The organism is Rhizobium sp. 01T444, from assembly GCF_056398305.1.
The window spans coordinates 56,079-167,847 of record NZ_JBFTPD010000012.1 but is presented as its reverse complement, the minus strand read 5'-3'; the positions used below and the strand labels follow the sequence as shown (position 1 = coordinate 167,847).

Genomic DNA, 111,769 nt, shown 5'->3' with positions numbered 1-111,769 from the left:
GATGGCACTTTTGAGCGCGCTGGTGCTTGCCGCCGCCATCACTGTCGGGCGGGCCTCGCGCCGGGAGATGGGTTTCGTTCCGCTGCTTGCCGCACTCTTGCCAGCTGCACTCGGCCTGGCGCAGATCCTACCTTCGGGACTCTCAATCACGCATCCCGGCTGGATCGTCTTCAACGGCGCCATCATGATGCCGGTCGCCTTCTGGTGCCTGGCGACGGGACCGCGTTTCCTCTCGGCGCCCGAAGTCGGCATGTTCTACCTGCTGGAAACGGTACTCGCGCCGATCTGGGTCTGGCTAATCTTCGCTGAGACACCCGCCACGATGACGCTCGTCGGTGGTGCGATACTCGTTGCGGCGATTGCTGCCCATTCCGTCTGGATGGCGAAAGGCAAGAGCGTTCAGGCCGCTTGATCGGCGAGTGATTATGACCTATTTTCTGTTATAACCTTGTTGCCACAGGAAGCATTTATGAACGTCACCATCCGCAAAATCGGCAATTCGGAAGGGGTCATCATTCCGAAGGAAGTGCTTCAACGTCTTGGGCTCAGCAGTGGCGATAGCCTTGAGCTGCGCGAAACCGACGGCACAATCCATCTGGTTCCGGAATCCGCAGATCTCGCAGAACAGATGCGGGCTGCACGCATCGGCATGGAAAAATATAGGGTTGCCCTTCGCGAACTCGCGAAATGAGCCGTTTGAAGTGGCTCAGCCGTGAGGCGATTGAAAAAATGCATGAAGAGCAGATCGCCGAACATGGCGGTCTGCCAAGGCTTCGCTCTGTCGATGCATTGGAAATGGGCTTGGCACGACCGATTAACAAAGCGGCTTATGGCGAGCCGGATATTTTCGTGTTGGCAGCAGCCTATCTGCATGGGATCGTTCGAAACCATCCCTTTGCGGACGGCAACAAGCGCACCGGCTACCTCGCAGCTTTCACATTTCTCTATATCAACGGCTACCTTATCGACGCTGACAACGCGCAAATCATCACATTCGTGCTGGATGTCGCGGCAGGCGAAATCGACGAGGACGGCGCGACGCGCTTCCTACGCGATCACACGATCCCGCTTAAGCCATAGCGCCGGCGGACTGGCCTGCTTCGGGATTCGATCGTTTCGAACCAGCGGAAAGCTCCAGTTCCCGATCCAGCCCTTCGACGATATGCGTCCAGCCCTGGCGGGTCTTTTCCTCGTATTCCGCCCATTCCGCGCACATTTCATGCGTGACGGTGAGGCGGCTGCCGCTGCCGAGCGGTTCGATATCAATTTCGACGCGATCGCAATTGTGGTCGTGCTCCTCGACCGAAAAGCAGAAGACGATGTGTCTGGGGCGCTTCAACTCCAGGAATACGCCGTGATGAAAGGCGTCACCGGTCGGGCGGCGGTCGACGATGATGAAGCGGCCGCCGACGCGCGGATCGATATCGGCGCGGATGACGTGGCCGTCGTCGGTCGCGAATAAAAAGCGGCGGGCGATTTCGGGATTGAGCCAGGCATCATAAATCGTGGCGGGCGGCGCCCTGTAGCTGTGGGCGATATGCAGTTTGATGGTATTGGCGGCGGGCATCGGCGTTCCTCCGTTGGTGGGCCTCCGTTGTTGGGGCCTCCATTGTTCGCGCGCGCTCCCAAGCGCACGGCTTATGGCCATCCCGCCCGCCCGCGGAACGACACTGCCCTTTTTGTTGGCCCTTCTTTTAGGTGACAGGACAGAGATAGAGGAATTGCTCCGCCCGCCAAGGGCGGAGCCTCAAAATTCCGGGATCAGCCGGCGAATTTACCGCTGCGCGGGAAGCCCTTCGGCACGGTGCGGCCGGCGGTGGCGCGGTCGGCCAGCCATTCGGCAAGCTCGTCCTTGTTCTTCGTGAAGGTGCGGCCGGCGCTGTCTTCCCAGCTCAGGCCATCGGTAATGGCAAAGCAGCGAACGTCGGAAATGCCGCCATCCTTGTAGCGCTGCAGGCGTACGCCCTTGCCACGCGTCATTTCCGGCACTTGGCTCAGCGGGAAGACCAGCATCTTGCGGTTCTCGCCGACGACGGCGACATGATCGCCGGTCACGGGTACGAGAAGCTTTGTCTCGTGCGGCATGGAGACGTTCATGATCTGCTTGCCCTTGCGGGTATTGGCGACCATTTCCGTTTCCGGAACCACGAAAGCATTTCCTTCCGTGGAGACGATCAGCATCTTGCGCGCCGCATCGTGGACGAAAGCGGTCAGCACGTCCTGATCATTTTCCATGTCGATCATGATGCGCAGCGGTTCGCCGTGGCCGCGGCCGCCGGGCAGCTTGTCGCCGCCAAGCGTGAAGACCTTGCCACCGGTCGTGACGATCAGGATCTTGTCCGTCGTCTGCGCAGGGAAGGCCACCTTCAGGCCGTCGCCTTCCTTGAAGGTCAGCGCCGAAGTATCGGAGATGTGGCCCTTCAGAGCGCGGATCCAGCCCTTATCCGAGACGACGACGGTGATCGGTTCCTTCTCGATCATCGCGTGCTGGATGGCTTCCTCGTCGGCGTCAGGAGCTTCGGCAAATTGCGTGCGGCGACGGCCGACCTCGGTGGCCTTGGCGAATTTCTTCTTCACCTCGCCGATTTCCCAGGCAACCGTCTGCCACTGCTTGTCGTCGGACGCGAGCAGCGCTTCGATCTCGCCCTTTTCTTTGGTGAGCTCGTCGTGTTCCTTGCGGATCTCGAATTCTTCGAGCTTGCGCAGAGCGCGCAGCCGCATGTTGAGGATCGCCTCGACCTGATTGTCCGTCAGGTCCCAGCGCGCCATCATGACGGGCTTCGGCTCATCCTCCTCGCGGATGATGCGGATCACCTCATCGATGTTGAGATAGGCAATCAGCAAGCCGCCGAGGATTTCGAGGCGCCTGTCGATGGCGGCAAGACGGAAGCGCGAGCGGCGCTGAAGAACGTCGCGACGGTGCGCCAGCCACTCCTTCAGCACTTCGTTCAGCGCCATGACGCGCGGGATCACGCCCATCGACAGGACGTTCATGTTCAGCGGGAAGCGGCTTTCCAGTTCCGTCAGCTTGAACATGGATTCCATGAGGATGGTCGGATCGACCGTGCGGCTCTTCGGCACTAGGACGACGCGGATATCCTCGGCCGATTCGTCCCTGATGTCTTCCAGCAGCGGCAGCTTGCGGGCGATCAGGAGCTCGGCGATCTTTTCGATCAGCCGCGATTTCTGCACCTGGAAGGGAATTTCGGTGATGATGATCTGGTAGCCGCCGCGGCCGAGATCCTCCGTTTCCCACTTTGCACGCACGCGAAAACCGCCGCGGCCGGTGCGGTAGCTCTCGATGATGCTCTCTTTATTATCGATGATGATGCCGCCCGTCGGAAAATCCGGGCCGGGAATGAATTCGACGAGCTTCTCGATGGTGGCATCGGGATGTTTGATCAGATGCAGCGCGGCGTCGCAGACCTCGTGTACATTGTGCGAGGGAATGGACGTCGCCATGCCGACTGCGATGCCCGAAGAACCGTTCGCCAGGAGGTTCGGGAAGGCGCCGGGAAGAACGATCGGCTCGGAATTGGATTCGTCGTAGGTGTCGCGGAAATCGACGGCATCCTGATCGATGCCTTCGAGCAGCAGCTCGGAGACCGCGGTCATCTTCGATTCGGTGTATCGCATGGCGGCAGGACTGTCGCCGTCGATATTGCCGAAGTTGCCCTGCCCGTTCACCAGCGTGTAACGCTGCGAAAAGTCCTGCGCCAGACGCGCCAGCGCGTCATAGATCGACTGGTCGCCGTGCGGGTGATAGTTACCCATCACTTCGCCGACGATCTTTGCACATTTCCTGAAAGCCGCAGTCGGCCGCAGGCCCATGTCGTGCATCGCATAGACGATGCGGCGATGAACCGGCTTCAGGCCGTCACGCACATCCGGCAGTGCGCGGTGCATGATGGTCGACAGCGCATAGCGAAGGTAGCGCTCTTCGAGCGCCGCCTTCAGGTCGACCGGTTGAATATTGTCGCCGTCTCCGCCAGAAGGCGGTAAAATCTCTTGTCCCATAGAACCCTGACTAACTCAGAAGTACCTGTGGGGCAAGGAATCCAGGCATTCCGGCTGTGGATGACGTCTTCCAGCTGACATGAAAGACGGGAAAAGTATCGCCCGAATTTGGACTTTGTTTGCCGAGCCCTTCAACAGAAATTTAGGGGTCTGCAAAATATAAAGCCGGACCGTTCCGCAGTCGTTTCATTGCAATATTCAACGGCACACACCACCAGGGGACTTTCTCATGACCTTTTACCGCACAACGCAGCTGATGCTGTCGAGCGCAGCCCTTCTTTCGTTCGCCGGTTCTGCGTTCGCGCTGGACGGCCAGGACCTCCTGAAGAAGATCAATGCCGCCTACAGCCAGCAGGGCGGGATGATCGTTGCCTCGGATGGCATCGATATCGACGGCACGACCGTCACCCTCAAGAACCTCAGCATCAAGCCGGCTGGCGGCGAACCGGTCTCCATCGGCGAGGTCACCCTCTCCGGCGTGGAAGAGCAGGATGATGGCAGCTACTATATCGAAGGGGCCGCTTTCCCCGACATCAACTCGTCCAAGGACGGCGTGACCGTGAGCGCCCAGGAGCTGACGCTCGGCGGCATCTCCGTTCCCGCCCAACCCGGCGACACTATTGACTCCATGTTCTTCGCCGAGAGCGCCCATACCGGTGCGATCAAGGTCGTCAAGGATGGTACGGAGGTGTTCTCGGTGCTCCAAAGCGACATGAACGCAACGTTGCGCGAAGATGAATCCGGCTTCGATTTTGACGGCGCGTTCAAGAGCATGAAGGCCGATCTCAGCCAGGCCGGAGACACTCCGGACAGCAAGGAAGCGATCGAGAAGCTGGCGCTTCAGCACCTCCAGGGTGACATCACCATGAAGGGCGCCTGGGATATCGAGCCCGGCACGATCGATCTCTCCGAGATTTCCTTCGACGTCACCAATGTCGGCAAGCTGAACTTCGGCCTCAAGATCTCCGGCTACACGATCGCCTTCATGAAGTCGATGCAGGACGCGATCAAGCAGTCGGAAGCCAATCCAAACAAGGAAGAAGCACAGCAGGCGCTTGGCCTTGCCATGCTCGGCCTTGCCCAGCAGCTGACATTCGATTCCGCTCAGATTCGCTTCGAGGATGCCTCGATTACCAAGCGCGCGCTGGATTATGCCGGTTCGAAGCAGAATGTTTCGGGCCAGCAGATGGCAGATTCGCTGAAGGCCATGACGCCGATCATGCTGGCACAGCTCAATATTCCGGAACTGCAGAATGCGATTTCGGCTGCCGTCAGCACCTTCCTCGACAATCCGAAGAGCCTGACCGTCAAGGCCACGCCGGACAAGCCGGTCGCCTTCCCGATGATTGTCGGCGCTGCCATGGGTGCACCCAACACGGTGCCGCAGATGCTCGGCGTGAAGGTTTCGGCGAACGATTGAGCCTGTTCTGGATCCAACAAAAAAAGCCCGGCGATGATCTCGCCGGGCTTTTTTTGTTGAAGAGCTTGCGCCTCAATCCTTCTTCTGCGGCGGGATCGGGCGGATCGCCAGTTCGCGCAGCTGGGTGGGCGTTGCCGGGGTCGGCGCGCCCATCAAGAGGTCCTGAGCCTGCTGGTTCATCGGGAAGAGCGAAATCTCGCGCAGGTTCTTGGCGCCGACGAGCAGCATGACGATACGGTCGATACCGAAGGCAGCACCACCGTGCGGAGGCGCACCGTACTGGAAGGCACGGTAGAGGCCGCCGAAACGATCCTCGACGTCCTGCTGGCTCAAGCCCACCTTTTCAAACGCGGCGACCATGGTTTCCGGCGACTGGTTACGGATCGAACCCGAGGCGATTTCGAAGCCGTTGCAGACGGCATCGTATTGGAACGCCTTGATCGTCAACGGATCCTGGTTGGTCAGCGCATCGAGGCCGCCCTGCGGCATCGAGAACGGGTTGTGGGCGAAGTCGACCTTCTTTTCTTCTTCGTTCCATTCGAAGAACGGGAAGTCGACGATCCAGCACAGTTCGAAGCGGTCGCGATCGACAAGGTTCAGTTCCTCACCCGCCTTGGTGCGGGCTTCACCGGCGAACTTGTAGAACTTGGCGGGATCGCCGGCAACGAAGAAGCAGGCGTCGCCGTCACCAAGGCCGAGCTGCGTGCGGATCGCGTCGGTGCGCTCCTCGCCAATGTTCTTGGCAAGCGGACCTGCACCCTCGAGCTTTTCGCCTTCCTTGCGCCAGAAGATGTAGCCGAGGCCTGGCTGGCCGGTCGACTGTGCCCAGGCGTTCATGCGGTCGCAGAAAGCTCTGGAGCCGCCGGTCTTGGCCGGGATCGCCCAGACCTGAACCTTCGGATTGGAGGCGATCATGTTGGCGAAGACCTTGAAGCCGGAGCCTGCGAAATGGTCGGTCACGGCTTCCATGACGATCGGGTTGCGCAGGTCCGGCTTGTCGGAGCCATACTTGCGGATTGCTTCGTCGTAAGGAATGCGCGGCCATTCCTTGGTGACCGGCTTGCCTTCGGCAAACTCTTCGAAAATGCCTGATATCAGTGGACCCATCGTGTTCCAGACGTCTTCCTGGGTCACGAAGCTCATTTCGAGGTCGAGCTGGTAGAATTCGCCCGGCAGGCGGTCGGCGCGCGGATCTTCATCGCGGAAGCAGGGCGCGATCTGGAAGTAGCGGTCGAAGCCGGCAACCATCAGCAGCTGCTTGTACTGCTGCGGAGCCTGCGGCAGGGCGTAGAAGGTGCCGGGATGAATGCGGCTCGGCACGAGGAAGTCACGCGCGCCTTCCGGCGAGGAAGCCGTCAGGATCGGCGTCGTATATTCGGTGAAGCCGACATTGCCCATTTCGCGGCGCATGGCGGAGATCACCTGCGTGCGCTTGACAATGTTCTTGTGCAGCGTTTCGCGGCGCAGGTCGAGGAAGCGGTACTTCAGGCGAACGTCTTCCGGATAGTCCGGCTCGCCGAAGACCGGCAGCGGCAGTTCCTTGGCGGCAGAGAGAACTTCGATCTCCTGCGCATAGAGCTCGATCTCGCCGGTCGGCATGTTCTTGTTGACGGTGTCTTCCGTGCGGGCTTTGACGAGACCGTCGACACGGATGACCCATTCGCCGCGAACGGTCTCTGCCTGCTTGAAGGCGGGCGAATCCGGATCGGCAACGATCTGCGTCGTGCCGTAATGGTCGCGAAGGTCGATGAACAGCACGCCGCCGTGATCTCGGACACGATGGACCCAGCCGGAAATACGGACGGTCGAGCCGACGTCCGACTTGCGAAGAGCGGCGCATGTGTGGCTGCGGTAGCGGTGCATGATCTCAAATCCTGGCATTTGGCTTAAGACGGCGGCATGGCCGAAGACCTGCAACGCCGACAAGAAAATCGGGCGGAAAAGCGCATGGACGCTCTGATTTGTCAAGGCTTGGCGCAGCCTACGGGCCGTTTGCCCCCTCGTTTCCGAAGGAGTTGGGGCGCGCTCGCTGCGGCAGTTTGGCCGAAGGCGGCATATTGCTGAAGACGACGGTCAACTTTAAAAGGAGGCATCATTCAAGATGGAACCTACCGATGCCCCTCCTCACACGCCGCAACCTGCTCAAGGCTTCCGCCGTCGCCGGCGCCTATGGCGCGGGCATGGCGATCGCAGGGCGGTTCGGGCTGGCAGAGGCCGCGCCCGAGCCGCGTGTGCTGACGGCACGCAAGACCGAGGCGCAAATCGTCGACGCCGCGCCGACCCGGGACATCATGACATGGGGCGATGACGGCCTGCCGCCGGTGCTGCGCATGCCGCGGGGAAAGCCCTATGCGGCGCGGCTCACCAACAGCCTCGACGAACCGACGACGATCCACTGGCATGGGCTGCGCATCGACAACAAAATGGACGGCGTGCCCTTCATGACGCAGCCCTATGTCTATACGGGCGACAATTTCGACTATCTCTTCACGCCGCCGGACGCCGGCACCTTCTGGTATCATCCGCATTGCAACACGCTGACCCAGATGGGCCACGGCATGACGGGCGTGCTTGTCATCGAAGACCCGTCCGATCCCGTCTTCGACGCGGAGGTCGTGCTTAACCTGCGCGACTGGCGGCTTGGCGGCGACGGTCAGTTCATTGCTCCCTTCCGCCCGCGCGATGCCGCCAAGGCCGGCACATATGGCACGGTGCGCACCGCGAACTGGCATCAGGAACCGAAATATGATGCGCCGGCCGGCGGGCTGATCCGCCTGCGCATCGCCGTCACCGATGTGACCCGCGTCTTCCAGATGAAGATGGAAGGCGCCGATGCGACTGTGATCGCCGTCGACGGTAATCCGGTGCCTAAACGCTTCCCGCTGGATCTCCTGCAGATCGGACCGGGACAGAGGCTCGACCTCGCGGTTCGAATGCCTGACAGTGAGGGCGCAGTCGCGGCGCTGGAAGACATTCGCGGCACGACGCCGAAGGTGATCGCGAGCTTGCGGGCCACCGGGCAGTCACTGAAGCGCAATATCGGCGATCTCGGCGCGCTCGCAGAAAACCCGGTGCCGAAGGCTGATCTCTCTTCGGCAGAAACAATCCCGCTCGTGCTTTCCGCCACAGCGGAGAATGCGGCTGTCGACAGCATCTGCGGCACGCTCGGCTACAGCTTCTGGGCTATCAACAAGGTGCCGTGGCCGGGCGATACGCCCGATCCGACCGCACCGCTCGCTGAACTGAAACTCGGCAAGAGCTACGTCTTCAATCTGGAGAACGTCACGCCGCATGCGCACCCGATCCATCTGCACGGCATGAGCTTCACCGTCATCTCGTCATCAACACGCGAGGTGATGCCGCTCGTTTCCGACACCTATCTCATCCAGCCGGACGAGAAGGTGCAGCTCGCCTTTGTCGCCGACAATCCCGGCGACTGGATGCTGCATTGCCATATCATCGAGCACCAGAAGACGGGCATGACGAGCTATCTTCGCGTGGTTTGATATTGCTTGGCTCTCGGTCGTCGTGCGGTGATACAGCGTAAAGGCCTGCTACTATGAGCGGCATTAAAATCTTCGACTTTATTATCTTGCCGGCGATGGTCGCCATCGATGGATGGGTTGCCGTGCTTGCAAACGAATGCAGCACTCGCAGAAAGCATCGGCTGCACCCCGGCGAATAAGGCTTCACGAAGACGAAGGCCCCGCTCACCGTATTGACATATCTCTTCGAAAGGGGAAGGAAGGTTTAACTGACCTCTTCCTTGCGAATGAATTGATATGATCGAAACCACCGCCGATCTGGCGGCCGCCTGCAAAGAGCTGGCCAAGTCCGATTTCATTACTATCGATACTGAATTCCTGCGTGAGACAACCTTCTGGCCGGAACTGTGCCTGATCCAGATGGCGAGCCCGACGTTGGAAGTGCTGGTCGATCCGCTGGCAAAAAACATCGATCTAGCGCCCTTCTTCGAACTGATGGCCAATCCCGATGTGCTGAAGGTGTTTCATGCCGCGCGGCAGGATATCGAAATCATCTTCAATCGCGGCAACCTGATCCCTCACCCGATCTTCGATACGCAGGTCGCCGCGATGGTCTGCGGTTTCGGCGACAGCGTTTCCTACGACCAGCTCATCAGCCGCACAAAGAACGTCCATATCGACAAGTCTTCGCGCTTCACGGACTGGAGCCGCCGGCCGCTTTCCGACAAGCAGCTCGAATATGCGCTGGCCGACGTTACCCATCTGCGTGACGCCTATCTCTACCTCAAGGCGGAACTGGAGCGCGAAGGCCGTGCCTCCTGGCTGCGCGAGGAAATGGACATCCTGGAATCGCGTGAGACTTACGATATCCATCCTGAGGATGCCTGGCAGCGGCTGAAGCTGCGCCTGCGCAAGCCGCAGGAGCTGGCGATCCTGAAATATGTCGCCGCCTGGCGGGAACGCGAAGCACGGTCGCGCAATGTGCCGCGCTCGCGCGTGCTGAAGGACGACGCGATCTATGAGATCGCCCAGCAGCAGCCGAAGGACGCAGAGGCTCTCGGCCGCCTGCGCACGATTCCGAAGGGCTGGGAGCGCTCGGCCACGGGTGCTGCGGTGCTCGAGGCGGTCAACACTGCGCTGGCGCTGCCACGCTCCGAAATGCCGCATGTGCCGCGCCAGGCACAGCCGCCGGAAGGTGCGGCAGCGGCCGTCGAGCTTCTCAAGGTGCTGCTCAAGCTGATTTCCGAAAAGCACGGCGTGGCGCCGAAGGTAATCGCCAATAGCGACGACCTGGACAGAATTGCAGCTGAGGGCGAAACGGCCGAGGTCGCGGCCATGCATGGCTGGCGGCGCGATCTTTTCGGCGAACCGGCGCTGCAGCTCATCCGCGGCGAAATTGCCCTGCGCTTTGCAGGCCGCAAGGTCGAGACCGTCGCTCTGCAGGAGTGAATCTGAAAACTCTTGACCACCGCCCCGCGCCGGAAACAATAGCCGAATGAAGTGCTTCGGCGAAAGGTCGGCATGAGAGAGATATCCCCGGCACAGAATTGGATCCTGATTGCGCTCGTCCTGGCGCTCAGCGGCGTGGTCTATGATCTATACTTCTTTACCGGCCAGACGCCCGTCATCGGAGCGATCTTCGCGCTTTTCATCGGCATGCCCATCCTGGCCTTCGAGCGCAAGGTGTTTCTACGCCGCCTCTACCGGCGTATTCAGAGGTTGCCGACCCTTCTCTTCATCATCTCCGAGCTCGTGATCTACGAAATCCTGATGAGCATCGGCTTTGCGGCGGCCGGTTTCCTCCTCGCCGTGCTTGGGGCGCTGAAGCCGCCGAAGATGATCGACGTGCTTATCATGCCGTTCGATGTTTTCCTCTACGCACTTGCCGTCTGCGCCACGCTGATCTTCCTGCTCAGGGTGCGCGAATTGCTGGGGCGCGAAGTCTTCATCAGCATGCTGATCAGCCGCTATCGCAGACCGGTAAAGGAAGAACGCGTCTTCCTGTTCATCGATCTCGCAGAGTCCACCGCCTTTGCGGAAAAGCATGGTGACCTACGCGCACAGCAGCTTCTGAGTTCGCTGTTTGCCGCCTTTGCGGAACCGGTGCGGCGTCACAAGGGCCTGATCAACGACTATGTCGGCGATGCGGCGATCATCACCTGGCCCTTAGCGCGCGGCGTCAAGGATGCGCGCTGCGTGCGCTGCCTTTTCGATATCCTCGCCGATATCGAAGCCAATGCCGCAAGCTGGAAGAAGAGTTATGGCCAGGTACCGAAACTGAGGGCCGCCCTTCATGGCGGCAGCGTCATTACGGCCGAAGTCGGAGTCGATCATCACAAGATCAGCTTCTTCGGCGATACGGTGAACACCACCTCGCGGCTGGAGTCGCTTTGCCGGACACTGAACCGGCCGGTGCTGATATCCGCCGAGCTTGCCCAGCGTATGACGCTGCCTGAGGAAATTATCGGCGAAAACCTCGGCAATCACGCCGTGCGCGGCCGCGGCCAGGGGCTCGATGTCGTCGCACTTTCCTCGCGCGCGGTGACCGTCCTCAATCAGCCAGCGACCCTCAGGCGCGGTTAGACGGGGCTTTATCCGGCCGTCACCAAAGCTTCACCCAATCGTCAATGTGCCGACATGAATGCCCTGCTAAGCGGATGGCGCTTTTGCACTCCTTTCTATGGGGACATCATGAAGAACGTTCTTTTCGCTTCCGTATCACTTTTCATGCTCGTCGCAGGCTCCGCCTCCGCCGACCAGCAGCTTTTCCCGGCGAAGCTTACCGGCCAGGCCATCCTGCCTGCCAACACGCTGACCCCGGCTCCGGCCGATGCGCCGGCTTTTCTCAAGACCTCCGGCAAATTCACCACCCCGGACCGCAAGCGCACCGAAAAGCTCGGCACGGTTGACGGCAAGGACGGCGCCCGCGTGACCGACGTCAAGCTGCCGCTCGACGGCCAGCCGATCCAGGGCTTCTCCGGCATCAAGACCATGCCCGACGGCACCTTCTGGACGCTCTCCGACAACGGTTTCGGCTCGAAGTTCACCTCGTCCGACTCCATGCTGTTCCTGCATCAGCTGAAGTTCGACTGGAATGCCAACAAGGTTGACGTCGTCAAGAACGTCTTCCTGTCCGACCCGAACAAGGTCGCTCCGTTCCCAATCGTCACGGAAGCCTCCGACACCCGTTATCTGACTGGCGCCGACTTCGACATCGAATCCGTACAGCCGGTTGCCGACGGCTTCTGGCTCGGCGACGAATTCGGCCCCTACCTCCTGAAGATCGACACCGAAGGCCGTCTGACCGACGTCATCCCAACCACGCTCGACGGCAAGCCGGTCCTGTCCCCGGACAACCCGCTGATCCAGCTGCCGGGCAACCCGGCTGCCAAGATGCCCGCCTTCAACCTGAAGCGCTCCGGCGGTTTCGAGGGCCTGGCCATGTCGAAGGACGGCTCCAAGCTCTACGGCCTGCTCGAAGGCGCTATCTACAATGACGGCCAGATGGAAACGGTTGACGGCCACACCGCCATCCGCGTCATCGAATTCGACGTCGCTTCCAAGAAATGGACCGGCCGCAGCTGGCTCTATCCGTTCGAAGACAAGGGTGCTTCGATCGGCGACTTCAACATGCTCGACGACTCCACCGCTCTCGTCATCGAGCGCGACAACGGCGCCGGCACGAAGGACAAGGCTTGCGCCGATCCCAAGCAGCCGAAGCCCGATTGCTTTGAAGCTCCTGCCGAGCTGAAGCGCGTCTACAAGATCGAGTTCAACGATGCCAACGCCGGCAAGGCCGTTCGCAAGATCGGCTATATCGACCTCCTGAACATCCAGGATCCGGACAATAAGAAGAAGGCCGGCGATATTCCCGGCGTCTACAACATGCCCTTCGTGACGATCGAAAACGTCGACCGCGTCGATGCTACGCACATCATCATCGGCAACGACAACAACCTACCGTTCTCGGCCGGCCGTGCCGTCAACAAGGCTGACAACAATGAGTTCAGCATTCTCGAAGTTGGCGAGTTCCTGAACGCGAAGTAATTCGGGTTTGGTGTGAGATTGAGGGGGCGGTGCGAGAGCGCCGCCCTTTTTGTTTGCCAACTGTGTCGGCTGTCTTCGCTGGAGAAGGTCTATTCGAACCGGAACGCCAGCCGCTTGTTAGTCAGCCGCGACAATTGCTGCAGGCGGCCATCCAGCCGCTCGCCGGCGAAGTCGTGGTATTCGTGCGGCACCACGAATTCGAGATCGAGATCCGGGGACGAAGCCTTGCGGAAGGTCAGGTTGCGCACGATGCCCGGCATGGAGGCCGAGAACAGGTAGACGACGCGCAGTATGCCGCCGAGCAGCTTGGCGCGATCGACGAATTGCGGACCGGCGATCGAAGAGAGCGGCGCGGTAGAGCCGTCGTCGTGCAGGCCTTCGAAGCGGTAGTAATTGGTCAGCGCGATAAAGGCGCGGCCGGGATGGCTGATGCCGACGAAGGAGGAGTGAGCAATGACGTTCAGCGCCTGGGCGCCGCGATAGTCGGGATGGGCGCGCCAGCTGATATCGGCCAGCAGGCAGGCTGYCTGACGGTAGCGGCTTTCCTCATCGGTTTCCTGAACGCCGAAGAACGGCATCATGCGGCCAGTCCAATCGGCCAGTTCGCGGGCATGTTCCGGCGAACGGGCACGCAGGATGGCAAGCTCACCGGCCGCGGCAAGCAACGGATCGGCGCGGCGTTCGGATTCGGACAGCAGCGAAAAGAGATAGCCTTCGCGCACACCCTGCGCAGAGAAGGAAATCACTGAAGGCTTCATGGCGTTCAGCACTTCCTTCATGGCGATAGCGCCAAAGGGCAGCAGCGAACGGCGGTGCTTGGAAACCGCCTGCAGAGCCGGTTCCTTGGAATCCTTGGCCGTGGCGACCTGATCCAGGAATTGCATCATACCTTCGAGAGAGACTTCATAGCCCTGCATCATGTGCAGTGGATAACGGGTGATCTCCATGTGCAGCTTGGCAATGTTTCGCCAGGTGCCGCCGACGGCATAGAAGGTGCGCCCCTCCCCTCTGGAGAGAAGCTTGGCGGTCTTGACCTGCTTGCGGGCAAAAGCGCGCGCTTTGGCGAGCGACCCGCCGGCATATTCAGACAGACGCAGACCGCCGAGCGGCAGGGTAATACCGCCGCTGACATCCTTGCCCCTGATATCGATCAGTTCCAGAGAACCGCCGCCAAGATCGCCGGCAATGCCATCGGGATTATAAAAGCCGCTGATGATACCGAGCGATGCGAAGCGCGCCTCTTCCTCACCTGAGAGTATGCGGACATGGCGCTGCAGGATCGTCTCAGCCTGATGGATGAAATCGGGACCGTTGCTTGCCTCACGCGCGGCGGCCGTCGCCAGCACATACATGGTGGCGGCACGCGCCTGATCGGAGAGAGCCTTGAAACGATGAAGGGCCTGAAGCGCGCGTGCGACGCTTTCTTCATCCATCTTGCCGGTCAGGGCTATGCCCTTGCCGAGGCCGCAGAGGACCTTTTCGTTGAAGAGGATGGTCGGTGACCGAGACAGGCCTTCGTAGACGACCAGACGGATAGAATTCGATCCGATATCGACAACGGAGACCGGGGCGATACCCGGAAGTCGCCCCTGGGCTTCAGATTCAACCATTAGGTCCAGTTTACTTGTTGTTTCGGCCTTCAAGCAGACCGGCGATCAGCTTCGGCGCACTCGATTTCAGAGCTTCACCGCGGCCGGACAGGCTGGGATTGGTCATGAAATATTGCTGCGCATTAAACGGTTCTTCGCCCTTGCGCACTTCCATGCGCCGTGACGTACCGTCGGGCAATATCTCGTAGCTTTGTTGATTGTCAATCACGTTGCCGAGCATAATCTGTGACAAAACCTGCTCGTGGACGGTCGGATTCGTCAGCGGAACGAGGGTTTCGACGCGGCGATCGAGGTTTCTCGGCATCATGTCCGCCGAGCCGATATAGACGAGAGCCTTGTCGGACGGCAGGCCATGACCATTGCCGAAGCAGAAGATGCGGCTGTGCTCGAGGAAGCGGCCGACGATCGATTTGACGCGGATCTTGTCGGAGAGGCCCGGCACCTGGGGACGCAGGCAGCAGATGCCGCGCACGACGAGATCGATCTCGACACCAGCACGGCTCGCCGTATAGAGCGCGTCGATAATATCGGGGTCGACCAGCGAGTTCATCTTCATCCAGATCGCCGCCGGCCGGCCGGCGCGGGCATGTTCGATCTCTTCGTTGATGTGGCGAAGGATGCGCGGGCGCAGCGTGTAAGGCGAAACGGCAAGCTGCATCCCTTCTTCCGGCTCACCGTAACCGGTGATGAAGTTGAAGATGTTCGCCATGTCGTGGGCGATCACAGGGTTGCAGGTGAAGAAGGACAGATCCGTGTAGATCTTCGCGGTGATCGGATGATAGTTGCCGGTGCCGAGATGGCAGTAGGTGCGCAGCTTGCCTTCTTCACGACGGACGACGAGCGACATCTTGGCGTGGGTCTTGAGCTCGATGAAGCCGAAGACGACCTGCACGCCGGCGCGCTCAAGGTCGCGCGCCCAACGGATATTTGCCTCTTCGTCGAAGCGGGCCTTGAGCTCGACCAGCGCCGTCACCGACTTGCCGGCTTCGGCGGCGTCGACCAGGGCGCGCACGATCGGGCTGTCGTTGGAGGTGCGGTAGAGTGTCTGCTTTATCGCCAGAACATCAGGATCGTGCGCAGCCTGGAGAAGGAACTGGACCACCACATCGAAGGACTCGTAGGGATGGTGGACCACCATGTCCTTTTCTCTTATGGCGGCGAAGCAATCACCGGCGTGTTCACGGACACGTTCTGGAAATCGCGCATTGTAGGGCGGAAAACGCAGGTCGTCGCGCGGCGCCTTGGTGATTTCGGAGAGTGTGTTGAGCGCCAGCAGGCCGGGCAGAACGGCAACGCGGTTATCTGGAATGCTGAGCGCCTGCACCACGAACTGGCGCAGCGAAGCCGGCATTTCGGAATCCGTCTCGATGCGGATGACCTTGCCGCGGCGGCGGCGCTTCAACGCGGTTTCGAAGAAGCGGACGAGATCTTCGGCTTCTTCCTCGACCTCGATATCGCTGTCTCTGATGACGCGGAACGTACCCGAACCCTGCACCTCATAACCCGGATAGAGCCGGTGGATGAAGATGTTAGCAACGTCTTCCAGCGTAATGTAGCGGATCGTGTTGCGATCGTCTGGCAGGCGGACAAAGCGGTCGAGCGCCGGGGGCAAGCGCAGCAGCGCTGTCATCGGCTCGCGACCGCTGCGGCTGACGAGTTGCAGGCCGATCGAGAAGCCGAGGTTCGGAATGAACGGGAACGGATGGGCCGGATCGATGGACAGCGGCGTCAGGACCGGGAAGATCGACTGCTCGAACTCGTTTGCCAGCCACTGGCGATCGACATCGCTGAGCGCACCCGGACGTACGATCAGAATGTCTTCTTTGGCGAGATACTGCTGCAAGACGGCGAGCGAGGCCTGCTGCTCCATCTGCAGATGATCGATCTCACTCAGGATCGAATCGAGCTGTTCGGCGGGAGTGCGGCCATCAGGGCTCTTGACGACGATGCTCTGGCGCACCTGGCCTTCGAGGCCGGCGACACGCACCATGAAGAATTCGTCGAGGTTAGCGGCCGAGATCGACAGGAAGCGCACGCGCTCCAAGAGCGGATGCTCGGTGTTCAGCGTCTCCTCGAGGACGCGGCGGTTGAACTGCAGCCAGGAGAATTCGCGGTTGATGAAGCGCTCAGGGCTGGAGAGAAGCTGCTCCAGCGGCGGTTGGTCCGCGCTGTTGTCCGGAGTGGGTTCCTGATGTTCCTGGTATGCGCTGTCCATGGTCCACTCACCCTGCTTCAATCGCTTTCGGCGAATATATCAGTTTCACGACGGAACTGTGACAGTCAATCGCCCGAGCCGGAATTTCCCAATTCATTCAATACTTCAGCTGCGAGCGAACGGGTAATCCCCGTGCCTCTGGAAAGCGCCAGCCGATCGAGCCTTTCGACAATCGTCTGAGCGGCGTTGAGCGACCGCTCCATGCGATTGACGATATAAAGGACGAGTTTGTCATCTATATAAAGCTGCCGGTCGGCGAAGAGCTTGACGATGACCTGCGACAGCAATTCCTCGTCCGGTTCGCCGATCTCGACGACCGTCGCAGCCTTCAGGCGCGAACGCAGATCGGGCAGCGTGACCGGCCAGGACATGGGCCAGAGGCGGCTTGTCATCAAGAGGCTGGTGCCGTTTTCCCACACGCTGTTGATGACATGGAAGAGCGAGGCGTCATCGAAGCCTGTCCGGTCGACATCCTCGAACAACACAGGGCCGTTGGCGGCCGCGACTGCCGCATCGGAACCGGCCACGGGATGGATGATTTCCGCCCCGCTCAGTTCCCTCCAGATGCCGGCGAGATGCGATTTTCCGGAGCCGACGGGACCGGCAAGGATGACGACCGGCGACGGCCAGGTCGGCCAGGCATCGACGATCGAAACCGCAGCAGCGAGACGTTCCGACATCAGGAGGTCGTCGCGGCCGGTTGCAGCGTCATGCGAAAAGGCCAAGGGAAGCTGTTCTCCGGCCTTGCGCTTCGGATCAGCGTTCTTCACGTCATTCATCGGAAACAGATTTCGTCTTCCCGGCCCGGTCGCTCGGCAACCTGCCATAGTAGAGATCGCTTTGAAGGTAGCGCGAAAGCGCAAAGCGGACAAGCACGCCGACAGCGGCAGCGGCCGGCACCGCGATCAGCAGTCCGACGAAACCAAAGAGCGCGCCGAAGGCAAAGAGCGCGAACATCAGCCAGACGGGATGCAGGCCGACGCTGGAGCCAACGAGCTTCGGCTGGAGGATGTTACCTTCGAGAAACTGGCCGCTGAAGAAGACGGCAAGAACAGCGACGATCCAGACATAATCCGGCCAGAACTGGACGATCGCTACGCCGATTGCGAGCACAAGCCCGACCATCGAGCCGACATAGGGGATGAAGCTGATCATGCCGGCGAAAAGCCCGATGAGCAGGCCGAAATTCAGGCCTACGATCGAGAGGCCAACAGCATAATAAATGCCGAGGATGAGGCAGAGCGAACCCTGCCCTCTGATAAAGCCGGCAATCGCCTGATCCATCTCCCTGGCGATCTGGCGGACGTCTTTCACATAATTGCGCGGAACCCATTCATCGACCTTGGCAACCATGCGGTCCCAATCGAGCAGGATATAAAAGGCGACAACCGGTGTGATGACGAGCAGCGAGATGACGTCGACGATCGCCTTGCCGGAATTCCAGATCTGGGCAAAGAGCCCCGTCAGGAAACCCATGCCTTCCGACAGGATGGTGGAGAAATTATTCTTGATGGTGCCGAGTTGGCTTTTGATCCAGCCGGGCAGAACGGAATCCTGGTAATCGGTGATGAATTGCTGCAACAGGGTGATATAGCCCGGCAGGCGCTGAGCGAAATCGTTGAACTGGGTAATGAGCACGGGAATGAGGATCATCAGCGCGAGCGCGAAGACGATGACGAAGGCCACCAGAATGACGATGGTTGCCATCAGGCGGCTCAGGCCCAGCCGCTCCAGCCTGTCGGCCACCGGATCGAGAAAATAAGCGATCGTCATGCCGGCGATGAAGGGCAGCAGGATCGAGCTGAAGATGTAAAGGAAAGCGACGAAGACGAGCAGAACCGTCGCCCAGAATATGACCTGGCGCTTTAATATCGTTCCGCTGACCTGTTGTGGCATCGCTTCCCCGCTGATCGCTCGCCCCTGCCCATGCCGCTTCAGAACGACCCTGGCCGCTTCAGCACATAGGATGGACGCGCAAAGATGGTCAACCCTGTTGCACCGAATCCGGAAAGCGCACAGGGATTAGCTGGAAAATGGGGGCTTTTCCCTTGCAACGCTTGCATAAAGCGCACTCTCATGCAATTGCGACCGGCATGTGACGCGGTCCTTTATCCGCAGCTTTAAATCCTCCGGAGATCAGCATGAGCCAGTCTGGAAAAAACGGTCTGACCTATAGCGATGCAGGCGTCGACATCGATGCCGGAAACCTGATGGTGGAGAAGATCAAGCCAGCCGTGCGCTCCACGCGCCGTCCGGGCGCCGATGGCGAGATCGGCGGCTTCGGCGGGCTCTTCGATCTCAAGGCCGCGGGCTTTACCGACCCGGTTCTGGTTGCCGCCAATGACGGCGTCGGCACCAAGCTGAAGATCGCCATCGATGCCGACTATCATGACACGGTCGGCATCGACCTCGTCGCCATGTGCGTCAACGATCTAGTGGTCCAGGGCGCAGAGCCCCTGTTCTTCCTCGACTATTTCGCGACCGGCAAGCTCGATCCGGATCAGGGTGCAGCGATCGTCAGCGGCATCGCTGCCGGCTGCCGCGAGGCGGGCTGTGCGCTGATCGGCGGAGAAACGGCGGAAATGCCGGGCATGTATTCCTCGGGCGATTATGATCTCGCCGGCTTTGCGGTGGGTGCGGCCGAACGCGGGAAGCTGCTGCCGTCGGGCGATATTGCGGAAGGCGACGTCATTCTCGGCCTCTCCTCCTCCGGCGTCCATTCCAACGGCTTCTCGCTGGTGCGCAAGATCGTTTCGCTTTCCGGCCTCGGCTGGGATGCGCCGGCGCCGTTTGCCGAGGGCAAGAAGCTCGGCGAAGCGCTGCTGACGCCGACCCGCATCTATGTGAAGCCGCTTCTGAAGGCGATCCGCGAGACGGGCGCGCTGAAGGCGCTCGCCCACATCACCGGCGGCGGTTTCCCCGAAAATATTCCGCGCGTGCTGCCGAAGCATCTTGCCGCTGAGATCGATCTTGCCGCCGTCAAGGTGCCGCCGGTCTTCTCATGGCTTGCCAAGACGGGCGGCGTCGAAGCCAAGGAAATGCTGCGCACCTTCAATTGCGGCATTGGCATGATTGTCGTCGTCGCCGCAGAGAATGTTGCAGCAGTCTCCCAGGCGCTTGAAGCCGAGGGTGAAAAGGTGGTGACGCTCGGCCGCATGGTCGCCCGCACTGAGGGCGAAGCTGGCACGATCTACAAGGGTACGCTCGCTCTATGAGTTCGCCGCGYAAACGCGCTGTCGTCTTCATTTCCGGCGGCGGCTCCAACATGATGGCGCTGGTGCAGGCGGCAAAGGCTGAGGATTATCCGGCCGAGGTCGTCGGCGTGATTTCCGACAAGGCAGATGCAGGCGGGCTGGCCAAGGCAGCGGCGGAGGGCATTGCGACTTTCGCTTTCTTGCGCAAGGACTATGCCAGCAAGGACGCGCACGAGGCGGCGATCCTTGCCGCGCTCGACGAGCTTTCACCCGATATCATCTGCCTTGCCGGCTATATGAGGCTGCTCTCGGGCGCCTTCATCCAGCGCCATGAAGGCCGGATCATCAATATTCACCCTTCCCTGCTGCCGCTCTTTCCGGGACTGCATACGCACCAACGGGCGATCGACGCCGGAATGCGGATTGCCGGCTGCACCGTGCATTTCGTCACCGAAGGCATGGATGAAGGCCCTGTTATCGGCCAGGCGGCCGTGCCTGTGCTTGCGGGTGATACCGCCGATGCGCTGGCGGGACGCGTACTGACGATCGAACATCAGCTCTATCCACAGGCGCTGCGTCTCTTTGCTGAAGGCAAGGTGAAGATGGAAGGCGGGAAAGCGGTTGGAGCGACCGCTTCCGCCACCGCCCCGAAATCCCAGCTTATTTCGCTGATCGGCGACTAGCTTCAGGCCGCAAGAGCCTGAAGCGGATGCGATGTGCCGTCGCTATAGATGAACTGGCCGCTACGGAAGGTGGCGCGGATGCGATGGACGCCGCCCGGCTCGACGCCGCCAGATCGGCGCGCTGGCCGATGGCGGATCTCGCCACGATTCAGGCGACCGGCGGGAACGGCCCGTATTGCCGGTCGCTATGGCAACGGTTGCCGACGGCCCGCCCCTCCACGATATCAACAAGCTTGAAGATGCCAGGCGCGAAGGCGGCCGGATGATAATCGGCGGCGATGACGCTGGGCAGTCCGGCTCTCGCGGCATCGAGCGCGCTCAGATTTCCCGACATTGACTGGCCACGCACCGTGTTCGGCGCGCCCATCACCAGGAACCAACGACCCCGGGCTATCGCATTGACTAGTTATAAATTAACTAGTAAGATTACGACTATGACATCAATTAAACGTTCTCCAATCGCGCTCGCCATCCTTGCAATGCTCATGGAAGAGCCGCTGCATCCTTACCGAATGCAGCGTCTCATCAAGGAGCGCGGCAAGGACGAAGTGATCAATGTATCGCAGAGGGCAAGCCTCTATCAAACAATCCAGCGGCTCGAACGCGAGGGTTTGATCACCCCGCAGAAAACTGTCCGGGACGACAAGCGTCCCGAGCGGACGGTGTATGAGATAACCGAGAAGGGTCGCGACGTCGCGCTGGACTGGATGCGGGCGATATTGTCGACATTAACGCGGGAATATCCGGAATTCCCGGCAGCCATTTCATTTCTTCCACTGCTTACGCCTGATGATGTGGCGAGCCAGCTTGAGCTCAGGGCAAAAACCATCGAGTCGGAGCTTCGCCGGATCGACGACGCCCTGCAGGAAGCGCAGGCCGTTCCAAGGCTCTTCCTTCTCGAGATGGAATATCTCCGGGCGCTTCACGCGACCGAATTGTCCTGGGTCAACAGCATTGTCGAAGACCTGCGCGCCCAGCGCATCACCTGGACAGACGAGTGGCTGAGGCAGATCGCCGCGAAATTCTCCATCGATCCTAAACTCGATCAGGACTAGCACTATGAAGGTTTTGATTATCGGCGCCGGGACCGGCGGCTTGGCGCTTGCTCATCTGCTCAAGCAGGCTGGCGTTTGCATTGCGGTGTATGAGCGCGACCTCGCACCGAACGCCGATACCGGTGGTTATCGCGTCGGCATCAGCCCGGCTGGAAGCCGAGCGCTGAAAGCCTGTATCCCCAGCGAGCTCTACGAGCTCTATGTCGCCACCTGCTCCAGGTCGCCGCGCTATTTCAACATGCTCACTGAACAGTTGGGCGAAGTGCTGAGCTTCGATATCGATGATGAAGGCCCGAACGCTCTCGACGGTGAAAGGAACGTCATTCGAAAGACGCTGAGGCGGGTTCTGCTCAGAGGACTTGAAGACGACGTCTTCTTCGGGAAGGCGCTTGAAGGTTACGCGAATAACGCCGACGGGTCGGTCACAGCTTGCTTTCAGGATGGAAGCCTCGCGACAGGTGATGTCCTTGTGGGGGCCGATGGCACGAGCTCGACCGTACGCAAACAACGCCTGCCGGAAGCGCGTCTCGAAGACACGGGGATCGTATCGCTCGGGGGAAAAATTCCTGTGACGGCCGAGGCGAAAGCTCTGCTGTCGGACAAAATGTTCAAAGGCATGTCTCTGATTATGGCACCGATGGGCTTCGGTGCAATCGTCCACTCGCTCGAGTTCGCCAACATCAGAAGCGGTTCTGGTTTTGCTGCTCGTTGGCCGGATTTCGTCGAAGCACTCGACGAGGACAGCATCGGCTGGGGCATATGGGGCGCTCGGCAGAACTTCCCGCGGGACCCGACCGGCCTGAGCGGCGAACAGTTGCAAAAGCTGGGCTTGGAGATCACTCGGGACTGGCACCCGCACCTGCGTGCACTCATCCGTATGACCGAGCCCTCAACGATCCACGATGTCAAGATGAGGACCTCCGTTCCGCTGACGCCTTGGACGAGTTCGAATGTCACCCTTCTCGGTGACGCCATCCATACGATGACACCCGGACGAGGCGCGGGCGCCAATACAGCGCTTCGCGATGCCGCTCTGCTTGGACGCATGCTGGTCGAAGCGGACCAAGGACAAAAGCCGCTCCTCGAAGCCATACATGCCTACGAAGTCGAGATGCTTCGCTATAGTACCGAAGCAGTCCAGGAATCGAAAAAACAGATGGATGCCAGCGACCTGGCCCATCGGCCAATTGTCGGCAGACTTCAGCTGGCTGCGACGCGTGGCGCCATGCGCACCATCAACGCAATACCTGCACTAAAGCGGCGCGCCTTTCGGCAGATGATGCGAGTTCGCGGGGAAAACTAAGGCCGTCGAGGATAGTGTCGATCCGCCTCGGATGTAACTCGACGAATCAGGCGTCGATCGTCTCACCCGCTATCGAAGTTTGCCCTTATTCAGCAGCGCCCATTGAAGCAGCGTGATCGTCTTGAGATCGATGATCTCGCCCTTTTCGACCATCGCAAGGGCTTCCGGGAGCGGGATTTCCAGCACCTCGATATCCTCATGCTCTTCCTCAAGGCCGCCGCCGTCGGATGTGCGGTCGGCGGTATCGATCCTTGCTGCGAAGAAATGTACGACTTCGGTAATGGAGCCCGGAGCCGGATAGGACTTGAAAAGGAAACGGATGTCGCGGACCGTATAGCCGGTCTCCTCCATCGCCTCGCGACGGATCGCGGCCTCGGGTTCATCGCCGTCGAGCAGGCCGGCCGGGACTTCGATCATCCAGGCGGGATCGTCGTTTACATAGGCAGGCAGACGGAACTGCTTCACCAGCACGACGACATCGCGCTTGGGATCGTAAAGCAGAATGCAGGCGGCGGGCGTGCGGTGATAGACCTCGCGCGGCAAGCGATGCGTCACACCATTCCGGTCGGTGTAATCGATCCGGTAACTGGTCAGCTTCGTCCAGCCGTCGGACAGTATCTCCTTGCCGACGATTTCCACTTTTGCCTTAGATTGCGTCATATGACGTCCTTGCGAAGCCAGACCTTGTTGTCATGGACGGCAGCGCCGCCATAGGGCGCCACGGGATCGGCGCCGGTGAGTACGTTGATGCCTTCGCCGTCGACATGCGCCTTGTTGGGCCAGAGGCCTTCGGCAATCAGCACGCCGGGCTTGACCTCTGTCGTCACGCGGGCGTGGAGGCGCAGGTCGCCTCTGATATTGCCGATGCGGACGAGATCGCCGTTATCGACGCCATTGGCCTCAGCATCGGCGGGATTGATCATCACTTCCGGGCGGCCTTCCTTCTGACGTGAGGTCTTGGTTTCCGAGAAGCTCGAATTCAGGAAGTTGCGCGCCGGCGAGGTCGCCAGGCGGAAGGGATGCGCGGGATCGGCGAGCTCGATGACATCGACCTGATCCGGGAACGGCGGCAGCTCTGCATAAGGGCCGAGCGTACCGACGGAAGCCGGCGGCTTGTTCGGTGCGGGATCGTTCACCCAGTCCGGTCGGAAATGGAACTTGCCGTCGGGATGGGCGAAACCATCAAGATAATGTGCTTCCTCGAAGGCTGGCTGGCGGTCGAACCATTTATGCTCGAGGAAATAGTCGTAGTCCGGCAGGTTGCTCGCCGCCAGAACGCGATCGACCATCTCGCGCGCCGTGAAGCCGAAGCCGGGGCGATCGGCGACGCCGAGACGTTTGGCCAGTTCTTCGATGACGAAAAGATTGGTGCGCACGGTCAGTGGCGGCTCGACGAGCTTCGGCCCAAGCAGGATATGGTTCTGACCGCCAGCGCGGTAGATGTCGTCATGCTCGACGAACATGGTGGCGGGAATGACGATATCGGCCATATCGGCCGTCTCGGTCATGAACTGCTCGTGCACGGCGACGAAGAGATCGTCGCGGGCAAAGCCGCGCTTCACTAGCCGCTGTTCCGGAGCGATATTCACCGGATTGGTGTTCTGGATCAGCATGGCCGTCACTGGTCCGCGATGGCGGAGTGCGACGGCATCGCCGGTCAGCGCACGGCCGATCTGCGACTGGTCGATCATTCTGATGTCGGCATCCTTCATCGACTTGCCGGTCAGCTCCGCATTGTTCATGCGGAAGATATCGCTGTTGGAATGGAAGGCGCCGCCGCCCTCATATTGCCAGGAGCCGAGCACGGTGGCGATCGAGGCGGCCGCATGCATGGCGACCGCGCCATTGCGCTGACGGGTGAAGCCGTAACCGAGGCGGAAGAAAGTCTTTTTCGTCGTGCCGACGAGCTTGGCGAAGGCTTCGATCTCATCGACCGAAAGGCCGGTGATGGCGGCGGCCCATTCCGGTGTCTTTTTCTCCAGATGCGCTTCGAGGCCGGCGGGATCGTCGGCATATTTCGCCATGTAGTCGCGGTCGGCATAACCGTCGCGGAAGGCGATGTGCATGACGGCGCAGGCAAGTGCCGCATCGGTGCCGGGCTTGACGATGAGCGCCATGTCGGCCTGCTTCATCGTCGGATTGTCGTAGATATCGATGACGACGATCTTGGCGCCGCGCTCCTTGCGCGACCTGATCGCGTGGGTCATCACATTGACCTGCGTGGCAACCGCATTGGTGCCCCAGATGACGACGCAGTCGGTGCGCGCCATCTCGCGTGGATCCGGGCCGCGCAGCATGCCTGTCGCCATGGTGAAGCCGGTCCAGGCGGGGTTGGTGCAGATCGAGGAGAAGAAGCCGGAATAGCGCTTTGCATGGCGCAGGCGCTCGATCGAGTCGCGCTGCACCCAGCCCATGGTGCCGGCGTAGAAATACGGCCAGATGGCTTCGCTGCCATCCTTTGCCTCGGCCTTCACGAAGGCTTCGGCAATCTCGTCCAGCGCGTCATCCCAGGAGATCTGCTGCCACTGGCCCGCCCCCTTAGCGCCGGTGCGGCGCAACGGATGCATGAGACGATCGGGATGGTAGAGACGCTCGGCATAGCGGGCGACCTTGGCACAGATGACGCCCGACGTGTAGGAATGGTCATTGGCGCCCCGGACCCGGCCGATGCGGCCGTCTTCCGTCAGGTCTATCTCCAGTGCGCATGTGGAGGGACAGTCGTGCGGACAGGCCGTGTGACCGATCCGGGATTTGGCGTGGATGGGGGTCGCAATGTTCATGCGATTTCTATATGCCAAGGCTCGACCGCCCAAAAGGCACAAAAACTCCCAATGGTCCGAATTCATAACAGGCATCAGCGAAAATGAACTATCGCCACATCTACCATGCAGGCAATTTTGCCGATGTGCTGAAGCATGCGGTGCTGGCGCGGCTGGTCCGCTACATGCAGAAGAAGGACGCGGGCTTCCGCGTGCTCGACACACATGCCGGTATCGGCCTCTACGATCTCTCCTCCGAGGAAGCGCAGAAGACCGGCGAATGGCATGATGGTATCGGCAAGCTCCTGGAGACCGATCTTGGGCCGCAGGTCTCCGAGCTTCTGGAGCCCTATCTCTCTGCCGTGCGCGAACTGAACCCGCAGGGCGGCCTGCGCTTCTATCCCGGCTCGCCGAAGCTTGCCCGCATGCTCTTCCGCCCGCAGGACCGGCTTTCGGCGATGGAACTGCACCCGGAAGATTTTGTCCGGCTGCACCGCGTCTTCGAAGGCGATCACCATGCGCGCATCACCGAGCTTGACGGCTGGCTGGCGCTCGGCGCRCATCTGCCGCCGAAGGAAAAGCGCGGAATCGTGCTCGTCGATCCGCCTTTCGAGGAGGACGGCGAATATGAACGACTGGTGGATGGCCTCGCCAGGGCCTATCGGCGCTTTCCTGGCGGCACCTATTGCCTCTGGTATCCGTTGAAAAAGGGTGCGCCGATCAAGGAATTCCACGAAGCGCTGCAGGCGACGGACATTCCGAAGATACTCTGCGCCGAACTTGCCGTGCGCAGCGACCGAGAGACGACAGGGCTGACAGGCTCGGGCCTTATCATCGTCAATCCGCCCTTCACGCTGAAGGACGAGCTGCACCAGTTGCTGCCGGCCCTGAAGGACCATCTGGCGCAGGACCGTTTCGCCTCGCAACGGGCCTTCTGGCTGCGCGCAGAGACGAAGCCTGTCAAGGCCGATTGACCGACTCGGCGCCTAGGAATAGTCCGGCGCCATCCGTATACCAAAAAGGTGCCCCATGAAGCTTCTCTGCTCTCCGACCTCGCCTTTTTCCAGCAAGGTGCGCTTAGCTGCCCGCCATCTCGGCCTGGAGATCACGGAAATACGGGTCGATACGAATGCGGGACCGGCGATCCTCGTGGACAACAATCCGCTCGGCAAGATCCCGACGCTGCTGACGGATGACGGTGTTTCCATCTTCGACAGCATCGCCATCATGCATTATTTCGACCGGATGACGAAGGGCGCGCTCTACCCTTCCAAGAAGGGCAAACGCACCGATGCCGAAGTGCTGGAAGCGCTTTGCGACGGCCTCTGCGACTGCCTGCTGGCGATCGTCTATGAGCGCCGCTTCCGCGATGAAGAAAAGGTGCATCAGCCCTGGATCGACCGTCAATGGAAGAAGGTCACCACCGCGCTGAACTATCTGGCGGCCAATACGCCGAAGCTCGGCAAGAGGCTGCATGGCGGGCATTTCGCACTCGCCGCCACGATCGGCTACCTCGACCTGCGCTTCAAGGGCCAGTGGGAAGAAGACCATGCCGAGCTGATCGGCTGGCTGGGAGAATTCGAGAAGAAGTTCGACGGCTATGAACGGCTGAAGCCTCAAGCCTGAAAGATTTGAAGGGCCTGAGAGGTCTGCAGGATCTGAGAGACCTGGGATCGACGAAGACAACAAAAAAGCCGGGCACAAAGCCCGGCTTTTCTCGTATTCGGTGTGATCCGAATTAGAACTTGACGCCGATACCGACCTTGACGCTGTTTTCGTCGAAGCCGCGCGAAACGCTGCCGGAGTTCAGGTTGTAGTCCTTGTCCTGATAGTCGGTGTAGCGGTATTCGAGACGCGTCGTGATGTTGTTGGTCACGAAAGCTTCAACACCGGCGCCGACCGTATACCCATAGGCGGTCTTGCTGTCGGAAGACGTACCGTCGGAAACCTTGGTGTTGGCGAGCGCCAGACCTGCAGTACCATAGAGCAGGAAGGGGTTCAGGTCGTAACCGACGCGGCCGCGGACGGAGCCGTTCCAGTCGGTCTTGTTCTTGATGCCACCCTGGGTGACGTCTGCATTGCCATAACCGAGATCGGCTTCAGCGCCGTAAACGATCTGGCCCTGCTGGAAATTGTAGCCGGTAAAGAGTTGACCACCCCAATCATAGGTGTTGCGGTCGGAACCGAAGCTGCCCGCATTATAGGTCGCGGCGCCACCAAGGTAGAAGCCCTGCCAGTTGTTGACCGGAGCCGGGGTGTCCTCAGCGACCGGTGCCTGCGGGACCTGGTCCACGGCATCGGCTGCCTGGGCTACCGAGAAACCGCCAACGGCGAGAGCGGAAGCCATGAGACCAGCAAAAAGTATACGCATAATTATCTCCTTTCAGTCCCGCGCGCTCGTCAACTCAAACTTCGGCGAAGCATTCACGGGGGATTACTAAATGTCCCTTCCGGTTCGAGAGAGAAATTGGAATGCAAATGCGGATTTGAAAGAGCCAAATTGTGATATCATTGTGGCTCCGCGGCGGCAGAAATTCGATGTTGCTTGGCTGCAACATACCGTTTATTAAGGATAATAAACAGTTAAACTTACAATACTTATTTTAATAAATCGCGATCGCAAATAATACATAGAATATCCGGACCGAACAGGCAATGTTTTCGGCCTATTTATATAATCAGAGCCTGCCCTTATATAGTCAGCAAACGAACTCGCTGGACCAGAAGGCAGCATCTTGACCAAGAAAAGACTTCGCGCGGCGCTTGTGACGGGTGCTGCCAAAAGAATAGGCCGGGCAATCGCCGAAGACCTTGTTGCTGATGGATTTTCGGTCGCAATCCATGCCAACGGCTCGCTCGCCGAGGCTGAGGATTTTGTGGCGGAATTGCGGCAAAGGGGCCATCAAGCGGTTGCGATCAAGGCCGATCTCGCCAAAATCGATGAGACCGGAGGACTTGTCGGGAAGGCTTGCGAGGCGCTCGGCCCGATCGATCTTCTCGTCAACAACGCGTCGATTTTTCTCGAGGATTCGCTCCGCAAATTCGATGCGCAGGTGTGGGACGAGCATTTCGCCGTCCATGTTCGCGCGCCTTCGATACTCGCCGCTAAATTCGCCGAACAGCTGCCGGAAACGGCCGAAGGGCTGATCGTCAACATTATCGACCAGCGCGTCTGGGCGCTGCGGCCGAGCTTCTACTCCTATACCCTGTCGAAATCGGCGCTGTGGACGGCGACACAGACCATGGCACAGGCGCTGGCGCCGCGCATCCGCGTCAACGCGATCGGCCCCGGCCCTACAATGCCGAGCGAACGGCAATTGCAGGAAGACTTCCAAGCGCAGGTTTCAGCCCTTATCTTGAAGCGGGGACCTGAGCTCAAGGAATTCGGCCGAACGATTCGTTTTCTGTTCGAGACCCCTTCGATCACGGGTCAGATGATTGCACTCGACGGCGGCCAGCATCTCGCATGGCAGACGCCGGACGTGCTGGAGATCAAGGAATGAATGCCAAGAAGCTGCCCGATGGCGGTGTTCTTTACGACGAGACTGACGAGAACGACGACGACATCATCGAGGTGGAAGGCGAAGCCTCTGCCGCGCCGATTTCTGCGTCGGTCGACTGGAATGCCGGCAGCATCAATGAAACCGGCCTTGTCGGTGCGGATCTGATCGCCGAATTCGTCAAGCGCCTGCCGAACAGTCCCGGCGTCTACCGCATGTTCAACGAGGCGGGTGACGTTCTCTATGTCGGCAAGGCCCGCAGCCTGAAGAAGCGCGTCGGTAACTATGCGATGGGTCGCGTACACTCCAACCGCATCGCCCAGATGGTGCGCCAGACCGCCAATATGGAATTCGTCACGACGCGGACGGAGACAGAGGCGCTGCTGCTGGAAGCGAATCTCATCAAGCGCTTACGGCCGCGCTTTAACGTGCTGCTGCGCGACGACAAGTCGTTTCCCTATATCCTGATTACCGGCGATCATCGGGCACCGGCCATCTTCAAGCATCGCGGCGCCCGCGCCCGCAAGGGCGATTATTTCGGCCCCTTTGCTTCGGCAGGCGCGGTCGGTCGCACGATCAATTCGCTGCAGCGCGCCTTCCTGATCCGCACCTGTACCGATAGCGTCTTCGAGACGCGCACCCGGCCCTGCCTGCTCTACCAGATCAAGCGCTGTTCCGGGCCCTGCACCCGTGAGGTCAGCGACGAGGGCTATGCGGAGCTGGTTCAGGAAGCCAAGGACTTCCTGTCCGGCAAGAGCCAGAAGGTGAAGGAGCATATCGCGGAGGCGATGAACGCCGCCGCCGAGGACCTCGATTTCGAGCGCGCCGCGATCTATCGCGACCGTCTTGCCGCGCTCTCGCATGTGCAGAGCCACCAGGGCATCAATCCTGCCGGCGTCGAGGAGGCGGATGTCTTCGCCATCCATCACGAAGGCGGGATTTCCTGTATCCAGGTCTTCTTCTTCCGCACTGGCCAGAACTGGGGCAACCGCGCCTACTTCCCGAAGGCCGATCCGCAGCTTTCCGGCGCCGAGGTGCTGAACGCTTTCCTCGCGCAGTTCTACGACGACAAGCCGGTGCCGCGGCAGATCATGCTGTCGGAAACGGTGGAGGAGCTGGAGCTGCTTGCCGCCGCACTCAGCGAAAAGGCCGGGCACAAGGTTTCCATCCTCATTCCGCAGCGCGGTGAAAAGCGCGACCTTGTCGAACATGTCGTCGCCAACGCGCGCGAGGCGCATGGCCGCAAGCTTGCCGAAACGGCCTCGCAGTCGCGGCTGCTGGAAGGTTTCAAGGACACATTCGGCCTGCCCTATGTGCCGCAGCGCGTCGAGATCTACGACAACTCGCATATCATGGGCACGAATGCGGTCGGCGGCATGGTGGTCGCAGGGCCGGAAGGCTTCGTGAAGAACCAGTATCGCAAGTTCAACATCAAATCGACGGAGATCACGCCCGGCGACGACTTCGGCATGATGCGCGAAGTGATGACGCGGCGCTTCGCGCGCCTGCTCAAGGAAGAGGGCATCCCGGATCGTAGCACGCAGGTTTCCGCTGCCGATGCGGCCGATATGCCCTTCCCGGCCTGGCCCGACGTGATCCTCATCGACGGCGGCCAGGGGCAGATGACGGCGGTGCGGGCAATCCTCGAAGAGCTCGGCATTACCGACAACGTCATCGCCATCGGCGTCGCCAAGGGTGTGGACCGTGAGGCCGGCCGTGAACGTTTCTTCGCTCCCGGCAAGGGAAGCTTCACACTGCCGCCGCGCGATCCGGTTCTCTACTTCATCCAGCGTATGCGCGACGAGGCGCATCGTTTCGCGATCGGCTCTCATCGGGCGCGGCGCAAGAAGGAGATGGTCAAGAACCCGCTCGACGAGATCGGCGGCATCGGCCCATCCCGCAAGCGGGCGCTGCTGCAGCACTTCGGAACGGCGAAGGCGGTGTCGCGCGCTGCCCTTTCCGATCTCATGGCGGTGGAAGGGATTTCCGAGACCGTCGCAAAGCAGGTCTATAATCATTTTCACGACGACGCCGCGAAATAAGCGGTGCCGGTCGCAAATTCCACGCAAAGGCAGCGAAAAAACAGAAAGAATGTTGACGGTCGAGGGGCAAAGCCGTCATCTACCGCCGCATCAATACAGAGAACCGCATCATGGCATCGCGTGCGTATAACATCCCCAATCTCCTGACCTACGGCCGCATCCTGGCGGTGCCGCTGATCGTTGTCTGCTTCTTCATCGAAGGACGGCTGAGCAGCAGCGATACGGCGCGCTGGGTGGCGCTGTGGATCTTCGTCATCGCCTCGCTCACCGATTTCCTCGATGGCTACCTCGCGCGCATCTGGAACCAGACGTCGAATATCGGCCGCATGCTGGACCCGATCGCCGATAAGCTGCTGGTTTCCGCCATCCTGCTTTTGGTCGCTGCCGACGGCACGATTGCCGGCTGGTCGCTCTGGGCGGCGATCATCATCCTGTGCCGCGAAATCCTGGTTTCGGGGCTGCGCGAATATCTTGCGGGGCTGAAAGTCAGCGTGCCGGTGACGCGCATTGCCAAATGGAAGACGACGCTGCAGCTTGTCGCCATTGCCTTCCTGCTTGCCGGCCCGGCGGGCGACGCCATTTTCCCCTATACGACCTGGACGGGGATCGCGCTCCTCTGGATCGCCGCACTTCTGACGATCTATACCGGCTATGATTATTTCCGCGCCGGGCTGAAACACGTGGTGGACGACGAAGAATGACACGGCTTGTCTATTTCGCGTGGGTGCGCGAACGCATCGGCAAGGGAGAAGAGGAAATCGACCTCCCCGCTTCCGTCGTCAGCGTTGCCGATCTTCTGAACCATTTGAAGGGCCTGGGCGAAGAATATGAGATGGCTCTTCAATATCCCGATGTGATCCGGGTCGCGATCGATCAGGAGCATGTGGAGCATGACGAGCCGATAACAGGCGCGAAGGAAATCGGCATTTTCCCGCCGATGACGGGTGGCTGAGAACAGCCAATCCCGCCGGGAGGAGGAGCCTGCTGTGACCATTACCCCTACCATCCGCGTCCAGCGCGAGGACTTCGATCTGCAGGCGGAAGTTGACCGGCTTTCCAAAGGCAAGCCCGGCATCGGCGCAATCGTCACATTCTCCGGTCTCTGCCGCGATGAGGGCGGGACACTGTCGGCGCTTGAGCTCGAACATTATCCCGTCATGGCCGAAGCGGAGATGAGCCGCATCGGCGAGCTCGCCATCGAACGGTTCGGGCTCGATGGCCTGACCGCCATCCATCGTTTCGGAAAGATCGCGGCCGGCGAAAATATCGTGCTAGTCGTCGCCGCAGCTCCGCACCGGCAGGCGGCCTTCGACGGTGCAAACTTCGTCATGGATTTCCTGAAAACTTCGGCTCCCTTCTGGAAGAAGGAACACGGCAAGGACGGTGGCACCGGCGACTGGATCGCGGCTAAGGATGCCGACAACACCGCGCGCGACCGCTGGAAATAGTCAGAGCACGACGCGCTCGCGCCTGCTCAGCACCAGCAGGAACACTAGCAGCGAGAAGATGGCGAGATCGCGCCAGATGAAGGACCCGTAGGCGCCCCAGAGCGTCTCGACAAGCGCCAGACCGGCGGCACCACCCGCCGAGCGCAGCGGATCGGAATAGCCGCCGACGGCCGCGATCAGCAGCACCTTGAGGCCGAACATCAGCCCAGCGCCGAAATCCATCGACCCGTAATAGAAGGTTGCAAGGATGCCACAGCAGGTGGCGACGAGCGCCGCCGCCCCATAAGACACCAGGAAGACACGGCTGGCGCTGGTGCCACAGAGTTCGGCGGCGAGCGGATCGTCGATGACCGCGCGCCATAGGCGGCCCCAGGAGGTACGCTTCAGGATCCATGCGCCGATCGCAATGATCGCGCACATCAGGACGGTATCCAGAAGCTGGATATAGGTGAGCGTGACCTTGAAGGTGCCGTCGCTCCAGAAGGTCACGTTGTCGCTCAACAGCGGCGGCAACCAGATGGCGCGGGTATTGGCGGCAAGGCGCGCCGTCTCCATCAGCACGATCATCATGCCGAGTGCGGCGACGATGACCGTGTTCGGCGATTTGCTGGCGAGCGGCTGCATGACGAAGCGGCCGATCCAGACCCCTGCCCCCACCGAATAGATCAGTGAGGCGCAGATGCCGATCGCGATCGCCGCCGGCAGCACCAGCCAGAGGCGGTTATAGGCCATATCCGTGAAGAGCAGCAGGATCTGGCCGGCAAAGGCGATAATCGCCCCATAGGTAATGTCGGGGCGCTTGGTGACACCGAAGGCGATCGAATAACCGAAGGCAAGCGTGGCGTAGAGCGCTGCGAGCGGTACCGCATTCGCCAGTTGCTGCAGAAGATAGGCCATTCGGTCACTCCAGATCGGCCTAAAATAATAACTGGCAAAATGTGCTTTACCAGTTATATTTTTCCCATGAGCTTCTCCTGGACCCCTCACCGTTTTTCCGGCGGCGCATTGGCGCTCGATGTCGCCAACAGCGTCATCCTGCGTCACGATACTGCGCGCCGCATCGACCGCTTCGAGGCCGAAGGGCAGATGGAGCGTTTCCCCGAGGCGGCGCAGGAATTCTGCGCCGAACGGGCACTTTTTGGCGACATAGTGCCGGTTGGAGCGCAGAATAGAGCCAACTTCATCGAACTGCGCGAAGCGACGGACCGCTACTTCCGCCAACGCGTGCTCGAAGGCAATGACGACCGGCTTCTTGCCGAACTGCTGGAAGCGCTGGCGCGCACGCTGCGGGGTGCTGAGGAAAAGGGTCTCGATGCGGCGACGGCCCATTCGGTTCTACGGCTGATCGCCATGCCCGATCCGGAGCGGATGAAGATTTGCGGCAATTGCGGCTGGCTGTTCATCGACCGCAGCAAGAACAAAAGCCGGGCCTGGTGCGACATGGCCGTCTGTGGCAACCGCGCCAAGGCCAACAGGCATTACCGGAGGAAAAAGAAGGAGGAGACGCCATGAAGCGGCGCTCGATCATCACGGCCCTAGCGGCAGCGGGGCTTGTGCTCTCCGCCTGCCAGCGCGAGGCCGAAAGCATGCTGGAAGTGACGGGCCATCTCTTCGTCTTCAACTACCGCGTCGCAAGCGCCACCTATCTGCTGACGCTGAAGAAGACGGCGCCGATTCCCGATGGCTCGACCATCGTCGCCGAATTCGAAAACCCGCAGGGCGGAGCGCCGCTGGTGCTGAACCAGAAGGTGTTTCCGATGGAGGACAAGATTTCAGTCCAGAGCGAGAACCTGCATTGCGTGCGCAAGGACCGGCCCTATGCCGTCACCGTCAGGCTGGTCGACAAGGACGGCAAGCTCTTGCAGGAGCTGAAGACGCAGTTCAAATCCGATCTCGACCAGAGTGTCTTGCCGAGCAAGCCGCTGGTTCTCGGTGCCGGATACGAGAAGAACCCGGAGGTTTTCAAATCTGAAGGATCGACGGATTTTTCCAATACTGACAAATGCCCCGCCTGAACCCGGGACATAAAAAAGCCGGGACGAACCCGGCTTTCATGAGTCAATTCAATGCATTCCGAGGGAATGCTCTGGGGCTGAATCAGCCGACGATTTCGGTGTCGGAGAACCAGTACTTGATTTCCTGGGCAGCGGTTTCCGGAGCGTCGGAACCGTGAACCGAGTTTTCGCCGATCGACAGAGCGTGAACCTTGCGGATCGTGCCTTCGGCAGCGTTTGCCGGGTTGGTCGCGCCCATGATTTCGCGGTTCTTCAGGATGGCGCCTTCGCCTTCCAGAACCTGAACGATGGTCGGGCCGGAGGTCATGCCTTCAACGAGTTCGCCGAAGAACGGACGTTCCTTGTGAACGGCGTAGAAGCCTTCTGCTTCGCGCTTGCTCATCCAGACGCGCTTGGAGGCGACGACGCGCAGGCCGGCATCTTCGAGCATCTTGGTGATAGCGCCCGTCAGGTTGCGCTTCGTTGCATCCGGCTTGATCATCGAGAAGGTGCGTTCAATCGCCATAATTCGGATCCTCATACTCAGGGAAAAGTGGGCGGTCTTTACCCGCCTCACCGCCCGAAAACAAGGGGGCTCCGGCAATTTCACGCCGCTGTCACAGTCCGGCCCCGGCTTTCATGAAGATCGAGGCAGCGTTCGAACCAGGCCATGACGGGGTCGTCAGGGGCCAGCATGGCGAGGCCTGCGGCGATGCGCAGCCATTGCAGCGCACCAAAGACGATGTAGTCGGCAAAGAGCGGGCTGTCGCCGCCGATGAAGGGCTGGAAGCGCAACATGTGGCGCATCGGTTCCAGCTTGGCGGCAAAGGCCTCTCTCTCCGCGTCGCGGCCGGCGGCGAAATCCTCCAGCGGCTTGCCCAGGCGGCCTTCGCGACTGACGCGGAAATAGGCCTTGTCGCCCTCATCGAGAATAGAATGAATATCGAGAAGCGCGATCCGCATGATCGCCGGATGGATGATCATCTGCGAATAACCCTCGACCATGCGCGACAGAGCCTTGCCGCCCTCGCCACCGAAAAGCGACGGACGGTCCGGATAGGCATCTTCCAGGTAATGGGCGATATCGAAACTGTCTGATATCAGCCGGCCATTGTCATCCAGGACCGGCACGGTCTTGGAGAAGCCGCCGCCGATCGCGGCGATGCGGCTATAAGTCGTCGGCACCTCCTCGAAATCGAGGCCCTTGTGGGCAAGCGCCATCACCGCCTTCCAGCAATGCGGCGAGAAGAAATGACGCGCGTCGGCGCCGCACAGGGAATAGAGAGCTCTGGTCATGGCCATCCTTTCGCAATCGCAACGGGTTCATTCCACGCCAGAAAGCCGGCGCGATCAAATCAGGAATTTTCATGGCGCCCATCGCGTCTGTTGCTGAAACGGACACGGCCATTCCCGATCGGGACGCAGCAAGGGTGCATTAACCGGTTTTGCGGCTTCCGCCCCACAACCTTTGAAAATTCAATGTCTCTTAAAAGCTTGCCTGCATAGCGGAAGCAGAAGAGCCGATGGCCCAAGAGAACCAACGGCAATGAGGGGATCGTCATGCAGAGTGCCGTTGCAAATGCATTGAATGCGCACGAGGCGACCCGGCCGGCGCCGGCGGCCGACGTGCAGAAAGTTGCTCAGCACATGATGCGGCTGAACGTGGCGGGCCTGCCGCGCAACTATGAACTGTTCCACGAGGCACTGATCGGCCTGAATGCCGGGTTGGCGCAGGATATCGCAGCCCTCGGTTCGCATCCGCAGCAGGAAGCCTTGGACGAACTCGGCCTGCGCTACCGGCTTGTCGGCCATTACGGGCTGGCGGGCGACCGCTCGCGCAACGAGGCGAGCCGAATGCTTAAGGAAACGGCGGAGCGACTGGCCGAGGGGCGCCTGCATCACCAGGCCTTTGCGCGCGCCTGCGAGACCATCCTCAAATCCGTCTCGGGTCAGCAGGAGCACCAGAGCCTTGCCGATTTCATGGCCGAGGTCGAATATCTCGCCGCCTCGCTTTCGGCCGTCCTTGCAGCAGAACGAACGATCGGCACAAAGCTGGAAGAGGATATTGAGCGGCTGACGGCGCTGGAGCGTGGCATTTCCGCCGTGCAGACGGCTGCTATCACGGACAAGATCACCGGCCTGCCCAACCGTATCGGACTCAACCGTGCGCTCGACGATCTCTACGGTCAGGAAGAGGGTGCGGCCGGCAGCGCGCTGATCATGATCGACATCGACGATTTCAAGGAGCTTACCGCCCGCTACGGCGCGCAGACCGGCAACAAGCTCCTGAAGAAGCTTGCCGGCCTCTTCCGCAAGACGGTGAAGAAGAACGATTTCATTGCGCGCCTGGAGGCCGACGAATTCGCCTTCCTCTTTGCCAATGTCGGCAAGCAGGATGCATTGGCGATCGCCGAGCGGCTGCGCAGTTCCGTCGAGGACAATCTTGTTTTCGCAGCGTCGGACACTTCGGATGCAAGCGGTTTGACGATTTCGGTCGGCGTGGCGTTGAGCGGCGATGCGGCCACACCCGGGCAGCTTCAGGCCAATGCACGCGTGGCGCTGCTTGCCGCCCAGTCCAATCCGCGCCTGCCGGTGCAAGCCTTCGGCCGGTAAGGCGTTCCGCTGTGCGCTATTGATGGCAAACAGTGGCAAACACGCCGCTGATCCATCTTGCCTTGGCGGCGGCTTTCGGCCAAAACCGCGCGCATGATCACGATTTCAGACATTTCCGCCCGCATTGCCGGCCGCCTGCTCCTCGACCATGCCAGCGTCTCGCTGCCGTCAGGCACGAAGGCCGGGCTCGTGGGGCGCAACGGCGCCGGCAAATCCACCCTCTTCCGCGTCATAACGGGTGACCTCGGCGCCGAAAGCGGGACAATATCGATTCCCAAGAATGCGCGCATGGGACAGGTGAAGCAGGAAGCGCCGGGAATCGAGGATTCGCTGATCACGATCGTGCTTTCTGCTGACAAGGAGCGCGCCGCGCTGCTTGCCGAGGCGGAAACCGCAACCGATCCGCATCGTATCGCCGAAATCCAAATGCGCCTCGTCGATATCGACGCCCATTCGGCGGAAGCACGCGCCGCCAGCATCCTCTCGGGCCTTGGCTTCGATCAGGAAGCGCAGGCCCGGCCCGCATCCTCCTTCTCGGGCGGCTGGCGCATGCGCGTGGCGCTCGCCTCCGTGCTCTTTACCGAGCCGGACCTGCTGCTGCTCGACGAGCCGACCAACTATCTCGACCTCGAAGGCACGATGTGGCTGGAGGATTACATCCGCCGCTATCCGCACACGGTCATCATCATCAGCCACGATCGCGATCTGCTGAACAACGCGGTCAATTCGATCGTGCATCTCGATCAGAAGAAGCTCACGTTCTACCGCGGCAACTACGACCAGTTCGAGCGGCAGAAGGCGGAAGCCGACGAACTGCAGATAAAGGCCAAGGCGAAGAACGATGCGGCGCGCAAGCATCTGCAGAGCTTCATCGACCGCTTCAAGGCCAAGGCCTCCAAGGCGAAGCAGGCCCAATCGCGTGTCAAGGCGCTGGAGCGCATGGGCACGGTCGCGGCCGTGATCGAGGATCACGTTCAGCCGATCACCTTCCCCGAACCCGAAAAGCAGCCGGCCTCGCCGATCGTCGCGGTCAGCGGCGGCGCAGTCGGCTACGAACCCGGCAAGCCGATCCTCAAGGGGCTCAACCTGCGCATCGACAATGACGACCGCATCGCCCTGCTTGGCTCGAACGGCAACGGCAAATCGACCTTTGCGAAATTCATCTCGGGACGGCTGGCGGCCGAGAGCGGTGAAGTGCGTCTGGCGCCGGGGCTGAAGATTGGTTTCTTCGCGCAGCATCAGCTCGACGATCTCGTACCAAATGAGACGCCTGTCGAACATGTGCGGCGGCTGATGCCGACGGAGCCCGAAGCGAAGGTGCGTTCCCGCGTGGCGCAGATGGGCCTTGCGACCGAGAAGATGGCGACGGCCGCGAAAGATCTTTCGGGTGGCGAAAAGGCACGCCTGCTGATGGGGCTCGCCGCCTTTTATGCGCCGAACCTTTTGATCCTTGACGAGCCGACGAACCATCTCGACATCGACAGCCGCCGCGCTCTGATCGAGGCGCTGAACGACTACGACGGGGCCGTCATCCTGATCTCGCACGACCGGCACCTGATCGAAGCGACCGTCGACCGCCTCTGGCTGGTCAACAACGGCACGGTGACGAGTTTCGAAGGCGATATGGAAGAATATCGCGACCTGATCGTCGCTTCCGGCAAAAAAAAAGACGACGAAAAACAGAAGCAGTCTGAAGACCAGTCCTCGAAGGCCGACCAGCGCAAGCTGAATGCCGACAGGCGTGCTTCGCTCGCCCCCCTCAAGAAAAAGATCAACGAAATCGAATCCTTGACGGGCAAGCTGGAGAAACTGATTCAGGCACTTGATGCGGAACTTGCGGATCCGGCGCTCTATGAAAAGGCGCCCGCCAAGGCCGCCGACAAAGCTAGGCAGCGTGGCGAAGCAGCCGCCAGGCTCGCTGCCGCCGAGGAGCAATGGCTGGAGCTCTCCGCTGAATATGAAGGAGCCATGGCGAGCTGAGACTCCGCCAGCGCAGGTAACTGTCTCTAGATACTTTGCTGCGGCGCAAGAACCATCGCGCTCTTCAAGAGCTAGACAATTACCCAAAAATCGCGTCGTCTGTTCTTAAAGACCAGACTTGCCCGCAGACCGCTTTCTGATAAAACGGCGCGCAATAAGTCATACTTTTAGCGAAACACCGAACGCGAGCTTTACAATGTCAGCCATCAACCTCGCCATCGTTGGCGTCGGCAAGATCGTCCGCGACCAGCACCTCCCCTCCATCGCTGCCAATGCCGATTTCAAGCTGGTGGCGACGGCAAGCCGCAACGGTACGGTCGACGGCGTTACCGCCTATACGTCGATCGACGACATGCTCGACGCCGAACCATCGATCGATGCCGTTTCGCTCTGCATGCCGCCGCAGTATCGCTATGAAGCGGCTTACAAGGCGCTGGCCGCCGGCAAACACGTTTTCCTTGAAAAGCCGCCGGGCGCGACGCTGAGTGAAGTGGCGGATCTGGAGGACCTCGCGAACAAGCAGGGTGCGACGCTGTTTGCAAGCTGGCATTCGCGTTATGCAGCGGCCGTCGAAGCTGCCAAATCGTTCCTCGCCTCGACCGAGATCAAGAGCATGCACGTCATCTGGAAGGAAGACGTGCGCCATTGGCATCCGAACCAGGAATGGATCTGGCAGGCCGGCGGTCTCGGCGTTTTCGATCCGGGCATCAACGCGCTTTCGATCGTCACGCATATCCTGCCGAAGGCGATGTTCCTTAGCGCCGGCACGCTGGAATTCCCTGAAAACCGCGACTCGCCGATTGCTGCCGATCTGCATTTCCGCAATGTCGATCACGTTCCTGTTCACGCCGAATTCGACTGGCGCCAGACGGGCAAGCAGAGCTGGGACATCATCGCGGAGACGGCAGCCGGACAGATGGTTCTTTCCGAAGGCGGCTCGAAGCTCTCGGTCAATGGCGCGCTGACATTCTCTGCACCGGAAGCCGAATATCCGTCGCTCTATCGCCGTTTCGCCGAGCTCATCAAGGCCGRCAAGTCGGATGTCGATCTGGCGCCGCTGCGCCATGTCGCCGATGCCTTCATGCTCGGCAAGCGCAAATTCGTCGAGGCGTTCTACGACTGATCGGCCTCACGGGCAGATGCCATTGTGCCTGCAGAATGCTAGAATAGGAAAACGAAACGTGAGGGACGTTTTCCATGCAGCAGGAGCAGGATGAATCGTTTGGATTGGGCGTCCCACATCTGGCAGTGAGACTCGCCGACCCCAACGCCAAGTGGCAGGAGGCCTATCTGCTGGAAGAGGCCAGGATCCGCGACGCGCTTGGCCCTCTGGCAATCGATATACAGCACTTCGGCAGCACTGCCATTCCAGGCATCAAGGCGAAACCGATCATCGATATCCTGATCGGCGTTCGCCGCCTTGATGACGGACTTGCCTGCATCAAGCCTATGGAGGCGATCGGCTATGACTATGCCGGTGCCGACATCGTACCCGACGACCATCTCTTCGGCCGCGGTGTCATGGGCGAGACGCGCACGCATCTCGCCCATGTCGTCGAATATCAGGGCTTCAACTGGAGGCGGGACATCTTCTTCCGCGACAGGCTGCAGGGCGATCCAGCCCTTGCGCTGGCCTATGAGGAGCTGAAGATCGGACTTGCGCAAAAATATGCCGAGAGCCGAGCCGCCTATACCGGAGCGAAGAAGGATTTCATCGACAGGGTTCTGGCGGAAGCGGGCCTTGCCTGACGATCGGGGTCAGGCCTTCTTCTCCCACCGCCCTTCCGGCGTCTGCTGCCAATAGGTGAGGCTATGCCCCTCGCCTTTCAGCTTTTTCCACTGGGCGCGCGCGCCTTCAAGCTGCTCCTGGTCATACCCGTCGAACATGAAGACGATCCGCTCATAATCCGCGACCGCCGGCGGCTCGGCGCCATCGACGATGAAGCGGACGGTAGCAGCATTCGGATTGTCAGCCGAAACCGTCAGGAGAACCGGCTGATCCCCGGCGAAATCGGCCTCATCCGTGCCATGCGGCAGGAAGCTGTCTTCCCGATAGGTCCATAGATGCTGATCCAGCGCATCGCGCCGCGCGGCCTCCTTCATCTGGACGGCGACGCGCCAGCCGCGCTCGACACTCTTGTCGAGCAACGGCGGAAGCGCGTCTTCCAGCTTCGATTCCGTCAGATGGTAGAAGAGGATTTCCGTCATCGTGTTTCGTAGTTCGAGCGGACCAGTTCATCAAGCAGGCGCACGCCGAAACCGGAGCCCCAGGACTGGTTGATCTCGTCCTGCACCGAGCCCATGGCCGTGCCGGCGATATCGAGATGCGCCCAGGGCGTATCCTGCACGAAGCGCTTGAGGAAATGCGCTGCGGTGATGGAACCGGCGAGACGACCGCCGGTATTCTTCATATCGGCGAACTTGCTGTCGATCATCTTGTCATATTCCTTGCCGAGCGGCATGCGCCACAGCTTCTCGTTCGTGACGAGGCCAGCGGTCGTCAGCTGCGCCGACAGCGGATCGTCATTCGAGAAGAGACCCGCATGGCTGTTGCCGAGCGCGACCATGATGGCGCCTGTCAGCGTCGCGAGATTGATCATAAACTGTGGCTTGAAGCGGTCGTTGCAATACCAGAGCGCATCGCAGAGCACGAGGCGGCCTTCCGCATCCGTGTTGATGATCTCGATCGTCTGGCCGGACATGGAGGTGACGATGTCGCCCGGACGCTGGGCGTTGCCATCAGGCATGTTTTCCACAAGGCCGATGATGCCCACGACATTGACCGGCGCCTTGCGGGCGGCAAGCGTGTGCATAAGGCCGGTGACGGCAGCCGCACCGCCCATATCGCCCTTCATGTCTTCCATATTGGCAGCCGGCTTGATGGAGATGCCGCCGGTATCGAAGACGACGCCTTTGCCGATGAAGGCAATCGGCCGATCCTTGCCCTTTCCGCCCTTCCATTGCATGACAGCCAGGCGCGGCGGGCGCACGGAGCCCTGGGCGACGCCGAGCAGCGCGCCCATGCCGAGACGGCGCATTTCGCGCTCGGTGAGGATTTCCACCTCGACGCCAAGCTTCTCGAGCTCCTTTGCCTTGGCCGCAAATTCGATGGGGCCGAGGACGTTCGGCGGCTCGTTGACCAGGTCACGAGCGAGATTGACGCCGTCGGCAACCGCTTCGGCATCGGCGAAGGCCTTCTTGGCGGCAGCCGCATCGGCCGTGACGATCGTCACCTTGACCGACTTCGCCTGTTTCTCCTCGTCGTCATTCTTCTTCGTCTTATAGGTATCGAAGCTGTAGGCGCGCATCAGCATGCCGAGAGCGAAATCGGCCGCAGCCTTGGCGCTGACATCTGCGCCCGGCGCATCGATGAAGATCGTCGCTTTCTCAGTATTCTTGATCCGCGAGGCAGCGCTGCCGCCGGCCTTCAGCCAATCGTGGACGGTCAGGTCTGCCGGCTTGCCGAGGCCAAGGACGATGATACGCTCGACAGGCGCACCCTCTGGCGCCACTAGGTCGAGGGCAGCCAACGACTTTGCCGAGAAGCGCGCAATCTTCGACGCCTTGGCAATCACTCCCGCCGGATCGGCAATATCGGCCCCAGCCGCGGTGTCGGCTTCGGACGTCTTCAGAAGAATCGCGAGGCCGCTGCTGAGCTTTGCCGATTTTGAGAATGAAATTTCGAATTTTGCAGACATGTCTTCTCCGATGGGATTCATGAAATCCGTTCCAGGGGATAATTTCGCGTTTGACGGGTCTGTCAATGGCCGGCGACAGTTGTTATGTTCCGCGCGGCCGCCCGGCCAAAAGGTTTTCGTCAGTTTCGTAGATGTTTGCGTTGACAGTTTTTTCGAAAAATCGATGGCGGGGTCCGGCAGTTCGCCTGCCGCAAACGGCATTCGGCGTCTTTGTCCTGCTTTTCTGGGTATGGTGGCTGCTGCTTGCCCTGTTCCGCGCGTTTCCCGGGATAGACATTTATTTTTCCCAGCTTTTTTTCGTGCAGGCGGCCTGCGACGCGTCGGCCCCAGCAACCGAGATCTGTGGCTCCTTCCCCTATCGGAGCGAGGCGATCCTCGGTCTCTTACGCACGCTCTTCTTCTACGTTCCCTATGTCGTGACCGCGGTCATGCTATGGAAACTGGTCGAGTGCTATCAGCAGCATGGCGCTACATTCAACGCACCGCGCGCCCGCGATCTGAAGGTTGCGCTCGGCACGCTGCTGATCGGTCCCGTTCTTCTCGTCAATGTGATCCTCAAGGAACATTGGGGTCGGCCGCGGCCTGTGCAGACGGATTTCTTCGGCGGTACGCTGCATTTCGCCGAAGCCGGTTCATTGGCCGGCAAGTGCGTCTCGAACTGCTCCTTCATTTCCGGCGAGGCGGCAAGCGCGGGCTGGCTGTTCTGCCTGCTGATCTTCGTTCCGAAGTCGATACGTTATGCGCTTGTGGCACCCGTCGCCGCCGTTTCCATCCTGACACCCGCGATGCGGCTCTCCTTCGGCGCACATTATCTATCCGACGTCGTGCTGGGATGGCTTTCTTCGGTCGTCATATTCACCGCGCTGATGGCACTTGCTGAGTCGCCACGGCAACAAAAAAATTCTGAAAATTGAATGAATTTTTGACACTGACTTGTCGCAAAACCGAGACAAACAGCGTAGAGGGAATCTCCTGCTGATCATATCGACCTGCAGGCGCGTTCAAGGGCGAGCATGAAACTACTCGAGACATATATATTGCGGCGTGTCGGCCAGATGTTTCTCGTGGCCCTGCTCCCGGTGCTCGCGATCATCTGGACCACCCAGGTCCTGCAGCGCATCAATCTGGTGACCGACAGCGGCCAGTCGATCGGCTCCTTCGCCACGCTTGCGACGCTGATCCTGCCGTCGATCATTCCCATCGTGCTGCCCTTTGCACTCGTCATCGGCATTACCCAGACGCTGACGACGATGAACAACGATTCCGAACTGACCGTGATCGATGCCGCCGGCGCCCGCCGCACTATCCTGGCGCGGCCGATCCTGCTGCTCGCGATCCTCATCAGCGTCTTCTCGTTCTTCGTCGACAATGTCGTCGAGCCACGCGCGAAGACGGTCGTGCGGCAGATGATCGCCGAGACCTATGCCGATCTTCTTTCGTCCGTGATCGAGGAAAAGACCTTCCGCAAGATCGATGAAGGCCTCTATGTGCAGATCTCGCAGCGGCTCGCCGGCCGCACGCTCAAAGGTCTCTTCGTCGCCGACGAGCGCGAGCCGAATAACGAACTCATCTATTATGCGCGCGAAGGCGCCGTGGATGATATCGGCACGTCGCTGATCATGCATGATGGCGAAGTCCATCGCAAAACGCCCGATGGAAACGTCTCGGTCATCAAGTTCGATTCCTATTCCTTCGACCTTTCGGATATGACGGAAAATAACGGACAGGCGACGCTTCGCGCGAGCGACCGCGATCTCGCTTTCCTGCTCAATCCCGATCCGAAAGATCCTGATTATATCGCCAAGCCCGGCAGCTATACCGCCGAGCTTCATCGCCGCCTGACCGACTGGATGCTTCCCTTCGTTTTCGCGCTATTCTCGCTCGCCATAGCCGGGGATGCGCGATCGCATCGCGAGGCACGCATGCATCCGATGATCGGCGCACTGGGCCTCGCGTTCGTCCTGCGCTGGGCGGCGTTTTACGTTGCCAACCAGATCGACAAAAGCACGATCTATATCCCGATCCTCTATGCGATCCCGATCGTGACCAGCCTGGTTTCGATTATTTTCCTGAACATGCATAAGCGGCTGGCCATGCCGCTTGTCGTCAGAAACCGCACCTCGACGATCTGGAAGCGCGCCCAGAAGCGGGTACTTGCCGCGACGGACCGGACCGGCGGAGGCGCTGTGCGATGATTTTCGGGACATTGTCGCGGTATTTCTTCCGCCGGTATGTCGTAACCACGATGTGGTTCCTGATCGGCATGAGCGCCATCACCTTCCTGCTGGACTTCAGCGAGACGGCAAGCCGCATCTCCAATTTCCCCGGCTACACGCTGGGTGGTGCTGTGCTGCTCACCGCCGTTCGCCTACCGTTGATCCTGCAGCAGACCATCCCCTTCGTGGCGTTGTTCGTCGGCATCACCGTGCTGATCGGCCTCAACCGGAAATATGAACTCGTCGTCACCCGTGCGGCGGGCATCTCGGTCTGGCAGTTCATGCTGCCTTTTATCGCGGGGTCCCTGATTCTCGGGGTGCTGACGGTGGTGGCGCTCAATCCGCTCGCAGCCTGGGGCCAGAGGCAGGCAACACAATTCGAAACGGCCTGGCGCGGTCAGGACAATGCCATGATCAGGGCACTGCAGGTTCCGTGGCTGCGCCAGATCAGCGGCCGGGACGATGTCATCATCGGCGCCAAGACCGTGCTGGAGAACGGCACGCTGCTTATGGACGCCGTGCTTGTCCACTTCGATTCCACCGGTCAGGTCATTCTGAGGCAGGATGCCTCATCCGCCAAATTGGAAGATGGTTACTGGCAGCTTAACAACGTCGTCGAACGCAAGCCTGGGGAAATCCCGGTGCGTAAGGCTACGGAGCAGCTTCGTACCAATCTGAAGCAAGACTTCATCAAGGAGCGGCTCACAGCGCCGGAAACAATTGGTTTCTTTGACCTTTCCAACCGTATCGCTGCCGCCAAATCCTTCGGAATTTCAACGAAGGCACTTGAGACTCAATTCAACTCTCTGCTGTCGCAGCCGCTGCTCTTGGTGGCCATGACTCTCATTGCTGCAACAGTGTCTCTGAAATTTAGCCGGTTCAACCAATCACGCTCTGTGATTCTGGGTGGAATCCTTTCAGGCTTCATGCTTTATGTCGTCACCGTGCTTGTAAAAGCATTCGGAAGCAGCGGTGTCGTGCCGCCGTTTGTGGCGACTTGGATACCGGTGGTCGTAGCGCTCGCTTTAGGCGCAACGATCCTGCTTCATCAGGAGGATGGCTAGTGGCGGTAGGCGACCGCAAGGTTGTTAGTAAACAGTTGGTTGCCCTGCTCCTAGGTGCGGCTCTGTGTAGCTATTTCGAAAGTGCTCCGCTGGCCTATGGCCAAGAGAACAATACAGGCATGCCTGCGATCGGCCAGAATGTCTCGCCGGATGCTAAGCTGATGCTGTCCGCGAACGAGCTCCTCTATAATAGGGACCAGGAGCTCGTCTCTGTGATCGGCGGCGTGCAGATCAACTACGGCGGCTACAGGCTGGTCGCCCAGAAGGTCGACTATAACCAGAAGACCGGCCGCATGATGGCGACCGGCAACATCGAGATGGTGACGCCCGACGGCAACCGAATCTATGCCGACCACCTCGATGTGACCGACAATTTCGCAGACGGCTTCATGAATGCGCTGCGAATCGAGACAAGCGATAATACCCGCCTCGTTGCCGAAACCGGCCAGCGAGTCGGCGGTACGCAGATGATTCTCAATAAAGGCGTCTACACGGCCTGCTTGCCCTGCGCGGAAAAGCCCGAACGCGCGCCCTTCTGGCAGGTCAAGGCCGAACGCGTTATCCAGAACAGTGAGAAGCATACGATCCGCCTTGAAAAGGCGCGTTTCCAGCTGCTTGGCCGTTCGCTCGCATACCTGCCGTGGATCGAAGTCCCCGACAATACCGTGAAGCGCAAGTCCGGCTTCCTGTTCCCGTCGATGAGCGTTTCACAAAATCTCGGCTACGGTCTGTCCGTTCCCTATTATTACGTCATCTCCCCGAGTTCGGATTTCACCGTCACGGGCACCGGCTATACCTCGCAAGGCTTCCTGCTCGAGGGCGAATATCGCCGTCGCTTCGAAAACGGCACGGTGACGATGCACGTCGCCGGCATCGATCAGATGAATCCCGGTAATTTCAGCGCCGGTACAAGCGATGCCGAAGCTGAACAGCGCGGCATGGTCGCGTCGAAGGGGGATTTCAGGATCAATCCCCGCTGGACCTTCGGCTGGGATGTGATGGTGCAGAGCGACAACAACTTCTCGCGCACCTACAAGATCGATGGTTACGACAACACGCCGCAGGTCAATACCGTCTATCTGACGGGTCTCGGCAAGCGGAATTACTTCGACCTGCGCGCCTTCTATTTCGACGTTCAGGACGCCGATTCCGGCAGCACCGCTGAAAAGCAGCAGCCAATCGTCTATCCGACGCTTGACTATCACTATGTCGCGCCGCAGCCGCTCGCAGGCGGTGAGCTTTCCGCCGATGTCAATCTGACCAATCTTTCGCGCTCTCAGGACGACTTTACCACCGTCGACGGTTTCGATCGCTTCCCCGGCCTGGAAGGTCAGACCACACGTTTGACCACGGAACTACAGTGGAAACGGACCTTCGTAACACCCACTGGGCTGGTTATCACGCCGTTGCTCGCGGCACGCGGCGATGCTCTGGCGCTCAACATGCAAAGTCCGGTCGATGCCAACGGCGTTCCCTATGCCGGCAATTATCTGGACGATAATGCGGCAACGCGCGGAATGGTGACGGCCGGGCTGGAAATGCGCTACCCGATCCTGTTCACGACCAGCAACAGCACGCATGTTCTGGAGCCGATTGCGCAGATCTACGCACGACCGGATGAACCACTCGCCGGCCGGCTGCCGAACGAAGATGCGCAAAGCTTCGTCTTCGATGCGACCAACCTTTTCGATCGTGACAGGTTCTCCGGCTACGACCGTATCGAGGGCGGCACGCGCGCAAACGTCGGCTTCCAGTATACAGGCACCTTCGACAGCGGCTACAAGCTGCACGGCATCTTCGGACAGTCCTACCAGCTCGCCGGCCAGAATTCGTTTGCGACCGACGACCTCGTGAATGTCGGCGCCGATTCCGGCCTTGAGACCGACCGTTCCGACTATGTTGGCCTCGGCGGCATCGAAATGCCTTTCGGTCTCTCCGTGGCAGCATCCTACCGACTGGACGAGAAGGATTTCGCCTTCAATCGCGGCGACCTGACGACGGCCTATCAGAACGATACCTTCTCGGGCCAGGTCACCTATACGCACGTGGGTGCCCAGCCGGCATACGGCTTTGCTGAAGACCAAGACGAGATTCAGGCGAGCAGCAGGATCAAGTTCAAGGATTACTGGTCGATCTTCGGTGGTATCGCCTGGGATCTGAACAATGACGTTGTTGTCAGGCGTTCGCTCGGCATTTCCTATCAGGACGAGTGCACCATCTTCACCATCGCCTATGTGGATAGGCGGGATACGACGGATCAGACGGCAAGCGACTGGACGATCGCCGCCCGCCTGACCTTCCGCACGCTCGGCGATATCCGGCTGGGCACGGGTGATGCTGCGAATAACCTCTGATGACAGATGGACGGCCGGAGATTTCCGGCCGGGCCATTCTTTCGCCGTAAGCCTGTGCAGGACATTGCGACCAGTCGTTATGTGAGACATAGGGTGTCGCGGAGCAAGAGATGCGATTTCCGCTGGTCTCAGTGTATGGTAAGAACGCCGCGCGTTGGATCGTGCGGCGCTATCGGGAGGTCAACAGATGATTGACGCGAAGAAAACCGTAACCACGCTTATTGCAGGCGCAGCCTTCATGCTTGCTGCCTTCAGTACACCTGTCTTCGCCGCCAGCGAAGTCAAGGCAGTGGTAAACGGTACCGCGATTACCAGTGGCGACGTTGCAAAACGACAGGCCTTCATGCGCCTGCAGCGCTTGAAACCCGACGCCAAGGCTGCCGAAGAACAGCTTGTCGACGAGGCGCTGAAGCGGCAGGAAGTCTCCCGCGTGCGCATGTCCGTCTCGCAGGACGACGTCAACGCCTCCTTCGCTCGGTTTGCCGCCAGCAACAAGCTTTCCGTCGAGCAGATGGGGCAGATCCTCGACCGCGCCGGCGTCGGCGTCGATCATTTCAAGAACTTCATTGCCGTGCAGATGAGCTGGCCGCGCGTCGTCAACGCGCGTTACGGCTCCAGCGCACGCCTATCGAATTTCGACCTCGTCAACCGCATGATGCAGAACAACAAGCAGAAGCCGGTGACGACAGAATATATGCTGCAGCAGGTCATCTTCGTTGTTCCCGCATCCAAGCGCAACGCGATCACGGCGAAGCGCAAGAGCGAGGCTGAGGCGTCACGCTCCAAATATCCGGGTTGTGACCAGGCAAAGACTTTCGCCGCCACAATGCGGGACGTTTCGATCCGCGATCTCGGCCGCATGCTGGCCCCGGAAATTCCGGCGGACTGGAAGGATCTGGTCATAGGGGCCAAGGGCAACACCACGGCTACGCGCGTGACCGACAAGGGCGTGGAATATCTCGCGATCTGCAGCCAGCGCCAGGTCTCGGATGACCAGGCGGCTGAAATGGTGTTCCGTCAGGAAGACCTTGACAAGGCAAAGGCAGACAAGTCCGCGGCGCCGGAAAACGAAAACGCCACCAAATATCTGGATGAACTGCGTAAACACGCGCAGATCATCTATCGCTGATTTTTCCATGGCGACACCGTTTTCGCGACCGCTTGCACTGACGCAGGGCGACCCTGCCGGCGTTGGGCCTGATATAACGCTCATGGCTTGGCTTCGCAGGCGCGAGCTTGGACTGCCGCCGTTCTTCCTGATCGGCGATCCCGATGTGCTTGCGGTGCGGGCACGAAAGCTCGGACTCGACGTTCCCCTGCGCAGCATCGGCAACGCCGCGGAAAGTCTCGGTATATTTGCGGACGCGTTGCCTGTCTTGGCGATACCCGCAGGCGTCGATGTTGCGGCAGGAGAGCCGCATGTCGCGACGGCGAAGGGTACGATCGCCTCGATCGAGGCGGCGGTAGCATTCGTCATGCAGGGCGAGGCGCTTGCAGTCGTCACCAATCCGATCGCCAAGTCGGTGCTCTATGAGGCAGGGTTCAAATTTCCAGGCCATACGGAATTCCTTGCCGATCTTGCCATGCATGCGACCGGTCAGTCGGTCATGCCTGTCATGATGCTTGCCGGACCGAAACTGCGCGCCATTCCTGTCACCATCCACATTCCGCTCAGGGATGTGCCGCAGGCGTTGACGCTCGGCCTGATCGTTGAAACCTGCCGGATCGCAGACTGGGATCTGAAGCAGCGATTCGGGATCGACTCTCCGCGCCTGGCCATTGCAGGGCTCAATCCGCATGCGGGTGAAGGCGGCGCGATCGGCAAGGAGGATGAGACCATCATCCATCCGGCGGTCCAGATCCTTCGTGACGAAGGTATCGATGCTATCGGTCCCCTCCCCGCCGATACGATGTTTCATGACGAGGCGCGCGCGCGTTACGACGTGGCCGTCTGCATGTATCACGATCAGGCGCTGATCCCAGCCAAGGCGCTCGGTTTCGACGATTCCGTCAATGTGACGCTCGGCCTTCCTTTCGTGCGCACATCCCCCGATCATGGCACCGCCTTCGGCATTGCCGGCAAGGGACTTGCCCGCGAAACGAGCCTCGTTGCTGCGCTGAAGCTCGGCGCGCAGCTTGGCCGGACTGCGGAAAGCCACCGGTAATGGCTGCACTCGACGGTCTGCCGCCGCTTCGCGAGGTTATCCAGCGCCATGGGCTCGATGCGCGCAAGGCGCTCGGGCAGAACTTCCTGCTCGATCTCAACCTGACGCAGAAGGTTGCACGCACGGCTGGCGCGCTTGATGACGCGACGGTCTTTGAGGTTGGTCCCGGTCCCGGAGGCTTGACGCGGGCCATACTGGCGCTCGGTGCGAAGAAGGTCATCGCGGTCGAGCGCGATGCACGCTGCCTGCCGGCTCTCGCCGAGATCGCCGACCATTATCCCGGACGGCTTGAGGTCATCGAGGGCGATGCGCTGAAGACTGATTTCGAGGCGCTGGCACTGGAAGGTCCAGTCAAGATCATCGCCAACCTGCCCTATAATGTCGGTACCCAGCTTCTGGTAAACTGGCTGCTGCCGAAGGCATGGCCGCCCTTCTGGCAATCTCTGACGCTGATGTTCCAGAAGGAAGTCGGCGAGCGGATCGTCGCCTCCGAAGACGACGATCACTACGGCCGCCTCGGCGTGCTTACGGGATGGCGCACACATTCCCACATGGCATTCGATATTCCGCCACAGGCTTTCACGCCGCCGCCGAAGGTCACCTCGACGGTGGTCCACCTGACGCCGAACGAAAACCCGATCCCCTGCCCTGTCGCCAATCTGGAGAAGGTGACGCAGGCAGCCTTCGGCCAGCGCCGCAAGATGCTGCGCCAGAGCCTGAAGCCGATCGGCGGGGAGAGCTTGCTCGTCAAGGCCGGCATCGATCCGGCGCGGCGCGCGGAGACTCTTTCGGTGGAGGAATTCTGCCGGCTGGCGAACAGCCTTTAAAGAACCGGCGTCTCTTCCAGCAATTCGCGGACGAAATCGAACATGCCGTGGCGACGGTCGCGGCGCAGGCGCTCGGCCTTGACAATCGACTGCACCGCATCGAAGGCAGCGTTCAGGTCATCATTGATGATGACGTAGTCATATTCGCGCCAGTGGGCGATCTCGGCACGGGAATTGGCCAGGCGCGTCTGGATGACCTCCTCGGAATCCTCGGCGCGGCGATGCAGGCGGGATTGCAGCTCGGTCATGGTCGGCGGCAGTACGAAGATCGAGACCACATCGGCCTGCATCTTCTGCTGCAATTGCTGAGCGCCCTGCCAGTCGATATCGAACAGCATGTCGCGGCCTTCGGACATGGCCTGCTCAACCGGCTCGCGGGGCGTGCCGTAGAAATTGCCGTGAACCTCGGCCCATTCCAGCAGAGAATCGGAATCGCGCAGCCGCTCGAATTCCCGCACGGTCTTGAAATGATAGTGAACGCCTTCCACTTCGCTCGGCCGGCGCTGGCGTGTCGTGACGCTGACGGAAAGGCCGATCTGCTTGTCCGTTTCCAGAAGCGTACGCGCGATGGTGGATTTACCGGCGCCCGAGGGCGACGAGATGACCAGCATCAGACCGCGACGGGCGATCTGGATGGGCGAGATTTTCGCCGGGCTCATATCCTACTCCAAATTCTGGACCTGCTCGCGGAACTGATCGATCACCACCTTCAGCTCGATGCCGGCTGCGGTGACGGCCGATGCGTTCGACTTCGAGCAGATTGTATTCGATTCTCGGTTAAATTCCTGTGCAAGGAAATCGAGCTTTCGGCCAACCGGGCCACCTTTTGTCACGAGATCGCGGGCGGCGGCGACATGGGCCTTCAGCCGATCGATCTCTTCGCGCAGATCCGCCTTGGTGGCGAGCAATGCTGCTTCGGCGTGCAGCCGGTCACGGTCGAGCCCGCCCGCTCCCTCCATGAGGAGTGCGACCTGCGCGGAAAGCCTTGTCGCGATCTCCTGCGGCGAGCGCGAGGGATCGGCCTCGATCGTGCTTGTCAGAGCTTCGATCGTCGTGACATGGCCGAGAAGCACACGCGCGAGTGCTGCTCCCTCATGCTCACGCATAGCCCTGAGATCGGAAAGAGCAGCCATCAGTCCAGACAGGATATCGGCATCGCGCGCGGCAATCRCCTCTTCGCTGTCCTGCGTCTCGCGGAAATCGACGAGGCCGCGGATGGAAAGCAGGGTATCGAGCCTCAGCGGCGCCGGATCGATGAGACCTTCCAGCTTGTCGCGCATGGTGAGAACGGCGGCGAAGGCATCCTGATTGAGCACGGCTTCAAGCCGGCTTTCGCCTGTCGTCAGGGACAACGTGGCCTGCAGGTTGCCGCGGCTGAAATTCTCGCCGGCAATGCGGCGAACATCCGTTTCGAGGCGCTCCAGACCGGGCGGGAGGCGGAGGCGGAGATCAAGGCCCTTGCCGTTGACCGAACGCAGTTCCCATGCCCAGCGCCAGCGGCCGGTCGTTCCCTCGCGCCGCGCAAAACCAGTCATGGACTGCAATGCCATCAAAGGCCTCCCGATATCAGTTGATCTTCTTTTTCTTCGGCGGAACCGCGGATGTATTGTCCGCAGGCTGGTCCTCCGGCTGTCCGTCGACGACAATTTCGGGATCGGCGCCCTTGTCGGCTTCCAGCTTACGCCAGCGCTTGACGTTGGCGTTGTGGTCTTCGAGTGTTGCCGCAAAGACGTGACCGCCGGTGCCATCGGCAACGAAATAGAGGTCCTGCGTCTTCCAGGGATTGGCGACAGCTTCCAGCGCGTCTTTGCCGGGATTGGCGATCGGCGTCGGCGGCAGGCCCTTGATGACGTAGGTATTGAAGGGCGTCTCTTTTTTCAGGTCCGACTGATAGATCGGCCGGTCTGCGGGTTTACCATCGCCACCGAAGAGACCGTAGATGATGGTCGGATCGGACTGCAGACGCATGCCCTTGCCCAGACGGTTCAGGAAGACGGAGGCGACATGAGCGCGCTCGTCCGGCACTCCCGTCTCCTTCTCGACGATGGAGGCGAGCGTGACGAACTCTTCCTTGCTCTTCAAAAGCAGGGACGGATCACGCCGTTCCCAGATTTGGTCGACCAGCTTCTGCTGGGCGGCAGCCATCTGATCGATGATCTCAGACCGCTTGGTGCCGCGCGAGAACTTGTAGGTATCGGGCCGCAGGCTGCCTTCTGCCGGCAGAGCCGCCGGCAGGTCGCCTTCGAGCACCGAATCGTCCAGCATGCGGTCGAACATCTGCCGCACCGTCAGACCTTCGGGGAAGGAGACGGAATAGAGGATCGACTTGCCTGATTTCAGAAGCTCCATGATCTCGTTCATGGATGCATGCGCCTTGATCTCGTATTCACCCGCCTTGAGGCTTTCGCCGGCGCTCAGATGCGTCGCGGTCAGATAACGGAAGACGCGCGCGTCCGAGATGATGAGATTGCGCTCGAGATTCGTGGCGATTTCCGCGAGGCCTGCGCCATTGCGGACGATGAAGTTGGTGTTCGTCTGCAGCGGGCCGGGGTTCTGATAGGCAGTGATGGCGTAGTAGAAGCCGATGAGACCGGCGATGCAGACGACCACCGCCATGGTCATGACGAAATTCAGGAAGAGGACGACCTGGCTGCGGGCATTCCTGGAGCGCTTCGGCGGCTCGGGAACACGTTCCGGCCGCAGGGCTTCGCTCGGCGATTTCGGGATGATCGGTCCCTTCTGCGCCGGCTGGCCGTTGTCGCTGCTCTGGTTGGTCGTATCGCTCACCGGCAATCCTCTAAAACTTGGCCCCCGCTTCGCTATTTCGCGAAGTAATGCGGCAAAAACAGGTTCTGCCACGCTTCATGACGCCGTTTGACGTTCGCCCGTGCTCGGTGAACCACCTGTTACGCGACGTAGCGGCGCAACACGAGCGATGCATTCGTGCCGCCGAATCCGAACGAGTTGGATAGCGCCACGTTGATTTCTCGCTCACGAGCCTTGTGCGGAACAAGATCGATCGCAGTCTCCCGCTCAGGATTGTCGAGATTGAGCGTCGGAGGGGCGACGTTATCCCGAATTGCGAGGGTCGTGAAGATCGCCTCGATGGCGCCGGCAGCACCGAGCAGGTGGCCGGTCGCGGATTTGGTCGACGACATCGAGATCTTCGACGCCGCATTGCCGACGAGGCGCTCGACGGCACCGAGCTCGATCGTATCGGCCATGGTCGAGGTGCCGTGGGCGTTGATATAGTCGATATCGGCAGGCGTCAGGCCGGCGCGCTTCAGCGCCATGGTCATGCAGCGGAACGCGCCGTCGCCGTCTTCCGACGGAGCGGTGATGTGGAAGGCATCGCCGGAAAGCCCGTAACCGACCACTTCGGCATAGATCTTGGCGCCGCGTGCCAGCGCATGGTCGAGCTCTTCGAGTACCACGATACCGGCGCCCTCGCCCATGACGAAACCATCACGGTCCTTGTCATAGGGGCGCGACGCCTTCTGCGGGTCGTCGTTGTGCTGCGTCGACAGTGCCTTGCAGGCGGCAAAGCCGGCAAGCGAAATGCGGCTGACCGGAGATTCCGTGCCGCCGGCTACCATGACATCGGCATCGCCGAGCGCGATAAGGCGGGCAGCATCACCAATGGCATGCGCACCGGTGGAGCAGGCGGTGACGACCGAATGGTTCGGGCCGCGCAGCTTGTGGCGAATGGAAACCTGGCCGGAGACGAGGTTGATTAGTCGGCCTGGAATGAAAAAAGGAGAGATGCGGCGCGGGCCCTTGTCGCGCAGCGTATAGCCGGCTTCGACAATGCCTTCGATGCCGCCAATGCCGGAGCCGATCAGCACGCCTGTCGCGATCTGGTCCTCATCGGTTTCGGGATGCCAGTCGGCATCCTTGAGCGCCATATCGGCGGCGGCCATGCCGTAGATGATGAAGGGGTCTACCTTGCGCTGTTCCTTCGGCTCCATCCAGTCGTCAGCATTGAAGGTGCCGTCCGAACCATCGCCAACGGGAATGCGGCAAGCAATCTTGGCAGGGAGATCATCGACCTCGAATTCGGTCACGAGGCGGGCGCCGTTTGCTCCCGCACGCAGGCGGGACCAGGTAATTTCTACTCCGCATCCCAAGGGCGATACCATGCCGGCACCTGTTATGACGACCCTTCTCATCGACTGCTTTCCCCCGTCTGTTATGTTTTATGGAGAAACATGCTCAAAAGAAAAGGGCGGACTCTTGGCCCGCCCTTTCTCGAATGCGCAGAATCAGGCCTGAGCCTTTTCAATAAACTTCACGGCATCGCCAACCGTCAGGATCGAGTCAGCGGCATCATCGGGGATTTCAACGCCGAATTCTTCTTCGAAGGCCATGACCAGTTCGACCGTGTCGAGCGAGTCTGCGCCCAGATCGTCGATAAAGCTGGCGCTCTCGACGACCTTGTCGGCATCGACGCCAAGATGATCAATAACAATTTTCTTTACGCGTTCTGCGATATCGCTCATGTCGGTTTCCTCGACCTTATGTCCTGATCGGAGCGTCATTCTGACACCCCTACCCTGTTTCAGCCTGCGATGCTTTCAGACATCCTCGGCAAACTCGTTTACCCGGCTTTAGAGAAGTCCCAGGCTTGCGAAAAGCCCGCCGGTCCGTCTGCTTTTTTCGGGACGACTGTTGACAGTCATGGCCCGCTTAACATGCTTTAAGTCTGCCGCAAAGCCAGAAAATCAACCGTTCGTGATTGCTCAACACGCTATTGGCTGAAATCGGCGGCTGCGGCAGCTAATCGTTTCAGATCATGGCCATGCCGCCGTTTACGTGCAGCGTCTGACCCGTCATATAGGCCGCTTCCGAGGAGGCGAGATAGACGACGGCAGACGCCACTTCGGCACCGGTTCCCATGCGCTTCATGGGGATCGCACCCATGATCGTTTCCCTCTGCTTGTCGTTCAGCTTGCCGGTCATGGCGCTTTCGATGAAGCCCGGCGCAACGCAGTTGACCGTCACGTTGCGGGTGGCGATTTCCTGCGCCAGCGACTTCGAGAAGCCGATCATGCCGGCCTTGGAGGCGCAGTAGTTGGCCTGGCCCGGGTTGCCGGTGACGCCGACGATCGAGGTGATGTTGATGATGCGGCCATAACGGCGGCGCATCATCGGATGGGTGAGCTCGCGTGTCAGGCGGAAGGTCGCCGTCAGGTTCACTTCGAGAACGGCATCCCAGTCTTCGTCGCTCATGCGCACGAAGAGGCCGTCCTTGGTGATGCCGGCGTTGTTGACTAGGATATCGACGCCTTCGAGATCGGCTTCCGCCTTCTGGCCGAGAGCCTTCACCTCATCGCGATCCGACAGGTTCGCCGGGAAGATCTTGACGCGGTCGCCTAGCTCATTTGCCAATGCCTCGAGCTTTTCGACACGGGTGCCGTGCAGGCCGACAATGGCGCCCTGTTTATGGAGAAGGCGGGCGATTTCTTCGCCAATGCCGCCCGATGCGCCGGTGACGAGAGCCTTGCGGCCGGAAAGATCGAACATGGGAACGTTCCTTATATGAAGTGGGCAATCAGGCCGTGAGAGCGGTAATGGCAGCGTCGATATCGGCAGGGCCGTTTACAGAGACGCCATTGATATTCTTGTCGATGCGGCGCGCAAGGCCGGTCAGCACCTTGCCGGCACCGAGTTCATAGAGCGTTGTGACGCCATTTGCGGCGAACCATTCCACCGTTTCGCGCCAGCGAACCTGTCCGGTGACCTGCTCGACGAGAAGTTCGGCGATCTCCTCAGCGTCAGTGACGGGAGCGGCGCGGACATTGGCTATGACAGGCACGGCCGGATTGGTCTTCTTCACACCGGCGAGTGCCTCGCGCATGGCATCTGCGGCAGGCGCCATCAGCTTCGAATGGAAGGGAGCGGAGACCGGCAGCAGGATGGCGCGCTTGGCGCCCTTGTCGGTCGCAAGGCCGGCGGCCTTTTCGACGGCCGACTTCTCACCTGATATGACGAGCTGGYCGCCGCCATTGTCATTGGCGATCTGACAGGAGCCGATCGCTGCAGCTTCTTCGCAGATGGCCTGCACGTCGGCATGTTCGAGGCCGATGATGGCGGCCATGGCGCCGACACCGACAGGCACGGCGGCCTGCATGGCGTTGCCGCGGATGCGCAGAAGTCGAGCCGTGTCGGCGATCGAGAAAGTGCCGGCGGCACAGAGGGCGGAATATTCGCCGAGCGAATGGCCGGCGACGTAAGCGACCTTCGCCTTCAGGTCGAGGCCCTTGGCTTCCAGAACGCGGATGACGGCCATCGAGACGGCCATCAGCGCCGGCTGGGCGTTTGCCGTCAGCGTCAGCTTGTCCTCGGGACCGTTGAAGATGACATCGGAAAGCTTTTCACCGAGCGCTTCATCGACCTCTTCGAAAACGGCGCGGGCTTCCGCAAAGTTCTCGGCGAGATCCTTGCCCATGCCGACGGCCTGACTGCCCTGGCCGGGAAAAGTGAAAGCAATGGTCATTTTTCGGTCCCTCGATAGTGCCCATTGGGCCATTTCGCCTCCAATTGACATTCTTTCTTTCAGAGTCAAGTGGCGGCAGATTCTCTCCAAAGCCTTTCGCCTCAGCGGGAACACCCGGTTTTTCCTCTTGCGCTTCGGCAAATCCAGCCTAGATTTGCGCGGCTCTTCCCAAGCTCTTCCTTTCCCAGACCACGCCCAAGGTTTCCGATGAAATACAATAAATTAGGCCGCACAGATATTTCCGTTTCCGAGATTTGCCTTGGCACCATGACCTGGGGCACGCAGAACAGCGAGGCGGAAGCCCATGAACAGATGGACTACGCCGTCCAGGAAGGCATCAATTTCTTCGATACTGCCGAGCTTTATCCGACGACGCCCGTTTCGGCCGAAACGCAGGGCCGCACGGAAGACTATATCGGCAGCTGGTTCGAAAAGACCGGCAAGCGCAAGGATATCGTGCTCGCCACCAAGGTTGCCGGCACCGGCCGCTCCTATCTGCGCAACGGCGAAGGCGCCGACGCCAAGAATATCCGCCTCGCGCTCGAGGCCAGCCTGAAGCGACTGAAGACCGACTATGTTGATCTCTACCAAATCCACTGGCCGAACCGCGGCCATTTCCATTTTCGCCAGAGCTGGCATTACGACCCTTTCAAGCAGGACCGCGCCAAAGCCGTGGCGAATATGACCGACATTCTGGAGACGGTGGGCGAGCTGGTGAAGGAGGGCAAGATCCGCGCCTTCGGCCTGTCCAACGAGACGACCTGGGGTATCCAGAAATATTTGACGCTGTCCGAGCAGATGAACCTGCCGCGCGTCGCCAGCGTCCAGAACGAATACAATCTCCTCTACCGCCATTTCGATCTCGACCTGGCGGAACTCTCCCACCACGAAGATGTCGGCCTGCTCGCCTATTCGCCGCTAGCCGCCGGCATCCTGACCGGCAAGTACATCAACGGCGAGAAGCCGGCGGGTACGCGCGCCGCGATCAACGGCGACCTCGGCGGCCGGTTGCAGCCGCTGCAGGAAGCGCCGACGAAGGCTTATCTCGACATCGCCGCCCGCCATGGCCTCGATCCCTCGCAGATGGCGCTCGCCTTCTGCCTGACCCGTCGCTTCATGACGTCAGTCATCATTGGCGCAACCTCGATGGCGCAGTTGAAGACGGATATCGGCTCGGCGAACGTGGGGCTCAGCAACGATGCGCTTGCCGAGATCGAGAAGGTTCACCGGCAGTATCCGATGCCGCTCTGAGAGCTTTCTGTCCCAAATATGTGGAGGCGCGAGCAATCGCGCCTCTTTTATTCCCAGAGGCATCTACCAGTGTTTGTAGCTGCATTTCGCACTTCGCTGTTAAGTGGCATTTAACCGATCACCGGCACCATCCCGCTCAGTTTCAGCAATGATTTTCCCGCCATGACAGCGGCCATCGATCTTCGGGCTTCATGAGAAGGCAAAGAAGACGGGAGGAGCTTTGCAGTGATCGGTATTTCCCAGACATTTCATGCCCGTTTCCGCGGCGAGTATGCGCTTCAGCTGCTTCAGACCGCGTCAATCAACAATGGCGGCGGCAAACATGAACCTGGCGTCTTCGCCCAAGTCGGTGTCACAGCGGCCGGCGCAAATGGTGGCGCAATCGACAGCATCATGCGGATCATCATGGATGCGAAGGGTAATGCCGGCGTGCTGATCAACTCCCCTGGCGGCACAGCCTCAGTGACGACAGGCAGCGGGAATGATGTTGTCGATATCACCGCCAATGAGGTCAACAAGGTATCGACCGGACGCGGCGACGACGTCATCAACATCCGCGCCGGGGGACAAGGCCAGGAACAGACCTCCAATCCCTCCGTGGCGCACATCAACTCGGGCAGAGGCGACGACTCCATCTCGATTACCAGCGGCGGGAATGTCGCCTGGGTTGATGGCGGCGGCGGTGACGATCAAATTTCCATCGAAACAACTGCTGATGTCAGCGGGCCGCTCGGCACCATTGAAAATCTGGTCAAGGGGATCGGCTCCACCGGCGGCGGCAAGGCGACGATACGATCGTCCTTGAAAGCACGACCAGCGTGAGGAGCACCGATGGCGACGATGGCAACGACACAATCAACATCAGTTCCGCTGCCTTTGCGTTTAGTACGGCAGGCGGGAAAGGCATGACGCGATAACCGTCAGCTCGCGGAATGTATTCAGCGTTGACGGCGGCAGCGGCGATGATCTCATCGAAGTGACGGCCGTCAATGCGAGCGGTATCGATGGCGGCGACGGCAACGACGTCATCTCCGTCAATGCGACGGCTGCTGCGTACAATATTTCCGGCGGCAAGGGCGATGATTATGTCGTCATCAACAGCACATCCACCGTGCAATCGACCTATCATTTCGCCGAGGGCGATGGTCACGATATCATCGAGACGAACAATCCCTTGGAGATCATGCGCTTCAGTTCTGATGGAACCGACCGGGGTGACATGGCAGATGCTGTCATAGAACGGCAGGGCAATACACTGCAGATCAGTTTTGCCGACAGCGCAGATACGATAACGATCAACCTCACTGGCCGCATGGCGGAGGCAGAGAGTTTGCAATTCGCCTATAAGAGCGGAACACAATCGCTGCTGATTGCCGACGACCAGTTCTTCGTCGATAATCCACCGGGACAGACCGTCTTCGTCCGGCCCGAGGTGACGAAATAAGGTTTCTTGCCCGGTTCCCTTGCCTTTCGCTCAAAAATCCGTATAAGCGCGCCTGTTCGTTAACCCGGTCTTCTGGCTGGTGGCTGAACGGAGGGCCGGTTTGCTTCATGCGAACCGTTCGGAACGGAAGCGTTCCAGCCTCCCGTGTCTCCGCTCTCGACCGTCTCGGAAACGCTTTTCTTGCTTGGCGCTTATCGCCTCTCAGGAGCAGTCGTTGAGGCTTAGCCGCCGAATGCCGGGTTCTGATCAACGCAAGAAAGGCAAAGCTGTCATGGCTCTTTATGAACATGTATTCCTTGCCCGACAGGATATCACGTCGCAGCAGGTCGATGCCCTCGTAGAACAGTACAAGGGCGTGATCGAAGCAAACGGCGGTAAAGTCGGGCGTATCGAAAACTGGGGCCTCAAGTCCCTCACCTACCGCATCAAGAAGAACCGCAAGGCTCACTACGCCCTGATGGACATTGATGCACCGGCAGCTGCGATCCAGGAAATGGAACGCCAGATGCGCATCAGCGAAGACGTTCTTCGCTACATGACCATCGCTGTTGAAAAGCACGAAGACGGCCCGTCTGCCATGATGCAGAAGCGCGACCGCGACGACCGTGGCCCGCGTGAAGGCGGCGACCGTGGCCCGCGCCGCGAATTCGGCGATCGTCCGCCGCGCCGTGACGGCGACTTCCAGCGTGGCCCGCGTCCTGATCGCGCTCCCCGCGAAGACCGTGCATAAGGAGAAATAAGAATGTCTGAATCTTCCTCCGCTCCGGTCCGTCGTCCGTTCCATCGTCGTCGCAAGACCTGCCCGTTCTCCGGTGCAAACGCTCCGCGCATCGACTACAAGGACGTCCGTCTCCTGCAGCGCTACATTTCCGAGCGCGGCAAGATCGTTCCGTCCCGCATCACGGCCGTTTCCCAGAAGAAGCAGCGCGAACTCGCCCAGGCGATTAAGCGCGCCCGCTTCCTCGGCCTGCTGCCGTACGTCGTAGCATAACTGACTATTGGAGCCCCGGATTTCCGATCCGGGGCTTCCTCCCTTCCGCGATGGGCGCGGATCGGAACCTGAAAACCCATGTTGAGGCATCTCCCGAACTCTCTCAGGGAAATCCTCTAACTGCTTGATGAAGCAGGACAGCGAAGTGAAAAAACTGAACCTGAAAACGCTTGCGATCGGCGCACTCGCCGGATTGACCGCCGCCTTGCTTGTGCTTGGCGCGAGCATGCAGCCGTCGTTCAGCGCTGTGCTTTACGCCGCTTCCGCACTTCCGATCCTGCTCGTCGGCCTCGGCTGGGGCAATCTCGCGGCCATTTCCGCTGTCGTCACCGCTGCTGTGCTCGGCGCGATTGCCATTTCGCCCTCTTTCGCTCTTGTCATGACGCTGGTGACGCTGCTGCCGGCAGGCTGGCTGAGCCATCTCGCGAACCTTGCGCGCCCGGCCTCCGAACTCGGCGGCCCCGACAATCTGCTCGCCTGGTATCCGCTTTCCGATATCCTGCTGCATCTCTGCGGTCTCGTCACCTTCGCCGTCATCGTGACCGGCATCATGATCGGCTACGGGCCTGAAATCACCGACCAGATGGTCGATGTGCTGATGGCTTCGCTGCAGGAGCAGCAGCCGACATTCGTTCCGGATCCGGTCGCGACCGCGCAGACGAAGTCGCTCGTCGTCCTGATGCTGCCGGCCCTGCAGGGCGGCATCTGGGTGGTAATGCTGTTTGCCGCCTATTACATCGCGACGCGCATCGTTGCCGCTTCCGGTAAAGGCCTGCGCCCGCGCGAGGATATCCCCTCGTCGCTGCGCATGAACCGCAATTCGATCTTCATCTTCCTCGCAGGTCTTGCCGCCACCTTCATGGGCGGCATTCCGGCGATGATCGGCGCCACGGTGGTCGGAGCCTTCGGCGCCGGCTTCCTGATGTCCGGCTTCGCCGCGCTGCATTTCCGCACGCGCGGCAAGGACTGGCGCTTGCCGGCCCTCATCCTCTGCTACCTGGCATCCACCATGATGCTGCCAGCCCTTTTCATCCTCGTGCTTGGTCTCGCCGATACCCGCAAGGCGATCGCCCTGACCCCGACCAAGGATGCTGATGCCCCCAAACAACCCGATAGCGAAATCTGAGAATAAGAAAGGAAAAACACCATGGACGTCATCCTCCTCGAACGCATCTCCAAGCTCGGCCAGATGGGCGAAACCGTAAAGGTTCGCGACGGCTTCGCACGCAACTACCTCCTGCCGCTCGGCAAGGCACTGCGCGCCAACGCTGCCAACAAGGCCCGTTTCGAATCCGAGCGCGCAACGCTCGAAGCCCGTAACCTCGAGCGCAAGTCCGAAGCCCAGAAGGTTGCCGACGTTCTCGACGGCAAGTCCTTCATCGTCGTCCGCTCTGCCGGCGAAACCGGCCAGCTCTACGGCTCCGTCGCTGCCCGTGACGTCGTCGACATTCTGGCCGCCGAAGGCTTCAACATCGCTCGCAACCAGGTTCACCTCAACACGCCGATCAAGGCAATCGGCCTGCACAAGGTCGAGCTGCAGCTCCATGCTGAAGTTGAGATCAACATCGAGCTGAACGTTGCCCGTTCCTCCGAAGAAGCCGAGCGTCAGTCCAAGGGCGAAGAGCTCACCTCTGTCGACGCCATCTATGGCGTTGACGAAGACGCCCTGCGTCCGGAAGACTTCTTCGATCCGGAAGCCGACGGCATCGACGAAGACGAAGCATAATTTCTGTTTTCAGACAGGACGGAAAGCCCGGCTCGCGCCGGGCTTTTTTGTTGCTTAGATGTGGGTCTTCAGAAGAATGTCGGGCTTTTCTGCTGCGCCTTCCAATCAGGGGCGATAAGATAACGGAATGTTGGAATGACGAAGTGAGTCGCCGCGGGCTGCGTGTCCCGCAAGTGACAGCCAGGATATTTCTCCTCAGCGGATCCGCCGACTGTGGAGAAGTCGAAGAACGTGCACAGCGCTGCTAATTTGACGACCGCTTGAAAGCAGTTACTGCGCGAGACTTGATTTTATGCGGCCCGCCCTGCAAATCCGAGTTTTGGAAAAAGACAGTACGGATGACGATGAACGAAGCTGCACGAAAGATTGCCGCCGTTGCTCCTGCAGAGCAGCACTATCGCGAAGCGCCGAACAACATCGAGGCCGAACAGGCGCTGCTCGGCGCCATCCTGATGAACAACGACGCCTATTACCGGGTGTCCGACTTCCTCAAGCCCACGCATCTTTACGAGCCGCTGCACCGGAAGATCTTCGAAGTCGCCGGCGACATCATTCGCATGGGCAAGATCGCCAATCCGGTCACGGTCAAGACCTTCCTGCCGGCCGACGAAAAGGTCGGCGACATCACCGTTTCTCAATATCTCGCCAGTCTCGTCACCGGTGCCGTGACGATCATCAACGCCGAGGACTATGGCCGGGCGATCTATGACCTGGCGATCCGCCGCGCGCTGATCACCATTGGCGAAGATGTCGTCAATATCGCCTATGACGCGCCGCTCGACATGCCGCCGCAGGCGCAGATCGAGGATACCGAACGCCGTCTTTTCGAGCTTGCCGAAAATGGCCGCTACGATGGCGGCTTCCAGGCTTTCAACGATGCCGTGGCGCTCGCCATCGACATGGCGGCCGTTGCCAAGGAACGCGACGGTGGCCTCTCCGGCATTTCCACCGGCATCCATTCGCTCGATTCCAAGATGGGCGGCTTGCAGCGATCGGACTTGATCGTGCTTGCAGGACGTCCCGGCATGGGCAAGACCTCGCTTGCCACCAACATCGCCTATAACATCGCTGCCGCCTACGAAGGCGAAGTGCAGTCCGATGGCAGCATGAAGGCGAAGAACGGCGGCGTCGTCGGCTTCTACTCGCTCGAAATGTCGTCCGAACAGCTCGCCACGCGTATCATCTCCGAGCAGACGGAAGTCTCCTCCTCGAAGATCCGCCGCGGCGACATCAACGATGCCGATTTCGAAAAGCTCGTCGCCTGCTCGATGATGATGCAGAAAGTGCCGCTCTTCATTGACCAGACCGGTGGTATTTCGATCGCCCAGCTCTCGGCGCGCGCCCGCCGTCTCAAGCGCCAGCGCGGCCTCGACGTGCTCGTTGTCGACTACGTGCAGCTGATGACCGGCTCCGGCAAATCCAACGAGAACCGCGTTCAGGAAATCACTCAGATCACCACGGGTCTCAAGGCGCTCGGCAAGGAACTGAACGTGCCGATCATCGCGCTGTCGCAGCTCTCGCGTGCCGTCGAAAGCCGCGAAGACAAGCGCCCGCAGCTTTCCGACCTTCGCGAATCCGGCTCGATCGAGCAGGACGCCGACGTCGTGCTCTTCGTGTTCCGCGAGGAATATTACGTGAAGAACATGGAACCGCGCGATATCCACGATCCGAAATATCCGGAATGGGAAGCACTGTTCGACAAGGTGAAGGGAACGGCAGACGTCATCATCGCCAAGCAGCGTCACGGACCGACCGGCACGGTGAAGCTCGCCTTCCAGTCGGAATTCACGCGCTTCGCCGATCTCGCCGATCCGTCCTTCACACAGTATGAGGAACATTGACGCGGGCTTTCCGCGTCAACTTCTTCTAAAGTCCTGCAGCTCGCAGCAAAGCCACTGTTGCAACGCCGACAACAACGCTCGCCAGCATCGGCAAGCGGGTGGCGGCGATTGCGGTGACCACACATGCCAGCGTCTCCGCCCAGCCGGTCGCAAAAGCGGTCGGGGCAATGACAGCCATCAGCACGGCCGGTGGGATGGCTTCGATTGCCGTTCTCCTGTTCTCGTCAATTTCCACATAGCGGATCAGCACGAGGCCACTGATGCGGGTGAAGATCGTCGCGGCAGCCATGGCGAGAATGGCGAGCAGTGTGCTGAGATCGAGCGTCATGCCGCCTGCTCCCTTACCTTGCCTCTCCAGAGAGCCATTGCCAGCCCCGCCAGCGCGCCGGCTGCGATATACCAGACACCTGGCACAAACTGATGGACCGCAACGGCCGCAATCCCGCTTGCGGCGAGAACGGCGCCGGTTTCCGGTCCCTTCCAGAAGCCCATGACCAGCACGATGAAGACGGCCGGAAAGGCGAAGTCGAGCCCAATGACGGTGGGATCGCCGAGAAAGGCGCCGAGCAGCGCACCTGCAAGCGATGAGCCGACCCAGGTGAGGTAGAAGGGCATGACGATGCCTGCATACCAGGCCGGGGTCAGACGCGTGCTGCCGGCGCGGAATTCCGCCATGGCCCAGAGCTCATCGGCGAGGAAGAGCATGGCGATATAACGCTTGATGCCGGAGAAGGACTGCATCTTCGTGCCGATCGAGGCGCTCATCAGTACGTGGCGGATATTGACCAGCAAGGCCGCGAAACCGACACCGATCCAGCTTGCCGGATGCGTCCAGATATCCATCGCCACGAATTGCGAGCCGCCGGCAAAGACGAGCGCGCTCATCAACGTCGTTTCCAGGGCCGAGAGACCCTTGGTCGCCGAAACTGCGCCGAAGACGAGTCCGATCGGCAGGACCGCGACGATCAATGGGAAAATGGCTCGCATTCCGGCAAGAAATTCGCCGGCTGGCCGGCTTTGCTGCAACATTGGCAATCTCCGCATCAAGATGGCGGAGAAGTAGCCGAACAATGGAAGCCTGTATTGAACGAAAGTGATCAGGCGACGCGGAACTGGCCGGGGGTGACGCCGGTGCGCGATTTGAAGTGGCGGGTGAAATGCGCCTGATCGGCAAAGCCGCATTCAACGGCGACATCGGCCGGCATGCGGCCCTCCCTCAGCAACCGACGAGCGACGAGCACGCGCCGATCGGTCAGGAAGGCATGCGGGGTGATATAGTATTCCCTGCGGAAGGCGCGGATCAGATGGGCGCGGCTTAGCCCTGCCACCTTGGCCAGTTCCTCGAGGCCGACATCGCTGTCGAAATTCTCGGTGAGGTAATCGCGGGCGCGGCCGACAGCGCTGCGCTCCTTGGTGTCGACGGGCAGGACGATCGTGCTGCCATAGCGGGCGAAGATCGCAGCCAGCACCGAGAACATGCTTTCATCGGATTCCAGCGCGCCCGCTCCACTTTCAAGCGTGCGGTGGGCAGTGTGGAAAGCTTTTGCAAGTTGCGGATCGCGCGGCAGCGCTCCCGCAAAGGACGGTGTCGCGTTGAAGGCCTTGCCGGTGACATCCTCCAGTATGTCGATGAAGAGCTTCGTATCCGGGTAGATCATCCGATAGCGATACCCCTCGCCGCCGGGAGTGCCATCGTGCACCACACCGGGGTCGATCAGATAGAGGTCGCCCGGACCGGTCTCTTCCCGCCTGCCGCGCACGGTGGCGATCTGGCTGCCGCTTTCGATCGCGCCAATGCTGAAAGTGTCGTGGGCATGCGGGGCATATTCATGTGTTAGGAAGCTGGCGCTCAGGCACTCCATGTCGCGAAAGCGGCTATCCCGCCAGAAGCGGGCCGATTCCACCTTGGCGAGCGGCATGGCGTCTGCCGCCTCTTTCTGCGAAACGTTCTGCATCCCGCCAGATTAGCGCGCTGGCCACGCTACGTCTTGAACAAAAGTGATCGCATGTGGGAAAGGCTGGTATGTCGCCCCCTGTGCTTTCTCTTTGCCACAATGCTCTTTAGAGTGTTTGCAGCGATTTTCCTTTCCCTTTCAGCGCGGCGATTCATGACAGATTTTTCCATTCCCTTTGAAGACGACGACCTTTTCGCTTCCGCCGGCCTGCGGCTGACCGTCGATCTGACGGCGCTGGCCGACAACTGGCGGGATATGGCGCGCCGCTCCGGAAAGGCGCGCACGGCCGCTGTCGTCAAGGCGGATGCCTATGGGATGGGGATCGAGGATGCCGGCGAAGCGCTCTATCTTGCCGGCGCGCGGGATTTCTTCGTCGCCACCGTCGATGAAGGTGTCACGCTGCGCATGTTTGCGCCTGAGGCACGCATCTTCGTACTGGCGGGAATCTGGCCGGGCACCGAGCGGCGTTTCTTCGAAAACGATCTTGTGCCGATCATCTCCTCGGAAGAGCAGCTTGCCTTCTGGATGGCGGTGCTTGCCGATTATGGCGACTATCCGTGCGCGCTGCATGTCGATACCGGATTCAACAGGCTCGGCCTGACGGTGGACGAAGCAATTGCGCTCGCCAACGACGTGTCACGGCCGGCGAGTTTCGCTCCCGTTCTCGTCATGAGCCATCTTGCCTGCGGCGACGATCATTCCTCGGCGATGAACAAGCAGCAGCTTGAATCATTCCGCACGGTTAGCGCCGCCTATGAAGGTATCGATTCAAGCCTTGCTGCCTCCGGCGGCATCTTCCTGGGGGATGATTATCACTTCGATCTCACCCGGCCGGGCATCGCGCTCTATGGCGGCCAGGCGGTCAATGGTATCGCAAACCCGATGCGGCCGGTGGCAACTGCCGAGGCGCGCATCATCCAGATCCGCACGGTCAAGGCCGGTGAAACCGTCAGTTACGGGCGAGCACTGCAGCTGACGCGTGACAGCCGGCTGGCGATTGTCTCGGCCGGTTATGCCGATGGCTATATGCGCAGCCAGTCGAGTGGCGGCGTGCCGCTGCGCGAGGTCGTGCCGCAGGGTGGACAGGGTTTCGTTGCCGGCCAGAAGGTACCGGTCGCCGGTCGTATCACCATGGACCAGACGATCTTCGACGTGACCGACCTGCCGGAGGGCGCAGTGCGCGCCGGTGACTATATCGAACTCTTCGGCAAGAATGTCCTCGTCGACGATGCGGCGAAGTCGGCGGGTACGATCGGCTATGAGATGCTGACCAGCATCGGCCTGCGCCACGAGCGCAAGTACGAAATGGACGAGGAATAGTCTCTAGCGTGTCGTGAGCGCGAGGCGGACACCAAGCGCCACGAAGAGCGCGCCGAGACCACGGTCGAGCCACAGGCCGATTTTCGTATTGTTCTTGAAGAGATCGGCAAGGCGGCCTCCGGCCAGGATCAGCGGCGGCTCGATGAAAAACGCCACCACAATGATCAGGCCACCGTGAACGGCAAGCTGCAGCCATGCAGGACCTGCGCCCTCGACGACGAATTGCGGCAGGAAGGCAAGGAAAAAGATCGCTACCTTCGGATTGAGCAGCGAGACCAATACGCCCTGTCGATAGATGCGCCGCCAGCCGAGCGTTTCGCCTGCCACCCGCACGAAGCCGCCCTCACCTTTCGACCGCAGCGCCTGGATGCCGAGCCAGACGAGATAGATCGCGCCCACCCATTTGACGGTGGAGAAGGCGATTGCCGAGGCAGCAAGGATCGCCGACAGGCCGAAGGCGGCGAGAAGCACATGGATGCAGGCACCCGTCCAGATGCCGAAGACGGCCGAGAAGCCGGCCCGTGTGCCGCTCTTCATCGTGTGGCCGAGGATGAAGGCCATGTCAGGACCTGGCGAGATGTTCAAAAGAACCGCCGCGGTAAAGAAACCGATCCAGTGAGCGAGCGAATAATCGAGCATGGCCTGTCCTTTGAGAGCGCGGCAATGCTGCCAGCCCGGTCGCTGATAGGAAAATCATTAGTTTTGATCGATGCCGGAAGCCATTATCTAGGGCAAAACTCCGATTCGGGCGCTTGCCGCGCCCCCTTACCCGAAAGCAGTCATTGATGGCCAAGGCCAGAACACAATTCATCTGCCAGAGTTGCGGCGCGGTGCATAATCGCTGGGCCGGCAAATGCGAAAATTGCGGCGAGTGGAACACCATCGTCGAGGAAGATCCAATGGGCGGCATCGGCGGCGGCCCTGCCAAGACGCCGAAGAAGGGCCGGCCGGTCGCATTGACGGCTCTCTCCGGTGAGATCGAGGAAGCGCCGCGCATCCAAACTGGTATTTCCGAACTCGACCGAGTGACCGGCGGCGGCTTCGTGCGCGGTTCTGCCGTGCTCGTCGGCGGCGATCCCGGCATCGGCAAGTCGACGCTGCTGATGCAGGGAGCTGCGGCGCTTTCGCGTCGCGGGCACCGGATCATCTACGTCTCCGGCGAAGAGGCGGTGGCGCAGGTGCGGCTGCGCGCACAGCGGCTCCATGCCGCCGATACGGATGTGTTGCTGGCGGCGGAAACCAATGTCGAGGACATTCTTGCCACGCTGGCGGAGGGCAAACGCCCTGATCTCGTCATCATCGATTCCATCCAGACGCTCTGGAGCGAGCTTGCCGAATCTGCGCCGGGCACAGTCACCCAAGTGCGTACCGGCGTGCAGTCGATGATCCGCTTTGCCAAGCAGACGGGTGCGGCCATGGTGCTCGTCGGCCATGTGACCAAGGATGGGCAGATCGCCGGCCCGCGTGTCGTCGAGCATATGGTCGATGCCGTGCTCTATTTCGAGGGCGACCGCGGACATCACTATCGCATCCTGCGCACCGTGAAGAACCGCTTCGGACCGACCGACGAGATCGGCGTTTTCGAAATGTCGGACAAGGGCCTGCGCGAGGTCGCCAACCCATCCGAACTCTTTCTCGGCGAGCGCAATTCGAAATCGCCGGGTGCTGCAGTCTTTGCCGGCATGGAAGGCACGCGGCCCGTACTCGTCGAAGTGCAGGCGCTGGTCGCCCCCACTTCGCTCGGCACGCCGCGGCGCGCGGTCGTCGGCTGGGACTCTGCCCGCCTGTCGATGATCCTTGCGGTTCTGGAGGCCCATTGCGGCGTTCGGCTCGGCCAGCATGACGTCTATCTCAACATTGCCGGCGGCTTTCGCATCAGCGAGCCGGCGGCCGATCTTGCGGTCGCATCGGCCCTCGTTTCCTCGCTTGCCGGTATTGCCCTTCCGGCCGATTGCGTCTATTTCGGCGAAGTCAGCCTGTCGGGCGCCGTCCGGCCTGTTGCGCAAACCGCTCAGCGCCTTAAAGAAGCCGAAAAGCTGGGGTTCTCGGCAGCTCTGCTACCGTCCGGTTCCGTCGATCTGCCGAAGGGTAACGGCCGCTGGAGCGAGATCGAGAGCCTGCCGGATCTGGTCGCGCGCATTGCAGGGTCGAAAGGGGCGTTGCAGCGTGTGGAAGAAGACGTTTGATCCTTCATCACCGATAGCGGGAATGCTATAGGATCAGCCAAACAAGGCGCGACGCGGCCCGCAAGGCGGCAGTCTGGAGTGGAATTTATATGCCCATTACGATTTTCGACGGTATTGTCATCGGCGTCGTGCTCTTCTCCGCCGTTCTGGCAATGGTCCGCGGCTTTTCGCGCGAAGTCCTTTCGATCGCGAGTTGGGGCGGCTCAGCCGCTGCCGCCTACTACCTCTACCCCTATCTCGTGCCTTATGCGAAGCGGTACACGGATGATGACCGCATCGCGATCGTTGGTTCGGCTGCCGTCGTCTTCCTCATCGCGCTGATCGTCATCTCCTTCATTACGATGAAGGTCGCCGATTTCATCATCGACAGCCGCATCGGCGCGCTCGACCGCACTTTGGGCTTCCTCTTCGGTGCTGCGCGCGGCATACTTCTGCTCGTCGTCGCCGTTGCTTTCTGGAACTGGCTGGTCGATGCCGATCATCGCCCGTCCTGGGTCAATAATGCCAAATCGAAGCCGTTCCTGGATTCTCTCGTCGTTCGCCTGCAGGCAGTGCTGCCGGATGAATTCGCGCAGATGATCCAGAAGAGCATCACCGAGAAGCTTGGTGGCGCGCGCACGACGGAAGAAAATGCGCCGGCCAACAACGATCAGGCTCCGGCAGAAGACGCAGCACCCGCGCCTAACAATGGCGCACAGCAGCCATCGAATTGACGCAGTGTTCACTAGCTTGACCCGCGGCCTGGCAATTGCCATTTGAGCGGGACGTAAGATCAAAGGTCCGGCCGGGCATTTCGCTCTGCCGGGCCTCAGCCGTTTCAGAGCCGGTGAACGGGCTTTGAGGCAGGTGTTATCAGCATGAACTTATCGGAAAGCAGCATTTTTTCCGGTATCATGCTACTGGAAAAGCCGATCCATTCTTGTGAGAGCAGAGGCCCGCAGAAATGAACCAGTCCCATTCCTTCCCGATTGACGATCCGCTCGACGGAGATACGCTGCATGAGGAATGCGGCGTTTTCGGAATTCTGGGACATCCCGATGCGGCAGCGCTGACGGCGCTTGGCTTGCATGCGCTTCAGCATCGCGGGCAGGAAGCGGCCGGTATCGTCTCCTTCGACGGCAAGCGCTTCCATCAGGAACGCCATATGGGCCTCGTCGGCGACCATTATACCAACCCGATGACGCTCGCCCGCCTGCCCGGCAGCATGTCGATCGGCCATACGCGCTATTCGACAACAGGCGAAGTGGCGATGCGCAACGTGCAGCCGCTCTTTGCCGAGCTGGAAGAAGGCGGCATCGCCATTGCCCATAACGGCAATTTCACCAATGGCCTGACGCTGCGCCGCCAGATCATCGCAACCGGCGCCATCTGTCAGTCGACGTCGGATACCGAAGTCGTCCTTCACCTCATCGCCCGCTCCCGCCACACTTCCACAACCGATCGCTTCATCGACGCCATCCGCCAGATGGAAGGCGGCTATTCGATGCTCGCCATGACGCGCACGAAGCTGATTGCCGCGCGTGACCCCACCGGCATCCGCCCGCTGGTCATGGGTGAACTCGACGGCAAGCCGATCTTCTGCTCGGAAACCTGCGCTCTCGACATCATCGGCGCCAAGTTCATCCGCGACGTGGAGAATGGCGAAGTCGTCATCTGCGAAATCCAGCCCGACGGTTCGATCAGCATCGATGCGCGCAAGCCCAGCAAGCCGCAGCCGGAACGCCTCTGCCTGTTCGAATATGTCTATTTCGCCCGTCCGGATTCGGTCGTCGGCGGCCGCAACGTCTATACGACGCGCAAGAGCATGGGCATGAACCTTGCCAAGGAATCGCCTGTCGATGCCGACGTGATCGTGCCTGTTCCCGATGGCGGCACACCTGCTGCTCTCGGCTATGCGCAGGCAAGCGGCATTCCCTTCGAATACGGCATCATCCGTAACCACTATGTCGGCCGCACGTTCATCGAGCCGACGCAGCAGATCCGCGCTTTCGGCGTGAAGCTGAAGCATTCCGCCAACCGGGCGATGATCGAAGGCAAGCGCGTGGTACTGGTGGACGATTCCATCGTGCGCGGTACAACCTCGCTGAAGATCGTGCAGATGATCCGTGAAGCCGGCGCCAAGGAAGTGCATATCCGCGTTGCGAGCCCGATGATCTTCTTTCCGGATTTCTACGGTATCGATACGCCTGACGCCGATAAGCTCCTGGCAAACCAGTATGCCGATGTCGAAGCCATGGCCAAATATATCGGCGCGGATTCGCTGGCCTTCCTGTCGATCAACGGCCTCTATCGCGCCGTCGGCGGCGAAGACCGCAACAACGCCCGCCCGCAGTTCACCGACCACTATTTCACCGGTGACTATCCGACCCGCCTGCTCGACAAGAACGGCGAGTCCATGGGCAACAAGATTTCCATGCTTGCCAGCAACGGCTGAGCCGCTTCCGCTTTGACTTTCCTATCTGGGGCGCCTATYGCGCCCCTTACCTTTTCAAGCGCATCGGGAACCGGGGCAGATGAACATCAATCTTGAAGGCAAGATCGCGCTGGTCACAGGCGCATCGCGCGGCATCGGCTATTTCACGGCACTCGAACTCGCCAAGGCCGGTGCGCATGTGATTGCCTGCGCCCGCACCGTTGGCGGCTTGGAAGAGCTCGACGATGCCATCAAGGCCGCGGGCGGTTCCGCGACGCTGGTTCCCTTCGATCTCGCCGACATGGAAGCGATCGACCGCCTCGGCGGCTCGATCTTCGAGCGCTGGGGCAAGCTCGACATTCTCGTCGCCAATGCCGGCGTGCTCGGCGTCATCTCGCCGATCGGCCATATCGAGGCGAAGGTCTTCGAGAAGGTCATGAACATCAACGTGAATGCCACCTGGCGTCTCATCCGCTCGGTCGATCCGCTGCTGACCCGCTCTGATGCCGGCCGCGCCGTCATCATGTCCTCAGGCGCCGCCCACAAATGCCGGCCCTTCTGGAGCGCCTATTCCGCCTCCAAGGCCGCTGTCGAAGCATTGGCGCGCACCTGGGCCGGCGAGACGCAATCGACGCCGCTGCGTATCACCAGCGTCGATCCGGGTGCCACGCGCACCGCCATGCGCGCGCAGGCGGTTCCGGGTGAAGACCCGATGAGCCTGCCGCATCCTTCCGAGGTGGCGAAAGCAATCCTTCCCTTGCTCGGCCCCGGCGTGACCGAGACCGGTAAGCTGTTCATTGTACGCGAGAACAAGCTGGTGGATTACCAGCTGCCGGAATAGCCGGACGCTTCAATTCGCTGCAGCAGTCGCGAACAGATGAGCGAAACCGGTCTCCGACGCGCACATCGCGTTAAGATCGACCGGTCCCTGGATACCGTCCAAGGTGCCGTTATCGGCGAATTGCCAGATTGACCAGTGACTGCATTCTTCCTGCCTAGGTTCCTTGAAGACGCTTCGAAGCCACAGGTAATGGTCGGGGAACCGTGATTCATTGCCTTTCAGATATTGATCAAAGAACTCCTGAGTAACGTAAAAAATGGGCTTCTCGGGAAAGGTGCCTTTCAACTCGACGAAGAACGCGTTCACCTCGGCAGCCATTTCCTCGATCGTTGGAATCTTGTTGCAGTTGCCGACAAACTCCAGATCGACTGCAATGGGTAGAGTCCCCGGCTCCTTTGACACCGTCGCCAGGACATTCTGCGCCTGATCCTTGCCCGGGCGACAGAAGGTGAAGAAATGATACGCACCCCTTACCAGTCCGGCATCCCCGGCACGCTGCCAATTCTCGGCAAATTTGGAATCCCGGTGATCTCCGCCTTCGGTCGCCTTCATGATCGCAAAACGGACATTCGCCTGCGACGCGACAGTCTTCCAATCGATATCGCCTTGATGGTGGCTGACATCGATACCCTGGATCGGATAGCGGCTTAGAGACGGATTGTTGAAGCGAAGCATACCGAAATCATAGGCGAAATATGCGGCGGACGCGATTGTCAGAATTGCGGTCGCTCCTATTGTCCATCGTGCCGCTCTCCTCACCCAATCCCCCTATTTTCACCGGTTTCGCAATTGGCTATGCAAGATTTGCGTCTTGAAAATGACCAAAAATCTTAAAGCAAGCACGCCTCCTTTACTGGATGTCCATCGCGGCCATCGATTCACGAGATGGATAGCTCCGGTTGCCCGCGGGATCGTTGCTCGCCCTCTTGACCAAACTCCGATCCCACGCCATAAAACGCGTCATGAAAACGGTTACCTGCATTATTTGCCGGAAGATTATTCGCTAGCCCAAAGCTGGCCTGGCCGTTTTCGTCTCCCAAATTTCCAAGATGCGAAACGCCCCGGCCTGCCGGTGGTGGTATATTTTCTGCATATGCATTTTAGGAGAGTGAAATGGGCGGCACGCCGGAACTGAAGCTGTACAATACGCTGACGCGGGAGAAATCGGTCTTCAAGCCGATCGATGCCGAAAACGTCCGCATGTATGTGTGCGGCCCGACGGTCTATGATTACGCCCATATCGGCAATGCGCGACCGGTCATCGTCTTCGACGTGCTGTTCCGCCTGTTGCGCCATGTCTACGGCGAAAGCCACGTCACTTATGCCCGCAACATCACCGATGTCGACGACAAGATCAACGCGCGGGCGCTGCGCGACTATCCGGGCCTGCTGCTGAATGCGGCGATCCGGGCGGTCACGGAAAAGACCGAGAGGCAGTTTCTTGACGATGCCTTGGCACTCGGCTCGCTCGAGCCGACGTTGCAGCCGCGCGCCACCGACAATATCGCTGAGATGATCGCGATCATCGAGCGGCTGATTGCGCGCGGCCATGCCTATCAGGCATCAGGCGAGGTACTGTTCGACACCAGGTCGATGGCCGATTACGGCCAGCTTTCGAAGCGCAATCTCGATGAGCAGCAGGCGGGCGCCCGCGTTGCCGTCGATGCTCACAAGAAGAGCCCCGGCGACTTCGTGCTCTGGAAACTCTCCGACGACAACGAACCCGGCTGGGAAAGCCCGTGGGGTCGAGGCCGCCCAGGCTGGCATATCGAGTGCTCGGCCATGAGCGGGCGCTATCTTGGCGACGTCTTCGATATCCATGGCGGCGGGCTGGACCTGATCTTCCCGCATCATGAAAACGAGATCGCCCAGTCGCGTTGCGCCCATGGCACGGACGTGATGGCGAATGTCTGGATGCATAACGGCTTCTTGCAGGTCGAAGGCCGCAAGATGTCGAAATCCGAAGGCAATTTCGTCACCATCTACGAGTTGCTGCACACGGAAACATTCGCCGGCCGCCAGTGGCCGGGCGAAGTGCTGCGTCTTGCGATGCTGATGACGCACTATCGCGAGCCGATCGACTTCTCGGTGAAGCGGCTGGAGGAAGCCGAGCGGCTGCTCGCCAAATGGCCGGCGGCCGAACCCGGCGATGCCAAGCCGGATGAGACCGTGCTGAATGCGCTCGCCGACGACCTCAATACGGTCGCGGCAGTGCAGGCGCTGCATGCGCTCGCCCAATCTGGAGACCCTGCCGTCTTCGCCGCCAGTGCCGCCCTGCTCGGTGTGCTGCCAAGGAAGACCGAGATCGACGAGGCGGTGGCTGCGGAAATCGATGCGCGGGTTAAGGCCCGGCTGGAACTGCTCAAGGCGAAGAACTTCGCCGAGGCTGACAAGATTCGCGATACGCTCGCCGCCGAGGGCATCCAGCTCAAAGACGGCAAGGATCCGGCAACGGGTGAACGCGTGACGACGTGGGAGGTGAAGAAATGAACACCTACACCGGCGGCTGCCAGTGCGGGGCGATCCGCTTCCGTGCCACAGGCGTCCCGCAGGATTCGTCGATCTGTCATTGCCGCATGTGCCAGAAGGCATTCGGCGCCTATTACGCGCCGCTGGTTTCCATGCGCGGGATGGAGTTCGAGTGGACCAGGGGGCAGCGCAAGACCTTCCGGTCCTCGAATTTCGTCAGCCGCGGCTTCTGTGGTGATTGCGGCACGCCGCTAACCTATGAGGCGCCTGACGGTGTGGCGGTTGCGGCAGGGGCGTTCGACGACCCATCGCTGCTGCGGCCGACCATCCAGTGGGGTATGGAAGGCAAGATCGGCTTCGTCGATCATCTGCATGAACTGCCGGGAGAACGGACCGAGGCGGACCTCGCCGTAGGCTCCTTCCTCCACGAAATCGTCTCCTATCAGCATCCGGACCATGATACGCCGGTCTGGCCACCGGAGGATCACGCTTGACGGCAAAGATGGAACTGACCGGTGGATGCCAGTGCGGCGCGGTTCGTTACAGGGCGAGCGGCGAACTCAACTATCCGCATATCTGCCACTGCCGCATGTGCCAGAAGGCCGCCGGCAATTATTTCCTGCCGCTTGCAGGGGTGATGCGGGTCGATTTCGAGTTGACGCGCGGCGAGCCGAAATGGTTCCACTCCTCCGGTCTCGTGCGGCGCGGCTTTTGCGGCGACTGCGGCACGCCGCTTTTCTATGATATTCCCGATGCTGACTCCATCACCATCGCGCTCGGCTCGCTGGATGATCCGCAGGCTGTAAAGCCCGTCATGCAATCCAATCTCGACAGCAAAATGGTCTGGTTTCATGCGCTCGATGGCTTGCCTGTCGAACCGGAACCGGAAACAACCGATCGCGAGGACAGGATCGCGGCGAGCAATCACCAGCATCCCGACCACGATACATCCCACTGGCCACCCGGAGCTCATCCATGACCGAGACGACAAGAACAGGCGGCTGCCAATGCGGCGCCGTGCGCTTCCGCATCACAGGAAAGCTCGGACGCCCGTCCATCTGCCATTGCCGCATGTGCCAGAAGCAATTCGGCGGCTTCTTTTCAGCACTGGTAACAGCGCCGGAGGAAGGCATGGAGTGGACACGCGGCGAACCCGCCTATTTCCAGTCTTCGGTCAATATCGAGCGCGGCTTCTGCCGGGATTGCGGTACTCCGATGACATATCGTCATCCGGGCGGGCTGGAGCTTGCGATCGGCACCTTCGACGACCGGAGCGACCTCGCCCCGCAGATCCAGGTCAATTATGATGCCCGCCTGCCCTGGGTCGAGACCATCTTCGACGCGCCGGTTCATAAGGACCCTGATTTCTATTCCCGGCAGGAGGCGATCATCTCCTTCCAGCATCCCGACCATGATACCGCCGTCTGGCCGGCGAAAGGCGTGAAGATATGACCGAAGTGCTGCGCACGCTTTATCCTGAGATCGAACCCTATGCTTCCGGCCATCTCGATGTCGGCGATGGCCACGTGATCTATTGGGAGCGCTGCGGCATGCCGGACGCCAAGCCGGCGGTCTTCCTGCATGGCGGTCCGGGCGGCGGCATTTCGCCTGCGCATCGCCGCGTGTTCGACCCGAAGCTCTATGACGTCCTCCTGTTCGACCAGCGCGGCTGTGGTAAGTCGACCCCGCATGCGAGCCTCGAAGCCAATACGACCTGGCATCTCGTTGCCGATATCGAGCGGCTGCGCGAGATGGCCGGCGTCGACAAATGGCAGGTCTTCGGCGGCTCCTGGGGCTCCACGCTGGCGCTTGCCTACGCCGAGAAACATCCGGAACGCGTTTCCGAACTCGTCGTGCGCGGCATTTACACGCTGACGCGGGCCGAACTCGACTGGTATTATCAGTTCGGCGTCTCCGAGATGTTCCCGGACAAGTGGGAGCGCTTTGTCGCACCCATCCCGCCTGAAGAACGCCATGAGATGATGCTCGCCTATAACCGCCGGCTTACCGGTCCGGACCGGGCCGTAGCGCTGAAGGCCGCGCAGGCCTGGAGCATCTGGGAAGGCGAGACGATTACGCTGCTGCCGGAGAAATCGACCAGCGGCAAGTTCGAGGAAGCCGAGTTCGCCTATGCCTTTGCGCGCATCGAGAACCACTTCTTCGTCCATGCCGGATGGATGGAGGAAGGCCAGCTGCTGCGCGATGCCTATAAGCTGAAGGATATCCCCGGCGTCATCGTGCACGGGCGTTATGACATGCCCTGCCCGGCCAAATATGCCTGGATGCTGCACAAGGCATGGCCAAAGGCCGAATTCCACCTGATCGAGGGTGCGGGCCATGCCTTTTCGGAGCCCGGTATTCTCGACCAGCTGATCCGGGCGACGGACCGGTTCGCAGGAAAACAATAAAGGCCGCAAGCGGCGACAGGAAACACCCATGACACGCGAAAGAATCTACCTCTTCGATACGACGCTCCGGGACGGACAGCAGACGCCCGGCATCGACTTTTCCGTCGAGGACAAGATTGCGATTGCAAGCATGCTGGACGAGTTCGGGCTCGACTATGTCGAGGGCGGTTATCCGGGCGCAAACCCGACCGATACTGCCTTCTTCGCTGAGAAGCGCACGAACCAGGCCTCTTTCGTCGCCTTCGGCATGACGAAACGCCCCGGTGTTTCCGCCTCCAACGATCCGGGTATTGCCGGCCTGCTGCAGGCGCGCAGCGACGCCATCTGTTTCGTCGCCAAGAGCTGGGATTACCACGTGCAAGTGGCGCTTGGCTGCACCAATGAGGAAAACCTCGAATGCATCGCCGAAAGCGTGAAAGCCGCTGTTGCCGCCGGCAAGGAGGCACTGGTCGACTGCGAGCATTTCTTCGACGGCTACAAGGCCAATCCGGAATATGCGCTCGCCTGCGCAAGGACAGCCTATGAGAACGGCGCGCGCTGGGTGGTGCTCTGCGATACCAATGGCGGCACGCAGCCGCCGGAGGTGCGCGCCATCGTCGAGGCCGTGATTGCCTTCGGCGTGCCGGGGCACTGTCTCGGTATCCATGCACATAACGATACCGGCCAGGCGGTCGCCAATTCGCTCGCCGCCGTCGAGGCGGGYGTACGCCAGATCCAGGGCACGCTGAACGGCGTCGGCGAGCGCTGCGGCAATGCCAATCTGGTGACATTGATCCCGACATTGGCGCTGAAGAGCGCCTACAACACGCGTTTCGAAACGGCGATCGATGCGGATCGGCTGACCAATCTCACCCGCCTGTCGCATGCCTTCGACGAGCTGCTGAACCGCTCGCCGGATCATCAGATGCCCTATGTCGGCGCCTCTGCCTTCGCTACCAAGGCCGGCATCCACGCCTCGGCGCTGCTGAAGGACCCGCGCACTTACGAGCACGTGCCGCCGGAAAGTGTCGGTAATTTCCGCAAGGTCATGGTCTCGGATCAGGGCGGCAAGGCAAACTTCATCAATGCGCTGAGGCGGCGCGGTATCGATGTCGCCAAGGACGATCCGAAGCTCGATCTGTTGATCTCCATCGTCAAGGAGCGCGAGGCATCCGGCTATGCCTATGAGGGGGCCGATGCGAGCTTCGAGCTTCTGGCGCGCCGTACCATGGGCACCATTCCGGATTTCTTCACCATCGACGGCTTCCGGGTGATGATCGAACGGCGCTTCGATTCCCACGGCCGCATCAAGATCGTCTCCGAAGCCGTCGTGAAGATCGCCATCGACGGCCAGACGCTGATGTCGGTTGCGGAAGCCGAGGGACCGGTCAATGCGCTCGACCTCGCGCTGCGCAAGGATTTCGGCAAGTATCAGCATGAGATCGACGATCTTGTGCTCGCCGATTTCAAGGTGCGTATCCTCAATGGCGGCACCGAGGCCATCACCCGCGTTCTCATCGAATCCACCGATTCCAGCGGCGTGCGCTGGTGGACGGTCGGCGTGTCCGAAAACATCATCGACGCCTCGTTCCAGGCGCTGATGGATTCGGTCATCTACAAGCTGATGAAGAACCGGCAGCTCGCCGGCAAGATCGCGGCCGAGTGAGCTAAAGCAATTCCAGCAAAAGTGTGCAGCGGTTTTGCGTCCGGAATTGCGTGAGAATAAAAGAGATAGGGCATTTCCGTGTTTCGAAGAAAAACGAAAGTGCCCTATAGGAGGCCCCAGTCCTCCTCCGAATACCATTCGTCCTCCTGCTTCGGCTCTTTCCAGCGCAGCCGCGTGACCCTTCCCATGCCGCCCTGCCGGAAAGTGGAGTCCAGCACCTTGTATGTCTCGATCGTGCCGGTCGCGCCATGGCCCCAGACGAAGACGGTAGGGCTCAAATAACGGGCGCGATAGTGTTCGGGCGTGCGCTGGATCAGGAAGAAGCCGCCGCGCGCGCTGCGTGGCCGCAAATTGTCGTTGCCATCCCGCGAGGGAGCGCAGAGCGGAAAGATCAGCCTGCCGCCGATGGCGAGATTGTCCACCCAGGCTTCGGACGGCCTATGGACCCCGAAATTGACGTAGATCGCGTCGGCCGGCGACTGCGGCCATTCCAGGCCGTTGCCGCAGACAACCTCGACATTGCCATAGGGAGCCAGGTTGGCAATGGCGCGGGCGGCGAGATCCCGGTCATATTCGATCGCCGAGACATGGCCACCGCTGCCCACCAGATGCGACAGCATGGCGGTGTAATAACCACCGCCGACGCCGATGTGACAGGCTGTATCGCCGGGTTGAGATGCCAGCCAGTGGAGGCCGAGCGCATGAAGCGAGGGGCTGCCGTTGTTGACCTGCCTTCCCTCCTGCAGCGCAATCAGAACATCCTGATAGAGGATGACGGGATCGGTCGACGGCATATCCTGATAGCCGGTCCCGTTTGCCATGCGCCACGGCGGCGGGTCCAGGAAATCCTCACGTGGCACTGTGGCAAAAGCCTGTCGCAGCCGCTCGTCGCCCACGATACCCATCTTCGCCAGCATTTGAGTGGCATAGGCTTGCCGGCAAATCGCCAGTTCCGTTTCGTCCATGCTTGCCTCCCGCGTTGCCAGGCGCATGCGGATCCATTCACTGAAATGAATTGGCCTATTCACGCCGCTTAAGCTAATCCGGATCAGAAACAGAACAAAGATGGAAACACCCGATGTCTGCCGATGCAAGCGCCCCCCTCATCAAGAACGAAGACAGTCCACGCGGCTTTGCCTTCGCGCTGACGGCCTATCTTCTGTGGGGCTTCCTGCCGATCTATATGAAGGCTCTGGCGCATATTTCGCCTGCCGAAGTCATCGCCCACCGTATCGTCTGGTCGCTGCCGCTCGCCGGCATTGTGCTTCTGGTGCTGGGGCGCACGCAGGATATCGCTATTGCGCTGCGTTCACCGCGCATGCTCGCCATGGCAATGATGACCGCGGCGCTGATCACCATGAACTGGGGCACCTATGTCTGGGCGATCGGCGCCGGCCATTCGCTCGATGCCGCCATGGGCTATTTCATCAATCCGCTCTTCAGCATCTTCCTCGGCGCCGTGCTGCTCAAGGAAAAGCTGCAGCCGATGCAGATCGCGGCGATCTGCCTTGCCGGCCTTGCGGTCGTCGTGCTCGCCTTCGATAGCGGCGGCATTCCCTGGGTGGCGCTGACGCTGGCGATCAGCTGGGGCTTCTATGCGCTGTTTCGCAAGACGTTGCCGCTCGGGCCGAACCAAGGCTTCTTCCTGGAAGTGCTGATCCTCAGCCTGCCAGCACTGCTCTATATCCTCTACCTGGAATTCGTCAGCGGCGAAGGGCATCTGTACCGCACGAGCCTTAGCGATACCGCCCTGCTGCTTGGCTGCGGGCTGATCACCGCCGTACCGCTGATGATCTACGCCAATGGCGCCAAGCTGCTGAAGCTCTCGACCATCGGCATCATGCAGTATATCGCGCCGACCATGATCTTCCTGATTGCCGTTTTCGGTTTCGGAGAAGAACTGGATACGGCGCGCATGATCGCCTTCCCGCTGATCTGGGCCGGCCTGTTCTTCTACAGCTGGTCTATGTTGAGGACGACGCGCGGACGTTAGACCTGCGCCTGTCTGCATGTAATTCCAGCAAAACCGCTGCGCACTTTTGCTGGAATTGCTTCGGCGACTTACATCTTCGAGATCACGTCATCCTCGCCGTCACGGTCGGCGGCAAGCTCTGCCGCCTGCGCCATGATGGCCGGAATGATGCCCGATATCTCATCGATGACCAGCGGCTGCACGCGATGGGCAGTGTGCAGGAAGCCCTCGCCCGTCATGTGGCGCAGGAGCTCCATCATCGGATCCCAGAAGCCGTTGATGTTGGCGAAGACCATCGGCTTTTCGTGACGGCCGAGCTGTGCCCAGGTCATGATTTCGACGATCTCTTCCAGCGTGCCGATACCGCCCGGCAAGGCCACGAAGGCATCCGAGCGCTCGAACATCGTGTGTTTGCGCGCATGCATGTCAGGGGTTACAATAAGCTCGTTGAGTTGGCCGAGCGAATGGCGAGTCGCCTCCATGTCGATCAGGAACTCGGGAATGATGCCCGTCACCTGACCGCCGTTGGATAGGGTCCCGCTGGCCACAGCACCCATGATGCCCTTAGTGCCACCGCCGTAGATGAGGCGAAGGCCATATTCCGCGATCTCTTTTCCGAGCGCGCGGCCGGCAGCCATATGGGAAGGATCGCGTCCCGGCCGAGAGCCGCAGTAAACGCAAATGGATCGAATCGGTACAGATTGTTCGGTCATAAGGGAAAAACAACTATTCCATTTCAATGCAGTCAAGAAAATTGACTGAAAAGCGGCTTCCGGAGCTTGCCTATTTGCTTTGAATGCTTGTGCAAAGCAACGGGAATCGCTAGCAATTTCTGAATACTACGGCAATTTGCCGCCTTTGGAGACGCAATGATGAAAAACCGTGCCGGCTTGCTGGCCCTCGCAGTGCTCGTAATCGCAATCATACTGATGGTGTTTTTCGTCATGCCACGGCTCGGCTCTGATGTGGCGAAGGTTGGTGACGCTATCAATCAGGCCGGCACCGAGGTCAACAACACGGTTAACGAAGCGTCTAAGACTTCCCGCTCCGCTGCCGCGGATGCCACAGAAGCCGCCCAGAAGGTCGGCAGCCTCACCGCCGATGCCGTGCGGTCTCTCTCCGGCCTGAAGGCGCTGTTTGCGGACGGTAAGGTGCCTGCTGCCGATGCGCTGGCAGGCGCAAAGACTGCCGCCGTGAATACGCTGACCACGATCGTCGATTTCGCTGCCCCTGAAGGTCTCGATACTACCACCGCAAGCCTCGTCTCCAAGGCCAAGGACGGTGCGGGCAAGGCGCGCGACATCATCCGCAATCTCCCTGAAAATGCGGCCGACGCATTGGCCGCCCTCGCACGGGCCGAAGCCGCGCTGACCGGTGCGCCGGAGCCAACCGGCCAACCGGCCGCAGCCAATAACCAGACTGCTCCCACAGCCGATACCGCTGCCAACACCGGCCCGAAGATCCCAGCTTTCGACGTGCTGCGTGTCGAGCCGGATGGTTCGACCGTCATTGCCGGCTCGGCTGAGCCGCATGGCAAGCTGGAAGTGCTCGACGGCGACAAGGTGGTCGTAACAACCGATGTCGACGGCACCGGCGATTTTGCGGCCGTTCTCGACAATCCGCTTCCAGCCGGCGACCATCAGCTCGTGCTGAAAGTAACCGGCAAGGATGGCAAGACCACGCTGTCTGAAGAAGTTGCAACCGTTTCCGTGCCGAAGGATGGCAGCGGCAGCGAGTTGCTCGCCATGGTTTCCAAGCCGGGCACGGCAAGCCGCATCATCACCGCACCGAAGGCTGAGGTCGCAAACGCCCAGCCGCCGGCTGCTGACAGCTCGCAGCCTGCCCCTAATAGTGGTGCTCCGAGCGACCAGGTCGCGATGCAGACGCCGAATATGCCCGTGACATCTGATGGTGCGGGCAAAACAGCACCTCCTCTTCCCAGCACTCAGCAGGGCACCGAGGCTGTTGCCGATGTGGTGATCACTGCTGTGGAGATCGAAGGCAACAAGATCTTCGTGGCCGGCACGGCGCGCGCCAATGCCAAGGTTATCGGTTACGCCGATGATGCGCTGATCGGCCAGGATACCGCGGAGCCGGATGGTCACTTCGTTATCAGCGGCGCGATGGACCTCCCGGTCGGTGATCACAAGATCCGTGTCGATGTCGTCGATGGGACGGGCAAGGTCCTCATCCGCGCGACCGTCAATTTCAACCGTCCGGAAGGCGATCAGGTAACGGTTGCYGCGCAGTCCGGCAGTAATGCCAATGTCAATCAGGCGACGGTGCCGCTCGACGAGGGCCAGCTCGGCAAGCTCAAGGGCGATGCGACGAAAGCCTTCGGCCTGCTGAAGGGGCTGTTCGCAGACGGCAAGGTGCCGGGTGCCGAGCAGCTTGCGGCAGCCCGCTCGGCCACCGAGTTCGCGCTGCGCTCTCTCGTCGACTTCCGTCCGGGCATCGATGCTACCGACGCCTTCAAGCAGGCATCGGCTTCCGCCTCACAGGTTGCGGCGAATGCGCTGACAGTGCTGCAGAGCCTGCCGAAGGATGCCAAGTCGGTCGGCGCGGTACTCGACAAGCTCGGCTCGATCATCGCCGAACTGACGGTTCCCGGTGCCAATGTCGCGCCGATGCCCTCAAACGAGGTATCGGACGCCAGCCAGCCAAAGACGATTGAGCAGGCGCCGCTGACGGCAAACAACAACGCGGTCATCATTCGCCGTGGCGATACGCTCTGGCAGATCTCCCGGCGTACCTATGGCCTTGGTGTGCGCTATACGACAATCTACATCGCCAATGAGGACAAGATCCTCAATCCGGACCGCATCCGTCCGGGCCAGGTCTTCGGCCTGCCGAAGGATGCGCTTCCGAATGCCGAGGAACTGCACCGCAAGCGGCTCTCGGGCGGGCATCTCTAAATCAAAAAAACGGCGGCCCATCGGCCGCCGTTTTCGTTAAGACCGGCGCGCAACACCCCGCCTATAAAATCCCCGTCAATGTTGTAATCCGCCAGCCGGTGGCATATCTCGCGGAAGCGGCGACAAGCCGCGGCGATAGCGGCCCGCCGGGCTGGAGAAAAGCATGGCAAACGGCAAGACAGTTTCAGACTCCAACCTGTTGGGAACGCTCTACAATCTCTGGCCCTATATGTGGCCGAAGGATAGGCCGGATCTCAGGATGCGGGTCGTATGGGCCTCGGTCTACCTGCTGATCTCGAAGTTCGTCCTGCTGCTGGTGCCCTATTTCTTCAAGTGGTCCACCGATGCGCTGAACGGCAGGATGGACCTGCAGGGCACGCTGCCGCCGCTGCTGATCGGCGCCACCGCCCTCGTCATCGCCTATAACCTGACGCGCCTCATCCAGCTCGCCCTCAACCAGCTCAGAGACTCGCTCTTTGCCAGCGTCGGCCAATATGCGGTGCGCCAGCTTGCCTACCGCACCTTCGTGCATATGCATGAGCTTTCCCTGCGCTTCCATCTGGAGCGCAAGACGGGTGGGCTTTCGCGCATCATCGAGCGCGGCACCAAGGGCATCGAAACGATCGTGCGATTCACGATCCTGAACTCGATCCCGACGGTCATCGAATTCCTGCTGACGGCGGCGATCTTCTGGTGGGGTTACGGCTTCTCCTATCTCGCCGTCACCGCCTTCACCGTCTGGGCCTATATCTGGTTCACGATCCGCGCTTCCGACTGGCGCATCTCGATCCGTAGGGCGATGAACGACAGCGATACGGACGCCAATACCAAGGCGATCGACTCGCTCCTCAACTTCGAGACCGTCAAATATTTCGGCAATGAGGAGATGGAGGCCAAGCGCTTCGACAAGTCGATGGAGCGTTATGAGAAGGCGGCAACCGACGTCTGGACCTCGCTCGGCTGGCTGAACTTCGGCCAGGGCGTGATCTTCGGCATCGGCACGACGATCATGCTCGTCCTCTCGGCCTGGTCGGTGCAGAGCGGCGAACATACGATCGGCGATTTCGTTTTCGTCAATTCCATGCTGCTGCAGCTTTCCGTGCCGCTGAACTTCATCGGTTTCGTCTATCGCGAAATCCGCCAGGGGCTGATCGATATCGAGCAGATGTTCGATCTTCTGGAAGTGAAGGCCGAGGTGCTGGACGCGCCTGACGCGAAGGATCTTGCCATCGCCCAGGGCACCATCTCCTTCAAGGACGTGCATTTCGCCTATGATGCGGCCCGGCCGATCCTCAAGGGCATTTCCTTCGAGGTGCCGGCGGGCAAAACAGTTGCCGTCGTCGGCCCCTCGGGTGCCGGCAAATCGACACTGTCGCGCCTGCTCTATCGCTTCTACGATATCCAGAGCGGTTCCATCACCGTCGACGGGCAGGATATCCGCACGATCACTCAGAAGAGCCTGCGCTCGGTGATCGGCATGGTGCCGCAGGATACGGTGCTGTTCAACGACACTGTCGCCTATAACATACGCTATGGCCGCCCTTCGGCCAGTGAAGCCGAGGTGAAGCAGGCGGCTGAAATCGCCCAGATCGGACATTTCATCGAAATGCTGCCGGAGGGTTTCGAAACCAAGGTCGGCGAACGCGGGCTGAAGCTTTCAGGCGGCGAAAAGCAGCGCGTGGCGATTGCCCGCACTATCCTGAAGGCTCCGCCGATCCTGATCCTCGACGAGGCGACATCGGCGCTCGACACGACGACAGAGCGGGAAATCCAGACGGCACTCGATGTCGTTTCCAAGAACCGCACGACGCTGGTCATCGCCCACCGCCTGTCTACCGTGATTGGTGCCGACGAGATCATCGTGTTGAAGAGCGGGGAGATTGCCGAGCGCGGCACGCACGCGGCCCTTCTCGAACAGAATGGCCTCTATGCCTCGATGTGGAGCCGTCAGCGCGAAGCGACACAGGCCGAAGAGCATCTCAAGCAGGTTCGCGAAAGCGACGAGCTCGGCATCGTCAACCGGCTGGCGCCGGCGAGCTAGCGCAGTAAACGGGCGAGATCGTCCGTTTTGTTGTTCAGAACCGACGCGCTGGAGGCGGCCTGAGATCCACGCCATTGCTCCTCCTGTCGTTTTTCTGTAACCAGCGGATACGAAAAACGACAGGAGACCGGCATTCATGAGCTTGTTCGATACGGTTCGCAACACGATCGTTCCGGTGCACAAGGAGGGTTACCCCTTCGTTGCCGCCTTCTTCGTCGCGTCGCTCGTATTGGGCTGGATCTTCAAGCCGCTCTTCTGGATCGGCCTCATCCTGACGCTCTGGTGCGCCTATTTCTTCCGTGATCCCGAACGCGTCACGCCGCAGGACGACGATCTCGTCATTTCGCCGGCCGACGGCAAGGTTTCCTCGATCCAGATGGTCACGCCGCCCGCCGAGCTGAACCTCGGCAACGAACCGATGCTGCGCATCTCCGTGTTCATGAACGTCTTCAACTGCCATGTGAACCGCGCGCCGATGCGCGGCCGCATCGTCAGCATCAACTACCGCCCCGGTACCTTCGTGAATGCCGAGCTCGACAAGGCGAGTGAAGAGAATGAGCGCAACGGCCTCGTGATCGAGACCCACCACGGCCAGATCGGCGTGGTGCAGATCGCCGGCCTCGTGGCACGGCGTATCCTCTGCTTCTCGCATGCCAATGAACCTCTCGATGCGGGCGAGCGTTTCGGCCTCATTCGCTTCGGTTCGCGCCTCGATGTCTTCCTGCCGGCGGGTGCCGCCCCGCGCGTCTCGCTCGGCCAGACGGCGGTTGCCGGCGAGACTGTTATCGCCGAATTCGCCTCGACCAAGGGTCCGGTCATCAGCCGCCGCAGCTAATTTTCAGGAGAGCGCGATATGGAAACACCCTTTCCGCCCTTCGAACCGAACGGCCCGAACGACGATTCGGCCCGCGGGCCGCGCCTGCGCGAGATTCCGATCCGGCTCGTCGTTCCGAACCTCATCACTATCCTTGCCATCTGCGCCGGCCTGACCGGCATCCGGCTTGCCTTCGAAGGCCGCTACGAGCTGGCTGTCGCCATGGTGCTCGTCGCCGCATTCCTCGACGGCATCGACGGCCGTGTCGCGCGGCTGATGAAGGCCACGTCGAAATTCGGTGCGCAGATGGATTCGCTTGCCGATATCGTCAATTTCGGCGTCGCCCCTGCCCTCGTGGTCTATGTCTATGCACTTGACGCGGCGCGTTCGCTGGGCTGGATCGCGGCGCTCATCTACACGATCGCCGCCGGCCTCAGACTGGCGCGCTTCAACGTGATGTCGGAGCGCGAGAACCGCGCGCCCTGGCAATCGGAATATTTCGTCGGCGTGCCGGCCCCGGCCGGCGCAATGCTGGTGCTTCTGCCTGTCTATCTCGGCTTCCTCGGCCTCACCACCGACCGGACCTTCGCCTTTCTCTCCTCCGGCTACACGGTCCTCATCGCCTTCCTGCTCATCAGCCGCCTGCCTGTCTGGTCCGGTAAATCCGAAAGCCGGATGCGGCGTGATCTCGTGCTGCCAGCCATGCTCGGTGTCGTGATCTACGTCGCGCTGCTGATGAGCTTTACCTGGGAAGTGATGGTCTTCACCGTCTGCGCCTACCTCATTTCGCTGCCCTTCGGCGCGCGAAAGTGGAAGCGCAAATATGGCACGCTGACCATCGAGGAACCCGGTATCGGCGAGGACGACATCGGTCGCCACATCTGAGCATCTACTTTATTAAGTAAGTATTAACGAACGCAGGCTTCGGTTAAGCCTCGCGAATTATGGTCTGTGTTTACATTTCCTGATAGGCGGTGCCTCGCTTTTGTCGCTATTAAAGACAAAAGAACAAGACAGATAAAATTCTAGAGAAACACGTAAGGAGAGTATCGTGACCTCGAAGAAGTCGGAACAGCAGCAGGCAGCCAAGCCGGATCTCGCGACCAACTACCGCCCGCTCGGCCTCAAGGCCGTGGCTGCGGCCTCGATGATGGCAAAGCCGGCGCCGGTCAAGAAACTCGCCTAAGCGAGTGCGAAGAAGCGCACGAGCAGGCTGATTGACAGCAGGCTCATGACGATGCCGGATACGGACATCCAGAACCCGCCATGCGGCGGGTCTGGCAAAAATGGGCTGAAAGAGACGCGCCTCTTGGCCAAAACCGGCTGGCAGAGATCACCGGGTTTTCCATTCAACAGGATGGTGGGTTCGGGTTTCAAAAGAAGCTGAGCTGGCCGTCGTCAGATGTCTTTTTCTGCGGCTGCTTCGGCACCTTTTCGAGCGGCACTGGATCCTGCAGATCCGGCCCCATATTGGCGACCTTGTTGACCTTGTCGGAGACCGGGATCGCCTCGAAGAAATCCTCCTGGACCGGCTGCATCAGGTCGGCGACCTCACGCGGCTCCTGCGTCTTGCAGTCCAGCCAGCGGGAAAAATCCTCCGGCTTGATGACGACGGGCATGCGGTCGTGGATCGAAGAGATCGCGCTGTTGGCCTTGGTCGTCAGGATGGCGCCGGTATCGACCTCAGACCCATCGGCCGAGGACCATGTCTCCATGAGGCCGGCAAAGGCGATAACGCCGCCGCGGCGCGGCCGGATCCAATAGGCCTGTGCCTTCTCGCCGCTTTCCTTTGAGGGTCGATGCCATTCATAGAAGCCGGAGGCCGGAATGAGGATGCGGCGATGGCGCATGGCGGCGCGGAAGGAGGCTTTGCCGATTGCGGTTTCCGAGCGCGCATTGATCAGCAGCGGAAATTCCTTGGGATCCTTGACCCAGYCCGGCGTGAAGCCCCAACGCACCAGAAGCGCCCGGCGATCCGGCAGGTTGCTGCCCGGTTCCTGCCCTTCGCCCGCAATGACGACGAGGATCGGCTGCGTCGGCGCAATATTGTAACGCGCCGGAAAGCCTTCCAGCTCGGCGAGACTGAAAGCTTCGGCGATATCCTTGACCACTTCTGTCAGGGCAAAACGTCCGCACATGGGGATGTCTTTGCATCGTGCCCGACATCGGTCAAGGCGGTTTGCCCTCAAGCAATTCCAAATGGGGGGCGCTGCACATCTTTTGCGGAATTGTTCTAACTGCGCGGTGCAAAGAGGATGATCGCCGTCCCGACGAGGCAGACCATCGCGCCGCCGATGTCCCAGCGATCGGGAACGCGGTTTTCCGCCAGCCATAGCCACAGCAGTGAGGCGACGATGTAAATGCCGCCATAGGCCGCGAAGGTGCGCCCGGCCGCCTCGCTCGGCACCAGCGTCAGCAGCCAGGCAAAGAGCGCCAGCGACGCCATGCCGGGCGCCAGCCACCAGACGGGCTTTGCCAGCCGCAGCCAGGCCCAGAAGGCGAAGCAGCCGGCGATTTCGAAGAGGGCGGCAAGGGCATAGATCAGGTAGGTCACGGGCATCTCGCAGGAATCGTGGAACCATATTCCATGCAATGCCGACAGTTGCGCAAGGTGAGCCGCCCGTGGGATAAGGCGCCATCACAGCAAAGCGTGCGAAGCAATGACCTCCCAAGCCAAACCCGCCTCTTCCGCCATCCTTGAACGTGATGGCCGGTTCCTTCTCGTGCTCAGGCGAAACCCGCCTTCGGCCGATATGTATGCCTTTCCCGGTGGACGAGGCGAACCCGGCGAGACGCCCGAGGAAACGGCACTGCGCGAATTCCTCGAGGAGACCGGCATTCAGGCACGAAATCCGCGCCTGTTCTCCACCTATGACCTGAAGACGCATGCACCCGATGGCAGCATCAGCAGCCATTTCTTCCTCTCCGTCTTCCGCGTCGAGGCGGACCGCCACCTGGTGGCTGAAGCCGCCGACGATGCGGCAGCGATCGGATGGTACAGCGTGGAAGAGATCCGGCGCATGCCGGTGCCACAGAGCGTGCTCGAATGCGCGGAGCGGTTGGCCGCCGGTGAATGAGGCCCTCGCTAGAATAGAAGTGGAACTAGAATAGAAGTGGAAATTGCCGCATCCGCCTTGTTCCTGTCATGCTCCCTGTATCAACTGGGAGCATGATTCCCGTTCGACGCGTTGTTTTGTCATCTCTCGTCTTTGGCGGCCTCGTCGGGGCCGGTCCCACAATGGCGCAAGGTGGGGCGCAGGGCGGCAAGAATGCGCCTCCGCCGGTGGAGGAGATAGTGCCGCAGGTTGCGACCGTACCCTATGACGACAAGCTGGCGCGGCTGGCGGAGGTTCTGGGCTCGGTGCATTATCTGCGTACGCTCTGCAAGGCGCCGGGGGCGGACGAATGGCGGGCCGACATGCAGCAACTACTTGATTCCGAAACGAATGGGGAGCCGCAGCGCAAGGAAAAACTGACCGCAGCCTTCAATCGCGGATACCGAGCATTCGCCTCTGTTTACACGGATTGCACGCAGGCGGCCATCGTGGCAGAAGAGCGCTACCGTAACGAAGGTGCAACACTTGCCACAGAAATTACTTCGCGCTTTGGAAATTAACGTTTAATTAACCTGATTTCGCATGCGGCCGTGTCGTTTTGGGAAAAGGCTGTTAGTGTTGTTAACGTAGCGGTAAGACATGAGAAGTTCTGAGGAAAAGATAATGGAACCAAGCCTCAACGACATCGACGACATGATCGTCCACGAAAAGATGCAGGCGGCTCTGGAATACCAGAACGAGGCTTGGGCTGACGGCATGGCCGATGGTATCGAGCCTGAAATCATTGCCGATGCTGCGATTGCTCATGCGTTGCGCGAGACGATCAGACTGCATGGAGAAAACAGTGCCGAGGCCTTGCTGGACTCGTTGCGCGACCGCATGCTGGCAGGTGAGTTTTCCACCAACAGGACCCTGCAATAGGGGCAATACAGAGAGTCTCATGCGTACCGGTAAAGATATTTCCTCGCGAATTTCGCTCGCGCCGGTCCTGCTTGCCATCGGCCTCGCCGCAGGCAGCATGCTGTCCGCTTCTTCCGCCTACGCGCTTTCCGAACTTCAGAAGATCCCGGGCCAGGCCGATGCGCCTGCCACGGCGCAGCAGAGCCCACAGCAGCCGGCTCCACCGCAGAACGGTTCGTCAGGCATTCCCCAGCCAGATCCGCTCGTCAACAAAGAGAGCGGCCAGAGCGTCGACAAGACGCCAGGCGCATCCGACGATTCCAAACCCGTCGAAGTGATCTACGACATCAGCAAGGCGCCGGAACCGGTGCGCAAGATGCGCGAACAGATCGTCGAGGCGGCCGCCTCAGGCGATCTCGAACGCCTGCGCCCGCTGATGGGGACCGGTGCCGATCAGACCCAGGTGACGGTCGGCGAACCCACGGATGATCCAATCGGCACGTTGAAGGATCTCTCCGGCGATCCTGATGGCGACGAGATCCTCGCGATCATGCTCGACGTTATCTCGACTGGTTTCGTGCATGTCGGTCAGGGCACGCCCGAGGAAATGTATGTCTGGCCCTATTTTGCTGAAAAAGACTTGAAATCGCTGACACCGCCGGAACGCGTGGAACTCCTGCGCATCGTCACGGCAGGCGATCTCTCCGACATGCAGGAATTCGGCGGCTATAATTTCTATCGCGTCGGCATTGCGCCGGATGGCAAATGGAAGTTTTTCACAGCCGGCGACTGACGCTGGAGCGCCGTGCGTCCATTCGGACGCACTAACTCCTTGAATCTACGCATCAGGCTTTTTGAAAATCGATTCCGATTTTCGGGCCGATACTGTAGAGCGCTTGCACCATCCGCTTCAAAGACTTACCTCTGAGCGATCACCAACGCGACAGGTTTCGCCATGCCAGCCGTATTCCTGAAAGACCGCTCGCTCATTGCCGTCGGCGGCGTGGAAGCAGAATCCTTCCTGCAGAATCTGATCACCACAGACATCGTCTCGCTCGGTGCGGACGAGGCGCGGCCGGGCGCATTGCTGACGCCGCAGGGCAAGATCTTGTTCGACTTCGTCATCTGGCGCGAGGGTGATGACTTCATCATCGAAACGGATGCGACCCAACGAGAAGCCCTGCTGAAGCGGCTGACCATGTATCGCCTGCGCGCGCCGGTGACGCTGACGCCAGGTGCCGAAGATGGTGTTACCGTTTCCTGGGGCGAGGATGCCGAAAAAGGCGTCAAGGACAGTCGCTTTGCCAAGGCTGATGTTACCGTTCTGCGTCGTGCCGGTCATCATGGCAGCGATGATGCGGCGCTCTACGATGCGTTGCGCATCGAGAATGGCATCGTCACGTCAGGACCTGATTATGCGCTTCAGGACGCTTTTCCGCATGATGTGCTGATGGATTTCAACGGCGGCCTCTCCTTCAAGAAGGGCTGCTATGTCGGCCAGGAAGTAGTGTCCCGCATGCAGCATCGCGGCACGGCACGACGCCGTGTCGTGACCGTTTCGGCCGGGACTGCGCTGCCTGCAAGCGGCACCGAAATAACCGCCAATGGCAAGCCGGTCGGCATGCTCGGCTCCGTCGAGGGGTCGAGCGGATTGGCGATCGTGCGCATAGACCGCGCAGGCGAAGCCATGGCATCCGGCACGCCGCTGCTTGCCGGCGATGTTTCCGTGACGCTCAGCCTGCCCGCCTGGTCCGGGCTCAGCTTCCCGACTTCCTCAGACGAGGCCAGCGCGTGACGACTGCGAAGGCTCCACGTGCCTGGCAACGCATGCTGTCCGGCCGGCGGCTCGATCTGCTCGATCCCTCACCGCTCGACGTCGAATTGAGCGATATCGCCCACGGACTTGCACGCGTYGCCCGCTGGAACGGCCAGACGTCGGGTGACCATGCCTTTTCCGTTGCGCAGCACTGCCTTGTCGTCGAATCCATCTTCCGGCATTTCAATGAGGCCACACCCGGCGATTGCCTGATGGCGCTGCTGCATGACGCGCCCGAATATGTGATCGGCGACATGATCTCCCCCTTCAAGGCCGTCGTCGGCGGCGGATACAAGACCGTCGAGAAGCGACTGGAAGCGGCCGTGCATCTGCGTTTCGGCCTGCCGCCGCACCCCTCCCGCGAGCTCAAGGACAAGATCAAGAAGGCCGATACGATCGCCGCCTATTTCGAGGCAACTGTCCTTGCCGGCTTCACGCCTGCGGAGGCGCAAAAATTCTTCGGTCAGCCGCGTGGTATCACCCGGGACATGCTCTCGATCGATCCCGTCCCGGCGCTCGAAGCGCAGCGGCTCTTCTGCGAGCGTTTCGCTGAGATCGAGGCGGAGCGGGGCATCGCGTCGTGACCGTGATCGTGGTTTCCCCACTGGCGCGCATCGCCGAAATGGCCGTGCGGCACAAGGCGCGCGAGATGATCAGCCTGATGGCAAAGGAGCAGGCCTTTCACCGGCCAGGTGTCATCAAGGCCGACCGGCATCTGCTGCTCAACATGAACGATATTGCCTTCAAGGGCACGGGCGATCTGGTGGCGCCCGACGAAAAGCATGTGCGGGCGATCATCGATTTTGCCGCCGGCTGGCAGCAGGAAGCACCGCTGCTCGTCCATTGCTGGATGGGCGTGTCGCGCTCGCCTGCCGCGGCGCTGATAGCGGCTCTCTCGCTCGCGCCCGAGCAGGAGGATATGGCGCTTACCCGGCGGCTGCGAACCGCCTCGCCCTATGCGACGCCGAATGCCCGGATCGTCGAAATCGGCGATGCGCTGCTTGACCGGCGCGGCCGGCTCGTCGATGCCGTGAGAGCCATCGGCCGCGGTGCAGACGCCGACGGCAACGCGCCCTTCGTGCTGACCGTCAGGGGCGATTCAAACGGTTGACGCTCCTCACCCCTGCTCCATCTAGCCCCCGACGAGGCATTCGAGGAGTACGTGATGGAACAGCAGGCCACCGACCTTATCATTGCAACCCGCTCAGCGCTCGATCAGGCGAGCGCGCTTGCCGTACAATATTCCTTTTCCATCCTCGGGGCGATCATCCTGCTCATCGTTGGCTGGGTGACGGCGAGCCTCATCAGCCGCTGGGCCTATGAGGGCATCTCGCGCGTACGCGGCATCGACGAGACGCTCGCCCGTTTCTTCACCAATGTGGTGCGCTATGCGCTGCTGGTGCTGGTCTTCGTCACCGTTCTCGGGCAGTTCGGCGTGCAGACGGCATCGATTATCGCCACACTCGGCGCCGCCGGCCTTGCCGTCGGTCTGGCGCTGCAGGGCACGTTGCAGAATATCGCTGCCGGCATCATGCTGCTCGTGCTGCGCCCGTTCCGCGTCGGGGAATATATTGAGACGAGCAGCGTCTCGGGAACGGTTCTTGAGATCGGCCTGTTTGCCACCGAGCTTAGAACCGAAGACGGTCTCTACCGGTTGGCACCCAATTCAACGCTCTGGAACACGCCGATCACCAATTACAGCCGCCAGCCGACGCGGCAGAACGAAGTGAAGATCAACATTACGCATCAGAACGATCTCGATCTCGCCATGGAGACGCTGATGAAGCTAGCAACCGCCGACAAGCGCGTACTCAAGACGCCGGCGCCGAGTGTCTTCATTGATAGTCTCAGCGACAGTGCGGTCAGCGTGACGTTGCGCTACTGGGCATCGACCGGCGACTGGTGGAGCCTCAGTCGCGACATGATCAAGCGCGTCAAGCTTGCCTTTGACAAAAGGGGCGAGGTTGGCGACGCTCCGGCGGAGGTTTCGAACGCTCCCGTTCCCGAACCGGCACGCGAGGAAGCGCAGGTCAGGGTTTCGGCCCGCAAGAGGACGCCGAAGACGTCCGCGCAAACGCAGCCATAACCTATTTGATCACGCCGCAGGCGATCCTGTCGCCGGCGCCGCCCGAAGGCTGGGTTCGATAATCATCGGAATCGGCATGCACCATCAGCGCGCGGCCACGCACACCATCCTCCTTGCCGTCGAGCGAGATCATGGTGTCGAAGACCTGTGCGCGCAGGATGCCGTCCTGACCGACATATTGGTTCGGCATATCGCCGGCATGCGGTCCCTTGGCGGCCAGGAAACCATGCTCGGCCTTGGTCGGATTGAAATGACCGCCGGCCGATTCGTGATGGGTCGCGGCATCGCAGCGGCCGGTCTCATGAATATGAAAGGCGACCCATTTATTGACGGGCAGGCCGGAGATTTCCGCCTCGATGAAGACACCACCATTGGCCGCAGCGGTGAGTGTGGCGCGGCCGGCCTCCTTGCCGTCAGGGCCGATAAAATTTGCCGTCGCCGTCTGCTTGTCCTGGGCAAAGCCTTGGGACGCCGCCGCAAGCAGCCCGAGGGCAGCGATGGTGCATATGATTTTCATCAGGTTTCCTTCCGTTTCGGGGACTGTGTCCCAACGCCTCACGAGGGAAGGTGTTCCTGCCTGCATAAAAGGCAAGAAAAAGCCGGCCACGAGGCCGGCTCGACTTCTGCAGTCTACGACTAAGGCTCAGGCGGCGATACCGAGATCGAACTCGCCGTAGGTATTGCGATAGATCTGCATCGCCTGGTCATCAGCATCAGGAGCAACCTGCTGCAGCGCATAGGGAACGGCCGTGCCGGTTGCCGAGCCGTTGTCGCTGTATTCCATCATGAGCGCGACGAGGCTGCTCGGATATTTCGGCTGCGTATTATCGCCATCATCATCTTCGAGAAACTCTCTGATGATGCCGGGCTTCTCATCTGCCGCACGTTCCGTGCGGCTCAAGACGCCGTCACCATTGGCATCAAGCCGCGAGAGCGTTGCCAAATATGCATAAGAGATGTCTGGAACTGATGAAATAACAGTCATACAAACCTCCGTTCACCGCTTCTTCCGGTGAGAGTCTGTACGCAATACGCGGGTGGGAAATATCAAGGACTGGATTGTTGACTAAACTGATTTGCGGCTTCGGTCAATAAGCTGTTAACACTCGATTAACCATAGTTGACAAAGTGTAACGACCCATTTCCGCGGCACTTTCCAATTGCCTCAAAAAGCCAGGTTTCCTCGGTATTTCAGTAGTTTGCGAGATACACGCAAATTGCCGGCTAGCTATAATGGCCGGGAGTTGCAACCGATTATTAATCGGCCCGGTAGAAGATGCCGCCTGCGAGTTGCCGGAAATGGCCACCTGCTGCTTACAAAAAATGATTCTTGCATCCATTTTAGAGAGGTCTTTTTCATGCCCGGCTCGATATGGCACCTTTGCCAGTCGAAGACGCCTTCGCCTTTTGCCATGCTTCCATCGCAATCGTCCCGCGAGGGGACTCGTGCGCATGAAAGCTGAGACGCTTTTCTGGCAACAGTGCACGCAGGCCGTCGATGAGGACGGATCGATCGATGCAGAGCATCTGATGGAGCTCGTCATCGCGACCTATCGCAGCCATGAAAGCGAATATGATGAAATCGAGCGCAGCGCCGGGACGCTGCTCATCGAAAACCGCGAACTGCAGAAAACGATCAGTTCCACCACGCAGGCCCTTGCGGAACAGCGCAAGCTCTTCGAAATTGTCCTGAACAACCTGCCGCTCGGCCTCAGCGTGTTCGATGCGGACCAGCGGCTGACCCTTTCCAACCTGCGCTTCCGCCAGCTCTTCGGCTTTAGCGACGGCGATGTCACGCCCGGCACCACGATTGCCGACCTGATGCACAAGACGCGTGGCACCGAGCAGGCCGGTGCCAGGACACGCAGCAGGAAGGAAGGCCAGGGAGCTTCCTCGAAGGCAGGACGCATCCGTCGGCGCGAATGGCTGATGGATGACGGCCGCATCATCCAGAGCGTCGTTACCATCCTTGCCGACGGCAGCAATATCGCCATCCATGCCGACATTACCGAAGACCGCAAGGCCGCCGAGCGCATTACCTATCTCGCCCATCACGATCCGCTGACCGGTCTGCCGAACCGCATTCGCTTCCGCGAGCAGCTCGATGCGGCCCTTGCCGAGCGCAAGGAAGACGAGCAGATCGCGCTCGTGCATCTCAATCTCGACCGGTTCAAGTCGATCAACAATACGATGGGTGTTTCTGCTGGCGACAAGATCCTGCAGCAGGTCGCAGAGCGCATCCGCGCCTCGGCCGGCTCGGAAAACATTCTTGCCCGTCTCGGCTCGGACGAATTCGCGATCCTGCAGACGCACCGCCAGCAGCCGTGGAACATCACAGCACTTGCCGACCAGATCCGCCGTGAGCTCAGCGAACCCTTCTTCCGCAGCGACAAGCAGGTGGAACTCAGTGTTTCCATGGGCATTTCGATTGCCCCTGACGATGCTGTCGAGACCGACAAGCTGCTGCGCAATGCGGCGATGGCACTCTCCCACGCCAAGGCGGACGGGCGCCGGCATGAACGCTTCTTCACCGTCGAGATGGACGAGAAGATGCAGGCCCGTCACGCGCTGGAGGCCGACCTGCGGGCTGCCGTGCACAACGAGGAATTCGAACTTCACTACCAGCCGCTCTACGACCTGACGCAGCATCGCATCTGCGGCTTCGAGGCGCTGATCCGCTGGAATCATCCAGTGCGCGGCCGGGTCTCGCCGATGGATTTCATTCCGCTTGCCGAAGAGGTCGGCCTCGTGGTCGATATCGGCCGCTGGGTTTTACGCCGCGCCTGCAACGATGCAGCGCAATGGCCCGAGGATATCAAGATTGCCGTCAATGTCTCGGCTATCCAGTTCAGCAGCAGCGACCTGCCGAAGGATGTCGGCGAGGCGCTTGCTGCCGCGGAACTTTCTCCTTCGCGTCTCGAACTGGAGATCACCGAAAGCGTGCTGATGGAAAATCGTGATGAGGTAATGCCGATCCTGCATGCGCTCAGGGAACGCGGCATCCGCATCTCCATGGACGATTTCGGGACGGGCTATTCGTCGCTGAGCTACCTCTCGAGCTTCCCGTTCGACAAGATCAAGATCGACAAGTCCTTCGTGAACGACATCGCCGAGAACAGGGAAGCACATGCGATCATGCGTGCGATCATCCTGCTTGGCGATGCGCTTGGCATGCGCGTGACCGTGGAGGGCGTGGAAACCGCAGAGCAGATGGCGCTGCTCGAACGCGAAGCGTGTGACGAGATCCAGGGCTATTATATCAGCGCCCCAAAACCGTTTGGCGATGCGACCCGCATGCTGTCCATGCCGCCAAAGGCGAATGGCATTACGCCGTTCGCCAAATTCCGGCGCTGATCTCGGCACGTTGCGACTCGCCGGCCAAGCCGTTATCGACGGTATACGAACCCTTTGAAAACCGGTGACGACGATGTTCAAGGCCGAAGCCTTCTCTCCCCACGAGTCTCTGGCTGTGGAGCTCATTCCACATGCGACCGAGGGTGACGACGGGTCCCACGACCTCGCCCATATCCTGCGTGTCTTCCGTAATGCCATGCGCCTCCACGCCGCAGAAGGCGGCAAGGGCCACGTGCTGGCCGCTGCCGTTCTGCTGCATGATTGCGTCGCCGTCGAGAAGAATTCGCCGCTGCGCGCCCAGGCATCGGCACTCGCCGCAGAAAAAGCGTCGCGGATATTGAAAGAGCTTGGATGGGGCGATGAGGATATCGCTGATGTCGCCCATGCGGTGACCGCGCACAGCTTCTCGGCGAACGTGCCGCCGGAAACGCTGGAGGCGAAAATCCTGCAGGATGCCGACCGGCTGGATGCCATCGGCATGGTCGGCGCGGCGCGCTGTTTCTATATTGCAGGTCGGCTCGGATCGGGCCTCTACGATCCTTTCGATCCGGCTTCCGAGGACCGGCCGCTCGATGACAAGCGTTATGCGATTGACCATTTCCAGACGAAGCTGTTCAAACTGGCGGATGGTTTCCAGACCCGGACCGGCCGCGAACTGGCCGCAGCCCGCGACAGGAGCCTGCGCGACTTCCTCGCGGCATTTATGGATGAAATCTAGGAGCCTATGATGCGTGTCAGCGATCTCTTCATCTACCCGCTCAAGAGCGCCCGCGGCATCGCCCTGCCCTTTACCGAGATCGATGCCTATGGCCTGCCCGGCGACCGGCGCGCCATGGTGACGGACGCGGACGGACATTTCATTACGCAGCGCGAGCTCCCGACCCTTGCCCGCATCGACGTACGGCCCGAGGCCGGCGCCTTCCGGTTGATGATGCAGGGCGAGCCTGACATCGCCGTACCGCCGCCGCATCCGGACCGGCGGCTCGATGTCACGGTCTGGAAATCGGTCGTCAGCGCTGCCGTTGCCGACGATGACAGCAATGCCAGACTTTCGGAATGGCTCGGCCGCGCGGTGAAACTCGTCTTCTTCGACGGTGCTGCCAAACGAACGGCCAATGCCGAATGGGCAGGCGAAAACACACCGGTCACCTTTACCGACGGCTACCAGATCCTGGTGACGACGACGGGATCGCTGACGGCGCTGAACGCCGATCTCTCGGCCCATGCCGAAGGCGGCATCGGCATGGAGCGCTTCCGGCCGAATATCGTCATAGACACGGACGAGGCCTGGGCCGAGGACCGCTGGGCTGCGATCGAGATCGCGGGCATCCGCTTCGACCTCGTCAAGCCCTGCGCCCGCTGCATCATGACGACACAGGACCAGTTGACGGGTTCACGCGAGGTGGCGAACCCCATGCCCGCCATGGGCCGCATCCGCATGTCGGGAGACCGGCGCGTGCCTGGTCCGCTTTTCGGCTGGAACGTGACCCCGCGCGGTACCGGCAGGGTCGCGATCGGCGACGAGGTGAAGATCATCGATGCGCGGCCGGAAGGCTGGACCTTCAAGGTTCGTGCCCGAGCCTGAACCCGGTCTCAGACACCGGCAAGTGCCGCGTCGATCTCCGCCATCACATCGGCCGGCAATGGACCCTTTTCCAGTGCGCCGGCATTTTCCTCGACCTGGGCCACGGTCCGGAAACCGGGAATGGGCAGGGTGCGCAGCGAGCGCGCCCAGAGCCAGGCGAGCGCGCCCTGCGTCAGCGTGCGTCCCTCAGATGTGAGCAGACTGCGCACGGCGTCGAGCCTTGCGGCGAATTCGGGCGCGATACGCCCATCCTTGAAATAGATCATCCATTCGAGTGCTGCGCCGCGCACGTCCTTGGCGCCCACGGCCTTGTCCGGCGTGAACTTGCCTGTCAGCAGGCCCATGGCCAGCGGACCGCGATTGATGGAGATGAGGCCGTTCTTCTCGACGACATCGATCATCTGGGGCACGGGCTCGAAGACGTTCATCGTATGCTGGATCGAGACGAAGCCGGGGCGGCGGGCATGGCGGGCAGCGCGATCGGGGAAATCCGTGCTCCAGCCGAATGCATCGATCTTGCCCTCCGTCCGCAGGGCCTGCAGCGTATCGAAGACCTCGTCGGACTGATCCAGCGGAAAATCATTGATGTGGAATTGCAGGAGGTCGAGGCGCTCCCGTGTCAGCCGGCGGAGCGACGTCTCGACGGACTGGCGGATGAAGGCCGGATCGGCAAAGGCACCGGTCGCCTGCTTCGTCTCCGGATTGGTGGCAAAGCCGAACTTGGTGGCGATGACGATGTCGGCGCGATTGCCGATCGCCTGTCCCAGAACCTCTTCCGAATGGCCGGCGCCGTAATTCGAGGCCGTATCGAAAAAGCGAATGCCAAGGTCGATCGCGCGGTTGATCGCGGCGATGGATTCATTGTCGTCCACCTCGCCCCAGCCGAGCGGCGTATCGCCCGCGAAGAACGGACCGCCGATCGCCCAGCAGCCCATGCCGAGGCGGGGAACCTCCTGCCCGTTCCAGAGCGTGATGGTGGTCGATGTATCGGGCCTGGTCAGCATGGCTTCCTCCTTGAGCGCTTAGACTTTCCGTTGCCGGAGAGATAGGGATGCGGCGCGTGGGGGTAAACCGCCAAAACTGAAGACCGTTTTGCAGGGATGAAAAGCCGTTCAGGCAGAAAGTTCATCCGGCCGTAGAAGCGTCCGCGCAGCCGGATTCAGCGCTTTGAGTGCCGCTTGAACGAAACCTTCACGCGCTGCCGAAGCCTCCAGACCACGCGGTTCATAGACATGGCGATGCAGAAAGAATCCAGTCAGACGGAATGCTGCCGTGAGGCTTTCGAAATCGGCCGCATGGTTTTCCTGCACACTCAGGAATGCCGGCAAAACCAGCATCTTGTCGGCCCAAGGCTCTCCGGCACCACGGCTCACGGCACGGCCGGATTTCGGCGAGACATAGGCGAGATCGGCGCGGGTCCCTGTCGCCGCACATTCGGTAAGATCGAGCCCGAAGCCGAGGTCGTTCAGCACCGCAAGCTCGAAACGTACGAAAAGCTCACCGGCATCGGTGGGATTGTGGAGATGATCGAGGATGACTTCCAAAGCCTCGAAGAGATGCGGATGCGGATCGCGCTCCGGCAGCAGGCGCAGAAGGGCGCCCATGGCCTGCACGCCGTAAACGGCGGTCGCCGTCTCCATCAGCCGTGCGGCGCGCAGCTTTACCGGTTCGAGGCGGAATTCACCGAGATGTTCATCCAGCCGGGCACGCCAGGTGACTTCCACCTCATTGCCGGGCTGCAGCACCGGCTGCATGGTGCGCGAACGGCCGGAGCGAACGAGACCGAGATGACGGCCGCGCTCACGTGTCATCACCTCGGCGATGACACTCGTCTCGCCGTGGCGCTTGACGCCAAGAATGATCGCCTGGTCCTGCCATTGCATCGGAAAACCGTCCTTCAGCCTGCCGATCCATTTTAAACCACGGCTCGAACTATGTCATTCCGCCGGCGACGGGAAAAGCTTCTGGAGGAAGTCGCGCATCGCATTCTCATCGAAAGGCTTGACGAGAAGGGGCACATCCTGAAGGTCGGTCGGGAAATCCTGCGTATCGGAATAGCCGCTAACGAAGCCGAACGGAATATTGGCCAGCGACAGATCGCGCGCGAAATCGAAGCTCATCGCCTCTCCCAGATTCACGTCGAGAAGCGCGAAATCGTAATCCGCGACCTGGATTGCGTCCCTGGCCTGATCGACGCTATTGGCAATATCGATGGTATCAGCACCAACGAGGCGCAGGATGTCCTCCGCCTCCATCGCGATGATCAGACTGTCTTCCAGGACCAGAACACGGGTTCTTGCGTTCATGATCTCCATGCCCCTCGTGAAGCGCAAACATTGCAGCGCTTCGGCCTTTTTGCAAACATCATTCCGTCGGTACCCCGCCTGGACCGTTGACGGTGGTTGCCCACCATAACTGAATAGCCACATTTTTGTCTCCGGTCGATAAAAACGAAAGTCGGAGGAAAGATGACGTGACTCTAGTTTCCCTGACGCCAATTTGCATTTAAAAAAGACATCAAGGTTGACCAATCCGACCGGGAGAGATTCTAAAGCGTGTCGCGATCTTTCAGATCCGCTCGCAACGCTTTAAGTTATTGTTTGGCGCATGTCGTTGTCGCAAAACCGCTGCACAGTTTTGTGCGACATGCTTTAGATGAAAGGGCGCTTTCCTTCGCGCAGTCCTTCCCAGCCGGCCATCTGCATCAGCCCCTCCCCGTCCAGCACGTCGCAGCCGCGCTCCTGCCAACGGATCAGGTTGCGTCCTGCAAGCTTTTTCAGGGTCTTGTTGGTGTGAACGATCGAAAGACCAAGCGTGTCGGCAATATGCTGCTGCGTGATCGGGATAACATTGCGGCCGTTGAAAAGGTTGAGCTTCCTTGCGCGTTCAAACAGGAAGGCGATGAGATAGGCGGCTCTTTCGAGTGCCGTACGACGGCCGATGCTCAACAGGTGCTCGTCGAGAATGCGCTCCTCCTGCGCCGCGATCCAGGTAATATCGAAGGCAAGCGAAGGGTGCTTGTTATAAAGGGTCATCAGCTTGTCGCGCTCGAAGACGCAGAGCGTCACCGGCGACAGGGCCTCCACCGAATGCTGCATCTCGCCCATGATCGTACCCTGCAAGCCGATCAGGTCGCCCGGCATGATGTAGTTCAGGATCTGCCGGCGGCCATCCTCCAACATCTTGTAGCGGAAGCCCCAGCCTGAGAGCACTGTAAAGAGATGGGCGCTGTGGGCACCTTCGACCAGGATGGTCGCACCGGCATCGACGGCCAGTTCGCCCCTTTTGAATGTCGAAACGAATTCCAGCTCGTCGCGGCTGAACTCCCGGAAATGCGGCAATGGCCGCAACGGACACTGCTCGCAGGGCGTCTTGAAGGAATGGGTGGGTTTTGCCGTCGCCATCTTGTCCCTGCTGTCGCAAAAACCGGCGCTGCAGGGTGCAGCGCCGTTGGCAGATCAATGCGCAGGCAGGCCGATTTGTTCCTTGGAACAGGCAGCGATTTTTATAGAAAAACAAAGGACTGAGTGCCCCTTGTCAGTTTTCTCGTCAAACTAAAGCGCGTCGCGATCTTTCAGATTCGCTTGTCGCGCTCCAGGTTCTTGTTTTCGCATGTTGTTATCGCAAAACCGCTGTACACTTTGCGCGATATGCCTTAGCGCGGAAATTCGAGGCCCATTTCACGGAAGCGCTCGGGATCATCGCCCCAGTTCTCACGCACCTTGACGAACAGGAAGAGATGGACTGGCTGTTCAAGGATTTCCGCCAGCTCGCGGCGCGACGCCGATGAGATCGCCTTGATCGTTTCGCCGCCCTTGCCGAGTGCGATCTTCTTCTGGCTGTCGCGCTCGACATAAATGACCTGTTCGATGCGCACGGAGCCATCCTTGCGCTCTTCCCATTTTTCCGTCTCGACATGCGAGGAATAGGGAAGCTCCTGATGCAGGCGCAGGAAAAGCTTCTCGCGGGTGATTTCGGCGGCGAGCTGGCGCATCGGCAGATCGGAGATCTGGTCTTCCGGATAATACCAGGGGCCTTCCGGCAGGGTCTTTGCCAGATAATCCATCACATCGTCGCAGCCTGAACCGTTCTCTGCCGAGATCATGAAGGTCTGCTCGAACTCAACCTTCTGGTTTGCAGTTGCGGCAATCGCCAGAAGCAGCTCGCGATTGACGCGGTCGATCTTGTTGAGAACGAGGATCTTCCTCTGGGGAACATCCTTCAGGCCTTCGAGAATCGCTTCGGCATCACCACGCAGACCGCGTTCGCTGTCGATCAGCAGCATGATGAGATCGGCATCCTTGGCACCACCCCAAGCGGATGTGACCATGGCGCGATCGAGGCGGCGGCGCGGCTTGAAGATGCCGGGCGTGTCCATAAAGACGATCTGCGCGTTGTTGTGGATGGCAATGCCACGCACGATGGCGCGCGTCGTCTGCACCTTGTGGCTGACGATCGACACCTTGGCGCCGACGAGGCGGTTGACCAGCGTCGACTTGCCGGCGTTGGTCGGGCCGATCAGGGCGACGAAGCCGGAATGCGTCGGATTGCTTTCAGCGGAGCTTTCGGCCGCCATTTCGTTTTCTTCTGTCATTGATCCCGTCAATTTCCGGCAGATGTCGACTGCCAAATGCCTTCGCGCTCGAGCATTCTCGTCGCGGCGACCTGTTCTGCGGCGCGCTTAGAGCGCTCTATGCCTGTTTCCGGTGCAACGCCAGCGACTTCTACAGTCACCTTGAAGCGCGGATCATGATCCGGTCCGCTGCGTTCTTCAACCCGGTAGACGGGCGTGACGCCATATTTGGCGTGCGACCATTCCTGCAACTCGGTCTTCGCATCACGGCGGGCGCCATCGGCACGCACCGCCCTGCCCTCCCAATAGCGCAGAATGAAGCGGCGGGCGACCTCCAGGCCGCCATCAAGATAGAGCGCGGCGATCAGGCTTTCGACGACATCGGCGCGCACGTTCATCATGCGCTTGCCGGTCAGTTTCTTTACGTCGGCACCGGTGCGGATATAGAGGTGGAGATTGAGTTCGTCGGCAACTGCCGCGCAGGTTTCGGCGCTGACGAGCTGGTTCAGGCGCACCGAAAGCTCGCCTTCGGTCGCGGCACCGAAGGTGCGAAACAACAACTCGGCGATACAGAGCCCGAGAACCCTGTCGCCGAGAAATTCAAGCCGCTCGTAATTGCCCTTGTCGGTGCGCGCGCTGGCGTGGGTCAGCGCGCGGTCAAGACGTTCCTTCTCGGCAAATTCATGCCCGATCAGGGTTTCAAGCTTTGCGCGGTCCGCCGCTGAGAGCGCCTGCGCCTTGCTCATTCAACAACCTTGAAGAGACGGTCCCAGCGCATGTTGGTCGGCCATTTCCAGATTTCGCGGAAGGACGTATCGTTGCCCAGCGAGAAGAAGATGACGCTGGCGCGGCCGACAAGGTTTTCCGCCGGGACAAAGCCGACGTCGAAGCGGCTGTCGAGCGAGTTGTCGCGATTATCGCCCATCATGAAGTAATGGCCTTCCGGAACGATGAACTCGCGGGTGTTGTCGCCGCGAGAAACCGGCGACTGGTCGAGCGTATCATAGGTCTTGCCATCATCCAGCGTCTCGCGGAACACCGGCACGTCCTGGCCCGGATCGAGCTTGTAGTCGGAGTTGAAAGTGCCATCGGGCACCTTCGGAACCGGCTTGCCGTTGATGTAGAGAATACCCTCGGTGACCTGGATATGATCGCCCGGAAGGCCGACGACGCGCTTGATGTAATCGACCTCAGGATTCGGCGGGAAACGGAAAACGACGATATCGCCGCGCTTCGGATCGGAACCAAAAATGCGGCCGCTGAAAATGTCAGGCGAGAAAGGCAGCGAATATTTCGAATAGCCGTAAGCAAATTTGTTGACGAAGATATAGTCACCGACCAGCAAGGTCGGCATCATCGAGCCTGAGGGAATGGTAAAGGGCTGGAACAGGACAGTTCTGATAATCATTGCCAGGACGAGAGCCTGGATGATGACCTTGATATTTTCCCAGAGGGCATTCGGCTTGGCTTCGACTTTTTCGGACACGCAGTCTTATTCCTTCAAGACGCCATGAAGGCGCATTTCTTTCTGATGTTCTCTCTAGCGGCTTCGGCCGGTGGCGGCAATAACGACAGCATTAAAAGCGACGAGACGTCGCTATCATACGGCATTCGGCAGCGCTTCGATGATCACAAAAGCCTGAGCCAAGGGATAATCATCCGTTATTGTCAAATGAATGGCGGCCTTATGGCCGGCCGGCAGCATGGCCTCAAGGACGGTGGCGGCACCGCCCGTCAACTGCATCGTTGGCTTACCGCTCGGCAGGTTGACGACGCCCATATCCTTCCAGAAAACGCCCTGCGAAAGCCCGGTGCCGAGTGCCTTGGAGCAGGCCTCCTTGGCGGCGAAGCGCTTGGCATAGGATTCGGCGCGGTTGGCGCGGCGATCCGAGCGCGCACGCTCGATCTCGGTGAAACAGCGATGCGTGAAGCGCTCACCAAAGCGCTCGATGGATTTCTCCACGCGCCTGATGTCGATGAGGTCGCTGCCAATGCCGATGATCATGCGAGAGGCCTTTCGGGATAGAACTGCTTCGGGCTCAGACGGTCGGCATCTCGGTGGCGGGATCGCCGAGCCTGAGACGCGCACGTTCCATCAGCCGGGCGCGGCGACGCGCCTGAAAGCCCCTCACGGTGTAGAATGTCAGTACATAAAGCGCAACCGAGGTGATAGCCGCCGGCGGGATGGCGCCGATCAGCATCGGCTCCAGCACCGGTTTCCAGAGTTCCGTGAATTGCAGCTTGTGGAAGAGCTCAGCAAGATCGATCGTCTGTCCGGCCATCTGGTCCTGCCGGCTGAGCAGCAGGTGGCCGACTTCCCAGGTAATGCCCCAGATGAAGGGATAGGTCAGCGGATTACCGAAGGCCGCGCAGCCAAGTGCCGCCGCCACCATATTGCCCGACAGGAAATAGGTGATCACGAAGGCCATGACGAAATGCACGCCGATAAAGGGTGTCCACGAAACGAAGACACCCGCAGCGACGCCCACCGCAACGGCATGCGGCGAGGCAGTCAGGCGCAGGACGCGCATCATGAGATATTTTGGCGGGCGCAGAAAACCCTTGCGAGGCCATACGAGCTCTCGCAGCTTTTCCTTAAATCCCGCAGGCTTGCGACGGCGAAACAACATGGCGCGTATTTAGTGCAGTGCACACCGCCATGACAAGAGCGGCAAATGGAACCGCTTCACAAACAGGCCGTCTATTCTTCTTTTCTTCCAAGGGGCGTGGACCATGCATAACGCCCCCTTCCTTACGTCAAGTATATCTCAGTGATTAGCGATTACGGAAGATGCCGCGATCGACCTGACGCTGACGATATTCAAGATCAATACGGTCATGCGAGCCATTGAGATATGCCATTTCACGTTCCTGAGCGGTCGGAGCGCGAAGGGCGCGGGCGAATTTCCTGATCGGTTCAAACATTGCTTTGCCTCATCTTCGTTTCATTTCTTGATGACCAGAAGATAGTCGCGGCAACGGTTAATTACTACCGCTGTAACCGGAGCACAGCCATGCAGAGGGCGCATGGCTTGCCTTTTCAATATGCCGATTCGGCCATTAAATGATCACAAAATATGCAAAGCGCAATTTTGCGATCGGCAAAACTTTAATAAATTCCTACTCGTAGAGGCGCCGGACCGTCGCGATGCAGTCCAGGTCCTTGAGCTGAGAGAGAAGCTGGTTCAGCTGACGCAGGTCCCAGACTTCCACTTCCAGCACCATTTCGGTGAAGTCGGCGGCCACACGTACCGTGTTCAGCATGCGGATATTGACGTCGAGGCTTGCGACCGTCTGCGCCACCTTAGCCAGCGTGCCGGGCTCGTTCAGCGCGTTGACCATGATGCGAGCCATGAACCGGGATTTGTTGGCCTCATCGAGATCCCAGCGTACGTCGATCCAGCGATCCGGCTGATCATCGAAGCGCTGCAGCGATGGCGACTGGATGGGATAGATGGTGATGCCCTTGCCCTTTTCCATGATGCCGACGATGCGATCGCCGGGCACGGCGCCGGTCGGCGAGAACTTGACGTCGACATTGCCGGAGAGGCCGCGGATCGGCACGATATCGGGATCGCTCTCGGTGGAGGCGCGCTCGCCATCGAGATCGGCCTTGGTCTTGCCGGGGATCTTGAAGATCATGCCCGCGGCGCTGCGGACATTGAACCAGCCCTCGTCGCCGGCCGGCTTGACGGTGACGCGCTCGTCCTGATGATCGGGATAGACGGCGCGCAGCACGTCGAGCGAAGACATTTCGCCGCGGCCGACGGCAGCGATCGCATCTTCCACATCCTTCTGCCCCAGCCGGTGGAGGGCCGGCTTCATGGCGTCACGCGAGAAGATCTTGCCGGCGCGCTCGAAGGTGCGCTCCAGGATGCGGTGGCCGAGACCGGCATATTGTTTGCGGATCGCCATGCGCGTCGCGCGGCGGATGGCTGCGCGCGCCTTGCCTGTCACGACGATCTCTTCCCAGGCGGCCGGCGGCACCTGCACGCCGGAGCGGATGATCTCCACTTCGTCGCCATTGTTGAGGCGGGTCACCAGCGGCATGATGCGGCCATTGATCTTGGCGCCGACGGTCGTGTCGCCGATGTTGGTATGAACGGCATAGGCAAAGTCGATCGGTGTCGCACCGCGCGGCAGGGCAATCAGCTTGCCCTTCGGCGTGAAACAGAAGACCTGATCCTGAAACAGCTCGAGCTTGGTGTGCTCGAGGAACTCTTCGGGGCTGTCACCTTCGGCGAGCGCCTCGATCGTGTGCCGGAGCCAGGAATAGGCATTGCTTTCGCGCGAGAGGATATCGCCATCGGCATTGGTGGCGCCGTCCTTATAGAGCGTATGAGCGGCAATACCGAACTCGGCGATCTCATGCATGCGCTTGGTGCGGATCTGCAGTTCGATGCGCTGCATCGACGGGCCGACGATGGTGGTGTGCAGCGACCGGTAGTCGTTCTGCTTCGGGGTCGAGATATAATCCTTGAAGCGGCCGGGCACGACGCGCCAGCGCGTATGCACGATGCCGAGCGCACGGTAGCAGGAGGGAATATCCTCGACGATGAGGCGGAAACCGTAGACATCGGAAAGCTGCTCGAAGGAGAGCGACTTCGACTGCATCTTGCGGAACACCGAATAGGGCTTCTTCTGCCGACCCTTGACATAGGCAGTCGCCAATCCATTGGCGATCAGCAGGTCGCGCAGTTCGGCCTCGATCTTCTTGACCAGACCTTCATTGCGCTTCGACAGTTCCTCGAGGCGCTTGGTGACAGTCTCGTAGGCTTCCGGGTTCATGTGCCGGAAGGAGAGCTCCTCCAGCTCCTCGCGCATGTCCTGCATACCCATGCGGCCGGCGAGCGGCGCATAGATTTCCATCGTCTCTTCAGAAATGCGCGCGCGCTTTTCCTGGGACATATGGTCGAGAGTGCGCATGTTGTGGAGACGATCGGCAAGCTTGACCAGCAGGACGCGTACATCATCGGAAATGGCAAGCAGCAGCTTACGCAGATTTTCCGCCTGCTTGGCCTTCTTGGTGACGAGATCGAGCTTCTTGATCTTCGTCAGGCCCTCGACCAAGCGGCCGATATCCTCGCCGAAGAGTTCGTCGATCTCGGCGCGGGTCGCCGTCGTATCCTCGATCGTGTCATGCAGAAGGGCGACTGCAATCGTCGATTCATCGAGATGCATGTCGGTCAGGATGGCGGCCACTTCGAGCGGATGCGAGATGTAAGGGTCGCCGCTCGCTCGCTTCTGCTGCCCATGCTTCTGCATGGCGTAGACATAGGCTTTGTTCAGCAGAGCTTCGTTGGCATCGGGCTTGTATTTCTGAACCCGCTCCACGAGCTCGTACTGCCGCATCATTCCAAAGCCACTCCAATAAAATAAAAGCGCGCCAATCGCAGATTGGCGCACACATGGGCAATATTATGCCTAAGCTTTACAGGCGCAAGATTGATGATTGGTAATCGTCGATCTTTTGCCGCGCAGGAAGCCCCGGCCGTTCARGGGCCAGGGAYGCGCTTAGTAATCGTCGCTCTTTTCCGGCGGGACGAGACCTTCGATACCGGCCAGAAGCTCCTCTTCCGACATCTGGTCGAAGGTGATCGTTTCCGGCAGGTCGTCCTGCTCTTCGCTGTCGGCATTAGCCGTTGCACCGGCGGCGATCAGGCTTGCCGGATCGGGCTCGGGCTCGTCCACTTCCACATGCTTCTGCAGCGAATGGATCAGGTCTTCCTTCAGATCGTCAGGAGACAGGGTCTCATCAGCGATTTCTCGCAGAGCCACAACCGGATTCTTGTCGTTGTCGCGGTCGATGGTAATCGACGCACCCTGGGAAATCAGCCGGGCGCGATGGCTGGCGAGCAGAACCAGCTCGAAGCGGTTCTCTACCTTGTCAATGCAATCTTCTACTGTGACACGGGCCATTGCCTGTCCTTTGCGGTCGTCTTTTCGGGATTAACACGCCCGATACAATTAAAACCGGGCAAA

General features: G+C 60.4%; 112 protein-coding genes and 3 pseudogenes (1 of these 115 running past the window's edge). 68 read left to right on the top strand and 47 right to left on the bottom strand.

Going from position 1 to position 111,769, the window contains the following annotated elements; genetic code table 11:
* The 3 genes in view from AC1DTN_RS18120 to AC1DTN_RS18110 are tightly spaced (at most 57 nt apart) and all read left to right on the top strand, a layout consistent with a single transcriptional unit that may run on beyond the window.
* A protein-coding gene (locus AC1DTN_RS18120; RefSeq protein ID WP_439014558.1) for a DMT family transporter crosses the window boundary here: on the top strand, positions 1-412 show its end. Its footprint begins 467 nt before the window's first position; 412 of the gene's 879 nt are visible here — the last part of the coding sequence; the start codon falls outside the window, past its left edge; it ends in the stop codon at positions 410-412.
* Positions 413-469: 57 nt separating this feature from the next.
* On the top strand, positions 470-691 hold the full coding sequence (locus tag AC1DTN_RS18115) for an AbrB/MazE/SpoVT family DNA-binding domain-containing protein (protein ID WP_183822254.1): 222 nt from the start codon (positions 470-472) through the stop codon (positions 689-691).
* Positions 688-1,080, top strand: coding sequence for a type II toxin-antitoxin system death-on-curing family toxin (locus tag AC1DTN_RS18110; protein ID WP_439014557.1), 393 nt, complete (start codon positions 688-690; stop codon positions 1,078-1,080). The genes AC1DTN_RS18115 and AC1DTN_RS18110 overlap by 4 nt, the downstream gene beginning before the upstream one ends.
* Here the strand turns inward: AC1DTN_RS18110 and AC1DTN_RS18105 are convergent.
* Both AC1DTN_RS18105 and parC read right to left on the bottom strand, forming a co-directional pair.
* Entirely contained in the window at positions 1,070-1,567 is a 498-nt protein-coding gene (locus AC1DTN_RS18105) for an SRPBCC family protein (protein ID WP_310382896.1), read from the bottom strand. The two genes, AC1DTN_RS18110 and AC1DTN_RS18105, sit on opposite strands and share 11 nt — an antisense overlap.
* Positions 1,568-1,761: 194 nt before the next feature.
* Positions 1,762-4,017: a DNA topoisomerase IV subunit A gene (gene parC, locus AC1DTN_RS18100; protein WP_439014556.1), complete on the bottom strand. Its 2,256-nt coding sequence runs from the start codon at positions 4,015-4,017 to the stop codon at positions 1,762-1,764.
* Positions 4,018-4,246: 229 nt separating this feature from the next.
* On the opposite strand from parC, the gene AC1DTN_RS18095 reads away from it, so the two are divergent.
* Positions 4,247-5,437, top strand: coding sequence for a hypothetical protein (locus AC1DTN_RS18095; protein WP_113324289.1), 1,191 nt, complete (start codon positions 4,247-4,249; stop codon positions 5,435-5,437).
* A 72-nt stretch (positions 5,438-5,509) separates the two neighbouring features.
* On the opposite strand, the gene aspS is transcribed toward AC1DTN_RS18095, so the two are convergent.
* The gene (gene aspS / locus AC1DTN_RS18090) at positions 5,510-7,300 is read right to left on the bottom strand and encodes an aspartate--tRNA ligase (RefSeq protein WP_477921948.1); all 1,791 of its coding nucleotides are present in this window, start codon (positions 7,298-7,300) and stop codon (positions 5,510-5,512) included.
* 251 nt (positions 7,301-7,551) lie between these two features.
* On the opposite strand from aspS, the gene AC1DTN_RS18085 reads away from it, so the two are divergent.
* From AC1DTN_RS18085 to AC1DTN_RS18070, 4 genes are all read left to right on the top strand, one after another.
* Positions 7,552-8,943: a multicopper oxidase family protein gene (locus AC1DTN_RS18085; protein WP_477921947.1), complete on the top strand. Its 1,392-nt coding sequence runs from the start codon at positions 7,552-7,554 to the stop codon at positions 8,941-8,943.
* A 276-nt stretch (positions 8,944-9,219) separates the two neighbouring features.
* On the top strand, positions 9,220-10,371 hold the full coding sequence (rnd, locus tag AC1DTN_RS18080) for a ribonuclease D (RefSeq protein WP_477921946.1): 1,152 nt from the start codon (positions 9,220-9,222) through the stop codon (positions 10,369-10,371).
* Positions 10,372-10,443: 72 nt separating this feature from the next.
* Positions 10,444-11,505: an adenylate/guanylate cyclase domain-containing protein gene (locus AC1DTN_RS18075; RefSeq protein WP_113324294.1), complete on the top strand. Its 1,062-nt coding sequence runs from the start codon at positions 10,444-10,446 to the stop codon at positions 11,503-11,505.
* Between the two features lie 108 nt (positions 11,506-11,613).
* A complete protein-coding gene (locus AC1DTN_RS18070) occupies positions 11,614-12,969 on the top strand; it encodes an esterase-like activity of phytase family protein (protein WP_477921945.1) in 1,356 nt (451 codons plus the stop codon).
* 89 nt (positions 12,970-13,058) lie between these two features.
* Here AC1DTN_RS18070 and ppx read toward each other — a convergent pair whose 3' ends face one another.
* The 4 genes from ppx to AC1DTN_RS18050 form a co-directional block, all read right to left on the bottom strand.
* Positions 13,059-14,579 carry an exopolyphosphatase gene (gene ppx, locus AC1DTN_RS18065; protein WP_477921944.1) on the bottom strand — a complete coding sequence of 507 codons (1,521 nt, stop codon included), beginning with the start codon at positions 14,577-14,579 and terminating at the stop codon, positions 13,059-13,061.
* A 10-nt stretch (positions 14,580-14,589) separates the two neighbouring features.
* Positions 14,590-16,794 (bottom strand): RNA degradosome polyphosphate kinase, encoded by a 2,205-nt coding sequence (locus tag AC1DTN_RS18060; protein ID WP_477921943.1) that lies wholly within the window; start codon positions 16,792-16,794, stop codon positions 14,590-14,592.
* 65 nt (positions 16,795-16,859) lie between these two features.
* A complete protein-coding gene (hdaA, locus tag AC1DTN_RS18055) occupies positions 16,860-17,573 on the bottom strand; it encodes a DnaA regulatory inactivator HdaA (RefSeq protein ID WP_477921942.1) in 714 nt (237 codons plus the stop codon).
* Positions 17,566-18,690 carry an AI-2E family transporter gene (locus AC1DTN_RS18050; protein WP_477921941.1) on the bottom strand — a complete coding sequence of 375 codons (1,125 nt, stop codon included), beginning with the start codon at positions 18,688-18,690 and terminating at the stop codon, positions 17,566-17,568. Before AC1DTN_RS18050 ends, hdaA begins: the two co-directional genes overlap by 8 nt.
* 245 nt (positions 18,691-18,935) lie before the next feature.
* On the opposite strand from AC1DTN_RS18050, the gene purM reads away from it, so the two are divergent.
* Both purM and purN read left to right on the top strand, forming a co-directional pair.
* Positions 18,936-20,009 carry a phosphoribosylformylglycinamidine cyclo-ligase gene (gene purM, locus AC1DTN_RS18045; RefSeq protein WP_477921939.1) on the top strand — a complete coding sequence of 358 codons (1,074 nt, stop codon included), beginning with the start codon at positions 18,936-18,938 and terminating at the stop codon, positions 20,007-20,009.
* A complete protein-coding gene (gene purN, locus AC1DTN_RS18040; RefSeq protein WP_477921938.1) occupies positions 20,006-20,671 on the top strand; it encodes a phosphoribosylglycinamide formyltransferase in 666 nt (221 codons plus the stop codon). The genes purM and purN overlap by 4 nt, the downstream gene beginning before the upstream one ends.
* 2 nt (positions 20,672-20,673) lie before the next feature.
* On the opposite strand, the pseudogene AC1DTN_RS18035 reads toward purN, so the two are convergent.
* Positions 20,674-21,059 (bottom strand): annotated as a pseudogene (locus AC1DTN_RS18035) (alpha-D-ribose 1-methylphosphonate 5-triphosphate diphosphatase); the annotation flags it as partial.
* Positions 21,060-21,105: 46 nt separating this feature from the next.
* On the opposite strand from AC1DTN_RS18035, the gene AC1DTN_RS18030 reads away from it, so the two are divergent.
* Positions 21,106-21,726, top strand: a complete 621-nt coding sequence (locus AC1DTN_RS18030; protein ID WP_477921937.1) for a PadR family transcriptional regulator — start codon at positions 21,106-21,108, stop codon at positions 21,724-21,726.
* A gap of 4 nt (positions 21,727-21,730) precedes the next feature.
* Positions 21,731-23,029 carry an FAD-dependent oxidoreductase gene (locus AC1DTN_RS18025; protein WP_477921936.1) on the top strand — a complete coding sequence of 433 codons (1,299 nt, stop codon included), beginning with the start codon at positions 21,731-21,733 and terminating at the stop codon, positions 23,027-23,029.
* Positions 23,030-23,098: 69 nt separating this feature from the next.
* Here AC1DTN_RS18025 and AC1DTN_RS18020 read toward each other — a convergent pair whose 3' ends face one another.
* Together AC1DTN_RS18020 and AC1DTN_RS18015 are read right to left on the bottom strand one after the other, a co-directional pair.
* A complete protein-coding gene (locus AC1DTN_RS18020; protein ID WP_439014545.1) occupies positions 23,099-23,689 on the bottom strand; it encodes an NUDIX domain-containing protein in 591 nt (196 codons plus the stop codon).
* Positions 23,686-25,875 (bottom strand): molybdopterin-containing oxidoreductase family protein, encoded by a 2,190-nt coding sequence (locus AC1DTN_RS18015; RefSeq protein ID WP_439014544.1) that lies wholly within the window; start codon positions 25,873-25,875, stop codon positions 23,686-23,688. Before AC1DTN_RS18015 ends, AC1DTN_RS18020 begins: the two co-directional genes overlap by 4 nt.
* A gap of 17 nt (positions 25,876-25,892) precedes the next feature.
* Here AC1DTN_RS18015 and AC1DTN_RS18010 point away from each other — a divergent pair, with 17 nt between their 5' ends.
* Positions 25,893-26,762 (top strand): 23S rRNA (adenine(2030)-N(6))-methyltransferase RlmJ, encoded by an 870-nt coding sequence (locus tag AC1DTN_RS18010; RefSeq protein WP_439014543.1) that lies wholly within the window; start codon positions 25,893-25,895, stop codon positions 26,760-26,762.
* A 55-nt stretch (positions 26,763-26,817) separates the two neighbouring features.
* The gene (locus AC1DTN_RS18005) at positions 26,818-27,414 is read left to right on the top strand and encodes a glutathione S-transferase (RefSeq protein ID WP_477921934.1); all 597 of its coding nucleotides are present in this window, start codon (positions 26,818-26,820) and stop codon (positions 27,412-27,414) included.
* Positions 27,415-27,526: 112 nt separating this feature from the next.
* On the opposite strand, the gene AC1DTN_RS18000 is transcribed toward AC1DTN_RS18005, so the two are convergent.
* Positions 27,527-28,159 (bottom strand): outer membrane protein, encoded by a 633-nt coding sequence (locus tag AC1DTN_RS18000; protein WP_439014541.1) that lies wholly within the window; start codon positions 28,157-28,159, stop codon positions 27,527-27,529.
* A gap of 364 nt (positions 28,160-28,523) precedes the next feature.
* Between AC1DTN_RS18000 and AC1DTN_RS17995 the strand changes: the two genes are divergently transcribed.
* The 5 genes from AC1DTN_RS17995 (at position 28,524) to AC1DTN_RS17975 (ending at position 32,778) form a co-directional block, all read left to right on the top strand.
* Complete coding sequence (locus AC1DTN_RS17995; protein ID WP_439014540.1) at positions 28,524-29,291, top strand: SDR family oxidoreductase; 768 nt, start codon at positions 28,524-28,526, stop codon at positions 29,289-29,291.
* Positions 29,288-31,330 (top strand): excinuclease ABC subunit UvrC, encoded by a 2,043-nt coding sequence (uvrC, locus tag AC1DTN_RS17990; protein ID WP_439014539.1) that lies wholly within the window; start codon positions 29,288-29,290, stop codon positions 31,328-31,330. Before AC1DTN_RS17995 ends, uvrC begins: the two co-directional genes overlap by 4 nt.
* Positions 31,331-31,440: 110 nt before the next feature.
* Positions 31,441-32,031 carry a CDP-diacylglycerol--glycerol-3-phosphate 3-phosphatidyltransferase gene (gene pgsA / locus AC1DTN_RS17985; RefSeq protein ID WP_113323400.1) on the top strand — a complete coding sequence of 197 codons (591 nt, stop codon included), beginning with the start codon at positions 31,441-31,443 and terminating at the stop codon, positions 32,029-32,031.
* Positions 32,028-32,282 (top strand): molybdopterin converting factor subunit 1, encoded by a 255-nt coding sequence (gene moaD / locus AC1DTN_RS17980; RefSeq protein ID WP_007820055.1) that lies wholly within the window; start codon positions 32,028-32,030, stop codon positions 32,280-32,282. Before pgsA ends, moaD begins: the two co-directional genes overlap by 4 nt.
* A 34-nt stretch (positions 32,283-32,316) precedes the next feature.
* Positions 32,317-32,778 carry a molybdenum cofactor biosynthesis protein MoaE gene (locus AC1DTN_RS17975; protein WP_439014538.1) on the top strand — a complete coding sequence of 154 codons (462 nt, stop codon included), beginning with the start codon at positions 32,317-32,319 and terminating at the stop codon, positions 32,776-32,778.
* Here AC1DTN_RS17975 and AC1DTN_RS17970 read toward each other — a convergent pair whose 3' ends face one another.
* Positions 32,779-33,675, bottom strand: coding sequence for a branched-chain amino acid ABC transporter permease (locus tag AC1DTN_RS17970; protein ID WP_439014537.1), 897 nt, complete (start codon positions 33,673-33,675; stop codon positions 32,779-32,781). It lies immediately after the preceding gene.
* 66 nt (positions 33,676-33,741) lie between these two features.
* Between AC1DTN_RS17970 and AC1DTN_RS17965 the strand changes: the two genes are divergently transcribed.
* Both AC1DTN_RS17965 and AC1DTN_RS17960 read left to right on the top strand, forming a co-directional pair.
* Positions 33,742-34,290 carry a CGNR zinc finger domain-containing protein gene (locus AC1DTN_RS17965; protein WP_113323398.1) on the top strand — a complete coding sequence of 183 codons (549 nt, stop codon included), beginning with the start codon at positions 33,742-33,744 and terminating at the stop codon, positions 34,288-34,290.
* Positions 34,287-34,793 (top strand): hypothetical protein, encoded by a 507-nt coding sequence (locus tag AC1DTN_RS17960; RefSeq protein ID WP_439014536.1) that lies wholly within the window; start codon positions 34,287-34,289, stop codon positions 34,791-34,793. The genes AC1DTN_RS17965 and AC1DTN_RS17960 overlap by 4 nt, the downstream gene beginning before the upstream one ends.
* An 82-nt stretch (positions 34,794-34,875) precedes the next feature.
* Here AC1DTN_RS17960 and ndk read toward each other — a convergent pair whose 3' ends face one another.
* Both ndk and AC1DTN_RS17950 read right to left on the bottom strand, forming a co-directional pair.
* The gene (gene ndk / locus AC1DTN_RS17955) at positions 34,876-35,298 is read right to left on the bottom strand and encodes a nucleoside-diphosphate kinase (protein WP_007820064.1); all 423 of its coding nucleotides are present in this window, start codon (positions 35,296-35,298) and stop codon (positions 34,876-34,878) included.
* 80 nt (positions 35,299-35,378) lie between these two features.
* Positions 35,379-36,068 (bottom strand): glutathione S-transferase family protein, encoded by a 690-nt coding sequence (locus tag AC1DTN_RS17950; RefSeq protein ID WP_439014535.1) that lies wholly within the window; start codon positions 36,066-36,068, stop codon positions 35,379-35,381.
* A gap of 264 nt (positions 36,069-36,332) precedes the next feature.
* Here AC1DTN_RS17950 and AC1DTN_RS17945 point away from each other — a divergent pair, with 264 nt between their 5' ends.
* From AC1DTN_RS17945 to AC1DTN_RS17930, 4 genes are all read left to right on the top strand, one after another.
* Entirely contained in the window at positions 36,333-37,385 is a 1,053-nt protein-coding gene (locus AC1DTN_RS17945) for a GGDEF domain-containing protein (RefSeq protein ID WP_439014534.1), read from the top strand.
* Positions 37,386-37,478: 93 nt separating this feature from the next.
* Positions 37,479-39,365, top strand: coding sequence for an ABC-F family ATP-binding cassette domain-containing protein (locus AC1DTN_RS17940; protein ID WP_439014533.1), 1,887 nt, complete (start codon positions 37,479-37,481; stop codon positions 39,363-39,365).
* A 196-nt stretch (positions 39,366-39,561) separates the two neighbouring features.
* On the top strand, positions 39,562-40,488 hold the full coding sequence (locus AC1DTN_RS17935) for a Gfo/Idh/MocA family protein (protein ID WP_477921929.1): 927 nt from the start codon (positions 39,562-39,564) through the stop codon (positions 40,486-40,488).
* Positions 40,489-40,562: 74 nt separating this feature from the next.
* Positions 40,563-41,114, top strand: coding sequence for a GrpB family protein (locus tag AC1DTN_RS17930; RefSeq protein ID WP_439014531.1), 552 nt, complete (start codon positions 40,563-40,565; stop codon positions 41,112-41,114).
* Positions 41,115-41,123: 9 nt separating this feature from the next.
* Here the strand turns inward: AC1DTN_RS17930 and AC1DTN_RS17925 are convergent, their stop codons facing one another.
* Positions 41,124-41,573, bottom strand: a complete 450-nt coding sequence (locus AC1DTN_RS17925; protein ID WP_439014530.1) for a DNA polymerase III subunit chi — start codon at positions 41,571-41,573, stop codon at positions 41,124-41,126.
* Positions 41,570-43,063: a leucyl aminopeptidase gene (locus AC1DTN_RS17920; protein ID WP_439014529.1), complete on the bottom strand. Its 1,494-nt coding sequence runs from the start codon at positions 43,061-43,063 to the stop codon at positions 41,570-41,572. The genes AC1DTN_RS17925 and AC1DTN_RS17920 overlap by 4 nt, the downstream gene beginning before the upstream one ends.
* Positions 43,064-43,203: 140 nt before the next feature.
* Here AC1DTN_RS17920 and AC1DTN_RS17915 point away from each other — a divergent pair, with 140 nt between their 5' ends.
* The 7 genes from AC1DTN_RS17915 to rsmA all read left to right on the top strand — a co-directional run bounded on the left by AC1DTN_RS17915 (position 43,204) and on the right by rsmA (position 51,689).
* Positions 43,204-43,977: a phosphatase PAP2 family protein gene (locus AC1DTN_RS17915; protein WP_439014528.1), complete on the top strand. Its 774-nt coding sequence runs from the start codon at positions 43,204-43,206 to the stop codon at positions 43,975-43,977.
* A 99-nt stretch (positions 43,978-44,076) separates the two neighbouring features.
* Positions 44,077-45,258, top strand: coding sequence for an LptF/LptG family permease (locus AC1DTN_RS17910; protein WP_439014527.1), 1,182 nt, complete (start codon positions 44,077-44,079; stop codon positions 45,256-45,258).
* Positions 45,255-46,343 (top strand): LPS export ABC transporter permease LptG, encoded by a 1,089-nt coding sequence (gene lptG, locus AC1DTN_RS17905; RefSeq protein ID WP_113323387.1) that lies wholly within the window; start codon positions 45,255-45,257, stop codon positions 46,341-46,343. The genes AC1DTN_RS17910 and lptG overlap by 4 nt, the downstream gene beginning before the upstream one ends.
* Positions 46,343-48,697, top strand: coding sequence for an LPS-assembly protein LptD (locus AC1DTN_RS17900; protein WP_439014525.1), 2,355 nt, complete (start codon positions 46,343-46,345; stop codon positions 48,695-48,697). Before lptG ends, AC1DTN_RS17900 begins: the two co-directional genes overlap by 1 nt.
* Before the next feature lie 187 nt (positions 48,698-48,884).
* The gene (locus AC1DTN_RS17895) at positions 48,885-49,826 is read left to right on the top strand and encodes a SurA N-terminal domain-containing protein (protein ID WP_439014524.1); all 942 of its coding nucleotides are present in this window, start codon (positions 48,885-48,887) and stop codon (positions 49,824-49,826) included.
* Between the two features lie 7 nt (positions 49,827-49,833).
* On the top strand, positions 49,834-50,862 hold the full coding sequence (gene pdxA, locus AC1DTN_RS17890; protein ID WP_477921924.1) for a 4-hydroxythreonine-4-phosphate dehydrogenase PdxA: 1,029 nt from the start codon (positions 49,834-49,836) through the stop codon (positions 50,860-50,862).
* Entirely contained in the window at positions 50,862-51,689 is an 828-nt protein-coding gene (gene rsmA, locus AC1DTN_RS17885) for a 16S rRNA (adenine(1518)-N(6)/adenine(1519)-N(6))-dimethyltransferase RsmA (RefSeq protein ID WP_477921923.1), read from the top strand. The genes pdxA and rsmA overlap by 1 nt, the downstream gene beginning before the upstream one ends.
* Here rsmA and gmk read toward each other — a convergent pair.
* From gmk to fabD, 7 genes are all read right to left on the bottom strand, one after another.
* Positions 51,686-52,348 (bottom strand): guanylate kinase, encoded by a 663-nt coding sequence (gene gmk / locus AC1DTN_RS17880; protein WP_113323382.1) that lies wholly within the window; start codon positions 52,346-52,348, stop codon positions 51,686-51,688. The genes rsmA and gmk overlap by 4 nt on opposite strands.
* A 3-nt stretch (positions 52,349-52,351) precedes the next feature.
* Positions 52,352-53,239, bottom strand: coding sequence for a YicC/YloC family endoribonuclease (locus AC1DTN_RS17875; RefSeq protein WP_477921922.1), 888 nt, complete (start codon positions 53,237-53,239; stop codon positions 52,352-52,354).
* A 16-nt stretch (positions 53,240-53,255) separates the two neighbouring features.
* Positions 53,256-54,476 (bottom strand): endolytic transglycosylase MltG, encoded by a 1,221-nt coding sequence (gene mltG / locus AC1DTN_RS17870; protein ID WP_477921920.1) that lies wholly within the window; start codon positions 54,474-54,476, stop codon positions 53,256-53,258.
* Positions 54,477-54,595: 119 nt separating this feature from the next.
* Positions 54,596-55,858: a beta-ketoacyl-ACP synthase II gene (gene fabF, locus AC1DTN_RS17865; RefSeq protein WP_477921919.1), complete on the bottom strand. Its 1,263-nt coding sequence runs from the start codon at positions 55,856-55,858 to the stop codon at positions 54,596-54,598.
* 93 nt (positions 55,859-55,951) lie between these two features.
* Positions 55,952-56,188 carry an acyl carrier protein gene (locus AC1DTN_RS17860; RefSeq protein ID WP_003547058.1) on the bottom strand — a complete coding sequence of 79 codons (237 nt, stop codon included), beginning with the start codon at positions 56,186-56,188 and terminating at the stop codon, positions 55,952-55,954.
* Between the two features lie 286 nt (positions 56,189-56,474).
* Positions 56,475-57,212 carry a 3-oxoacyl-[acyl-carrier-protein] reductase gene (gene fabG / locus AC1DTN_RS17855; RefSeq protein ID WP_477921917.1) on the bottom strand — a complete coding sequence of 246 codons (738 nt, stop codon included), beginning with the start codon at positions 57,210-57,212 and terminating at the stop codon, positions 56,475-56,477.
* Positions 57,213-57,240: 28 nt separating this feature from the next.
* On the bottom strand, positions 57,241-58,185 hold the full coding sequence (gene fabD, locus AC1DTN_RS17850) for an ACP S-malonyltransferase (RefSeq protein ID WP_477921916.1): 945 nt from the start codon (positions 58,183-58,185) through the stop codon (positions 57,241-57,243).
* A 207-nt stretch (positions 58,186-58,392) separates the two neighbouring features.
* On the opposite strand from fabD, the gene AC1DTN_RS17845 reads away from it, so the two are divergent.
* From AC1DTN_RS17845 to AC1DTN_RS17810, 8 genes are all read left to right on the top strand, one after another.
* Positions 58,393-59,436, top strand: a complete 1,044-nt coding sequence (locus AC1DTN_RS17845; RefSeq protein WP_113323378.1) for an aldo/keto reductase — start codon at positions 58,393-58,395, stop codon at positions 59,434-59,436.
* Positions 59,437-59,661: 225 nt separating this feature from the next.
* The gene (locus AC1DTN_RS17840) at positions 59,662-60,258 is read left to right on the top strand and encodes a hypothetical protein (protein ID WP_477921915.1); all 597 of its coding nucleotides are present in this window, start codon (positions 59,662-59,664) and stop codon (positions 60,256-60,258) included.
* 154 nt (positions 60,259-60,412) lie between these two features.
* On the top strand, positions 60,413-60,880 hold the full coding sequence (locus AC1DTN_RS17835) for a hypothetical protein (protein WP_477921913.1): 468 nt from the start codon (positions 60,413-60,415) through the stop codon (positions 60,878-60,880).
* A gap of 271 nt (positions 60,881-61,151) precedes the next feature.
* Positions 61,152-61,610 (top strand): 30S ribosomal protein S6, encoded by a 459-nt coding sequence (gene rpsF / locus AC1DTN_RS17830; RefSeq protein WP_007820237.1) that lies wholly within the window; start codon positions 61,152-61,154, stop codon positions 61,608-61,610.
* Between the two features lie 12 nt (positions 61,611-61,622).
* Positions 61,623-61,871, top strand: a complete 249-nt coding sequence (rpsR, locus tag AC1DTN_RS17825; protein ID WP_007531286.1) for a 30S ribosomal protein S18 — start codon at positions 61,623-61,625, stop codon at positions 61,869-61,871.
* Positions 61,872-62,016: 145 nt separating this feature from the next.
* Entirely contained in the window at positions 62,017-62,997 is a 981-nt protein-coding gene (locus AC1DTN_RS17820) for a DUF2232 domain-containing protein (RefSeq protein ID WP_477921912.1), read from the top strand.
* Positions 62,998-63,018: 21 nt separating this feature from the next.
* Positions 63,019-63,597, top strand: a complete 579-nt coding sequence (gene rplI / locus AC1DTN_RS17815; protein ID WP_113323376.1) for a 50S ribosomal protein L9 — start codon at positions 63,019-63,021, stop codon at positions 63,595-63,597.
* Positions 63,598-63,941: 344 nt separating this feature from the next.
* The gene (locus tag AC1DTN_RS17810) at positions 63,942-65,438 is read left to right on the top strand and encodes a replicative DNA helicase (RefSeq protein ID WP_007820234.1); all 1,497 of its coding nucleotides are present in this window, start codon (positions 63,942-63,944) and stop codon (positions 65,436-65,438) included.
* Between the two features lie 25 nt (positions 65,439-65,463).
* On the opposite strand, the gene AC1DTN_RS17805 is transcribed toward AC1DTN_RS17810, so the two are convergent.
* The 3 genes from AC1DTN_RS17805 to AC1DTN_RS17795 form a co-directional block, all read right to left on the bottom strand.
* Complete coding sequence (locus AC1DTN_RS17805; RefSeq protein WP_310382843.1) at positions 65,464-65,766, bottom strand: AzlD family protein; 303 nt, start codon at positions 65,764-65,766, stop codon at positions 65,464-65,466.
* On the bottom strand, positions 65,763-66,467 hold the full coding sequence (locus AC1DTN_RS17800; protein WP_310382842.1) for an AzlC family ABC transporter permease: 705 nt from the start codon (positions 66,465-66,467) through the stop codon (positions 65,763-65,765). Before AC1DTN_RS17800 ends, AC1DTN_RS17805 begins: the two co-directional genes overlap by 4 nt.
* Positions 66,468-66,535: 68 nt before the next feature.
* Entirely contained in the window at positions 66,536-67,357 is an 822-nt protein-coding gene (locus AC1DTN_RS17795; protein WP_439017188.1) for an AraC family transcriptional regulator, read from the bottom strand.
* Positions 67,358-67,546: 189 nt separating this feature from the next.
* Here AC1DTN_RS17795 and alr point away from each other — a divergent pair, with 189 nt between their 5' ends.
* Positions 67,547-68,713, top strand: a complete 1,167-nt coding sequence (alr, locus tag AC1DTN_RS17790) for an alanine racemase (RefSeq protein ID WP_439014514.1) — start codon at positions 67,547-67,549, stop codon at positions 68,711-68,713.
* A gap of 3 nt (positions 68,714-68,716) precedes the next feature.
* Here alr and AC1DTN_RS17785 read toward each other — a convergent pair whose 3' ends face one another.
* Positions 68,717-69,352: a LysE family translocator gene (locus AC1DTN_RS17785; protein WP_439014513.1), complete on the bottom strand. Its 636-nt coding sequence runs from the start codon at positions 69,350-69,352 to the stop codon at positions 68,717-68,719.
* A 146-nt stretch (positions 69,353-69,498) separates the two neighbouring features.
* Between AC1DTN_RS17785 and radA the strand changes: the two genes are divergently transcribed.
* From radA to AC1DTN_RS17765, 4 genes are all read left to right on the top strand, one after another.
* On the top strand, positions 69,499-70,899 hold the full coding sequence (gene radA / locus AC1DTN_RS17780) for a DNA repair protein RadA (RefSeq protein ID WP_310382839.1): 1,401 nt from the start codon (positions 69,499-69,501) through the stop codon (positions 70,897-70,899).
* Between the two features lie 89 nt (positions 70,900-70,988).
* A complete protein-coding gene (locus tag AC1DTN_RS17775; RefSeq protein WP_439014512.1) occupies positions 70,989-71,612 on the top strand; it encodes a CvpA family protein in 624 nt (207 codons plus the stop codon).
* Between the two features lie 230 nt (positions 71,613-71,842).
* Positions 71,843-73,333, top strand: a complete 1,491-nt coding sequence (gene purF / locus AC1DTN_RS17770; protein ID WP_439014511.1) for an amidophosphoribosyltransferase — start codon at positions 71,843-71,845, stop codon at positions 73,331-73,333.
* A gap of 79 nt (positions 73,334-73,412) precedes the next feature.
* A complete protein-coding gene (locus tag AC1DTN_RS17765; RefSeq protein WP_310382837.1) occupies positions 73,413-74,153 on the top strand; it encodes an SDR family NAD(P)-dependent oxidoreductase in 741 nt (246 codons plus the stop codon).
* Positions 74,154-74,162: 9 nt separating this feature from the next.
* On the opposite strand, the gene AC1DTN_RS17760 is transcribed toward AC1DTN_RS17765, so the two are convergent.
* Positions 74,163-74,912 carry a glycoside hydrolase family 25 protein gene (locus AC1DTN_RS17760; RefSeq protein ID WP_439014510.1) on the bottom strand — a complete coding sequence of 250 codons (750 nt, stop codon included), beginning with the start codon at positions 74,910-74,912 and terminating at the stop codon, positions 74,163-74,165.
* Positions 74,913-75,266: 354 nt separating this feature from the next.
* On the opposite strand from AC1DTN_RS17760, the gene cysS reads away from it, so the two are divergent.
* The 6 genes from cysS to cimA are packed head-to-tail and all read left to right on the top strand — an operon-like array spanning position 75,267 to position 80,675.
* Positions 75,267-76,643: a cysteine--tRNA ligase gene (cysS, locus tag AC1DTN_RS17755; RefSeq protein WP_439014509.1), complete on the top strand. Its 1,377-nt coding sequence runs from the start codon at positions 75,267-75,269 to the stop codon at positions 76,641-76,643.
* The gene (locus tag AC1DTN_RS17750; RefSeq protein WP_439014508.1) at positions 76,640-77,116 is read left to right on the top strand and encodes a GFA family protein; all 477 of its coding nucleotides are present in this window, start codon (positions 76,640-76,642) and stop codon (positions 77,114-77,116) included. Before cysS ends, AC1DTN_RS17750 begins: the two co-directional genes overlap by 4 nt.
* Positions 77,117-77,124: 8 nt before the next feature.
* On the top strand, positions 77,125-77,601 hold the full coding sequence (locus AC1DTN_RS17745; RefSeq protein WP_439017187.1) for a GFA family protein: 477 nt from the start codon (positions 77,125-77,127) through the stop codon (positions 77,599-77,601).
* Positions 77,598-78,074, top strand: a complete 477-nt coding sequence (locus AC1DTN_RS17740) for a GFA family protein (protein WP_439014507.1) — start codon at positions 77,598-77,600, stop codon at positions 78,072-78,074. The genes AC1DTN_RS17745 and AC1DTN_RS17740 overlap by 4 nt, the downstream gene beginning before the upstream one ends.
* Positions 78,071-79,030: a prolyl aminopeptidase gene (gene pip, locus AC1DTN_RS17735; protein ID WP_439014506.1), complete on the top strand. Its 960-nt coding sequence runs from the start codon at positions 78,071-78,073 to the stop codon at positions 79,028-79,030. The genes AC1DTN_RS17740 and pip overlap by 4 nt, the downstream gene beginning before the upstream one ends.
* A 28-nt stretch (positions 79,031-79,058) precedes the next feature.
* Positions 79,059-80,675: a citramalate synthase gene (gene cimA / locus AC1DTN_RS17730; protein WP_007820198.1), complete on the top strand. Its 1,617-nt coding sequence runs from the start codon at positions 79,059-79,061 to the stop codon at positions 80,673-80,675.
* A 104-nt stretch (positions 80,676-80,779) separates the two neighbouring features.
* On the opposite strand, the gene AC1DTN_RS17725 is transcribed toward cimA, so the two are convergent.
* On the bottom strand, positions 80,780-81,640 hold the full coding sequence (locus AC1DTN_RS17725; protein WP_439014505.1) for a protein-L-isoaspartate O-methyltransferase family protein: 861 nt from the start codon (positions 81,638-81,640) through the stop codon (positions 80,780-80,782).
* A 113-nt stretch (positions 81,641-81,753) separates the two neighbouring features.
* Between AC1DTN_RS17725 and rarD the strand changes: the two genes are divergently transcribed.
* Positions 81,754-82,668, top strand: a complete 915-nt coding sequence (gene rarD, locus AC1DTN_RS17720; protein ID WP_439014504.1) for an EamA family transporter RarD — start codon at positions 81,754-81,756, stop codon at positions 82,666-82,668.
* A 68-nt stretch (positions 82,669-82,736) separates the two neighbouring features.
* Here the strand turns inward: rarD and AC1DTN_RS17715 are convergent, their stop codons facing one another.
* A complete protein-coding gene (locus AC1DTN_RS17715; protein WP_081493273.1) occupies positions 82,737-83,360 on the bottom strand; it encodes an LOG family protein in 624 nt (207 codons plus the stop codon).
* A 156-nt stretch (positions 83,361-83,516) separates the two neighbouring features.
* Between AC1DTN_RS17715 and AC1DTN_RS17710 the strand changes: the two genes are divergently transcribed.
* The 5 genes and pseudogenes from AC1DTN_RS17710 to AC1DTN_RS17690 all read left to right on the top strand — a co-directional run bounded on the left by AC1DTN_RS17710 (position 83,517) and on the right by AC1DTN_RS17690 (position 89,603).
* Positions 83,517-85,562, top strand: coding sequence for a LysM peptidoglycan-binding domain-containing protein (locus AC1DTN_RS17710; RefSeq protein WP_439014503.1), 2,046 nt, complete (start codon positions 83,517-83,519; stop codon positions 85,560-85,562).
* Positions 85,563-85,725: 163 nt separating this feature from the next.
* Positions 85,726-87,603: an ABCB family ABC transporter ATP-binding protein/permease gene (locus AC1DTN_RS17705; RefSeq protein WP_439014502.1), complete on the top strand. Its 1,878-nt coding sequence runs from the start codon at positions 85,726-85,728 to the stop codon at positions 87,601-87,603.
* A 133-nt stretch (positions 87,604-87,736) separates the two neighbouring features.
* Positions 87,737-88,438 (top strand): annotated as a pseudogene (locus AC1DTN_RS17700) (phosphatidylserine decarboxylase); the annotation flags it as partial.
* A gap of 18 nt (positions 88,439-88,456) precedes the next feature.
* The gene (gene pssA, locus AC1DTN_RS17695; protein WP_113324910.1) at positions 88,457-89,302 is read left to right on the top strand and encodes a CDP-diacylglycerol--serine O-phosphatidyltransferase; all 846 of its coding nucleotides are present in this window, start codon (positions 88,457-88,459) and stop codon (positions 89,300-89,302) included.
* A 166-nt stretch (positions 89,303-89,468) separates the two neighbouring features.
* On the top strand, positions 89,469-89,603 hold the full coding sequence (locus tag AC1DTN_RS17690; RefSeq protein WP_018115574.1) for a hypothetical protein: 135 nt from the start codon (positions 89,469-89,471) through the stop codon (positions 89,601-89,603).
* Here the strand turns inward: AC1DTN_RS17690 and AC1DTN_RS17685 are convergent.
* The 3 genes and pseudogenes from AC1DTN_RS17685 to AC1DTN_RS17675 form a co-directional block, all read right to left on the bottom strand.
* Positions 89,600-89,732: pseudogene (locus tag AC1DTN_RS17685) on the bottom strand (amino acid transporter); the annotation flags it as partial. The gene AC1DTN_RS17690 and the pseudogene AC1DTN_RS17685 overlap by 4 nt on opposite strands.
* A gap of 58 nt (positions 89,733-89,790) precedes the next feature.
* Complete coding sequence (locus AC1DTN_RS17680; RefSeq protein ID WP_477921906.1) at positions 89,791-90,555, bottom strand: SOS response-associated peptidase; 765 nt, start codon at positions 90,553-90,555, stop codon at positions 89,791-89,793.
* 95 nt (positions 90,556-90,650) lie between these two features.
* On the bottom strand, positions 90,651-90,971 hold the full coding sequence (locus AC1DTN_RS17675; RefSeq protein WP_439014501.1) for a YnfA family protein: 321 nt from the start codon (positions 90,969-90,971) through the stop codon (positions 90,651-90,653).
* A 106-nt stretch (positions 90,972-91,077) separates the two neighbouring features.
* Here AC1DTN_RS17675 and AC1DTN_RS17670 point away from each other — a divergent pair, with 106 nt between their 5' ends.
* From AC1DTN_RS17670 to AC1DTN_RS17635, 8 genes are all read left to right on the top strand, one after another.
* Positions 91,078-91,494: an NUDIX hydrolase gene (locus AC1DTN_RS17670; protein WP_037095812.1), complete on the top strand. Its 417-nt coding sequence runs from the start codon at positions 91,078-91,080 to the stop codon at positions 91,492-91,494.
* A gap of 68 nt (positions 91,495-91,562) precedes the next feature.
* Entirely contained in the window at positions 91,563-92,033 is a 471-nt protein-coding gene (locus AC1DTN_RS17665; protein ID WP_439014500.1) for a TIGR02301 family protein, read from the top strand.
* 103 nt (positions 92,034-92,136) lie between these two features.
* Positions 92,137-92,394 (top strand): hypothetical protein, encoded by a 258-nt coding sequence (locus AC1DTN_RS17660; protein WP_007820178.1) that lies wholly within the window; start codon positions 92,137-92,139, stop codon positions 92,392-92,394.
* Between the two features lie 19 nt (positions 92,395-92,413).
* A complete protein-coding gene (locus AC1DTN_RS17655) occupies positions 92,414-93,166 on the top strand; it encodes a hypothetical protein (RefSeq protein WP_439014499.1) in 753 nt (250 codons plus the stop codon).
* 162 nt (positions 93,167-93,328) lie between these two features.
* A complete protein-coding gene (ygfZ, locus tag AC1DTN_RS17650; protein ID WP_439014498.1) occupies positions 93,329-94,168 on the top strand; it encodes a CAF17-like 4Fe-4S cluster assembly/insertion protein YgfZ in 840 nt (279 codons plus the stop codon).
* Entirely contained in the window at positions 94,165-94,773 is a 609-nt protein-coding gene (locus tag AC1DTN_RS17645; protein WP_113324903.1) for an HD domain-containing protein, read from the top strand. Before ygfZ ends, AC1DTN_RS17645 begins: the two co-directional genes overlap by 4 nt.
* The gene (locus AC1DTN_RS17640) at positions 94,770-95,300 is read left to right on the top strand and encodes a tyrosine phosphatase family protein (RefSeq protein ID WP_439014497.1); all 531 of its coding nucleotides are present in this window, start codon (positions 94,770-94,772) and stop codon (positions 95,298-95,300) included. The genes AC1DTN_RS17645 and AC1DTN_RS17640 overlap by 4 nt, the downstream gene beginning before the upstream one ends.
* 54 nt (positions 95,301-95,354) lie before the next feature.
* Positions 95,355-96,275 (top strand): mechanosensitive ion channel family protein, encoded by a 921-nt coding sequence (locus tag AC1DTN_RS17635; protein ID WP_477921904.1) that lies wholly within the window; start codon positions 95,355-95,357, stop codon positions 96,273-96,275.
* Between the two features lies 1 nt (position 96,276).
* Here AC1DTN_RS17635 and AC1DTN_RS17630 read toward each other — a convergent pair whose 3' ends face one another.
* On the bottom strand, positions 96,277-96,792 hold the full coding sequence (locus tag AC1DTN_RS17630; RefSeq protein WP_310382817.1) for a superoxide dismutase family protein: 516 nt from the start codon (positions 96,790-96,792) through the stop codon (positions 96,277-96,279).
* A gap of 126 nt (positions 96,793-96,918) precedes the next feature.
* Positions 96,919-97,260, bottom strand: coding sequence for a hypothetical protein (locus tag AC1DTN_RS17625; RefSeq protein ID WP_439014495.1), 342 nt, complete (start codon positions 97,258-97,260; stop codon positions 96,919-96,921).
* A gap of 467 nt (positions 97,261-97,727) precedes the next feature.
* Between AC1DTN_RS17625 and AC1DTN_RS17620 the strand changes: the two genes are divergently transcribed.
* The 3 genes from AC1DTN_RS17620 to AC1DTN_RS17610 all read left to right on the top strand — a co-directional run bounded on the left by AC1DTN_RS17620 (position 97,728) and on the right by AC1DTN_RS17610 (position 101,214).
* A complete protein-coding gene (locus AC1DTN_RS17620; RefSeq protein ID WP_439014494.1) occupies positions 97,728-99,629 on the top strand; it encodes a putative bifunctional diguanylate cyclase/phosphodiesterase in 1,902 nt (633 codons plus the stop codon).
* Positions 99,630-99,702: 73 nt separating this feature from the next.
* Positions 99,703-100,347, top strand: a complete 645-nt coding sequence (locus tag AC1DTN_RS17615) for an HD domain-containing protein (RefSeq protein ID WP_113324897.1) — start codon at positions 99,703-99,705, stop codon at positions 100,345-100,347.
* A 9-nt stretch (positions 100,348-100,356) separates the two neighbouring features.
* A complete protein-coding gene (locus AC1DTN_RS17610; protein ID WP_439014493.1) occupies positions 100,357-101,214 on the top strand; it encodes an MOSC domain-containing protein in 858 nt (285 codons plus the stop codon).
* 8 nt (positions 101,215-101,222) lie between these two features.
* Here the strand turns inward: AC1DTN_RS17610 and AC1DTN_RS17605 are convergent, their stop codons facing one another.
* The 12 genes from AC1DTN_RS17605 to rpoZ form a co-directional block, all read right to left on the bottom strand.
* Entirely contained in the window at positions 101,223-102,218 is a 996-nt protein-coding gene (locus AC1DTN_RS17605; RefSeq protein WP_439014492.1) for an aldo/keto reductase, read from the bottom strand.
* Between the two features lie 108 nt (positions 102,219-102,326).
* Positions 102,327-103,097, bottom strand: coding sequence for a DNA repair protein RecO (recO, locus tag AC1DTN_RS17600; RefSeq protein WP_439014491.1), 771 nt, complete (start codon positions 103,095-103,097; stop codon positions 102,327-102,329).
* Positions 103,098-103,151: 54 nt separating this feature from the next.
* A complete protein-coding gene (locus AC1DTN_RS17595; protein ID WP_439014490.1) occupies positions 103,152-103,643 on the bottom strand; it encodes a response regulator in 492 nt (163 codons plus the stop codon).
* A gap of 222 nt (positions 103,644-103,865) precedes the next feature.
* On the bottom strand, positions 103,866-104,618 hold the full coding sequence (locus AC1DTN_RS17590; protein ID WP_477921903.1) for a Crp/Fnr family transcriptional regulator: 753 nt from the start codon (positions 104,616-104,618) through the stop codon (positions 103,866-103,868).
* A gap of 251 nt (positions 104,619-104,869) precedes the next feature.
* Positions 104,870-105,808 carry a GTPase Era gene (gene era, locus AC1DTN_RS17585; protein WP_310382807.1) on the bottom strand — a complete coding sequence of 313 codons (939 nt, stop codon included), beginning with the start codon at positions 105,806-105,808 and terminating at the stop codon, positions 104,870-104,872.
* Positions 105,809-105,816: 8 nt separating this feature from the next.
* Positions 105,817-106,533, bottom strand: coding sequence for a ribonuclease III (gene rnc / locus AC1DTN_RS17580; RefSeq protein WP_113325270.1), 717 nt, complete (start codon positions 106,531-106,533; stop codon positions 105,817-105,819).
* Positions 106,530-107,273, bottom strand: a complete 744-nt coding sequence (lepB, locus tag AC1DTN_RS17575) for a signal peptidase I (RefSeq protein ID WP_113325277.1) — start codon at positions 107,271-107,273, stop codon at positions 106,530-106,532. Before lepB ends, rnc begins: the two co-directional genes overlap by 4 nt.
* 114 nt (positions 107,274-107,387) lie before the next feature.
* Complete coding sequence (gene acpS, locus AC1DTN_RS17570) at positions 107,388-107,792, bottom strand: holo-ACP synthase (RefSeq protein WP_439014488.1); 405 nt, start codon at positions 107,790-107,792, stop codon at positions 107,388-107,390.
* A gap of 34 nt (positions 107,793-107,826) precedes the next feature.
* Positions 107,827-108,417, bottom strand: a complete 591-nt coding sequence (locus tag AC1DTN_RS17565; protein WP_439014487.1) for a DUF2062 domain-containing protein — start codon at positions 108,415-108,417, stop codon at positions 107,827-107,829.
* A gap of 145 nt (positions 108,418-108,562) precedes the next feature.
* A complete protein-coding gene (locus tag AC1DTN_RS17560; RefSeq protein WP_018115599.1) occupies positions 108,563-108,712 on the bottom strand; it encodes a DUF3563 family protein in 150 nt (49 codons plus the stop codon).
* Between the two features lie 195 nt (positions 108,713-108,907).
* The gene (locus tag AC1DTN_RS17555) at positions 108,908-111,142 is read right to left on the bottom strand and encodes a RelA/SpoT family protein (protein ID WP_113325272.1); all 2,235 of its coding nucleotides are present in this window, start codon (positions 111,140-111,142) and stop codon (positions 108,908-108,910) included.
* A 159-nt stretch (positions 111,143-111,301) separates the two neighbouring features.
* The gene (rpoZ, locus tag AC1DTN_RS17550; RefSeq protein WP_007820129.1) at positions 111,302-111,706 is read right to left on the bottom strand and encodes a DNA-directed RNA polymerase subunit omega; all 405 of its coding nucleotides are present in this window, start codon (positions 111,704-111,706) and stop codon (positions 111,302-111,304) included.
* Positions 111,707-111,769: the final 63 nt, after the last annotated feature.

What these genes read in the sequence shown, in the direction of transcription:
- AC1DTN_RS18115 (WP_183822254.1), top strand. Translation starts at nt 470, where the DNA reads ATGAACGTCACCATCCGCAAAATCGGCAATTCGGAAGGGGTCATCATT.
- AC1DTN_RS18110 (WP_439014557.1), top strand. Translation starts at nt 688, where the DNA reads ATGAGCCGTTTGAAGTGGCTCAGCCGTGAGGCGATTGAAAAAATGCAT.
- AC1DTN_RS18105 (WP_310382896.1), bottom strand. Translation starts at nt 1,567, where the DNA reads ATGCCCGCCGCCAATACCATCAAACTGCATATCGCCCACAGCTACAGG.
- parC (WP_439014556.1), bottom strand. Translation starts at nt 4,017, where the DNA reads ATGGGACAAGAGATTTTACCGCCTTCTGGCGGAGACGGCGACAATATT.
- AC1DTN_RS18095 (WP_113324289.1), top strand. Translation starts at nt 4,247, where the DNA reads ATGACCTTTTACCGCACAACGCAGCTGATGCTGTCGAGCGCAGCCCTT.
- aspS (WP_477921948.1), bottom strand. Translation starts at nt 7,300, where the DNA reads ATGCACCGCTACCGCAGCCACACATGCGCCGCTCTTCGCAAGTCGGAC.
- AC1DTN_RS18085 (WP_477921947.1), top strand. Translation starts at nt 7,552, where the DNA reads ATGCCCCTCCTCACACGCCGCAACCTGCTCAAGGCTTCCGCCGTCGCC.
- rnd (WP_477921946.1), top strand. Translation starts at nt 9,220, where the DNA reads ATGATCGAAACCACCGCCGATCTGGCGGCCGCCTGCAAAGAGCTGGCC.
- AC1DTN_RS18075 (WP_113324294.1), top strand. Translation starts at nt 10,444, where the DNA reads ATGAGAGAGATATCCCCGGCACAGAATTGGATCCTGATTGCGCTCGTC.
- AC1DTN_RS18070 (WP_477921945.1), top strand. Translation starts at nt 11,614, where the DNA reads ATGAAGAACGTTCTTTTCGCTTCCGTATCACTTTTCATGCTCGTCGCA.
- AC1DTN_RS18060 (WP_477921943.1), bottom strand. Translation starts at nt 16,794, where the DNA reads ATGGACAGCGCATACCAGGAACATCAGGAACCCACTCCGGACAACAGC.
- hdaA (WP_477921942.1), bottom strand. Translation starts at nt 17,573, where the DNA reads ATGAATGACGTGAAGAACGCTGATCCGAAGCGCAAGGCCGGAGAACAG.
- AC1DTN_RS18050 (WP_477921941.1), bottom strand. Translation starts at nt 18,690, where the DNA reads ATGCCACAACAGGTCAGCGGAACGATATTAAAGCGCCAGGTCATATTC.
- purM (WP_477921939.1), top strand. Translation starts at nt 18,936, where the DNA reads ATGAGCCAGTCTGGAAAAAACGGTCTGACCTATAGCGATGCAGGCGTC.
- AC1DTN_RS18030 (WP_477921937.1), top strand. Translation starts at nt 21,106, where the DNA reads ATGACATCAATTAAACGTTCTCCAATCGCGCTCGCCATCCTTGCAATG.
- AC1DTN_RS18025 (WP_477921936.1), top strand. Translation starts at nt 21,731, where the DNA reads ATGAAGGTTTTGATTATCGGCGCCGGGACCGGCGGCTTGGCGCTTGCT.
- AC1DTN_RS18020 (WP_439014545.1), bottom strand. Translation starts at nt 23,689, where the DNA reads ATGACGCAATCTAAGGCAAAAGTGGAAATCGTCGGCAAGGAGATACTG.
- AC1DTN_RS18015 (WP_439014544.1), bottom strand. Translation starts at nt 25,875, where the DNA reads ATGAATTCGGACCATTGGGAGTTTTTGTGCCTTTTGGGCGGTCGAGCC.
- AC1DTN_RS18005 (WP_477921934.1), top strand. Translation starts at nt 26,818, where the DNA reads ATGAAGCTTCTCTGCTCTCCGACCTCGCCTTTTTCCAGCAAGGTGCGC.
- AC1DTN_RS18000 (WP_439014541.1), bottom strand. Translation starts at nt 28,159, where the DNA reads ATGCGTATACTTTTTGCTGGTCTCATGGCTTCCGCTCTCGCCGTTGGC.
- uvrC (WP_439014539.1), top strand. Translation starts at nt 29,288, where the DNA reads ATGAATGCCAAGAAGCTGCCCGATGGCGGTGTTCTTTACGACGAGACT.
- pgsA (WP_113323400.1), top strand. Translation starts at nt 31,441, where the DNA reads ATGGCATCGCGTGCGTATAACATCCCCAATCTCCTGACCTACGGCCGC.
- moaD (WP_007820055.1), top strand. Translation starts at nt 32,028, where the DNA reads ATGACACGGCTTGTCTATTTCGCGTGGGTGCGCGAACGCATCGGCAAG.
- AC1DTN_RS17970 (WP_439014537.1), bottom strand. Translation starts at nt 33,675, where the DNA reads ATGGCCTATCTTCTGCAGCAACTGGCGAATGCGGTACCGCTCGCAGCG.
- AC1DTN_RS17965 (WP_113323398.1), top strand. Translation starts at nt 33,742, where the DNA reads ATGAGCTTCTCCTGGACCCCTCACCGTTTTTCCGGCGGCGCATTGGCG.
- AC1DTN_RS17960 (WP_439014536.1), top strand. Translation starts at nt 34,287, where the DNA reads ATGAAGCGGCGCTCGATCATCACGGCCCTAGCGGCAGCGGGGCTTGTG.
- ndk (WP_007820064.1), bottom strand. Translation starts at nt 35,298, where the DNA reads ATGGCGATTGAACGCACCTTCTCGATGATCAAGCCGGATGCAACGAAG.
- AC1DTN_RS17950 (WP_439014535.1), bottom strand. Translation starts at nt 36,068, where the DNA reads ATGACCAGAGCTCTCTATTCCCTGTGCGGCGCCGACGCGCGTCATTTC.
- AC1DTN_RS17945 (WP_439014534.1), top strand. Translation starts at nt 36,333, where the DNA reads ATGCAGAGTGCCGTTGCAAATGCATTGAATGCGCACGAGGCGACCCGG.
- AC1DTN_RS17940 (WP_439014533.1), top strand. Translation starts at nt 37,479, where the DNA reads ATGATCACGATTTCAGACATTTCCGCCCGCATTGCCGGCCGCCTGCTC.
- AC1DTN_RS17930 (WP_439014531.1), top strand. Translation starts at nt 40,563, where the DNA reads ATGCAGCAGGAGCAGGATGAATCGTTTGGATTGGGCGTCCCACATCTG.
- AC1DTN_RS17925 (WP_439014530.1), bottom strand. Translation starts at nt 41,573, where the DNA reads ATGACGGAAATCCTCTTCTACCATCTGACGGAATCGAAGCTGGAAGAC.
- AC1DTN_RS17920 (WP_439014529.1), bottom strand. Translation starts at nt 43,063, where the DNA reads ATGTCTGCAAAATTCGAAATTTCATTCTCAAAATCGGCAAAGCTCAGC.
- AC1DTN_RS17910 (WP_439014527.1), top strand. Translation starts at nt 44,077, where the DNA reads ATGAAACTACTCGAGACATATATATTGCGGCGTGTCGGCCAGATGTTT.
- lptG (WP_113323387.1), top strand. Translation starts at nt 45,255, where the DNA reads ATGATTTTCGGGACATTGTCGCGGTATTTCTTCCGCCGGTATGTCGTA.
- AC1DTN_RS17895 (WP_439014524.1), top strand. Translation starts at nt 48,885, where the DNA reads ATGATTGACGCGAAGAAAACCGTAACCACGCTTATTGCAGGCGCAGCC.
- pdxA (WP_477921924.1), top strand. Translation starts at nt 49,834, where the DNA reads ATGGCGACACCGTTTTCGCGACCGCTTGCACTGACGCAGGGCGACCCT.
- rsmA (WP_477921923.1), top strand. Translation starts at nt 50,862, where the DNA reads ATGGCTGCACTCGACGGTCTGCCGCCGCTTCGCGAGGTTATCCAGCGC.
- gmk (WP_113323382.1), bottom strand. Translation starts at nt 52,348, where the DNA reads ATGAGCCCGGCGAAAATCTCGCCCATCCAGATCGCCCGTCGCGGTCTG.
- fabF (WP_477921919.1), bottom strand. Translation starts at nt 55,858, where the DNA reads ATGAGAAGGGTCGTCATAACAGGTGCCGGCATGGTATCGCCCTTGGGA.
- AC1DTN_RS17860 (WP_003547058.1), bottom strand. Translation starts at nt 56,188, where the DNA reads ATGAGCGATATCGCAGAACGCGTAAAGAAAATTGTTATTGATCATCTT.
- fabG (WP_477921917.1), bottom strand. Translation starts at nt 57,212, where the DNA reads ATGTTCGATCTTTCCGGCCGCAAGGCTCTCGTCACCGGCGCATCGGGC.
- AC1DTN_RS17845 (WP_113323378.1), top strand. Translation starts at nt 58,393, where the DNA reads ATGAAATACAATAAATTAGGCCGCACAGATATTTCCGTTTCCGAGATT.
- rpsF (WP_007820237.1), top strand. Translation starts at nt 61,152, where the DNA reads ATGGCTCTTTATGAACATGTATTCCTTGCCCGACAGGATATCACGTCG.
- rpsR (WP_007531286.1), top strand. Translation starts at nt 61,623, where the DNA reads ATGTCTGAATCTTCCTCCGCTCCGGTCCGTCGTCCGTTCCATCGTCGT.
- rplI (WP_113323376.1), top strand. Translation starts at nt 63,019, where the DNA reads ATGGACGTCATCCTCCTCGAACGCATCTCCAAGCTCGGCCAGATGGGC.
- AC1DTN_RS17810 (WP_007820234.1), top strand. Translation starts at nt 63,942, where the DNA reads ATGAACGAAGCTGCACGAAAGATTGCCGCCGTTGCTCCTGCAGAGCAG.
- AC1DTN_RS17805 (WP_310382843.1), bottom strand. Translation starts at nt 65,766, where the DNA reads ATGACGCTCGATCTCAGCACACTGCTCGCCATTCTCGCCATGGCTGCC.
- AC1DTN_RS17800 (WP_310382842.1), bottom strand. Translation starts at nt 66,467, where the DNA reads ATGTTGCAGCAAAGCCGGCCAGCCGGCGAATTTCTTGCCGGAATGCGA.
- AC1DTN_RS17795 (WP_439017188.1), bottom strand. Translation starts at nt 67,357, where the DNA reads ATGCCGCTCGCCAAGGTGGAATCGGCCCGCTTCTGGCGGGATAGCCGC.
- alr (WP_439014514.1), top strand. Translation starts at nt 67,547, where the DNA reads ATGACAGATTTTTCCATTCCCTTTGAAGACGACGACCTTTTCGCTTCC.
- AC1DTN_RS17785 (WP_439014513.1), bottom strand. Translation starts at nt 69,352, where the DNA reads ATGCTCGATTATTCGCTCGCTCACTGGATCGGTTTCTTTACCGCGGCG.
- radA (WP_310382839.1), top strand. Translation starts at nt 69,499, where the DNA reads ATGGCCAAGGCCAGAACACAATTCATCTGCCAGAGTTGCGGCGCGGTG.
- AC1DTN_RS17775 (WP_439014512.1), top strand. Translation starts at nt 70,989, where the DNA reads ATGCCCATTACGATTTTCGACGGTATTGTCATCGGCGTCGTGCTCTTC.
- purF (WP_439014511.1), top strand. Translation starts at nt 71,843, where the DNA reads ATGAACCAGTCCCATTCCTTCCCGATTGACGATCCGCTCGACGGAGAT.
- AC1DTN_RS17765 (WP_310382837.1), top strand. Translation starts at nt 73,413, where the DNA reads ATGAACATCAATCTTGAAGGCAAGATCGCGCTGGTCACAGGCGCATCG.
- cysS (WP_439014509.1), top strand. Translation starts at nt 75,267, where the DNA reads ATGGGCGGCACGCCGGAACTGAAGCTGTACAATACGCTGACGCGGGAG.
- AC1DTN_RS17750 (WP_439014508.1), top strand. Translation starts at nt 76,640, where the DNA reads ATGAACACCTACACCGGCGGCTGCCAGTGCGGGGCGATCCGCTTCCGT.
- AC1DTN_RS17745 (WP_439017187.1), top strand. Translation starts at nt 77,125, where the DNA reads ATGGAACTGACCGGTGGATGCCAGTGCGGCGCGGTTCGTTACAGGGCG.
- AC1DTN_RS17740 (WP_439014507.1), top strand. Translation starts at nt 77,598, where the DNA reads ATGACCGAGACGACAAGAACAGGCGGCTGCCAATGCGGCGCCGTGCGC.
- pip (WP_439014506.1), top strand. Translation starts at nt 78,071, where the DNA reads ATGACCGAAGTGCTGCGCACGCTTTATCCTGAGATCGAACCCTATGCT.
- AC1DTN_RS17725 (WP_439014505.1), bottom strand. Translation starts at nt 81,640, where the DNA reads ATGGACGAAACGGAACTGGCGATTTGCCGGCAAGCCTATGCCACTCAA.
- rarD (WP_439014504.1), top strand. Translation starts at nt 81,754, where the DNA reads ATGTCTGCCGATGCAAGCGCCCCCCTCATCAAGAACGAAGACAGTCCA.
- AC1DTN_RS17715 (WP_081493273.1), bottom strand. Translation starts at nt 83,360, where the DNA reads ATGACCGAACAATCTGTACCGATTCGATCCATTTGCGTTTACTGCGGC.
- AC1DTN_RS17705 (WP_439014502.1), top strand. Translation starts at nt 85,726, where the DNA reads ATGGCAAACGGCAAGACAGTTTCAGACTCCAACCTGTTGGGAACGCTC.
- pssA (WP_113324910.1), top strand. Translation starts at nt 88,457, where the DNA reads ATGGAAACACCCTTTCCGCCCTTCGAACCGAACGGCCCGAACGACGAT.
- AC1DTN_RS17670 (WP_037095812.1), top strand. Translation starts at nt 91,078, where the DNA reads ATGACCTCCCAAGCCAAACCCGCCTCTTCCGCCATCCTTGAACGTGAT.
- AC1DTN_RS17665 (WP_439014500.1), top strand. Translation starts at nt 91,563, where the DNA reads ATGCTCCCTGTATCAACTGGGAGCATGATTCCCGTTCGACGCGTTGTT.
- AC1DTN_RS17660 (WP_007820178.1), top strand. Translation starts at nt 92,137, where the DNA reads ATGGAACCAAGCCTCAACGACATCGACGACATGATCGTCCACGAAAAG.
- AC1DTN_RS17655 (WP_439014499.1), top strand. Translation starts at nt 92,414, where the DNA reads ATGCGTACCGGTAAAGATATTTCCTCGCGAATTTCGCTCGCGCCGGTC.
- ygfZ (WP_439014498.1), top strand. Translation starts at nt 93,329, where the DNA reads ATGCCAGCCGTATTCCTGAAAGACCGCTCGCTCATTGCCGTCGGCGGC.
- AC1DTN_RS17635 (WP_477921904.1), top strand. Translation starts at nt 95,355, where the DNA reads ATGGAACAGCAGGCCACCGACCTTATCATTGCAACCCGCTCAGCGCTC.
- AC1DTN_RS17630 (WP_310382817.1), bottom strand. Translation starts at nt 96,792, where the DNA reads ATGAAAATCATATGCACCATCGCTGCCCTCGGGCTGCTTGCGGCGGCG.
- AC1DTN_RS17625 (WP_439014495.1), bottom strand. Translation starts at nt 97,260, where the DNA reads ATGACTGTTATTTCATCAGTTCCAGACATCTCTTATGCATATTTGGCA.
- AC1DTN_RS17620 (WP_439014494.1), top strand. Translation starts at nt 97,728, where the DNA reads ATGAAAGCTGAGACGCTTTTCTGGCAACAGTGCACGCAGGCCGTCGAT.
- AC1DTN_RS17615 (WP_113324897.1), top strand. Translation starts at nt 99,703, where the DNA reads ATGTTCAAGGCCGAAGCCTTCTCTCCCCACGAGTCTCTGGCTGTGGAG.
- AC1DTN_RS17610 (WP_439014493.1), top strand. Translation starts at nt 100,357, where the DNA reads ATGCGTGTCAGCGATCTCTTCATCTACCCGCTCAAGAGCGCCCGCGGC.
- AC1DTN_RS17605 (WP_439014492.1), bottom strand. Translation starts at nt 102,218, where the DNA reads ATGCTGACCAGGCCCGATACATCGACCACCATCACGCTCTGGAACGGG.
- recO (WP_439014491.1), bottom strand. Translation starts at nt 103,097, where the DNA reads ATGCAATGGCAGGACCAGGCGATCATTCTTGGCGTCAAGCGCCACGGC.
- AC1DTN_RS17595 (WP_439014490.1), bottom strand. Translation starts at nt 103,643, where the DNA reads ATGTGGCTATTCAGTTATGGTGGGCAACCACCGTCAACGGTCCAGGCG.
- AC1DTN_RS17590 (WP_477921903.1), bottom strand. Translation starts at nt 104,618, where the DNA reads ATGGCGACGGCAAAACCCACCCATTCCTTCAAGACGCCCTGCGAGCAG.
- era (WP_310382807.1), bottom strand. Translation starts at nt 105,808, where the DNA reads ATGACAGAAGAAAACGAAATGGCGGCCGAAAGCTCCGCTGAAAGCAAT.
- rnc (WP_113325270.1), bottom strand. Translation starts at nt 106,533, where the DNA reads ATGAGCAAGGCGCAGGCGCTCTCAGCGGCGGACCGCGCAAAGCTTGAA.
- acpS (WP_439014488.1), bottom strand. Translation starts at nt 107,792, where the DNA reads ATGATCATCGGCATTGGCAGCGACCTCATCGACATCAGGCGCGTGGAG.
- AC1DTN_RS17565 (WP_439014487.1), bottom strand. Translation starts at nt 108,417, where the DNA reads ATGTTGTTTCGCCGTCGCAAGCCTGCGGGATTTAAGGAAAAGCTGCGA.
- AC1DTN_RS17560 (WP_018115599.1), bottom strand. Translation starts at nt 108,712, where the DNA reads ATGTTTGAACCGATCAGGAAATTCGCCCGCGCCCTTCGCGCTCCGACC.
- AC1DTN_RS17555 (WP_113325272.1), bottom strand. Translation starts at nt 111,142, where the DNA reads ATGATGCGGCAGTACGAGCTCGTGGAGCGGGTTCAGAAATACAAGCCC.
- rpoZ (WP_007820129.1), bottom strand. Translation starts at nt 111,706, where the DNA reads ATGGCCCGTGTCACAGTAGAAGATTGCATTGACAAGGTAGAGAACCGC.